Genomic DNA, 97730 nt, shown 5'->3' with positions numbered 1-97730 from the left:
ACCCCCCACCCCCACCCCACACACGGGAGGTGACCTCTTGGGGCACTTGTATCAAAAGTGAAAGATGAGTAGCTAATCCAGTTTTCTCTCACTTTCCTACCTACGCGATCGCCAAACTTTTCCCAGGCTTCTTCGTAATATTTACCGTCCGGCTTGCCGCCGACACTGAGGTAAATTTCTTTCTGAACGCTGAAGCCAAAGCGTCCATTGCTGTATTTTACCCAAAGTTGGTCAATTGTGCGCAGGTCAGTACAGGGAAAGTTTAAGAGTTCTTCTTTTCTAATGTAGTCATTTTCTTCGCGCCCGACAGCTTGAAGCATCACGAGGTAAGTTTCATTGTCAGCTTCTTTCCACTTTCCTGCTGCGAGTAAGTCTCGCAGTTTCGTGTAGTCTACACCTTTTTCTGAACTGAGGTCATCTTCATCAGTTGTAGGGGGTGGAGGTTCAGGGGCAATATCTTTCGCTATCTGTTCGTGTGAACTCGTCGTCTCATCCGCCTCTCCTTCCTGCTGGCGTGCTGGGATTAACCGCGTCTCAATTGGCGCGATGTCTTCATCTCTGAGTTGCAAAAGTTGCTGCAAACGTTTTAATACCTCTCGTGTGTGATGACTGAGAGTACCTTCTTCCTCTAATGCCTCAGTCAGTGCTTCTTCATATTCTTGTAGATTTTGTTGGCGCTTGCGGAAAGGAACAAGGACTTCGTTTTCAATTTCTTTTGCTTCATCCGCCGACAAACTCAGTTCACTCTGGCGACGGTTGAGAACTCGACGAACTGAACGCGAAATTTTACCCTCTTTGATCCATTTCTGTACTTCTTTACGATACTCCAGTTTCGGATCGTCTATCGGAGCTTTTGCCAGCTGAATTTTGTAACCCTCTTTGATGACATAAATCTCTGGTTTCATCGCCGGTGCTGCTTCCTGTACTTTCTCGCGCGCATACGAATGCAGTTCATCCACCGAAATCACGCCGTCATTATCCGTGTCAGCCGCGCCTTTCTCAATTCCTTCTACAAGGTAGCGGGTATAAACTGATAAATCTGAACCCTGTTGTTCAAAAGAATACTGCATGGCAGTAGAAGAAGTCAGAACTGCCCGTCCTTCGACTTCCTGTGGTTTCTTGGTTTCTGCCAGTTGATTCTTGATATCCAAACTGCCATCATCTTTTGCCCTCATACCTTCAGCAAATGCACCGCTAAAGCAACAGTCAAGAATAATTACCTGTCGCCGCGAACCCCTATTTTCCATGAGGTTGTGTATCATGCTAGCAGCAACAGCAGTAGTTCTGACCAATTCTCCTTTAGTGTTTTTACGAGTGTTAGATGTTGCCAGGTAAAGTCTGCCGATGTCATCTTTAATACCATGACCAGAAAAATACAGCAGCACCAAGTCATCCTTTTGTCGATTGAAGAATAGCGTTTCAATTGCTTCTTCCATCGCTTGTCGTTGGGGATTTTTCAGCACTGTGATATCTGATGCGGCAAAATTACCCATGTCTGGGTGCTGCAAAACTCGCTGCATAGCATCGACATCCATAACAGCCCCAGCCAACGGGTTTAAGCCTGGTTCATACTCACTCACTCCTATAAGCAGTGCAACTTTCGCCATGTTTACCAGCCTACTCTGGGTTCAGTAATTCCTGTATTGCCTTGACTGCTGCTTCTAACTCTTGCTGACTGCTTGCTTTTATCTTAACTTTTTTGCCATTTGCTTCTGCTTCCAATTCAATGAGTTTGTTGGCTAGGCGATCGCTTAGAAACCCCCACATTTGTTTTACATTTTCCGGATTCACAAAAGCAATCACCTGAGCTGCTACCCAGCCTGTGACTGATTTGGTTCCCAGCAGCGTGTTGGGTTTCACAACTCGATCAACTGTTTCCACTTCATCCAAATCTTGCATCTGTGCTAGAAGCTTCTGGACTTCCTCATTCTTCTCATCCTCATCCAAGTTGGGATCGGTAAATGTAATGGTTAGTTTCAGGTTTGAGGTGTCTGGCATAATACTAGTAATGTTTATAAGAAATATTTACACTTGCGAGAATTCTACTGTAATGTAGATACCAATCAAATAGTAGACGATTCCGGAAACTCAGCTTCCTTTCCCCTTTATAAGGGGAAAGGTGCCGCAGGCGGATAGGGGTAAACTCCGCGTCTGTCCTCGCTTGTTCCCAGCCTCAGGCTAGGAACCAGAAAAAACCTCACCCTGTCCTCACGGACATCCCTCTCCTTGCTAAGGAGAGGGAAAGATTTTAGCGAAGCTAAAAGCGAGGGTGAGGTTTCGAGCGATCTGGTGTGTACACCATAGCTTTATAAGGGCAAAGGTGCCGCAGGCGGATAGGGGTAAACTCCGCGTCTGTCCTCGCTTGTTCCCAGCCTCAGGCTAGGAACCAGAAAAAACCTCACCCTGTCCTCACGGACATCCCTCTCCTTGCTAAGGAGAGGGAAAGATTTTAGCGAAGCTAAAAGCGAGGGTGAGGTTTCGAGCGATCTGGTGTGTACACCATAGCTTTATAAGGGCAAAGGTGCCGCAGGCGGATAAGGATACACTCCGCGTCTACCCTTAATTCACAATTCGTAATACGCTGATATTAAGAATTATGAATAAGTCATGACTAATCTGCAAATCTTTTTGGATATTGCTACAGAAGCAGCCCTTGCTGCTGGCGCGGTGTTGCAAGGTTATTTGGGTAAGGTAGAAGACGCGATTACTGAAAAAGGACGCCCCGGTGATTTGGTAACTGCTGCTGATAAAGCTTCGGAAGCTGTAATTTTAGATGTTTTGCGTCGTCACCTTCCTGACCATTCTATCCTGGCTGAGGAATCTGGAAAACTAGGAAATCAAGAGAGTGAGTATCTCTGGGCGATTGATCCTTTGGATGGAACAACGAACTTTGCTCATCAATATCCTTTTTTTGCTGTTTCGATTGGGCTATTGATTCAGGGTGTCCCACAAGTCGGTGTTATTTATGACCCGTTTCATGATGAGTTGTTCCGGGCGGCTCAAGGTTTGGGAGCTACGCGTAACCGTCGCGCTATAAAGGTTTCAGACACTTCTGAACTTGGGAAAAGTTTGTTGGTTACGGGATTTGCTTATGACCGTCGTGAAACTTCTGACAACAACTATGCGGAGTTTTGTCACTTGACTCATCTGACTCAAGGAGTTCGGCGCAGTGGTTCAGCATCTCTAGATTTAGCTCATGTCGCCTGTGGTCGTCTTGATGGTTACTGGGAAAGAGGTCTTTCTCCTTGGGATGTTACTGCTGGTGTCATTTTACTACGAGAAGCTGGCGGAAAGGTGACTGCATACGATGGCAGTCCGTTAGATATCTGGTCTGGTAGAATTCTTGGTACTAATGGTTATATTCACAATAGTCTGAGTCAGGAATTACAACAAGTTCCGCCGCTGTCTTCATGGGTTAGCCCCCACTAGCAGGCTGAAAAACTAGCAGTGAGGGAGTTTAATTTACAGCTGCTGTTGCTGATTTATCCGCTTTCGCAATTCAACTTCAAATTCCTCATCCGTGGTGCAAAGTACACTTGGTCGAGAACGAATTATGCTCAAGTAGTACTGGAATGCATCCTCGTCTTGAGGATTCCGTCGCACGTATTCGCGCAGCTGCTGTTCTGTCATCGCTTTATAATTAGTCATCCGATAAACACCTCCCCATTCGGAAGTACTTCTATCTGTATTGTCTCTCCAACCAAAATGACTATTCTCTGGGTGCGACTGTCATATCGCACCATTTCGATTGGTTGTAGTAGCTTATTCTTACGCATGTGCGATAGAACGCCCTTAGCTGTTCTACTGTCGGTTCCATAGGCAATTTAGTTATAAAGCCTTGATTTTACATAAATTGAGTTATCTTGTACTGTTTTTAGTAACATCACTGTCTGCGTAGGAAGAGAAAAAAGTTAAATTTATTACATATATAAAAGTGCAGTCAACTGAATAAATCCAAGGGATTGTGGTGCAACTATATGTCTTTCCAGTTCAATCGCGGATTGTTTAAGTATGATTTTATAGACCATCACGCGGTTCTGTGTGTACCAATTGATGCAGATGTCAAGGAAATTCGTAAGCGCTATGTTCAAATTGCCCGTCGCTTGCATCCTGATAGCTGTAAGGATGAAACTGATGCTGAGAAACAACTCGCGAATGAATTGTTGTCTAAGCTGGTGAATCCGGCTTATGAAACACTTTCTCATGAGAAAACTAGAACCGAACATATTTTTGTTTTGTCGCTCATAGGTAAGCGTCTTGTGCAAGAATCGGTTTCAGTGGAATTCAACAGCGATGTAACTCAGCAGCTAGCTTGTGCGCCTCATTTTGAGCATATCTATAAGAGTGCGATTACCAAAATTGCTGAAACTCAATATGACTCTTTACAGCAAGTACAACACACCATAGCCTCACTCAGCGAGTTGAATTTGGTATACACTATGCGCAGTGCTGGCAAAATATTTACAGCAGCATCACTGCTAATTGCTCAGCCAGAAATTCCAACGTATGCACCAGCAGTTAATCAAGCCCCCGTAATCTCTCCACCACAAAAGAAAGACTCAGTTGTTGTTTCATACATCCGTCGCGCTCAAAATTTGATAGCACAAAATCAATTGGCACAAGCAAGGGTAGAATTACAAGATGCTCTGAAACTAGAGCCAAATAATAGTCGTTGTCATAGCTTGATTGGGGTGGTCTATTTGAAGCAAAATCTAACCACAAGTGCAAAAGTGTACTTTAACCGCGCCCTACAATTAGACCCCAAAGACGAAATAGCGTTGGCGGGAAGACTTAAAATTGAACAGATGATGGGGCAAAAACTTAGTGGTGCGAAGCGTACAGCTTCGTCTCATACGAGGAGTCAGCAACCAGGTAAATCTGGGGGTGGCGGTTTGTTTGGTGGTTTGTTTGGTGGGAAGAAAAAATAATGGTGTATCAATCTCCAGTGGGAGCTAGGGATTTATTACCCTTAGATGTGGCTCAAAAACGCTGGATAGAAGATCGGTTAGAGCAAGTGTTTCATCGTTGGGGATATCACAGAATTATCACCTCAACACTAGAGCGTATGGATACGCTGATGGCGGGAGGAGCAATTGATCGCTCTATGGTGATTCAACTGCAAAATAGTCATGATGAAGATTTGGGGCTACGTCCAGAACTGACAGCTTCTATTGCTCGCACGGCTGTAACACGCATGGGGGGTGTGACTTATCCACAACGTCTATATTACAATGCTAATGTTTTCCAACGGACAGCTGAGTTAAAGCATAACCGTCAGCAAGAATTTTATCAGGCTGGGGTGGAATTATTGGGCAGTGGTGGACGCTTAGCTGATGCAGAAATTCTGCTGTTGGTTGCAGATTGTTTACAAGCTTTGGGTTTGAACCATTGGTCTTTAATTTTAGGTGAAGCCCAAATCACGCGATCGCTCCTCAAAGCTTTTCCTCCTCATCTACAAGAAAAAGTCCGGAGTGCGATCGCTCACCTTGACCGTGTAACGATAGACACTTTACCATTGAGCGATGAACTACGAGAACGCGCCAGAATCATGCTTGATTTGCGCGGAAATCCCGCTGATGTTCTTCAAAAACTGAGCAATCTAGGTTTAGACGAGAGTCTACAAGCGGTCGTAGATCATCTCAGACTACTAGTAGAATTACTGGATATTTCAGTGATTTCGAGTACAAGGTTCATCCAAGCAAGAGGGATAGAAACCATCCTCGACCTGAGTTTATTACAAACCTTTGACTACTACACAGGTGTTGTATTTGAGGTCGTCAGTCATACTGATGGACAGACACGGGTAATAGGGCGGGGTGGTCGCTATGACCAGCTTTTAGAGCTTTATCATCCGAAAGCAGAAAGTATACCGGGAATAGGTTTTGTACTCTTCTTGGAAGACTTACAACAAATTCTCTTGTCTGCTGGGCGGTTACCACAAACGACATCAGCTAGCAATTGGTTGATTGTACCAGAAACACCGGATGCTTACACAGCCGCCTTTGCCTACGCTACAAAACTTCGAGACTCGACTCACTTGGTACGAGTAGAAATGGATTTAGGGGGACGAGATGCGGATGAGATTCGACAATATGCACGCGATCGCACTATCAGCCAAATTGCTTGGATTAAAGCTGATGGTTCCAAAACAATTGAGTCAACAATTAGGGGTGTAGGAGGGTAAGGGCAAAACAAGTCAAAAGTCAAAATGTGCTGCGCACCGCTAGCTCCTAAGAGGGGCGCTAACGCAAACGCTAACAAAAGTCAAAAGTATTAATTTTGACTTTTGGTTTAATACTTTTGACGTCTTGGAGTCTCTACACCCTTAGTTCTGTGCCTACTATAATCCGGGTGTCGTTTGTGCAAACAAAGCTACAAAATCTGTCGTCACTACAGTACCAGGCGCGTCTTCTGGTTGAGAAATCAAGTCAAAAGCCTTGTTTCTGGCGTTTGGTTCCAACAAAGCTTGGACAACCACTTCTGCGACATCTGCACGCGGAATCGAAGTGGGAATTCCATTTGGTGGATTAATCAACATGGTGTCATTTTTACCAACTAGGAGTTCTCGTTTTCCTCCCGGTTGGTCTAATAGACCCCCAGCGCGAATAATCGTATAATCAATACCAGAATCAATTAAATACTGTTCTGCCTTACGTTTCCAAATCAAGATGTTGCCATGACCAATACTGTTAAGGGGATGGTTTTCATTCGTGCCACCCATTGAACCAACCAGCACAATATGATTGACTCCAGATGCTTTTGCAGCATCAATTTGGTTAACCTGACCCTGGTAGTCAATGACTTGCGGTATTTCATCATTAGGAAAAGTAAACTCAGGACGCATCCCTGGTTGTGGTATTCCTTTCATTTGGGGAATCGCACTGGTGAGAATAACTAAGGTAGAACAACCTTCTAACGCTTTTATGAGAGTCTTTGGATCGCGGATATCGCCAAAGAAAAAGTTATCCATTGCACCAAACAATTGCTGAACTTTCTCACTCTTACGGGCAAATCCCCTCAGAGTAAACTGCTGGGGACGTTGTTGCAATTTTTGGCACACGAGTGAACCAGTACGTCCAGTTGCACCAGTGACGAGAACTTGTAGAGGGGTAGTCATCTAAAATTAATTACAAAATAGAATTGCAAAAAACTATTATCCCATTGAATAAGAAATACTACTTTTGACACTAGAGGCGTCTGGCGTTTAAGCTTAGCGCAACCCAACAATAGAGGACGAGTGATTCAGTATTATTGCTAGGCTATATACAGCTGACAAAACATAGCAATTTTAATCCAAATAGAGGGGAACTATGCCGCACACGATTGTTACTGATGTCTGTGAAGGCGTCGCTGATTGCGTAGACGCTTGTCCAGTCGCTTGCATTCATGATGGTCCTGGCAAAAACGTCAAGGGAACTGATTGGTACTGGATTGACTTTGCTACCTGCATTGATTGTGGTATATGTATCCAAGTGTGTCCAGTAGAAGGGGCGATCGTCCCAGAAGAACGACCTGATTTACAAAAAACACCGTAGTATAAACGGTTAACATCTTTGAAAAAACAGGCATTGAAAAATAAAATTTTGCCTGTTTTTACAGTCATAGTATATAGTTGTATCGTCGAATTTTTAGAAAAAATTAGAAAAATAACTGTATTTTAAAGTAGCTATATTTTGTATTTTTAAGATAGAGCATTATGTCTGATTCGCTAACTCATTCGTCTCCTCTACTAGAAGTCAAAAATGTCCACGCTGGATACATCAAAGATGTAGACATCTTACAAGGTGTCAATTTCCGAGTGGAACGTGGAGAATTAGTAACAGTCATTGGTCCCAACGGTGCGGGAAAATCTACCTTAGCAAAAACTATTTTTGGGCTTTTGACTCCCCACACAGGCTCAATTACCTTCAATGGAGAGAATATCGCTGGACTTAAGTCGAATAACATCGTTCGTAAGGGAATGTGCTACGTACCGCAAATTGCCAATGTTTTCCCTTCTTTGAGTGTAGAAGAAAATCTAGAAATGGGCGCTTTTGTCCGCAATGTTCCTCTCAAGCCGCTCAAAGATAAAATATTTAATATGTTTCCAAAGCTTAGCGATCGCCGTCAACAACGCGCTGGTACTCTTTCTGGTGGCGAACGTCAAATGCTAGCAATGGGCAAAGCTTTGATGTTAGAACCCAGTTTACTTCTTTTAGATGAACCTTCAGCAGCTTTGTCTCCTATCCTGGTGACGCAGGTGTTTGAGCAAATTAAACAAGTTAACCAAGGTGGTACGGCGATTGTACTTGTTGAGCAAAATGCCCGTAAAGCTTTGGAAATGGCTGATCGAGGTTATGTACTGGAATCTGGACGCGATGCTATCTCTGGTCCTGGTTTACAATTGTTGAATGATCCTAAGGTAGGCGAATTGTATCTGGGAGCAGGGAAGGGACATTGAGGAGATGGCGCTTCTGAAAAATTGGATAACTGGGAGTTCATCTGAAAAATGTCTAACAACCTATATGAGAGCGATTTACAACTCTGGATTGAGCAAACGATTGGGCAATTGAAAAACCGTGAATTTGAGTCGCTAGATATTGAGCATCTGATTTCGGAGTTGGTAGACTTGGGTAAGTCGGAAAAGAATACGCTCAAAAGCAATCTCAAAATCTTGTTAGCGCATTTACTCAAGTTGCATGTTCAGCATGATGTGCCCGATACTATGAAAGCAAGTTTGTACAGTTCTGTAGTAGAACATCGTCTACGCGTTCTTGACAATTTGACAGATACGCCTTCGCTTAAAAGTTTTTTGAATGAAGCGTTGGAAAAAGCTTATCCTGATGCCCGCAAGGTGGCAATTAAGGAGGGGAAGTTCGCTAAATTTGGGGTTCGTGTGCCCCAGGAAAGTGAGTATCCCATGATTTGTCCTTTTTCGGTTGAGCAGATTCTAGATGAGGATTTCTACGGGCTGTAGATAGTGGCGATCGCTTCGCGATGCCAAAATTTGGTAACTTGAAATACAACATTGAAACTAAAATCTTCCGGGTTAGCGTATAAGTTACACGAGGGGTGGGGAGTGTCAAGAAAATGAAATGACTCTTAAACCGTTATTTGCTAACTCTTGCATCTTTGCAGAGTTGGAGATGTTCCAGCCATCAACCAAATGGTTTTAACAGTACACAGTACACAGTAAACAGTACACAGGGAAGGAGTCAGGAGTCACCAAGTCAGAATTCTTTATTTCTTCCTTGGTGAATACTGAATTCACCGATTCTGAATTCTTCTTCAAACTGATAACTGATAACTGATTCGGTCAGCTGCATTTGTGAAACTGAGATAGACTAATGAGTCGAATAAACGGATTTGTTGGGCGTCGTAAATTTTTGAAGCAATGTATTGCAGGTGTGGAAGGACGCAAATCACAATAATTAACCTTAAATAAAATAATTACCGGGTATCCAAAACGTATGACAATTAAACAAATTGAGAAACTTAAAACTCCTAAATTTCTCCAACAAATCGAATCAACTCTAAAACCATTGGAGTTCTTGGAGCGTTGTGCCAAAAATTGCGGAGATCTCTTTTTCATTAATTCCATTGGCGAGCTAGAAATTTTAGTTGTTAGTCATCCTCAAGATCTTCAAGAATTATTTAATCCCACAAATAAAATTCTTGCTGCTCCGGCTGCTGCTAATGAAATCTTCAAACCTCAAGTTGGAGAAAACTCGTTAATTGTACAAGATGGAGAACGTCATCAAAAACAGCGAAAGCTAATGATGCCTCCCTTTCATGGGGAACGGATGGTCAATTATGGGCAGCAGATTTGTGAAATTACCCAACAAGTGGTACAACGTCTCAAGCCAGGTCAAACTTTTATTGCTCGCCATATAAGTGAAGCTATTACCATGAAGATTATCTTAAAAATAGTCTTCGGTATTGATGAGGGATTACGGTTTAAAAAACTGGAAAACTTAATGACAACTTGGTTGGATTTAACTAATTCACCACTCAGCGCCAGTGTTTTATTGTTTCCACCTCTAAGAAAAGATTTGGGTTCTTGGAGTCCTTGGGGAAGATATCTGCGCTTGCGGCAACAAATTGATGATTTACTGATGGCGCAAATATGGGAGCGTCGCCAAGTGCAATCAAATCATTTTGATATTCTGAGTTTGCTAATAGAAGCAAAATATGAAAATGGAGAAGGCATGAGTGATGCCGAATTAAGAGATAACCTTTTGACTTTACTAGTTGCTGGTCATGAAACCACAGCTACCGCTATCGCTTGGGCTTTGTACTGGATTCATCAACAACCGGAAGTCTATGAGAAACTCTTGCATGAGTTACGAAGTTTAAATACTCCGGACGCGCTCAAAATTACTCAACTTCCTTACCTGACAGCAGTTTGTCAAGAAACTTTACGGATTTACCCTGTGGTTCTTTCCACTTTTCCTAGAATTACTTTACGCTCTGTCAATTTAAGCGGGTATCAAGTTGCCTCTGGAACGTATGTAGTACCTTCTATTTACTTAACTCATCGTCGAGAAGATTTATATCCCCAAGCAGATAAATTTCAACCAGAAAGGTTTATTAATCGTAAATACTCACCTTATGAATTTTGGCCTTTTGGAGGTGGTTCTCGTCAATGTCTAGGTCAAGTATTTGCTTTGTTTGAAATGAAATTAATTTTAGCAACTATTGTTTTAAATTATCAATTGAAATTAGAGGAGAAAAGTCCTGTTAAGCCAGCACGTCGAGGTTTTTTAATAGGTCCTCAAGGTGGAGTAAAAATGAGTCTTGTCGCGGGGACTCCTCGTTATACCAATTCAAAATTCAAAATTCAAAATTCAAAATGAAGAAAGCCGAGACGAAACTTGGGTTTGGGAATGTGTATCTGTCGCATTCTTTTTTAAAATTGGTATTAGATATTTGGTAGAACACTATCATGTTTATCCTACATTAAAGGGTTTAAGACCCCTACGTCTACCCGTAGTACGCCAGATGCCTCAAGTCGGGAAACCCGCCCACGGCACTGGCTCCTCAGTTTGAGTTGGGGTTTAAATCCCCAACTCAAACTGTCTTTAATTTTGAATTTTGAGAGAAGTTGGAGCGGAGGAAACCTCCGATCCAATCTATGCCCTCCCTTGCCCGCTGCGCGAGCGGTGATGCGTGAATTTTGAATTGTTAATTGACCTGAGTGCTCTTGTTCTAATGTCGGTTAACGAATTATTCGTTAACCGACAACTGTCACCGGAATCGGAGGGTGCTTTGCTGCAGTTCGCCAAAATTTGGTAATTTGAAATACATTGAAACTAAAATCTCCCGGCTTAGCGCATAAGTTACACAGTTGTGGGGAGTGTCAAGAAAATTAAATGACTCTTAAACCGTTATTTGCTAACTCTTGTATCTTTGCAGAGTTTGATATGTTCCAGCCATAAACCAAATGATTGTCAGCTGGATTTGTGAAACTGAGATAGACTAATGAGTCGAATAAACGGATTTGTTGGACGTCGTAATTTTTTGAAGCAATCTATTGCAGGTGTGGGAGGCTTGGCTGTTGGAAGTGGTATGCAATGGATCACACAGCAAACTTTTGCTGATGCAAGTCCTGCAAATCCCAATCCAGTTAATTCAGACAAAGCCTTAAAACGATTATTGGATGGAAATAAACGATTTGTAGACCAAAAGCGAAAATATCCAGACCAATCTTTAGAACACCTGCGATTAGTTGCTAAGGGTCAATATCCTTTTGCGTCTATATTTGGCTGTGCTGACTCTAGAGTTCCTGCAGAAATTGTCTTTGATCAAGGACTTGGGGATTTATTCGTCGTACGAGTTGCTGGCAATGTCGTTAGTGACATGGCTATTGGCAGCTTAGAATATTCTACAGCAATATTGGGTTGTCAATTGATTGTGGTTTTGGGTCATAGAAAATGTGGTGCAGTCATGGAGGCGCTTGAGGAACAGCCCGCTCCTGGCAGAATTAGCTTGATTGTTGAGGGTATCAAACCAGCTGTAGAAGAAATCAAGTTAAAAACAGGTAACATCCAAGAGAATGCAATTGTCGCCAACATTCAGTATCAGGCGAAAAAATTACAGGAAAGCTCAACAATTCTGGCTAAGCTCATCCGCAAAGGTCAACTCAAAATTGTTGGCGCTTGTTACGATATTGATACTGGCAAAGTGTCTATTGTTGCTTGATAGTCACGCATCCCCCATGCGTAGAACACGGTAGCTTTTCGTAGGATTTTTGATATCTCAGAGCTTGCACCTTACCCATAGTAGGCCTTGAACTCAAGTTCAAGGCTAATAATCACGCGTCCGTTAAAACGGACTAAATGTAATTAATTTTACATTTTTAGCAGATGCAAGATGTAAGACTTTGGACTCGTGAGCATAGTCTAGAGTCAAATGTAACGAATTGTAAATTTCCAAATAATTGAATTCTACTTGTCCTGAGAAGTTAATAGGAGAGAACGACCAGTATAGGGGAAGGCGGTGAATAATCCAATTGTAAAAGTTGCTTGTATTTCAATGATCGTTGGTCTTTTTTGCGGTGTTTTAGTGGTGTGGTTGATTTATTTGCAACGGCGACGCCAAGTCGTGGATAGTTTGGTGCGGACAAACCATGTGGTTGGTCGTTTTGGCACGGTTGAAATCCCGTTTGATCACCGCAGTCAGGGAAAGGTACGTGTTAACGTTAAAGACTCTTTGGTCGATTTCGTCGCTTTTACGGACGAAGTTAAAGAGTTTAGCAAAGGCGATCGCGTCTTAATTATGGATATGAAAGGAAATAAAGTATGGGTTGTGTCCGAAAGCTCTCTCATTCAGTAAGCTGCTAAATATTCTATGAACTCGTTTGCAGCTGACTTGGAAAATAGAGAAGTGATGGACTGATTTTTTCATGCTTACTAAAGATATGCAATCTCATTTGCACATCAGCTTAATATCCTATTTTCAATTTTGAAATGACTGCTCTTTAAGTACTTTTGGCTTTTGTAACAGTAACTAACAACTAACTATGAAAGTTAAATCCCAATTTCAATCTTTCTTTGAGCATGATGTCACAGTAGTACCGCTGGCTCAAACTCAGTCAAACCCCCCAAACACTTATGAGAGAAACAATATTGAGGGGCTACTTTTTACTAGTGTTCCTATTGCCCTTTCCATATTTGGAGTCATTTTATTAGTCTGGTTTCTCAAATCTTTCCTGTGTATTTGTTCACCCAACGAAGTCTTGATACTTTCAGGGCGCAAACGACAAACCAAAGATGGGCAAGAAGTCGGTTATCGAGTGTTAGCAGGTGGACGAGCGATTCGTATTCCGATTGTTGAAACTGTCAAACGTATGGACGTGACAACAATGCCTGTACGGGTGGAAGTGCGTAACGCTTACGCCAAGGGAGGAACGCCGTTGAATATCCAGGCGATCGCCAATGTCAAAATCTCCACAGATCCTTACGTTGTTGGCAATGCGATTGAGCGCTTTCTGGATCGCGATCGCTCGGAAGTTGCTCGTGTCGCCCGCGAAACCCTAGAGGGGTATTTGCGCGGTGTTGTCGCCACTCTCACACCGGAAGAACTAAATGAAGATCGTCTGAGTTTTGCCGAACGCATCGCCTCGGATGTCAGCCGCGATCTCACCAAACTGGGACTACAACTAGACACCTTAAAAATCCAAAGTGTTTCCGATGATGTAGATTATCTCAGATCCTTGGGACGCAAGCAAATTGCGCTAATTATCCGAGATGCTGAAATTGCCGAATCAAATGCACTTACCGAAGCCGAACAGATAGAAGCTCAATGTGAAGAACATGCTTCTGTCGCCAAAACCCAGGATCGGATCATTATTTTGGAAAAACAGAACGAACTGCGCACAACTCAGGCAAAGCTAGAACAAAAAGCTCGCTCAGAAGAAGAGATTACCAAAGCTGCTGTCAAAGAAAAGAAAGCCAAAGCCGAACAACTGCTACAAACACTGCGCTCAGAATTAGAACGTCTGCGCCTAGAAGCAGATGAAGTGCTACCAGCACAAGCCCAACAACAAGCACAAGAACTACGCGCCAGAGGAGAAGCCGCACAACTGGAAGAAAAAGCCAAAGCCGCCGCCTTAGTAAACGACATCCTTTCCCAAGTTTGGCAAGAAACAGGAACTGATGCTTCCGAGGTGTTCCTAATTCAGCAAATCGAAACAGTACTCCAACAAGCAGTACAAATTCCAGGGCGAATTCAACTTGACAAAGTGAATGTGATTGACAACGGCGATGGTAAATCTTTAGCAAGTCTGGTGAATGTTTATCCAGAAATTGTTCTTCAGTTCCTTGAAAATGTCAATCGCACCCTTGGTATAGATGTAGCAGGTACTCTCAACCGCAGTCATTAAACAGTACACAGTGAATAACTGATACAGCAAACCTAAATTGTTTGTGAACATCTTCTCTCTTTTCTTCCTTTGTGTACTAGCCTACGGCACGCCGCTGCGCGTCTAGGGCGTACTTTGCGGTACCCTGCGGGAAGCCCTTCGGGTTCGCAGTCGCCTCTGTCGGGAAACCCTCCTGCAGCGCTGTCTCACCGCTCCGCGTCTACGTTTTCATAATTTTTTGTTCACGACCTATCTAAGATTGCTGTAACTGATTTGGTTATAAAAGGAAAAAAATCATGGAAATTATTGCTTTACTACTAGGAATTTTTGGAGCAGGTACTGGGGCTGCATTTTGGGTTATTCGTAACTTATACTATATTTGTCAGCCAAGTGAGGTGCTGATTTTTGCCGGGAATAGCACCCCAGTTGCAGATGGGCATTCGGTTGGATACCGCTTAGTTAAAGGTGGTAGTAGCATTCAAATTCCCCTTTTGGAGCGTACCTTCCGCATGGATCTCACTAACATGATTATCGAACTACGGGTATCGAATGCTTACTCTAAAGGTGGCATTCCCCTGACAGTGGAGGGGGTGGCTAACATTAAGATTGCAGGGGAAGAACCAACAATTTACAATGCGATAGAGCGCCTTTTGGGTAAAAGTCGTAAGGACATTGAACAATTGGCAAAAGAAACTTTGGAGGGAAATCTGCGGGGGGTATTAGCCAGTTTGACACCAGAACAGGTGAATGAAGATAAAATTGCCTTCGCTAAAAATTTACTGGAGGAAGCTGAAGATGACTTAGAAAAGCTGGGATTGGTACTAGACACCCTGCAAATTAAGAATATCTCTGATGAAGTTTCCTACCTAAATTCTATTGGGCGCAAGCAACAGGCAGAACTGTTACGGGATGCACGGATAGCGGAAGCAGATGCAAAGGCTCTTGCTGCGATTAAAGCATCAGAAAATAAACGAATTACAGAACTCAGACGGATTGGGCGAGATTTGGAAATTGCTAAAGCTGAAGCCCAACGCAGAGTCAGAGATGCACTCACCAAACGAACAGCAATGGTGGCTGAGGTAGAAGCAGCGGTGGGAGCAGAAGTGGCGCGAGTGCAAGCTGAGGTTGCTGTACAAACTGAACGCATCAAGCAGGTGGAACAGCAGTTGCAAGCTGATGTCGTCGCACCAGCAGAAGCAGAATGCAAACGAGCGATCGCTCTTGCGAAAGGAGATGCTGCCCGGATTGTAGAAGATGGTAAGGCGCAAGCTGCAGGAACACAGCACTTGGCCCAATCTTGGAAGGCAGCTGGTGCTTCAGCACGAGAAATCTTTTTATTCCAGAAGCTGGAACCACTTTTGAGGATGATGGCTGCGGGAGTTCCAAAAGTTAAGGTGCAAAACTTAACTGTCATTGATGCTAGCAATGGTACCAACGTGACGAAAATGACTTCTTTCTCAGAGCAGTTACGTCAGACAATAGGTATAGACATTGCTAAAGTTGTAGGTCATTTAGCACCCGGTGAACCAATGAGCAACCAGAATATGCATCAACATCAACAAAACACTAAATCTTAGCTAGTATCACTCTCTTGGAATTCAAAATATGGCACTATGTCCAGAGGACACGCTGCGCGAACGTGCCACGCTGCGCTATCAAAATTCAAAATTCAAAAAGTTTATATCATAAGCTTTTCGTGGATTTTGTAGACAAGGGAGCGTCTTAGCGGAGGGCATGCTTTTGCCTTGTTGTACTAGCTACTCCCTTCGGTGGTATAAGATTACCTAAGCATGATTGACTCCTCTGTCTGTGTCCTCTGTTGCCTCCTGCGGTTAAAAAATAGGTATTCTTAAGCGCACCGAAAGGAGTATCAATGTGACTCCGTGTTGATGAACTGTCAAACCAGTAATATGGATGAATTAGAAGAGCAAATTCTGCAGCTTGTTAAAGAAGCTTGTTGCCATCCACGGGGCAGTAAGGAACGCAACAAAAAACTGAATGAGATTATTTGGCTGCTTCAGCAATCAGGTAGACTTTTGAGAAGCGCGGGTATACCTGATGCTGAAGATGCGCTCCAGCAAACCTGGCTGTACTTTTGCCGTAATTTGTGTGAGACGACTACAGCTAAACATCCCTTTGATCCAGAAAAAAATAGTATCATTACTTGGGTTAATGTCTACCTTAGATACCGACTTAAAGATTGCCGCATAAAAGCTATTGAAAAAGAATATTGGACGGCTAAACCTATAGTTGATATTAATGGGCAACTAGTAGACCCTGTAGATTTCATTCCAGCACGACCAGAACCGCCTCCAATTCTAGAAGAAATTCGTCAATGGCTTGAACAAGAGGGCACTCTGTTACGTTCTATTCATGTGCGCGATCGCCCGGATATTCACTGCCAAATCTTAATTGAGCGCCGTTTACCTCCTGAAACTTCTTGGGAAGTTTTATCAAAAGAGTTTGGAGTGGCGATCGCCACCCTAAGCAGCTTCTATCAACGCGAATGCTTTCCGCGCCTCCTAAATTTTGGCAAATCTCAAGGCTATCTCTAATCATCAAATCATGAGTAACTCGACTGAAAATCTAACTATTTCCATCCCAATTCCCCTGAAAGCTCAACAGACTGCTCTTGAGTTTGCCCAAGAGCAACCGACTTCCCAGAAAGCAAGCCAGGTATACCTTAATACCTTAGCTGTACAAGTCGTTAATACCTACTTGCAAATGCTTGATATTCCTACAGATTTAGAAGCGAGTTATAGCTGGAACAAAATCGGTCGGTTGTGTGCAGATGTGGCAGATTTACAAGTCATAGGAATTGGGCGTTTGGAATGCCGAACAATCAAGACAAGCGAACAGACTTGCTCTATTCCAGCAGAAGTCTGGGATGATCGCATTGGATATGTGATTGTCCAACTGGATCAAGGCTGCAAAGAAGGAAAAATTCTCGGATTTGTGCCTACAATAACATCATCAGTTATACATATCACTCAACTGCAATCTTTGCAAGCATTGGTTGAACACTTGCATGAGAAATCTCAAGTGGTGCGGTTGCGGCAATGGTTGGAAGGTATTTATGAAGCAAGATGGGAAACGATTGAAGAATTATCTCACAGAAGTAGTCCAGCATTGGCATTTCGCTCGAAACGAGTCAAAGGAGTCGAACTTGATACCCCAGAAAAGATTCGCCAAGTGATTTCACAGTTGTATGCACGTCAGCATAAAGGCGATCGTTCACAACTTCAGCCATTTGAGGTTTCTTCTCCATCACAATTTACAGATGTTCTCGTTAATCTTTTACAAACTACTCAAGATGAAGAAATTCGTTGGACTCTGGCAGAAATTCTCTGGACAATTGCTCCCCACCACCCCGTCACTAAAGCCAGACGTATACTGGATTTGGGAATGCAACTCGCAGGTTATGCGGTGGCGCTCATGGTAGCAATTTTACAAAAACCAGATAATACTGTTGCGGTGCTGCTGCGGGTTTATCCAATCGGAAATCAGCGCTACTTACCGCCTGGTTTACAATTGGCTGGACTGTATGAAAATGGTAACCCGTTTCTGGAAGTTCAAGCCAGAGAGCTAGATGACTACATCCAATTAAAATTTAGTGCGGAATTTGGCGAACAATTCAGTGTTAGAGTTACTTTAGAAAATGCAATGATTACAGAAAATTTCTTAATTTAAAATTATAGATCCAGAAAAGGTGCTGCAGGTGGGGATGCTGGTTATCTTCGAGATTGGAAATGGCAGTTTTGAGCAGGGATTTCATGTGACATTGCGGATTGGGGAAGATGATCAGCCCCATTTTGCTGAAATTTCCGGCTGTTTGCCGCCTGCACCCGAAATTCCTCAGCGTTACCAAGACTGGCAATCAAGCTACCTTCAGTTAGAAAAGATTTATCGTATCATCGTACCTCAACAACAGATAACCAACTTTTCTACTACAGTAGAATGCCAAAATGCTGCTGTTGCACTGCGTTCTAGTCTGAATCATTGGCTGAATCAACCACCTTTGCAGCATCTAGAACGCCAGTTATTACAGAATGTCGGCAAATCTGAAACGGTGCGATTTATTCTCAAAACTCAAGATCCTCTCATCCGGCGGCTTCCCTGGCATTTGTGGGATTTGTTCGAGAATTGTTATCCTCAAGCCGAGATTGCTTTGAGTGCTGAGCATGAGCCATCCTCAAAGAGCTTGAAAAATCCTGTTAAAATTCTAGCCATCCTGGGTAACAGTGAGGGAATTAATGTTAAGCCAGATATGGATGCACTCAAAGAGTTACCAGGGGCAAAAGTCGAACCGCTGATAGAAGCATCACGAGAGCAACTTATTGACAAGTTGTGGAGTCAGCCTTGGGATATTTTGTGTTTTGCAGGACATAGCTGTAGTCAGGATGGAGATTCTCAGGGGGTTCTTCAGATTAATCCCAACGAGAGTTTATCACTAGATCGATTACGTCGCACCCTCAGATTTGCTGTGCAAAAGGGGTTGAAGCTGGCGATTTTCAATTCTTGTGATGGGCTAGGATTGGCAATAAATCTCGCTGATTTGAGGATTCCCTATGTCATAGTTATGCGTGAACCTGTGCCAGACATAGTGGCACAAAAGTTTTTGCGGTATTTCCTGACAGCTTTTACAAGTGGCGAATCCTTATATACATCGGTTCGACAAGCCCGTGAGCGGTTGGAAGAAGAATTGGAAGAGCAATATCCTTGTGCTTCCTGGCTGCCGATTATTTTCCAGAACCCCGCAGCAGCAGAGTTAAAATGGCCTCAACAGCTTCCTTGGAAAAAGATAGGACTGTTTGCAGCAGGGGTGCTCGCAGTCATCGGAATTTCTGGCATTGTATGGCGTGTGATTGATGAAATGAGTTTCTCCAACCGCATCAGTTTGGGGGAAAAGATATTACTTGAGTCAGTCAAAACTCCTGAGAAAGAAGCAGGTGTACGAGCGTTTTGGTTCAAAGATTACAAGACAGCAGTTAGCAAGTTTGAAAAGTCTCGGCAGCAAAATCCCAGTGATCCAGAAACTTTAATCTATTTAAATAATGCCAAGATAGGCGAAAAAAATGCTCTGACAATTGCAGTTGGTGTTCCCATAGGCACTAACCCGGATGTAGCGCAAGAAATTCTGCGGGGAGTGGCGCAAGCTCAAGATGAGGTGAATCGTCAAAATGGAATTGATGGCAAGCCGTTAAAAGTCGAAATTGCGAATGATGATAATGACGAAGCGATCGCCCGACGAATTGCCCATAAATTTGTAGACAATCAAGATATTCTCGTAGTCGTTGGACATAACAGCAGCAATGCAAGCGTTAAGGCTGCTGAGGTTTATCAGGCGAACAAGTTAGTTATGATTTCGCCAACCAGTAGTTCAAGAAACTTAACTGAACAGAATAATCGCCAGACTAACTACATCTTTAGAACAGTTGTTAATTCTACCATAGTCGCCAATGCTTTAGCTCCAAAAGTAAAAATGGTTAGCAAAACCAAAATTGTGTACTGTAGAGATTCCAAAGCTATTGATCAATCCTTTAAAAACGATTTTGATGCTGCGCTTGGAGACAAGCTGATTGAAATTAATTGTGATCTTGCGGATCCTCAACTTAAGCCTGAGGAAGTCATACAAAAAGCAATCAATGTCGGCGCAGATAGTCTGTTGCTCGATCCGTTTGTAGATAGAGTTGATAAAGCGATCGCCGTTGCCAAAGCCGCCAAGTCGAACAAGGAGAAACAATTAACTCTGTTTGGAAACCCTAGCATGCAAACCCAGCAAACACTCTTAAATGGCAATGGTGCTGCAGTGAACGGCATGATCATCCCAGTTCCCTGGCACCCTGCAGCCTCTGTTAACCAAGAGTTTGGGCAAAATGCCAGCAAGCTATGGGGTGATAGAAACAAAATTGGCTGGCGAGCTGCAACTAGTTACGATGCAACTCAAGTGATCATAAAGGGATTAAGGAAGGAGAATACAAGAGGCGGAATACAAAAAGCTCTATCAAATTCTTTTTCGATGGATGGAGCAACCGGAAAGATACAGTTTTCGTTATCAGGCGATCGCCTTGGCACTCCTGTCTTAATTCAAGTCAAACGTGATCCAAAAGCTTCAACTGGCTACAACTTTGTCTCGTTAGACGAAATTTCGAGCCGTATCAGTCTGGGGGAAAAATTTCTTGTCACCACTCAACCCAACCGTGTAAAGCAAGAAGGCGTAAAAGCTTTTGCTCAACAAGACTACAATAGCGCCTTCCAATTCTTCCAAGCATCCCTACAAGTGACGCCCAACGATCCAGAAGCGCGTATCTACATGAACAATGCTCAAGCTGCTCTGGGAAGAAAAACCTTTACAATTGCTGTGAGCGTTCCTATTGTCACCAACCTCAATGTTGCTCAAGAAATTCTCCGGGGAGTTGCTCAAGCTCAACATAAGATTAACAGCCGTGGTGGTATTCAAGGACATCTTTTACAGGTTGTCATTGCCTCAGATGATAACAATCCTGAGATTGCTGAACGACTTGCTGCTTTCTTTGTAAAAAATACTCATATTCTGGCAGTGGTAGCTCATAATGCCAGTGAAGCCTCTGTCGCTGCCGCGCCGGTGTATAATGACGAAGGTTTAGTGATGATTTCGGCTACCAGCTTTTCCACTAAGCTATCCAACGCAGGTAAATATATCTTTCGTGTAGCTCCCAGCATTCGTTTTATTGCCGATTCTTTGTCTGGCTACGCTGTGAGAACTGCTCACAAAAGAAATCTCGCAATCTGTGTGGATGAAAAAGCTATAGACAATCAATCGTTTAGAGATGAATTGCAATCTGCATTATACAACAATGGTGGTAATTTTGTCAAGATAAACTGTGATTTGTCTGCACCCGATTTCAACCCCAGTCAAATCATGGCTGATGCTATCCGTCAGAAAGCAGATGGCTTGGTACTAGCTCCCCATGTAGATAGAATTAACAAAGCTTTAGATTTAGCACGGGCAAATCAAAGGCGACTCGTACTCTTCGCTAGCCCCACGCTTTATACATCTGAGACTTTCAATTCAGGGCGAGCAGATGTCAATGGGATGGTACTAGCTGTACCTTGGCATCCGACAGCAATTTCAGATAATTCTTTTGGGCAAAATGCTCATAAACTTTGGGGTGGAGCGGTGAATTGGCGAACAGTGATGGCTTATGATGCAGTTATTGCCATTGCTACAGGATTGGAGAAAAGTAGCACACGCGATGGATTGCAACAAGTTTTGCGTAGTCAAAGCTTCTTTGCCAACGGTGCAACAGGAAAGATTGAATTTTTACCATCAGGCGATAGCTTAGCTGCTGCGCTGCGCGCAGATCGCAATGGCAAACCGAAATTAGTCCAAATTCAGCCAAGCAAGAAATCACCTACAGGTTATGATTTTATCCCGTTGAATCCATAGTTAGGATCAGCCGAGTCAGGGAAAAGTAAAGTTTTGTAAACAATCAGATAAGTACTGGCAGTTGTAACTGACAAACAAATGAGCGAGGTACTTAATTTTGCCTAACAGCATTTTGAATTTTGAATTCAAAAAAGGTCATATCTGGTTCACTCGTTCGTTCATTCAACATTAAAAACCCAATACTACAAGTATGAAGCTTGAAATAGCGTCAGCGCAAAGCACACGCAATCATACATATACTTACCCTGGAAAGCATTTCGCAAAGCATTGCAAGAATCGCTAAGAGCAAACGAATAAAAATGTTTGAGAGGCTTTGTAACAAACTATGAGAGATTTATGTATGAACACTCACCAATTAGATCTCTATCAGCGTATTCAGCAGTTCTCCTTGGATGAGATTGATGCAAAATTATCTTTCAGTAAACGCCTTGCGAGAGATAATAATTGGACAATTGAATATGCTCAACGGGTGATTGATGAATACAAGAAATTTGCCTTTTTAGCTATTGTTGCTGGTCATCCAGTCACCCCTTCGGATCAAGTGGATCAAGTCTGGCATTTACACCTTGTTTATACCCAATCATATTGGGAAGATTTCTGTGCTCATGTTCTACGAACGTCTTTACATCATAATCCTACCAAAGGTGGGCAACAGGAAGGGTATAAGTTTAATGACTGGTACAGTAAAACATTAGCGAGTTATGAACAGTTTTTCCAACAGCGACCACCATCCGATATTTGGTCACCTCCCCATATCCGTTTTGGCAGAGATATTCATTTTGTTCGCGTCAACACACAGCAGAATTGGATTATTCAAAAACCGGATTTCAGTTTTTTAACCAAGTTTCGTTTCAGTCGGGGTGCTGTCTGGATGCTGTCACTGCTTGCACTCGTGAGTATAATCATTTGGGATGTTCCCGCACTCGCCAGCTTTCCAAATCCAATTAATCGTTCATTATCTGAGTTTTTCAACTTTTACCTGTTAGTTGGATGTCTTGGGCTTTTGTTTACAAGTATTCTCGGCTTCTTGTTAGAACGATTCAAAAACGATTCTCGGATTGCTTGGGTGTTATTTGCTATCTTGGCGTTTGTGTTATTTAGTTTAGGGACTACTAATCTAGTGACAGGAATGTTGAGTTTAACAGGAAAAGACTTTGTTGGGTTCTACATTTTATCTGCGATCACCACTGTTATCTCTGATTTTGCCATTTCTCATTGGAAAGAAACCAAACCTTTAATATCCAGTTCTGAAAAGAGAGACAATCAAGTATTTTTGCAGTGGGAAGGGATTGCAAGCAAGTTAACAAAGCTCTCGATTTTGTGCTTATACTCTTTAGGAATCGTCAGGATGATCATCGGGTTTTCTCGACACAAACCGATTGGTTATCTTCTTGTCTTATGCCTGTGTATGGCTGTATATCTTCTATGGCTTGTAAGTCGTGAGAATGAATATTTTGACCGTTTTCTCAAAATATTCACCAATGTGATTGTTCTACTCTTAGGTATAGTTTTGCTCTTCCTGAAATTCCAGATTTTCATTTGGTTCGTCTTAGCGCTGATATTTTTTGTAGTTATATTTTCAAGACGAGGAACCTATACAGGTGGAACAAGACGAGGAGGTTATACAGATGGAACAAGACGAGGAGGTTATACAGATGGAACAAGACGAGGAGGTTATACAGATGGAACAAGACGAGGAGGTTATACAGATGGAACAAGACGAGGAGGTTATACAGGTTGTGGTGATTCAGATTTAGGCGGCGGAGGTAGTTATGGAGGTGACTCTGGCGGGTCTGGTGGATGTGTAGAAGTAGGTTATACAAGTTGTGGTGATTCAAATGTAGGCGGCGGAGGTAGTTATGGAGGTGACTCTGGCGGGTCTGGTGGATGTGTAGAAGTAGGTTATACAGGTTGTGGTAATTCAGATGTAGGCGGCGGTGGAGGTAGTTATGGAGGTGGTGATGGAGGTGACTCTGGCGGGTGTGGTGGATGTGGTGGATGTGGCGGGTGTGGTGGTTAAATAGCAATAGAAGAGTGAAAAAATCTGTGATTCTTAAACTTCTCCCACAACACTTACAAACCATTTACACCCACGCCGAAACCACGTACCCCGAAGAATGTTGCGGTATAATTCTAGGCCATCTGACAAACGAAGGCAAAACTGTGGTAGAAGTCATGCCAACAGAAAATGCCTGGAATGCAGAAACAGCGGCAGATTTTCCTAAAGATGACACATTAGATTATAGTAAGAGGCAAAGGTACGTAATCGCCCCTCAAGTCATGTTACAAGCACAAAGAGAAGCACGTGAGCGTAACCTGAATATCGTAGGTATTTATCACTCCCATACTGACCATCCAGCAATTCCCTCAGAATTTGATCGTCAGTGCGCTTGGCAAGAATACTCTTACATCATTGTTTCCGTACAAAATGGTAAAGCGAGTGACATGAAAAGTTGGTGTTTAGATGACAACCACCAGTTTCAACAGGAAGTCATTGAAAACAAAATTTAACAATTTCTAGAGACACCTCGTTTTTGGATACTATTAATAAGCTGTCTTGCATATAGAAATGCAATATATTAAGCAGCTAAAATGCTTGTCACATTTTGAGTTGTCAAGTCCGCTCTTCCTCATCAAAGTGCTATGCTCAATCCGAATCTGGATGAAATCCAGCTCACAAAAGATGATTACGAACGTTACTCCCGCCACTTGATTTTACCGGAAGTCGGGTTGGAGGGACAAAAACGCCTGAAAGCTGCCAGTGTGCTGTGTATCGGTACAGGTGGACTTGGTTCACCTCTGCTTTTGTATTTGGCTGCTGCGGGTATTGGACGCATCGGTATTGTTGATTTTGATGTTGTTGATACTTCCAACTTGCAACGCCAAGTCATTCACGGTACATCTTGGGTTGGTAAACCGAAAATTGAATCTGCAAAGAATCGAATTCTAGAGATTAATCCGTATTGTCAGATTGACTTATACGAAACTCGCCTGACTTCAGAAAACGCCCTTGATATTCTAAGACCTTACGATGTCGTAGTTGATGGTACCGATAACTTCCCCACTCGTTATCTAGTCAACGATGCTTGTGTGTTGCTGAACAAGCCCAACGTCTACGGTTCCATATTCCGTTTTGAAGGACAAGCGACAGTCTTTAACTACGAAGGTGGACCGAATTATCGTGATCTTTATCCCGAACCACCACCACCAGGAATGGTTCCTTCTTGTGCAGAAGGTGGTGTCTTGGGAATTTTGCCAGGAATTATTGGTGTTATCCAAGCAACGGAAACTGTCAAAATTATAATTGGTAAAGGTACAACTTTAAGTGGACGCTTGCTGCTTTACGATGCGTTGAACATGAAGTTCCGAGAATTAAAGCTGCGTCCGAACCCAGTTCGTCCAGTCATAGAAAAGTTGATAGACTACGAACAATTCTGCGGTATCCCACAAGCTAAAGCACAAGAGGAGAAACAGCAGATGGAAACGTCAGAAATAACAGTGAATGAGTTGAAGCAATTGCTGGATAGTGGTACGAATGATTTTGTGCTGCTGGATGTCCGCAACCCACATGAGTATGAAATTGCCAAAATTCCTGGTTCTGTTTTGATACCTTTGTCGGAAATTGAAAATGGTCAAGGCGTTACTAAGGTAAAGGAATTACTCAATGGTCATCGCCTGATTGCTCATTGTAAATCGGGGATGCGTTCTGCAAAAGCCCTCGGCATTCTCAAGGAAGCAGGAGTTGATGGTACAAATGTCAAGGGTGGAATTCTTGCTTGGAGTAAGGAAATCGATCCGTCTGTCCCAACGTATTAGGATGAACTGCAAATAAATTTCATCTGTAAGTAACGCAAAATATCTTTAGTTCAGCCTGACTAAGCAGATTTTCCTTCCGCAGATAGATGTTCTATTTCTCTTTTTAAGAAATACTCTGCTTTGTCAGGTTTTTAAAACAGTACACAGTACACAGTAAACAGTAAACAGTAAACAATGAACAGTAATAACTGGTAACTGATAACTGATAACTGGTAACTGTTAAAGTAAATAAAATTAAAGTTAGAGAAACTTGATTTAATTTAATTAACAAGCAAAACTCAAATATGCCCACTAGGCAGCTAGTTAGCAGCTAGCTCCCAGCAGGACTTCCTCTTTAATTGAGCAAGCAACTAAGGAGGCTAATGTTAGCATGTCAAATCTTCCTGAAAATCGTCATCTTAAGAATGATACAGAAAAATTTCAAACCTTAGATGGTTTACAGATACTTGTAGTAGATGATGATACTGATAGCCTTGTATTAACTACTTTTATTCTTAATACTTACGGTGTTCAAACAATAACGGCAACATCTGCCTTAGAAGCTCTTGAACTTATAAAACAATTTATACCAGATATTTTAATTATTGACATTGCTATGCCGGAAGTAGACGGATATTCGTTAATTCGTAGAATCAGAACACTCGAACCTCCACAAAATGAGATTCCAGCTATTGCACTAACAGCTATAGATTCAGAAGAAGGTTGCTACCTTGCTCTCAAGTCTGGATTTCAATCCTACTTGATAAAACCGACTGAACCTGATGAGTTAGCTGCAGAAATCACGAATCTTATGACTAAAAATCATTGAATTTCATGAGTTGAACTGTATGAGTGAGGTTACTAGATAGAAGCGGTTTGGCTGCTGGTAGAGTGTTGAATGAAAGCGGTAGCGACGAGGTGTCTTGTCCATGTTGCCTGAAAAAACTATGATAATAGATGATAACGTTTCACTTATTGTTTTTTAAGCCTTGCTCAAATTCGTCGATACACTCAAGTGAACTTGTCATTAAAGCGCATCGAGAGAGCAATGATATGTCTAACTCTGGCAACAGTTCACTTGTATCAATGCGCTCGTACCCATAGGTATCTATAAATTGCTTGGGTGTTTCTTCTCGCAAATAATATAAATTGAGTCCATTAGTTTGCCACATCCAAACTTCCTTTACACCAAGTCGCCGATAAGTCTCTAGCTTATCTATATTACCGCTTGTGATATTTACTTCGATAGCAATATCTGGAATGCTTTTTTCTTCTTTTATGCAGTAACACTCATCTGGTTCAGCACCAGCTTTTTTAGCTTTATTTCTAAAAGTCGTGCTTCCCATAGGAATACAATTAATGCGCTTTATGTACATATAATGCTCTAGCAACATAGCTAGATTTTTTTTCACTTTTTCATGTCTAATTGACGGCGACACAATTTCTAATACCCCATCCAAGTAGGTAATACGATAATGGGAATTATCCTCCAGTTTGGCTAGCAGTGCCTCATAAATTTCCCAACTTACGCCGCTAATGGTAAATCTTTCCTCTGGATCATCTAGATGTACCAGTTCTGATTCTTCTATGAGTTCTTTTAAGCTGCGTACCATATTCTGCGCTATTTGCGGTACATCATTACCGTAACACAGTCGGGAATCTGTGGCTTTCAATTCTCACAAATCAAATACGATTGCTATAGAAGCTTAAATATTAATCGCAATAATCGGGTAGAACGTAGCTTGTGTATACGCCTAACCTAGTATCAGTAAAAGCCTTTAATCATGAGAGATGTATCTTAAACGAGATATAATGAAATTACAGAATATTCCTTATGGAGAAACGCGCACTTATGCTGATATCGCCTGTGAAATTGGTAAGCCTCAGGCAGTCCGCGCTGTAGGTAGTGCTTGTGGTGCTAATCCAATAGCTCTTATTGTACCATGTCACCGTGTCCTGCGAACGGATGGTCATCTTGGCGGCTATCACTGGGGACTTGAACGCAAACAGAAATTACTTGCACAAGAGGCGAATAAAAAGCATGGTGTCTGATTTTTTTACGCCGGACTAAATGACAAGAAAATTTAACTATTAGTAACAGGCGTTTCACTCTGTACCTTAAGTTTTCGCCTTCCCCAAGGCTTGAGAACAGAAATACCAATAATGACCAAAACACATAAAGTCTGAATAATCGCACCCACAACTACGGCTTTTTGGTCAAACACATACAGTGGATTTTGCAGTGCTTGTAACCTTTGTGCGTCAGAGATAGCAGTTATTGCATTTGTCCAAGGACCAAGCCAAATTGTACCAGTAACAATGAGTGTTACGGTTGCTATCCACTTGACGATCACCCAGTAGTGTTTGAAAAATCCCCAAATCGTCAGCCAGCAAAGTAATCCACCAGTCATCAACGATAGAATGGCAGAAGGAATAATCACAAAGTCATCCAGTAATTTCATAACCCCATTGACAGCGTACAGTTCATCACCGTTGAGAGTATTTTGGTTACTCAAAGCAATAGCAATCATGCATAAAGCAGTACCAAACCAAATTCCTCCAAAGGCGACATGAAACGTTAGCAACCAGTTCTTTTGCTTGACGCTTAGCTTGTTCATATGAGTTTTTGCAAAGTTTGATTAGGCGGCATATAGTTAGCTTCCTAATCAAAATCTTACACTAGCTGATATTTCTCGACAAGTCTTTTTTTAAGGGTCAAGCATTGCTGAAGTTCCAGCGCTGACTTTATTTAAAAGTTTGATGAGTGTCTTTTTTTCACTATTAGTAAGATTTGCCATTAAGTTGGTGGTGCGGCAAAAATGGTCTGGAAGCATTTGAGAAAGCAAGTCTCGTCCTTGTTGTGTTAATTGCAAACGCAGCATTCGCCTGTCTTGTGAGTCAGGAAAGCGTTTGACTAATCCATCTCGTTCCAGTCCGTCAAGGAGTCCTGTGATTGTTGCTTTTGTAACACTCGCTCGTTCAGCACATTCAGAAGGCGTTAATCCTTTCTCGTTAGCTAGAAATAATTGCATTAACAGAGTAAATTTCCCCTTTGAAAGACCATATCGGGCAAAATGAGCGTCTAGGGCTTGATAAACGTCAGCCGTGGTGTGTAGAAAAGCTAAACAAGTTTCGACTGCAGCAATGTCTAACTCTGGATAGCACTTGGCAAAATCCAGTATTGCTTGTTTATCAACGAAGGGACGCAGTATGAGCACAATCAAAAAGGAGTTTGGTTAATAACCTTATTATAAGGTAGCTTAAATTAACTGACTGATTTTTGGCGATCGCCCTCAAGAGTGATTGCGCAAAGCTTCAAAATGGTATGGTATAGATTAAGCTATGCTGCCACGCTTTTTTGCTTCTTTGTAAGAAGTTCCGACATTTTTTATACCGGCTTTAATCATTTCTCTTTCAAGGATGGCAAAGAATCGCGTTTTGTCTCCACCACGTACTACTGCTTGATTGTGCGCTTCGGCGATCGCCACTGGATACCCATATCCTTTCTGCACTTGTGCTAACATCAGTCCCAGTGCTTGGTCAAACATTGTTATATTTTGAGCCACCCAAGATGGAACTTCTATCCGGGCAATTTCGGTACCGACATGCACATAACAAAAGTAAATTTGCTGATTTTGGTACAAATCAAGGATACGAACATTGCTGCGCCATAAACAACTGCGTTGTCCTGGTTTGAGTAGGGTGGACAAAACAGTTGTATCTCGTAACGGTTCAAAAACTTTGCAAGGAACTTTTTCTAGTTGATTTGGACAAAAGCTTGCACAATCTGGTACCTTGTGAGGACAAGCTAAAAGACGTAAAAAGTTGATTCCTTCAACGTTACGAGAAGCACTAAGATAACCTATCAGGGGAATTTGAGCATCACACAACTTTTGCCAAGCTTCCAAGATGGGAGGTAGAATGCGATCGCGTGCTTGTGAGGGTAATTGTTCCAAAAACCAGTAAATCAAAGAACCATCCACCATCGCCAACATCGGAACCTCTTCTGTTCCCTTGTCCTCTTTTACACCGCATGCCAATTCTGCCAGCACTGTTGCTTCACTTGCTGTGCGGCAAAAACTCATCCATTCTTCAGTACGGATACCCCATTTGCGAGAAAAATATAAATCCTCAGGGCGATAAAATATCTCCGGCAAACTATCTAGAACTGGATAACGGTTTTGTCCATAATGTAAGACAACTCTACCGATATTGAGAAGATAACAGTAAGCAATTTCGTGATGACTGGGGGATATTTGAGAACCATCGGTGGCGATGACGGTATGTATTTTAGGAGGAATTGGAATATCAATACAGGTGTTGAGTGGTTCTAGAGGAGTCGCATTAGCAAACAGGATGCGATCGCGCCATTTTTCCTGTCGCTGTACTAACTCGTTCTGACACTTTAAAGCATTTTGAAAATGTTGTTGAGCTAATTCTAAACGCTGGCGACTAGCAGCAGCCTCTTGCGTTAGATGTTGACTCAAACCTTGCATTTGTTTTGCTAATTTAGTAAGGTCAAGCATAGTCAGGAGTTAGGAGTCAGGAGTTAGGAGTTAGGAGTTATAGCAATCCTAGATAGATCGTGAACAAAAAATAAAAAAAACGTAGACGCGGAGCGGCTTCCCGCAGGGTACCGCTAAGACGCAAAGAGCGCAAAGAAAAGAAAGAGAAGAGGAAGAAGGTGTTTACATCCTATTTAGGAAGGCTGTAGGAGTCACGAGTCACGAGTCACGAGTGAATAATTATTATTCTCCCTATCACCCCATCGCCCCATTTTGCCACTCACTTAGAAAGCCACTCAGAGAAATCTTTAGCAAACTGAGGGAGTGATAAGACTTGAATTTGCGAATCATTTTGGGCGGTTACTTTTTCAATTGGAGTATTGTAACCCCAATCTGCAAGAAATAATTTTACCTCATTGAGATCTGGTTGCTGTTGAACAAGCTGTAATGTTTTCAGTCGGTCTTCTACAAACCAGACGCTATCTGGTATTGTATTCGTTTTCTGAATTAATTCTCGCAGAATTTCGTATTTGGGACGCTTGACTTCTTTACCAAAAATGACTTCTTGGGGTAAATCGACTCCTCCTTGTTTCAAGAGTTGCTGTGCAAAACGTCCTTCTTTTGTTGTGATGACGTACAGCTTAGTTATGCTGTCAAGTGTGGCTTTCATCTTCTCCACCACACCAGGATAAAATTTATGTAAACTCAGCCAACTCTCCAAATCTGTGGCAATCCATTCATCCCGAATTTTATCTAGAGTTTTGCCGATTTCTGTAGCCTTCAGATTATCTTTTAACAAAAGTTCTTGGGCAATTTTTGTCCATTCTAGAAGAATATTTTCTTCAGGAATTCCCTCTACTAATGCTTTGACTAAAACAGGCATTTCCCAACCTGTTTCTATCACAGGTCTGAGCTGATAGAATTTTGAGGCTAAATTATTCTGTGGTGTTTCGTCCTCAGGTAGCCAAACTTGGCAGTATGCCCGCCAGGCGACTTCAAAATATTCGATTAATCCGTCGCAAATGACACCATCAAAGTCTAGCGCGAGAATTGTAGGAGTGCTTGCGGTCATTTTTTTGAAGATGAAAACTGCTGCTGTCAGCTTATACCATTTCTTTGTGAGGCTGCGCCAAATTTTCTTGACTTCTTTGTTTCTTTCTTCGTGTCCTATGCCCTGCGGGCACGCTACGCTAATGCGCCCTTTGCGGTACCCTGCGGGAAGCCGCTCCGCGTCTACGTTCCTCATACAGTTGAGCGCATCTATGGCACTTTACGGGCAAGCTGTCGTACAGAATTGGTATTAGCGCTAAATTTAAGATTGATGAAATGATTAAGAAGAACTCAGCTTGGGCTGAACGCAAAACACAGAATATCCCCATTTACTTTTTTTTATAGCCATTTTCGTTTGAATCAAATACACAACAACGTCTCTACTTTTTCTTTGCCTTCCACGTGCCGCCATAAGTATAAAAAGGATTTTCCTGACTCACATGCTGCCAACATTGAGGACAAACAAAAACCCAATCACCTTCTTCTTCGTACTTTACCCGATAAAGAATCGGTGCAGTTAAGCTACACCGATCACAAAGTTTAACTCGATTGGAACGTGCCATTGCCTTCATGCTAAAGCTGAAGCTTGAGGTTTGGCGAAAATCATTCTTCCTGCGGAAGTTTGTAAAGCACTTGTGACGACAACTCGAAGTTCGCCTCCTACATAACTTCTACCTTCTTCAACGACGACCATTGTACCGTCGTCTAAATAGCCAATGCCTTGACTAGGTTCTTTTCCTTCTTTAAGAATCTTCAGGTCAATATTGTCACCAGGTAGATAGGTAGGACGCACTGCGTTCACTAAATCGTTAACATTCAAGACAGGTACTTTCTGAACGCTAGCAACTTTGGATAAGTTGTAGTCATTAGTCAGCAGTGTACCGCTGATTTCTTGAACAAAACGCACTAATTTAGCGTCAACTGTGGTAATATCCTCATAATCAACTGGGTTGATCAGGATACGCTCAGGATATGCTGCCCGAATTCTGTTAAGAATTTCTAGTCCTCGTCTTCCCCGAACTCGCTTTTGGTCTTTGCTCGCATCGGCTACTTGTTGCAACTCTTGCAAGACAAACTGCGGTATAATAATCTGCCCTTCTAGAAATCCAGTTTCTAGCAGTGTTTCAATACGACCATCGATAATACAACTGGTATCTACAACTTTGGTGCTGGCAGGTTTGAGAGTTCCTTCCACAACCAATGTCTCCACGGTGTTGGGATTAATAAGTCTTAATAATCCGCGCCCGTGGGCATCTGCTAAATTCATACCAGTGTAGGATAGTATGATGCTACCGACAACAGCGACCAGCGGTTTTATAAAACTAAAATCTGCTGGGATTGGTAGCAAAAATAGAGGAGCAAGCATTAAGTTTGCTACCAATAATCCAATCACTAATCCAATGGCACGAGTTAAAATAACTTCTAGTGGTAGTTCTCTAACTTGAGACTCCAATCGCCGATATGTGGTTTGGAAACTCAATCCAACCGCACCTCCAAACATGGCGGCAAAAACAGCGACAACCAGGCGTAAAGCTTCCATGTTAGACACTCTAGATAGTGCCCCAGTCGGCAATAGATTCGTGCTGTAGTAACCTATTCCCGCTCCCGCCAGAATGAATGAGAAAATAATAATGGCATCAAGCATCGTTGTATGATTTTCCTGCAACTGTGTAATTCGAGAAAGCAAAGTATTTTTTATTTCCTCGGTTAGATAGATTGAAAAACATTTACAGTCATACTAATGGCTTAGTTTGACAACATCTGCAATCATTATAACCAAAGAGTTTTATGCTTTATCTTTTTCATCTTTTTGTTATAAAACGATAAGAAAATCTAAATAAGACAGTCATTTTCATGAATTCGTTATTGTATCAAGGATATTTAAATTTTTTATAGAAATGATTCAAAAAGTTTCTGTTTCTGATATTCCAAGTTCTGCTTATATTCATATTCCCTTTTGCAGAAGACGATGTTTTTACTGTGATTTCCCTGTATCAGTTGTGGGGGAGCGTTTGCGAGGTGAAACATCTGGTACTATCTCCCAATATGTTAATATGCTATGTCAAGAAATTGCGATCACACCAGCCTTTGGTCAACCATTAATAACAATTTTCTTTGGTGGTGGGACTCCTTCTCTTCTCTCTACAGAACAACTCCAACGGATATTAGAAGCGCTGGACAAACAGTTTGGTGTATCTCCTGGGGTAGAAATTTCAATGGAAATAGACCCAGGTACATTTGATTTGGTACACTTACAAGGTTACCGCAGCGCAGGCGTGAATCGGATAAGTCTAGGTATACAATCGTTTCAAGAAGATCTGTTGCAAGTTTGTGGGCGATCGCATTCAGTCTCTGATATTTTTGCTGCTGTGGATTTAGTTCGGCAGGTGGGGATTCCCGAATTCAGTATAGACTTAATATCAGGGCTACCGCATCAGACTTTAGATAAATGGCAGGAGTCTTTAGAAAAAGCAATTGCTATAGCACCCACGCATATATCAATTTATGACCTCACCATTGAGCCTGGAACTGCTTTTGGTCGTTACTACAAAGTCGGGGATCAACCTTTGCCGACAGATGAAACCACAGTCAAAATGTACCGCATGGCACAGAAAATTTTGACTGGTGCAGGTTACGAACATTATGAAATTTCCAACTATGCACAGCCGGGACATCAGTGTCGCCATAATCGAGTTTATTGGGAAAATCGTCCGTATTATGGCTTTGGTATGGGTGCAGCGAGTTACGTAGAAGGAAAACGCTTCACCCGTCCGCGCAAAACGAAAGAGTATTATCAGTGGGTACAAGATGGTGGTGTGATTGATTGCGAAGTCACATCAGCGAATGAAGTTTTGTTGGAAACCTTAATGCTAGGTTTACGTTTAGCAGATGGTGTGAGTTTGGTGGTTTTAGCCCAACAGTTTGGAGAGGAGAAAGTGGAGAAGATTCACGAGTATTTACAACCACACTTTGAGAAAGGTTGGGTGGAAGTCGTGGAAGGAAGACTGCGGTTGAGCGATCCCGATGGGTTTTTGTTTTCTAATGTCGTGCTGGCAAAATTGTTTAAGGAGTTGGGAGAATAATCCTGTCACTCGCTTCGCTCAAATTCAAAATTCAAAATTCAAAATTCAAAATTAAGAACCCCACGGACGCCAGGTGCTTCAAGTCGGGGAACCCTAGCCCAGCACTGGCTCATAAATCCGGGGGCTTGAAACAACGATGCTGCGCTTTTTCTGTCTCCATTCATAAATGAAGGGGCTTGTACCCTTATTGATCAATTCAAAAAAAACTTCTTGATTTTCTCACGCTCGCGAATGAGCGAATTTTGAATTCAAAAATGGTCAAAAATTAGCTATAAGTGAAGATTAGCATAAAAAAAGAAAATATTTTGTATCTTGTGTTTCACTTATATAGGGAAATTAGTAGTGCTACCAAACAAGCGCCCTTCTACAGAGCAAACTCAACGTTGGACATTTTCTCAACTTTTTGGACGAGCAAGACGTCATCCTTTCATGATTTCACGCTGGGTTTTACGCTGGGCTGTTGTAGGAACTTTTTGTGGTTTATTTGCTGGGCTGTACTGGAATATTTTGGAACTGATGATTCACGGATTGCAAAAATTTCAGGGTTTGAGTCTGGTGTTGATGATGCCATTAGCTGGTTTGGCTATTGGTCTAGTGATTCATTTCCTTGGTAATCCTGGTGAAATTGGCGTCATTGTCGATAACATCCATTTTCAGGGCGGACGTCTGAATGCTCACAAAAATCCTTCAATGATTCTTGCTTCCCTAGTTAGCATATCAGCTGGCGGCAGCGCTGGACCAGAAGCACCACTTGTTCAAGTTACAGGTTCATTTGGCACTTGGGTTGCTGATCGTTTAAGACTCCGAGGTGAAGATCTTAGATCTATGAGTTTAGCAGCGATGGCTGCAGGCTTTACTGCTTTGTTTGGCGCACCTCTTGGTGGTGCAATGTTCGCTCTAGAAATTTTACATCATCAGCATATTGTCGAGTACTACGAAGCCCTCATGCCAGCCATTGTTTCGAGTTGCGCGAGTTATCTAGTCTTTGCGGCTATTACACACTTGGGAATTGCACCAACCTGGCATTTTCCTCAGTACCGCTTAGATAGCATGGATGATTTTGCTGTAGCTATCATGTTTGGGATTGTGGGAGTTGTGGCAGGATGGATTTTTATGGGCATTTTTCGCGGATTTGACCGAATTTTTGCCTTGATTCCTGGACCAATTTATTTGCGCACAACCATCGCGGGGTTGGGATTGGGGATTTTAGCAACTGTGTTACCTCTGACTCGTTATTTTGGACATGAGGAGTTGAATGAGGTTGTTAATCAAAGCTTTCCGATTGTTTTCTTGTTTATACTTGCCTTATCTAAAATGGCTGCCATCAGCATAACAGTCGCTGGTGGATGGCGCGGTGGATTTATCATTCCGTTATTTTTCACTGGTGCTTGTGTTGGTAAAGCTGTCGCAACCTTCATTCCTGGACTTAATCCCACGCTTGCGATGATTTGTACGATGGCGGCTATCAATGCATCTGTGACACGCACACCTATCAGTACGACTTTGCTACTGTCAAAATTGACAAACTTTAGTCCCTTGACTCCAATCTTATTTGCCAGTCTGATTGGATTTTTTCTTGCCCCTAAAGTCCCCTTCATTGCTTCTCAACTCAAGTCTGGACAAGAAACAGTCGTCAGTCATCAGTAGCTAGTTATCAGCTAGCAGTTATGAGCTTAATAACTATTTACTATGACCGCTCATTGCTCACCACACAACCCAGAAAAGAGTAATATATGCTAGAATTGTATCATATCCTAGCAGTTATTCAGCAATAATTGGGAATAATTTTGCGTTTTTCTCAGTATAAAGGCTAAATTTTGCAATTTTTGGAGTTTTTTGGGTTATGACAACCTCTCAGGAGAGGATTATCCCTACTGATCTGCGGAATGAAATGTCCCGGTCATATTTGGAATATGCAATGAGCGTCATAGTAGGTAGGGCACTACCAGACGCCAGGGATGGTCTGAAACCTGTGCATCGTCGCATTCTCTACGCAATGCATGAACTTGGGTTGAGTGCCGATCGCCCTTTTCGTAAATGCGCTCGTGTGGTGGGTGAAGTGTTGGGTAAATATCATCCCCACGGCGACACAGCAGTCTATGATGCTTTAGTGCGGATGGCGCAGGATTTTTCCATGAGAGCTCCCCTAATCGCAGGACATGGAAACTTCGGTTCAGTAGATAACGATCCACCAGCGGCAATGCGATACACAGAATGCCGCTTGGAAGCTTTAACTAGCGATTCTCTTCTACAAGATATCGAATCGGAAACAGTCGATTTCATCGATAACTTTGACGCTTCGCAGCAAGAACCAACAGTTTTGCCAGCACGTATCCCACAGTTACTACTTAATGGTTCCTCTGGTATCGCTGTGGGTATGGCAACCAACATACCACCTCATAACTTGGGCGAATTGATTGATGGGTTGGTTGCACTGATTCAAAATCCAGAAATAACTGATACGCAGTTAATGCAGTATATCCACGGACCTGACTTTCCGACAGGAAGTCAGATTTTGGGGACTGCAGCAATTAAAGAAGCTTATACCACTGGGCGCGGTTCGATTACAATGCGCGGTGTGGCGACAATAGAAACAATTGAACAGCGTGGACGCCCCGACAGAGAAGCCATTATCATCACCGAATTGCCTTATCAAACCAACAAGGCGGCGTTGATAGAAAAAATCGCCGAGATGGTGAACGAAAAAAGGATAGAGGGAATTGCCGATATTCGAGATGAGAGCGATCGCGATGGGATGCGAATTGTTATAGAACTCAAGCGTGATGCTTATCCCAAGGTTGTACTGAACAACCTGTATAAGCAAACGCCCTTGCAAGCGAACTTCGGGGCAAATATGCTGGCGCTGGTGAATGGTGAACCCCAGATACTCACCCTGAAGCAGTTTTTGCAAGTCTTCTTAGATTTTCGCGTTGAAGCGATTACCAGACGCACCCGTTACGAACTGCGCAAAGCCGAAGAACGAGATCACATACTCCAAGGCTTGTTGATTGCCCTGGCGCACCTGGATGAGATTATTAACTTAATTCGCCATGCACCTGATGCACCGACAGCCAAAGGCGAGTTAATCACAACCTACGGACTTTCGGAAGCACAAGCAGATGCAATATTGCAAATGCAACTGCGGCGTTTAACAGCACTAGAAGCAGATAAAATCCGCCATGAGCACGAAGAATTACAAGCAATAATTACTAACTTGCAGGATATTTTGGCACGGCGAGAGCGGATTTTAGAAATCATTCAAAACGAAGTCACGCAACTCAAAGAGAAACACGCCACACCCAGGCGCACAGTCATTTCACCTCTCGAAGGAGAAATTGATGAGCGTGATCTAATTGCCAATGAAAAAGTTCTGATTCTGCTGACTGAGCAAGGTTACATCAAACGGATGGCAGTGAATACCTTTGAAGCACAAAGCCGTGCAACCAGAGGCAAAGCAGCAGCCAAGATGAAAGAGGATGATGGCGTTGAGCATTTTTTGACTTGCTGCGATCATGACAGCGTTCTATTTTTTAGCCAACGAGGAGTTGTTTACTGCCTAAAAGCGTATCAAATCCCCATTAGTTCCCGTACCAGTCGCGGCACACCAATAGTGCAAATGTTGCCCATTCCCAAAGAGGAAAAAATCACCTCAATTGTTCCGGTTGCGGAATTTAGCAGTGATGAATATTTGGTTATGCTCACCAAAGGTGGCAATATCAAAAAAACCGAGTTAGCAGCGTTTAGCAGCATTCGTGCTAACGGCTTGATTGCCATTTCTTTAGAAGAAGGCGATCAACTCCGTTGGGTGCGACGCGCTAGAGTCGAAGACAGCGTGCTCATTGGTTCCCGTCAGGGTGTAGCCATTCACTTTAGATGCGATCACGAACAACTGCGTCCTCTGAGTCGGGCAACTCGTGGAGTCAAATCCATGAAACTCAAACAAGGAGATGAACTGGTAGGAATGGATATTCTCCCCGCCGCCATTCTTGCCACTTTGAATACAGAGGAAGCCGACGTAATCGAGGAAATCGAAACAGAAGAGATTGAAAATGAAGAGTCTACCGAAGTTCCAGGCAACGGCAGTACAGGACCTTGGGTGTTAGTCATTACAATGGGAGGATACGGCAAGCGCGTACCAGTTGCCCAGTTTCGTCTGCAAAATCGTGCCGGTCAAGGTTTAACAGCAACTAAGTTCAAAAATCGCAAAATCAAAGACCAACTAGCAACCTTGCATATTGTCAACAGCGACGACGAAATTATGATGGTCACCAGTCGCGGTATCATTATACGTCAGGCGACAAATGCAATTTCTGTACAATCGCGATCGGCAACAGGAGTGCGAGTGCAACGCCTAGACGAAGATGACGTCATCACCGGAGTGGCAATAGTTCCCTCCGATAGTGTAGATGCAGCAGAAGCAGAATAGAGGACAAGGGGACAACCAGACAAAAAGACAAGGGGAATATCTTAAGACAATTCTCCGTGTCTTGCGAAACCCAATCATCATTTCCTTGTTCAGTGGAGTTTTGATGGGGATAACTGTCGCACCTTTTGGCGCATGGTTCTTAGCATGGTTCTCCCTTGCTCCCCTCTGGATATTCGTTACTGATTCTCCACAACGTAAAAACCTACCTCCCCACCTCTCTACCTCCTCCGCCCTTGCCTGGGGTATCGGATATCACGGTATTGCCCTATCCTGGATCACCGGTATTCACCCCATGACTTGGATGGGGGTTCCTTGGTTGGCAAGTCTGGCGATCGCCCTTTTTTGCTGGATATTCATTACCCTTTGGGGAGCTGTATTAGTTGCGAGTTGGGCAACAGGGATGCGCGTGATTTCCCGTTCTATCCAGAATGGGTTTGTTCGTGTCTTAATTGGCACAGCTGTGTGGTGCGGATTAGAAGCTCTTTGGAGCGCTGGCCCTCTGTGGTGGAGTTCTCTTTCTTACACACAAAGCCCGCATAATATTGTAATTTTACACCTCGGTCAACTTTCTGGACCTGGCGCGGTGACAGCGGCTATTGTTGCGGTAAATGGCTTGATTGCTGAAGCTTTAATAAACCGCCTTAGCGCAGCGTGTCCGCAGGACATAGACGAGGCAGTGCGTTGCCAAGAGAAGTTTGAGCGGAGGTTTCCTCCGATCAAAGCTATGCCCTACGGGCACGCTGCGCTATCGGGGGGTTCCCCCCGTTGTAGCACCTGCCGTGCCAAGAACGCCAAGATTTCCTCTGCGTCTGGGCGCTTCGTTTATTTATCAACCGCCGTAGCAGTATTCATCACTCTTCACCTTATTGGATTTAGTTTATACACTCGTCCTCTTGCTCAACAACCAGAAGCAGCACTAAAAGTAGGAATTGTTCAAGGAAATGTTCCTAACGAAATCAAGCTTTATCCAGAAGGCTTTCGTCGCGCTATTCAAGGTTACACTGCTGGATATTTAAGACTAGCAGACAAAGGTGTAGATGCAGTGCTGACTCCAGAAGGCGCTTTGCCTTTCTTTCAGGATGAGATTATGCGTAGTTCTCTAGTCGCAGCAGTGCGGGAAAAAGGTGTAATTGCGTGGATTGGTGGTTTTTACAAACAGGGAAGCAGCTATACAAATAGTTTATTTACAGTTGCTTTTGATGGTGAAATAAAAAGTCGCTACGGCAAAGCAAAGATGGTTCCTATTGGGGAATATGTTCCGTTTGAATCAATTTTAGGTGGTATCGTTAGCCGTTTATCGCCTTTGGACGAACATCAAGTTCCTGGTTCGCCAAATCAGGTGTTTGACACGCCTTTTGGTCGCGCTATTGTTGGTATTTGTTATGAATCTGCTTTTTCTGGGCAATTTCGCCGTCAGGCGGCGGAGGGTGGGCAATTTATCCTGAGTCCTTCAAATGATGCCCATTACAGTGCAGCGATGCCAGCCCAGCATCACGCACAGGATATCATGCGAGCAATTGAAACTGATAGATGGGCAGTGCGGGCAACCAATACAGGATATTCAGCTTTTGTCAATCCCCACGGCGATACAGTCTGGATGTCTGGACACAATACGTATGAAGTACATGCAGAAACGATTTATCGACGACAAACTCAAACTTTATACGTGCGTTGGGGTGATTGGTTGACGCCGTTATTGTTGGGAACGGGGACTTTAGCATGGTTGGTGAGTAACCGCCGATAGGAAATTTATTTCTACTTGACTCTCTAGTTAACTAGAGATTTTAAAATAAAGCCAAGATAAAACACAGTACAAAAAGACTGTGTTGTTCGTCAGTACACTTATTTGGCTTTATGACACTACAACTTCAAATTCCCGATATGGCTTGTTCTGCTTGTGCAGAAACTATTACTCAAGCAGTTCAGGCAATTGATGCTAATGCAATAGTTCAAGCCGATACGAAAACCAAAATCGTGTCCGTGAAAACTAACGCTTCTGAAAGAGCAATTCAGGAAGCGATTACGCAAGCTGGATATACACTTGCCTAATTTTGAATATCTACTAATATCTACTAATATTTACCGCTCTCACACAAAAGGGTGCAAAAAAGTTCGCAAGATGGATACTCTCACACTCAAATTGCGAGGCATGAGTTGTGCCTCATGTGCCAGAAATGTTGAACAAGCAATTCGTTCTGTTCTTGGAGTAATTGACTGTAATGTCAACTTTGGCGCAGAACAAGCTAGTGTCAAGTATGATCCGAGAAAAACCAGCTTGGAGAAGATTCAGCAAGCTGTAAAAGATGCGGGATACTCAGCTGATTCACTCCAAGAACAAGAAATGGTGACAGGAGAATCGGATGCCCAGAAAGCTTCCCGGAGTGCTGAAGAACGCAATCTCACCCGTAAAGTTTGGGTAGGAGGCATTGTCAGTGTCATACTTGTGTTGGGTTCGCTGCCTATGATGACAGGACTTCACTTGCCTTTTATCCCGGCTTGGCTATCTCAAGGGTGGTTTCAATTAGCACTGACTGCACCTGTACAGTTTTGGTGTGGTTCTAGGTTTTATGTAAACGCCTGGAAAGCTTTTAAACGTCATGCAGCAACAATGGATACGCTGATTGTATTGGGTACGAGTGCCGCGTTTTTCTACTCATTGTTTGCGACTCTTTTCCCTCATTTCTTGATGAACCAAGGCTTGATGCCAGAGGTATACTATGAAACAGCTGCAGTTGTCATTACACTGATTCTGCTAGGACGACTTTTTGAAAATCGCGCTAAGAGGCAAACCTCGCAAGCTATTCGCCAACTCATTGGTTTACAAGCAAGAGTCGCCCGTGTTATCCGCAGTGGGCAGGAAATTGATGTTCCTATTCAGGATGTTCAGATTGGGGATGTGATTTTGGTGCGTCCAGGTGAGAAAATTCCGGTTGATGGAGAAGTGATAGAAGGTGCTTCTAGTGTTGATGAATCAATGGTTACGGGCGAAAGTGTCGCAGTGAAAAAGCAGCCACCAGACGAAGTTATAGGAGCCACAATTAACAAAACAGGCAGCTTTAAGTTCCGGGCGACCAGAGTAGGAAAAGATACTGTTTTGGCTCAAATTGTCCAACTCGTACAACAGGCTCAAGGCTCAAAGGCACCTATTCAAAGATTAGCAGACTCTGTGACGGGATGGTTTGTACCTGTGGTGATTGGTATTGCGATCGCCACTTTTATCATCTGGTTTAACATCATTGGCAATTTGACTTTTGCCCTGATGACAACAGTTGGTGTGTTGATTATCGCTTGTCCCTGTGCTTTAGGATTAGCCACACCCACTTCTGTGATGGTGGGTACAGGTAAAGGCGCAGAAAACGGTATTTTAATCAAAGGAGCCGAAAGCTTAGAACTAGCACACAAAATTCAGACGATTGTGCTAGACAAAACTGGAACTTTGACTCAGGGTAAACCCACTGTCACCGACTATGTTACCGTCAACGGTACTAGGGATAGTCATGAGTTAAAACTTTTGCGCTTAGCAGCATCGGTGGAGAGAAATTCTGAGCATCCTTTGGCTGAAGCTGTTGTCAGGTATGCGAAATCACAGCAGGTTGATTTGGGTGAGGTTCAGAAATTTGAAGCAATTGCAGGGAGTGGCGTGCAAGCAATTGTTTCTAACCACCTTGTCCAAATTGGCACACAACGCTGGATGGAGGAATTGAAAATTGATACTGATGCTCTTGGTACACACAAAGCTGCGTTGGAAGCTACTGGGAAAACAGCTGTTTGGATTGCTGTTGATGGCAAAATGCAAGGATTGATGGGTATTGCGGATGCCTTAAAACCTTCTAGTCAAGCTGCTGTGAGAGCACTACGCAAGTTAGGTTTAGAGGTAGTTATGTTGACGGGAGATAACCGCAATACTGCTGAGGCGATCGCCCGTGAAGTTGGTATTACCCGCGTCTTTGCTGAAGTTCGGCCTGACCAGAAAGCAGCAGTTATTCAGTCTCTTCAAGCAGAAAAGATGTCTAGACAAGGAGACACAAAAACGCAAACAACGAAAAGCTTACCGCGTCAGATCGTGGCTATGGTGGGTGATGGTATCAATGATGCACCCGCGTTGGCTCAAGCAGATGTGGGAATAGCCATTGGTACAGGGACAGATGTTGCGATCGCAGCCAGCGATATCACCTTAATTTCTGGAGACTTGCAAGGTATTGTCACCGCAATTCAACTCAGCCGCGCTACGATTCACAACATACGCCAAAATCTCTTCTTTGCCTTTATTTACAACGTTGCTGGGATTCCTATTGCTGCTGGCATTTTGTTTCCCATCTTTGGCTGGTTGCTCAACCCAATGATTGCAGGAGGAGCAATGGCTTTTAGTTCTGTATCTGTCGTGACTAATGCTTTGCGCTTGCGTAATTTCCGTCCCAAAACTATTTAATCCATAGCAATCCGCGCAGGATTTGTGAACACTCATGCCTCTAGGGCAAACGCACCTTAATTAGGGAGCATCCCAAATGTATAAGTTACATCAAACCCAGGTTATGAATTGTCATTGCGAACGGAGCGAAGCGCAGTGAAGCAATCCCAGAAATTTGCGATTGCTACCCTTCGGGAAGCCTCTTCGCGTCTACGCTTCACTCTGTTACGTATGCCCTCCGGGCACGCTGCGCTAACGCAATGACAAACACATTTTTGCAAAATTGGGATGCTCCCCCTTAATTATATGAATTTTATGGTTACGTAGTTATGGTAATTGATGCGCCCATCGGGTGGAGATATTTCAACTTTTTTCAACGTCCATCAATTCAAATCATAACCCGCCAAAACAACCTGCAATTAATTATCGTAGACACCCAACAGGAGCAAATCGTGCAATAGATACATTAACCCATTATCGCAATACTGTCCAAGAAACTATTAAAAAATACTATAACGATAGTAATTCTCAACCCGCTAACACCACAGAAACTACAATTAGCGATCTGCCGAAGGCAGCAGCGTTTGCGCAGCGCCCCCTTAGGGGCTAGCTATCGCCTCATCCTAGATGAACAACGTGATCAATACCTGTGGCTGCGTTGTGGTTGGGATGGCAAAAGACGAATGCAACACATTATCTTATACCTCCAGATTCAAAACGGTAAAATCTGGGTAGAAGAAGACAGCACCAACTTGGTGATTGTTGATGATCTGTTGGCAGCAGGTATCCCCAAAACAGATATTATTTTAGGTTTTCATCACCCTAGCAAAAGAGCATTTACTGAATTTGCAATTGCGTAGAGCTTTTTCAACTTTACCAACTTTCGATAGTTGGGGGTCTTCCTTTACGTTGATGGCAGACATACGCAAAGCTCCCGGAATGTATATCATCCTAAAAAGAAGTTTATCGCATGTTTCGGTTAAAATAGCAAGATTCGGTTATTTCTAGGTTAAAGGAGCGTGCTATTATTTGCCTGTGGTCTTCAATCTTTCCCGTATTTTATTCTACAGTTGTATGTGCTCTCATATCGAATTGGTATTAGCAACTTTGAATTACAAACCAACTAGAAAAGCTCTACTGAATTTCATTACGGAGTTGGCAAGAGTTAGCAAAGCTACTAACCCTCACCTTGCTAACTCAAAAGCACAGCTTTTTTGAATTCGCCAATAAAGTCACATTATTCACGAGCCGTTCTTCTTTTCCACACCCCGTGAAAAGTTAGATACCTGGTGTATACCCTACAGTGATTAAGCAACACCGAGTAAATTCTTTAAACTCTCAAAAGCAGAAGCAATATTGGCTGAACCCAATCCTTGAGAAACTGCTCTGACAATGACACCAAAAGTATTAATAATGTCAGCAATATAATCTACTGATTCGTTAAATGTTTCAATCGTTTTCAGAGCATCTTCTAATTGATTAATTGCTTTTTTGAGATTAGCTGCAGGTTCTTTTAGATCCGTATTTAACTGATTCAAGGCTTTCCCTGTTAACTCAAAAACTCTGTCTTTTATTAAGCGTGACCAATTTGCTAACTCGGAATAAAGAAAGGCTGAAATATTACTTGAGTTAGAGATTCTAAAATTATCTATTTCTCTCGCAAGCTTTGCCATTTCATCTCGAATTTCAAATAGATCATTTTTTGTTAAAATTGTATCCATTGTCAATCCTCCTTCATTTCTAAAATTACAGTTCCGCTTATCTCACTAATTCTTTTTCTAATTGTTGGGCAATGTATTGAATTCGTTTTAGTCGGTTACGAGCTAATTTTTCAATTAGTTTTTGTTGATTTTGAGTAGCTTGATTTTCTGTCAAGCTTTCAGGTCGTTTGCCTTTAATTAAGGTATACAATTCATTGTGTCCTTGAGCTACTTCATCCAAAAACTGGATATATAGTCTTCCAATTTGAATATTTTTGCCTACTTCTGCTCGTTTTTCTCTCCATTGATTATCAATTGAGTAAAAAGGAGATGAGCTGTCAAAAGCCAATTTTTCTGGTCGATTATTGGGAGCAATATTGGGAAATTCTTTACGGAGAAGATCGGTGACAATCAAATTGTACTGAAGATCAATATTATCTTGCTCTTGCTGTAGATATCCCTCTATATAACCCCTCTGTACACTTTTCTTTAAAATTGCTACATATACTTGAACGTCATCATTTGTATTTACAATAGCTTCAGATAATTGATTTTTTCGAAACTTATTCAAAAAAATTTTTGAAATAAGTTGTAAAATTCCAGCACCTGCTTTAACCGCCTCTTGCCTCTCCGCAGAAACATTTGGATTGTTTGAATTACCTAAAGGTAATCCATTAATAGCATTTACTAATTTATCTCTGGTTGTATTGGGAAAAACAACCACATTATCACTGGATATAGCTTCTAAAGCAGCCATATATTTTAATAAAGTATCATTACTTTTCTTAAAATCTTCTCCAATTTCCCACTGAACATTACATTTCTTTAATCGTTCAATTCTTTGTTGATAAGGAGTTTTCTTTTGTAAGTGTAAGATCGTCGGAATAGGTTCAATTGGCAAAAAGCTATATTGACGAACACAAGACTGATAAAAATCTTCCGAAATCTTTCCCACTGCTTCACTTGCTGCCGCTCTTGTCTTTGTAAAGTCTCTCACCGCTTTGAGTAGGGAATCGTCTCCACAAGCAGTGACAAACATACATAGAATAGGAGCAGAAAAAAAGCCCAATTTCTTTATGGTTATTTTATTTTTCATCCTAATCTTATATTTTTACAAAAGTTTAAGCAATCTAAATTGATTTTTATTTGACATATTTTTAGCTACCATGCTCATATTTTTTCTGAATAAAAATTATTTTTACATAACTAGTTAAAAAATACTTTTACTTAAGACCGTCATTTAACAAAAATCTACCTTTAGATAGAGTACAAAAATGATATTTTTAAATCACAAAATTAATAAATAGGTGCAAGTCACTTTGACTTATGCAGTTATTAAGCCAATCTGCAATAAAACGTTAAAAATCACTTTAAAATTACCCTAAAAGTGTTCAACGCACTCAGAAACCAGCTAAAAGACAAGAACTTAACAAAGATATCAGAAGAGGACTAACGCGCCTCCTAACCCGCTTTTAGTGACCGCTAATAGACACACAACTGTAACCCCTGTATCATCTGGCGTGGGGTATGGCTTTGTTCGCGAAAGTATTACATTTTTTCTACGGTTATGTTACAAGCTAAAAGCAGCAACGACCAATTATAGGCTTTTGTTGATGTAATATTTTAATTACATTAGGAAAGCATCATACTCTGTTTTTATTTCTGTTTTTGTTTAAATCCCGTTAAGCACAAAGCTCAAGATTTGGCTCTCAATCATGTCACCTCGATTCAATTTACACCTCAAAAACCAGGACTATATCAATTTACCTGTGGTATGAATATATTTCGTGGTGCAGTGGAAGCTCAGTAGTTATATTTACATATGGCTTGTGTAACGCTGTCGCATTTGTTTATACTGACAGAGTCCTGTTACATGAGCTTTTTTGCTCTTCCAAGCACCCTCTAAGTTCATAACCTAAATGAAAAGGTTCTACATTTTATTTTGTATCTGCTCTGCCTTGTTTTCAATTTTGGCTTTTTCAAGTATTTCCTCTGCCCAAATTACAAACCCGATTCCCGTCAAAATTGAAAAATCAAATCTCCGTGTAGGACTCAAAGAAGTTGTGCAAATTCCTATAAGTGGAGCAGGACGCGACAGAGTTGCACGATTGAATCTTTTAACCCATGCAGGTGATGGTAGTGGAAGGTTATTTGTTAATGATATGCGTGGGAAGCTTTATGTCATTATTAACGACAAAGCTTCTGTATATATGGATTTAAAAAAATTAGTTTGCCCCGGTTTTAGCGATGAAACTTCACAACAGGGTTTTTCATATTTTACTTTTCACCCAGAGTTTGCTAAAAATGGAATTTTTTATACTGCACATAGCGAAGAAAAAAATAATCGCATTCCTGATTTCCCAGTCAGGAAAACAATTTTTGATAGCAAAGGCAAGATTATAGAAAGTTCTCATCACGAAGTGATTCGCGAATGGAAAGCGACCAATCCAGCTGCTAATACTTTTTCTGGAAGCTTTCGGGAAATCCTTCGTATTGAACAACCCTACCCAGATCATAATATGGGGCAATTGAGCTTTAATCCTAATGCTAAACCTGGAAATCCAGATTATGGAATGCTGTATATTGCAATGGCAGATGGTGGAAGCGATGGCTTTCCTGTCAGCGATACAGATCCTCTAAATAATGGACAAGACCTCAGCACTCCCCTTGGTAAGATACTCCGTATTGACCCTTTCGGCAATAATAGTACTAATGGCAAATATGGTATTCCTAAAGACAATCCTTTTGTTAAAGATATTAGTCTAAATATTAGTCCAAAAAAATTAGGGGAAATTTGGGCTTATGGATTGCGTAATCCCCATCGTTTTAGCTGGGATATAGGTGGCAAAGGCAAAATGTTGATTGTCGATATTGGTCAAGCTTTTATCGAAGAAGTGAATCTTGGCATCAAAGGTGCTAATTACGGATGGGGAAACCGTGAAGGAACTTGGCTTATAGATGAAAAGAATGAGAATATCCTGTTCCCATTACCTCAAAATGATGCTGATTATGGTTACACATACCCCGTTGCTCAATATGATCATGACAAACCACCTGATTGGTCAGGCAACTATCTGGTTGCAATTGCTGGCGGTTATGTTTACAGAGGCAAAGCGATTCCAGAATTAGTCGGTCAATATATTTTTGGGGACTTTAGCAATGATGGGCGCTTTTTTCATGTACCTGTGAATCAACTCGTTAATGGTAAACAGGCAAAGATAAAAGAACTCAGACTCTTTGACAAGGAACGAGAAACTTCTTTTCTCAAAATCGTTGACAGTAAACGTTCTGATGTCAGGTTTGGCGTAGACGAAGCAGGAGAAATCTATGTGACGTCTAAGAGTGATGGTAAAGTCAGAAAACTTGTTCCATCATTAGAATCACGTCATTATCAATACCGCTATCAAAGAAGCAAATAACAAATTTTTATCTGTTTGTTGGTTTAAGGTGAGTAGGTAATTGTGAAAAAATTTACTTTACGAATAGCTGTCTGCTGTTTATTACTAAGCATTGTGAGCGTACAACAGAGTCAGGGAAATAGTGTTGCTAATTTACAAACCATCATGAGTAGCAACGCCAAGTTAGAAAAATTGTCTGATGGTTTAAAGTTTACAGAAGGACCGGTCTGGCATCCGCTTGGCTTTTTACTTTTCAGTGATATTCCTGCTAATACTATCTATAAGTGGACAACTGACGGTAAAATATCTACCTATCGTCGTCCTGCTGGAAATCCCAACGGCAATACATTCGATAGGGAAAGACGGTTAATTACTGCTGAACATAACCGTCGGCTTGTGCGCACAGAAAAAAACGGTCAAATAACCGTTTTGGCTGAACGCTACCAGGGTAAGCGTCTCAATAGCCCAAACGACGTTGTAGTCAAGTCAGATGGTAGCATTTACTTTACTGACCCGCCCTATGGTATTAGTCAAGAGAAAGAAGAACTTGGCTTTTATGGTATTTATCGCTTGAAACCAGATGGAAGCTTGACTTTGCTCAACAAAGATATGGTGCGTCCAAATGGACTCGCATTCTCTCCTGATGAGAAAAAACTCTACGTTAGTGATTCTGAAAAAGGACACATCCGTGTTTTCGAGGTTAATTCAAATGGCACATTGACTAACACCAAGGTTTTTGCAGAGTTAACTGGACCGAAAGACAAAGGTGTACCCGATGGCATGAAGGTAGATATCCAAGGCAATATCTACTGTAGCGGTTCTGAAGGGGTATGGATTTTCTCGCCAACAGGTCAATTTCTGGGTAAGATTCTTGTGCCAGAGGTAGTCACAAATTTGGCTTGGGGTAATAAAGACTACAAAACACTTTACATCACTGCAGGTCAGGGTATTTATCGTATTCGTCTTTTGGTAGCAGGGGTTTCCACACTCCCAGAGGTTTCTAGATGAAAGCTAAAACGTGGAATCTATTTTGCTTGGCTTCATTACTAGCGGTTTTTATTGTGGGTTGGGGACAAGTCACTGCAAAAATCCCGAACCAAAAAGCTCCATCACAGTATGCAAAAATTACGGTCGTAAAGACTAATTACCAAGGCTGGCGAGACTCCTGGGTTTTGAGTAATGGTCAAGTAGAAGCAGTTATAGTGCCAGCAATAGGGCGAGTCATGCAGTTTCGATTACTAGATGGAGAAAGTACATTCTGGGAAAATCCGAAAATGTTTGGCAAAGCCCCCAATCCCAAGCCAGAAAAATGGGTTAATTTCGGGGGTGATAAAACTTGGCCTGCTCCTCAGTCTGACTGGACAAAAATCATGGGGCGAGTTTGGCCTCCACCGACAGGTTTTGATTCTATACCAGTTCAAGCAAAGGTTGACGGTAGCGAAGTGACGCTCATTTCTCCCATAGATCCACTTTACGGCATTCGGACTTACCGCAGGATTCGACTCGATCCACAAAAACCTGTGATGAGTATTTCCACAACTTATGAAAAGGTCAAAGGTAAGCCAAAAGATGTTGCGGTATGGGTGATTACACAGTTGCGTGATCCAGTGGGAGTATACGCCGTCCTACCCCAAGCTTCAATTTTTCCTCAAGGGTATAACAGACAATCCGAGGAGTTACCAGCTAACTTAAAGGTGAAAAACGGGATGCTGTCATTGACACGTGATCCAAAAAAATCCCACAAGATAGGCTCTGATGCGAGTACGTTGTTATGGGTTGGAGAAAAAATTGTACTCCGCATTGACTCACCTAGAAAACTTGGGGTTAATTATCCCGATCAGGAAAGCAATGCTGAAATTTATACTAATCCAGATCCAGATGCTTTCGTGGAGCTTGAATTTCTTAGTCCACTCAAAAGGCTACAAATTGGCGAAAAAATCGACCTTACCACCACATATACTTTACTTAAGCGCACAACTACATCTTTTTAGCTTGTAGGGTCTCAAATTCTCCTGACGCCGTTCTTCTAGCAGTTCATTACTGAGCAATCGCCCTTGAGGAACATATCGACGTACTATTTCTTGCGCTCGTTTGAGAGCTTGTTCCAGGGTAAAAATTCTCATTTCCCCATCCACTAGTTGAATCATTACTTCGTCGCCTACTTCTAATCCTAGTTGTTTGCGATACTCAGATGGGATGACAACTCTGCCACCCTCTGATATTTTTGTCTTAATTGCTTTCATGTGACATTTTTGAACAACTTGACACAAGTATTGAAATTATATCCCGTTGTCCGCTCCCTGACACTGGCAGAATTTATGGCAAATAGTGCGTAAGTCCTATCTGCCACCAAACCGGTTTCTTCGTTCGTATTTGATTGCGAAACAGACGATTTTTGGTAGAAACCTGGTAACTTTTGCGTAAGTCCTGGCAAAGTACAATTTGTGTTCAGCAGAAGTTGAGGATAAGCAACTGTAACCTAATTCCTACCCATCTTTATCAAGTTTAAAAATTAACTTTTATTTTTCTTTTCCCAGATTTAGACCCCGTCATGCGCGGACGGGGACTTCATTCAGCAACTGAGAGCAAGTTCCGACGCTAAACCAAGAATCCTCTGACTTTTTGTGTGACTTTGCTTTGCGAAAATTACGCAGCCGTGAGTAGTGAGTGAGTGTCAATACATCCCATTAACACAGCACAAAAAGGGGTCAAAATCTCATTTATTATCTGTGTAAAGAATAATATCGTGTTCATCTGTGCGACTACGCTGGACGTTCACTGACTTTTCCAGTTAAACTACGGTATATATATAGATTTTTAGTATTTCTTCAGTGAAGAGGGGTTTGAATCTACCAAGCTTTCAACCAAACACCTTCAACCCTTTCATAGAGCAGCAATATGCACTACTTATTACTAACCCTACTCAGCCTCTTTGTTGGTATTATTGTGGGTCTAACAGGCATTGGCGGAGCATCTCTAATTACGCCAATGCTCATTTTTTTCTTTCAGGTTCCTCCTTCAATCGCCGTGAGTTCTGATGTTGTCGCTGCAACATTGATGAAGGTTGTTGGTGGCTTCAAGCACTGGGAGCAGAAAACTCTCGACGTGCAAGTGGTAAAATGGCTGGCATTTGGTAGCGTTCCTGGCTCGCTGTTTGGGGTAGGAATATTACACTTGGTCAAACAAACACCAGAGCATAACCTAGACGACATCCTGCTGCACTTGGTTGGAATGATGATTTTGTTTGTCACCTTGTCAGCACTTATACAACTGCTACTATTGTGGTTTTTCCCTGATTTGAAATTACCAGAACTACCAAAGCTTGACTTGACCAAAAAACTTGATTGTGCTAAAGCAATGAGCGTCGGAGCAGTTCTAGGCTGTTTGGTTGGTTTAACAAGTGTCTCTTCTGGTTCGATGTTTGCATTGGTGCTGATTGCCTTTTTTCAGCTAGATGCTCGTCAATTAGTGGGTACAGATATCTTACAAGCCGCAATTTTATTATTTTTCACTTCCTTGGGACATCTCAGCCTAGGGACAGTTGACTGGAGTTTGGTATTACCAATATGGTTAGGCTCTGTACCTGGGGTACTCCTTGGTGCGAAACTTTGCAAACTTGCGCCTCAACGTCCACTGCGGTTTATCATTTACACAATCTTACTTATGGCGAGTTACAAGTTAGTTTCCCCAGCGTGAATGTAATATCAAGCTGAATGTTCCTCTTTCGTACATGATCAAAAGACCTAAGCAAATCAATACAAAAGGAATAACAGCTCTACCGTAGCGGCTTAAAATATGAGCGATCGCTCTTTGACGAATTAATAAATAAGCAACAGCACACCAAACGCCTACCAAGAGAAAAAATACACCCAAAGTCACTCCCAAACTCGCAAAACTCTTACCAGCAAATAAGGGTATATAAATACTGATATTATCACCGCCATTCGCAAGTGTTACCGCTGCGACTTGATAAGTTTGGGGATGTAAAATACTCAACAGAAAAGACACTAAGGGGTTACTATGTGAGGACTGGTTAAAATCAGTGGTGACTGTCTGAACTTCTGTAGTTTCTGATTCTTGATTCACCAATTGCTTGAAACCAATTGCTATGGGTAGTAATCCCAGAAATCCAATCCACTCTCGTGGAATGAACAAGCCACCAAGAAATCCTGGTAGGCTAGCAATGATGATCGCTGCAAAACCAAGATACTGACCAAATATAATATGTTGTCGCCGGAAATTGGCATCTACTTGTGAGAAAAATAATAGCAATATAAGGATATCATCAATATTGGTAGCAACAAAGGCAATGACAGCTTCCGTGAAAGCTGCCCAAAGTTGAGTTATGGTCATTGATAAGAAAATATGAGGTTATTAAGTCTATAAATTATAGATAAAAAATAAGATATTTCATTTGTGAAAATGAACTCCTATTGCAATCCCCGACTTCAAACGAGAAGTCAGGGAACTTGTGTTTTCACTAATGGCTACCTGATTTGCGGTGCTCGATCGCAGTCACGCCTATCGGTTCTAGAACTTTCCCCTCGTCTGTTGTTGCGTAAATTAACCAGCGATCGCCACATTCCATCCGTTGTTGGACAGTACATTCCAAATAAGCGAGGGCATCACTAAGAATTAAGCAACCGTTGTTAGCACTTTGAGTCGCTAACTGAGCAAAGGGATTGTCTCCTGGCGTACTACGATAAGAAAAGTGTCGCCGCAGGTTGCGTCCTTCCTTCAGGATGTTGAGGACAAATTGATCACCGGGATGAATAATTGCATCTGGATTTTGATCTTGAGCAATGGCTATCATCAAACCAGGAGGATTAAAAGTAGCTTGAGAAACCGAAGAAGTAAGGATACCACTATGGCTATCACCGCGCCGAGAACTGAGGACGCAAAGAGAACCGATGATGCGTCCAACGGCTTGTTGTGTTCGGTCAATTTGCGCTTCTGTCAAAGCTTGGCGAGGCGCACGAAGCTTTTGTTTCTTTTTCAAGACTTGGGCAAATTCTGCCCCAGCATCCTGACACTGCTGCAAAGTGAACTCAGTGGGACTAAAGCGAACGCGGATAGTTTCAAACCCTAAACGGAAATTAGCATCCAACAATTTGTTTTCAATCAGATCGGTGGCTTCACCACTCCAGCCGTAAGAACCAAAGACTCCTGCTAGCTTAGTTTTCGTTGCAGCTGATAAAATAATTCCCAAGGCAGTTTGAATTTGGGTGGGTGCGTGACCACCTAAAGTAGGAGAACCGATAATGAAGCCATTACAAGCTTCCACTGCACGTGTAATTTCGGCGGGTTCTGCTAATTCGCAATTGATAGATTCGACTGCAATCCCATTTTGAATCAACCCTTGGGCGATCGCCTGTGCTAAAGTCGCTGTATTACCATAAGCAGACGCATAAAGCAAGGCAACTCGCAATTCCTGGGTTTTCTGTTCCTGACACCATTGGCGATAATCGTAGGTAAAACGACTGAGGCTGTAGCGGACAACCGGACCATGACCAGGAGCATAAAATTTGGCTTTTAAGGGTGCTAATTTATCTAAAGCTGCTTCGACTTGTTTTGCCTGGGTAGCATGGAGACAGTCAAAATAGTAGCGGCGATCCGCATCCAGTTGCTTCCAATCCTCATCAAAAAGAACATCGCTACAAACATGAACCCCAAAAAATTTGTCACTGTAGAGAATGCGGGTAGCACAGTCGTAAGTACACATTCCATCCGCCCAACGGGGAGTCGGTACAGTGACGAATTGCAGTTGATGTTCTCCTCCCAAATCTAGAGTGTCTTCAACACGAACTAGCTGAATTTTCGACTCCCAGTCAGGGAAAGTCGTTTTCAGAACATTAGCAGCTGGTTTAGAACAGACAATCTTAGCTTGTGGTGCTTGTTCGAGGAGAACTTTCAGGGTTGCCATCCGGTTAGGATTGACGTGGTTGAGGATTATATAATCTAATTGCGTCAAATCAGCATGTTTGTTGAGTTCTTGTAAGAAAATCTGGGTAAAAGACTCACCTGGAGGATCAATTAAAGCAGTCCGATCTGCTTGGATGAGATAGGAATTCGCTGTTGTTCCTTTTTGGCGGGCGTATTCAACTTCAAACTTGAGGCGTTCCCAAGTGCGCGATCGCAAAACTAAAGTATGATTCGCGATTTCAGCAACTTGGACGTCACGAGGGTGGCTGGTTGTGGGGGCTAGAGTTTGTACAGACATAGACATCAGTTGGTTGTTGATGGTTGGACTAGAAGAGATTTTCAAAACTCAACATGAGTCTGAGATTGTGCCATTTCTTGGGCGAGGTGCTTTTTGTATCGCTTTGAAACTTCTTGTTCTGGATCGATACCTTCAAAGGTTGGAGGTAGCCAAACTCTCACAACCAGTAACACCCCTAATACCACTAAGAACGCACAAGCGGCGAAAACTTGCATAAACGATGTTTCTAATACGCCTCGCACAATCATTTCTCGCAACACAGAAACAATTGACACTTCTACAGCAACCCCAATAGAAACTCGTTGTTCTTGCAGGTAAATAATTAACAGACGAAATAACTCTACTAAAATTAGCAACGACAGGATATCTGCTGTGACGACGTGGAAGTGAATTGGGGGGATGAGAGAGAGGAACATATTGCGGATTTGCAGCACCATAAAGCTAAATAGCCCGATGCACAGCGAAATCACGATTAAGTCCTGAACCAATTCCAGTGCTTGCACAATTCGACCGAGATTTAACCAGCTTTCCCGCTTGATGGGTTTGACTGGTATGCTTTTGAGTAGTTGCATTGTCTAAAAACTCCTATGACGGTGAGAGAGTGATATCAAATCCGTTTGTACCGAAATTATTTCTCCTTCCTCTTCCTCTTCCTCTGCGTTCTCTCTTGCCTCGTGCGGTTTTTTAATGATTCAAATTCAACCGGAAACGATATGAGGGAGTGAGGCAGAGAAGTAGTTTGCAGTTAATAATGGTTACCAACCTTACGATGGTGAACGGCGGTGAGGGCATCTAGTTTAGCCACTCTGCCAGTTTGGACGCTGCTGTAAATAATCCAGTGATCACTGCACTCGATTCGCGTCGTGACTTCACATTCCATATAGGCTAAAGCATCTGCCAGAATGGGACAGCCATTGCTAGCGGGGTAGGTTTTGATGTTTGCAAATCGATCTGAACCAGGAGGGAAACGCTTGAGGAAGTGTTTCATTAAGCTTTGGTAGTTGTCTTCTTCTAAGACGTTGAGAACAAAGCGATCGCCTACGTGGAGTAATGATTCAATTGCCCTGTCTTTGGCAACTGCGATCGCGACTCCCAAAGGATTCATGCTTGCTTGCATCACCCAAGAGGCAAACATGGCACTGGTGACATCTGTTTTCTGGGCGGTAATAATATAGAGTCCACTGCTTAACCTTCCCAATGCCCGTTCTAAATCATTATCTATGGCTTTGATTTGTTTGATTGTGCGATCGCGAGTTAACCATTGTCCGATATCTGTACCCGCTTCATCACACATTTGTTCGGTGATATGCGTTGGTGGTTCTTTGATTAAAATCGGCGGGAAGGCTTCCGTCAGACCGATTTCTTGAAACTTGTTACGCAACGGATAAATTGGTTCATCTTCCCTACCGCCACTTTCAAACAGTCCGACTGCTTGCTTACGGTGTGCAGCTGCGAGAATGGTACTTAAAGCTGCATGGGCATTTTGATTCGATTGGGATGGCATACCAATAACTAAACCCGTCGCTTGGTTGACTAATTCTCGTACTTCATGGGGTTCAGCAGTATTTAAATCTACCAGTTCTACCGCTACCCCATTTCTCTGGACACCATGAGCGATCGCTCTTGCTAATTCGTCGCAAAAGCCGTAATCTTCACAGTAGAATAGGGCAACCAGAGTATCTGCTTTAGCTTGTTCCTGACTCCATTTCTGGTAACTATTCACCCAGTCTGACAAATGATGTTGTAATAAAGGTCCATGCCCTGTGGCGATTGTGCTGATCTCTAATTTTTCCATACGTTTGATGGCAGACAGCACGGAACGGGCATTTGGACCCATCAGGCAGTCGTAGTAATATTTAAAATCGGCTTCAAGTAATTCTGGATCTTCATCAAAGGTGTGATCGTCGCAGTAGTGCATCCCAAAGGCATCACAGGTGAAGAGGATGCGGGTTTTAGGATCGTAAGTAAAAATAGTATCAGGCCAGTGGAGATTGGGAGCACTCACGAATTCCAACTCATGTCCGTTGCCTAAATCCAGGCGATCGCCATTTTTAACTATCAATGATTGAAATGGCTGATGTACCATATTTTCGAGGAACTGGATGGCAACTTTTGCTCCTACTACCGTCACTTGAGGAGCTAATTGCAACACCTCTTTAACAAGTCCACTGTGATCCGGTTCGGTATGACTAATAATTAAATAGTCTAGCGTTGAGAGGTCAAGTAATCCGTTTAACACATCTAAGTACAACTGCTGAAACTTCCGGTGAGAGGTGTCAATTAGAGCAGTCTTTTCACTGTGAATCAGAAACGAATTATAGGTTGTACCATTGTTCAATCCAAACTCAATGTCGAAGCGATCGCGATCCCAATCCAGAGAGCGAATAGCCATCGTGTCAACGCCAATATCAACTGTTTGCATGGTCAAGCGACCGTGCGATTGAGTCTTTTCAGAACGAGCAGTGAGTGCAACCATACGCTTGTACCTCCAACAATCTTTTGGCGTGAGTATTCTTAACTCTTATTCTGCTGGGAAACACTCCAGTTGTAAAATGTCAACTTTTAAAGCTTTCTATTAGTTATTTAAATAATAAGATAAATTTTGTTTTTCTATTATTATCATTTGATGTTGCACTGATTTCGGACTGATGGCAATTTGCGTTCAAAAGCGTAATTTTAGAAATTTTGATTAATAATGGGCGATCGCTACTCCTCTAATCATCGATTCATTGGACATTTGTGGAAAACGAGTACACATACCCGTCATTACGATGAATTGACTTACAGTACTTGTGACGTACTGGACTAACTTTGCCTTTTGGGGTTCTCATTTCAAAAACTCCACTTTCTCTTACAGTTAATCGACCGACGTGATTGCCTGCAAATTTGCCCGTAGGGAGGATAGCTCGTACCATATCACCAATCTCTCAACAGTACCTGTTGTTTTTTGGTTAAATGCATGGCAATACCTTTCTCGTAGTAAGCTGCTTCATTAATAAAGACTGGATAGACTGTTGATTCTCCTTCATAAGTAATATTTCTACCATCAAAGGTCAGAAAAATTGCATCACCTGGATTGAGAGGCTCATAATCCCTAAACTGAAGGTCTGGGTGAATCATCGCTTGAATCTCTCCTTTATCGTTTCTGGGGTAATCGAGACTCTCAACATATTGATAGAGGGTGAGTGTGGAGTTAGTCTGTGGAGTTGCTTGTTGATTGTGTGCTTCTACATAGTCTAGTATTGTATAAATAAGTTTCTCTGTTTTCTGAAATAAATCTGCATTCAAGACACCCTGAGCCACAGGACCCACCTCAATCACAAAACCTAATTCGCACAGGGAGGAAAGAGGGGCGCTTTCTTTCCTCGGTGGTATCAAATAAACCTTTATCAAGGGATTAATCGAGCTAAGGTAGGCTACTAATTGAAGATTGAAGGGATGCTGGCTACGCAGCAAAAGACTCAGCCCCATGTTTGCAGTTGTGGAGTGCAAATCCAAAATCATATCGACTTGGGATGTGCCTTTTGGTCCTAGTATTTGGTCAATGGCTTTTGCCCGAATGTGTTCATAGCTACTGAGTGTTGGATTAAGCAAGTCTTGACTTAAGAAGCAACGATTCAAGTCGTTGTCAATGTAGCGTCTATTTTCCTCAAAAGCTTTGGGATTACCAAATAACGTCAAAGTATCCAAGCTAGGTCGTTGAATTAAATCAGGAAACTGGTCAAACTTTTTAATGAGGTATATGCCTGTAAACTCATTTCCGTGAGTTCCACCAACAATCGCAACCCGTTTGATCTGGTTCATAATTATAAGAAGATTAAAAATGTAATGTATTCTATTGAGAACCGCTATCTCAAAGATATAGTACTCTACCATGCAGATTACTCAGTATCTTCACACAGCCATTCTTGTCACGGACTTGGAACGAGCCGAACATTTCTATGGAAAGGTGCTAGGATTGCCAAAAGTAGAACGCTCTCTGAAATACCCTGGCGCTTGGTACCAAGTTGGGAATGATCAAATTCACCTCATAGCCGCCCAGGGAGTTCCCACTGAAAACCAAAATGAAAAATGGGGACGCAATCCCCACGTTGCTTTTTCTGTTGCTGACTTAGACGCAGCGAAACAAGAACTCTTAGATAATAACTGCTTTATTCAAGCTAGCGCTTCTGGACGTCCAGCCCTGTTCACTAAAGACCCTGATGGGAATATTATCGAATTGAGTCAACACTTGTAGCGGTTCCATACCTTAACAGCTTAATCTTTGACTTTACCTATTTCAACAATTCATCTCACATCCTACCCGGAGGGAGGTGTGAGATGAATTGTTGGGCGATGACGAAACCATCCGACGCATTGTCCCCTACACTTCCCTTCGGGTAAGTGTAGGTACTTCACTCCCAGCTATAGTTAGCAACTTTGCCTAAAAACAAAATTGTTCCCATAATATTCGCGACAAGGGTAAAACCATCGTTGAATGAGTCCAAGGCACGTCCTATAATTTTTTTCTTATACGGTGGAGTTTGTGGTTGGATAACTGCAAGCTCTTCGTTTGATAACAAAGTATTGACAAAATCGCGTTTATGTGCTATCTCCTGTTCATCATTTCCTGAGTTCTCTTGCTCATGTTGGGTTTGGGACAACATAGAAGAAATCTTGCCTGTTTGCTCTAGCTGAGTTACAAGTTGACTGAGTAGAACCTGACTATCTTTATCAAGGTCGGCTAGACTCGCTTCGTTAATAATAATTTCTGGCTGAGAATTTCCTGTGAGGTTAAAAAATTTTTTATCCTCTTTTTTATCCTCGACTTGGTGGTAGTTTGTAGGTGGTATTCCCAAGACTTCTATTTCGAGGTCAATAGGCACTTTTAACATCATAGAGACATTAAGTTTGCGTTTTTGCATGGAATCGGAGAGTGTAGACATAAGTTTTAAAAAATTTTAGAGCCTGAATACTTAAAAATTTGGGACAACAAAGGAGGTGATCAGTTTCCTAATCACCTCTTTCTAGGCAGTTAAAACACTACCTAGAACAAACAATGCAAAACCAAGAATTAACGATTCAACGTCAAGTAATTGACTATCAAACTTATGATTCTGATTGGATTTTTGAAGCAGGCAACTGCTGTTTGCCATATCCATTTTGAGGAACACAAACAGGTGGAGCTGCTGTTACTTCTGGTCTAAGGTAGATATCTGGTTCGAGATGAACGTTTACTTTCTCTCTCACAGGCTCAACAGGTTTGATTGCTACTGTCGGTTCAATGAAGATTGGAACGTTCAATTTGATAGGAACAGTAAATTCGCAGGCGTTAGGGTAGTTTTCGGGGTTGTATGTAGACATAAATTGCAATCCTTATGAGTTGAAAACGAATTGTGTGAGTTGATGATTGGGGTTATGACTGTTGTAAAGTCTATACAACAGGCAGATGCTATTTGTTATATCCATTTTGAGGAAGACAAACAGGTGGAGTTGCTGTGACTTCTGATTCCAGGTAAATATCTGGTTCGAGATGAACGTTGACTTTCTCCCTCACAGGCTCAACAGGTTTGATTACTAGTGTCGGTTCGATGAAGATTGGAACGTTCAATTTGATAGGAACAGTGAATTCGCAGGCGTTAGGGTAGCGTTCGGGGTTGTATGTAGACATAAATTGCAATCCTTATGAGTTGAAAACGAATTGTGTGAGTTGATGATTGGGGTTATGACTGTTGTAAAGTCTATACAACAGGCAGATGCTATTTGTTATATCCATTTTGAGGAAGACAAACAGGTGGAGCTGCTGCGACTTCTGGTCTAAGGTAGACATCTGGTTCAAGATGAACTTGTACTTTCTCCCTCACAGGCTCAACAGGTTTGATTGCTAGTGTCGGTTCGATGAAGATTGGAACGTTCAATTTGATAGGAACAGTAAATTCGCAGGGGTTAGGGTAGTTTTCAGGGTTGTATGTAGACATAAATTGCACGTGACTCCTTAAATGATGGATTTTTTGCTCATCCTTTGATTGTTTCCTAATACAAATAATATCTTTTTTAAAAACGTTTGCTAATGAATTATTTTTAGAGTTTAAGACAAGTACTAATGAATTATTTTTCGCTAATCATACATAATATTTTTTGTCTCCAGATGTCATTTTTGAATCAGAATAAATGCCTGAGAGCAAAAACTTTTATAGAAAAGCAGCAGTAAGTGACTGCCAAAGCGATCGCTTACTGCTGCTTTCGATTCACAACTTGGTAAATCTACAAATTTAGCTACAAATTTAGTGCTTGATAATTGAGGTAATTTCGCTCGCGAGTAGCGATGTAACAAAACGTAAGCTCAACAGTGTTTACATGGCTTATACACCTATGCTACGTTTCTTATCCAATTAGAACAATAAAAGAATTCTAGCTAGAATGCCAGTCACACGAGAGAGAACATTGAGAAAGGCAACTTCATTATCTAGATTATCAATTTGTGTTTGTAGATTCTTGCAGCCCTCTTTAAGATCGTCTTCAAGTTCATTTAGTGATCGGGCAATCCTTGTGAGAATTTCATTCTCTAACTTTACTCGTTGGACGACAATTGCCCGTCGCTCCCTGAAAAATTTTTCTGCTCTAGCTGAATCCCGCTTCTTAACATTTTCCCAGAAAAGCTGAACTCTACTTGAATTGAGTTCTAATTCCTGCTTTTCAAGTTGTTCTAGACGTTCATCTCTAATTTGCTCAAGATGTTCAATATTAAGTAACATATCTGTCCTCCTATTCATTCTTAAGTTGTTCAACGATTGTGAGAAATGATTCGATATCAGTTAAAAGAGTATTTAAGCGCTCGCGGTTGAGCTTACCTTCTACAAAATCCTTAAATAAGTCCCTAAACGTTTTCGCAGAATCACTTGCCTCTTCCAGTTCAGAAACAGTGGTATTCATAGTCAGAATTTTTCTTCTTCTATCAATCCAATTATCTGCATCGGATATAGGTTTTTCTGCAATGAGAGGTCTAATGACTTGCCGTAACTCGCGTGATTCTCTTGTCAGATTGACATCTTGCTTAATCGAATCACTCAGTGCCTTTAATAGCACTTGTTGAGTTTGAAATTCGAGGTCGATAACATCCTTACGCTTTTCAAGTTCTTCCCTAAGCGCACCTCGGATTTGTGAACTAATAACTAAACCTCCTACAGATTTAATAACACTTGTATTAGAAACAAGAGCGCTACCACGAAGTTGAGTACCAATTTTATTCAGGTTATCTACAACGCCCCCAATTTCCTGCTGAGCTTTTTCAGGCGCATTAGAAGTCGCAAGCTCATCTATGAGAGTGAAATATCGCGTAAGAAGCCGATTATGTTTACGGAGATTTTGTAGTATTTCAAGTCTTTCTACATCAAGTTTAGATAACTCGTTGTAGCCTTCAAAAGTTTGATTACTGAGCCTGTCATCTTTTAGTAGTTGCTCGGAAGTTGTATTAATTTTAATTTGACTAGCAGTTGTTAATAACTTGTCCATAGCTGTAGTGTATGTATTTCCAGCTTTTGCTAATCTTTGATATTCTGCACTGGAGCGACAGCCACTTATGAAGGATGCTAAAACTGCTATGATCACGATTGTTGAACTAGTTTTTTTAATCATATATATGGTCTGGAATTACACCAGGAATAATTAGAGTTACTTTCATGTTTAGATATGAATTTTTCAAGAATCTATTGTTTGTGAACTGTTGAGGATTTTCTTAATTACAAGAATATTATGACGCTCATTTAGTTGTAAATTAATTATTTTTATTCTTTTGCTAAAAATATTTATATGTTTAGCTTTTTAGATTTTTTGTCTTTAGAAACTGTAGTGTCTCTAGGTATGAAAAATGCATGATTTTAAGAAGAAAACAGAACGCAGAATATCTCCCCGGATTTCATCCGTGGGATTTAATAAAGAAAAATTTTTCTCCCTAATTAAAATTAGAAGCTTGTGAGAGAAAACTTGAAGTGAGGATGGTCAGAGTCCCTCAAACAAGTAAAAAGTTAAAAGTAGAAAGTTAAAGAAAATAATATTGAATTCATCTTTCTTTTGACTTTTGACTTGGTTCTTTTGACTTGTTCTGGCGTCCTTGCTACAAGCCCCCTGATTCATCGGTGGGGAAAGACTATTCTTTTGACTTTTAACTTTTGACTTTTTATTTGGATTGACTTACTTTACAACGCTGCGCTTCTCTCCAAGCATGAGGAGTATTTTTATGGTAATCGCGAAATTGAGAGTAGAAATGATTGAGATTTTGATACCCAACTTGTAAAGCAATCTGATTAATGGAGTCGTTAGTTGACAAAAGTAAAGTGCATGCTTGGGCTATCCGACGCTCAATAATCCAATCATTTACCGTTTTCCCAGTAAGATTTCGTACCAAGTTGGTTAAGTAAGCTGCAGAATAACCAACTGCTTGAGCGACTTCTTTTAGACTAATACGTTGATGATAATTCAATTCAATAAACTCGAAGACGTCACGTAGTCGAGGAATGGATGGGAATATAGACTGAGGAGCATTTGATTTTGTACTTTCCTCGGTTGTAGAGAATTTCTTCTGTGCTAGCTGAACATGAACAAGACCATTGTCTACACTAGTAACCTCAAATCCTCCGGTCTGCAAGTATTTTATTAAGAGGTTTTTGGTTTCAGGATTCTCATCTATCAGTAAAATATTAGTCATTGTTTATCCTAAAATTTAATAAACTTTTAACAAAGTGATTAAGTGATAAGTCTAATTTTTGTCAATGGCTATCTATTAGCAAAGTACTTAAGCTTCGCTTTAAGTGTCTTCCCCTTCACACGCTATGTATAAGTCTCTTGGAACAGACTGATTAGTCATGATCAGAAATTTTGCTTGAAGTTTTGAACCTCTAGTTTGTTAATATGTGTGAGTGTTGAATACTTATGCACTCAGCGCTTCGTCAAAGTCAGAGTTCAGTAAGTTTTAGAGAGCGGAAGGTAGCACATCGCCTCATGAAAATCTTTGCCTACGTCTACACCGATCCTCTACTAGAACCGACTCCTGACGCTACAACTTGGGGATGGGAGTTAGATTTTATTTACCAAGACTTAGGGAAACGCTCTCAATTACAACAATTATTCAACGACTGCAAAACAGAATCGCCTGATTGTCTGGTTATCCGCCGCTTAGAAGAATTGGGAGATACTCTAGAGGAAGTCAGTTCGCGTCTTGCAGAACTTGAAGCAATGGGAATAACACTCATTGCTGTTGAACAAGACTATAATTCTTCCCAACACAATCCCAACCCCCGCGCCCAATTGCTGAAATTACTCTACGAGATTCAGCGTCAGCAACGTAGTCGCCGCATTCGCCAAGGACACGCCCGCAACCGTCTAGATGCTGCACCTCCACCCGGTAGAGTACCCTACGGTTACCGCAGAGGTAAAGGAAAGTACATCATTGACCGTACCACTTCGCCAGTTGTTAAAGATTTTTTTGAACATTTCTTACTCTATGGTTCTCTGCGGGGAGCAGTACGTTATCTCGCGAAAAAATACGGTAAGAAAATCTCTGTCACAACTGGACGCCGTTGGTTAACAAATCCAGTTTATCGAGGTGATACAGCTTATCAAAACGGAGAAATTATTTCCAATACCCATGCTTCTATTATTACAAAGGAAGAAGCTGCCCAGGTTGATCGACTGTTGCGGCGTAACAGTCGTTTACCTCCTCGAACTGCTAGCGCACCCCGTTCTCTGGCTGGGTTAGTTGTCTGTCATGAGTGTCAGTCTCACATGAGTGTCACTCGTGTAACTATGCACAAGCAAGAAAAAGAATATCTTTATTTACGTCCTATTAACTGTTTCAAACATCCTAAGTGTCGCGCCCTTCCCTACCAAGAAATTTTAGAACAGACAATTCAAGCTATTTGTCGTGACTTACCCGTTGCTGTGGCGGGGATGAATTTTCCTCAATTGGATGCAGTTAAAAATAGTTTAAATCAAAGTATTTCCCGTCAGCAAGAAATACTCAATCAGCTACCCTCTTTGTTAGAAACTGGAGTTTTGGATGTAGAAACTGCTCAGTTAAGGGCGTACAAACTTCGCACAGAAATATCTGCACTTCAGGCAAAACTAGCAACTTTACCGCCTGTTAATTTACGTTCTGTCGCCCAAGCTGTTTCAATTCCGCAATTTTGGTTAGACTTGTCTGAAGTAGAGCGACGATTTTACTTTCGAGAGTTTATTCGGCAAATCGAGATTTTTCATCAGGATAAAGAGTGGAAATTGCAAGTTATTTTCATTTTTTAATTTAATAGAAAGAAATCCTATTTCTCAGACGGCTGATCCTTAGTATATTTGGTTGGTTTTGGTCCTGAATTACGTACATTGATAACTTTATTGAGAATATCGAACCAAAAAGGCGCACCCATAGCGATAGCTAAACCACTCACAATCCAACCAAAAAAGATTTTGAAAACGAGCCAAATTCTCAGTAACCAGTTGTTAAGACTATTTCCTCGACTAGTCCTTAATGGCTCAAATTGTTGACTGATATTTTGCCATCCAATCGGTACAGAAGCATTCCCTAAAAGTTCCTTAAATTGATTTCTGGCATTTTCGTTATCTATAATATTTTGCTGAATCGCGCTTTGAGTAATGGCAGAGCGGATAGCCGAATCCTGCGACAGTCTTTTCAGGACGAAAAATGTATCAGTATTGGTTAATATGGCAACTGATATACCAATTAAAATAGAAACTCCTTTGGCATTTCGCCTATAAACACCGCTTGTCCGATCCATAGAACGGTCAAACCATGTTTCAACTTCTTTTTGAAACTGATTCATCTCCTCTTTAAGGTTATTAATTTTTATCCTACTCCGCTGAGCAAGAACACTAAGACTTGTGATTAGATTATTAGGCACGTGCTTAGGTAAACCCTGAACAAGCTTTTTAAATTCATCATTTTCACTAATATCTCCGTAAATGTTTTGGATGGTTTTATAGCTATCACTATTTTTATCGTTAATGGCTGTTTTCAGTTCTTTGTAAGATGACAAGATCATGTGCAAGTTTGTTGTCGTCTCCTCAGAGGGATTTCTCACATAACTAATTAACTCTGGTATTTTTAACGTTTCTAATAAGGTAGCAGCAAATGTTTCAGAAGGAATGTAGGAAGGAGCACTTTGTTTATCTTTTAAAAGTTTTGGCTCATTTCTGTGCTGAAAATCATGTTTTATTCTATCCTTTGCTTGTTGATTCAGGGTATTAATTAAAGGGTCTTGATAAAGTTTTTGCACTAAAGCTATGGCTTCATTAACCTCTGACTCTTCAGTTTCGCTACCACCAGCTAAAAGCAATTGAATTGAATCTTTTAAATGTTTAGCTCTCCATTGTAAAAGTGTGGTAATCAGTTCCTGAATTTCCGAAGCAAGCAAACTCAAAATCAAGTAAATGAAAATTAAGCCAAGAGCAATATCTAAAATAACAGGTAAATTCATTGAAGTCTTCTCCTTTCAGAAAAAGTCATTGTTTCATTAATAATAGTTTTAGCATTTTTCTCAAAACAAGAATTATGAAATACAATAAAAAAAGTGGGAAAATGAAAAAAAATCAGAGGAAATGTAAGCTAATTGAAATGAACAAGGAGTTGTTTAAGACCACTGGTAATCACAAGTGGCAACATTCGAGACTCCAAAGCGTCTGAAGTTAATCGAACCAGCAAGCACAATAAATATCCATCGAATATGCAAGAAGGAAGCTTTATTTGGAGTCGTCTGGAAAAGCAGCATCGCACGGTAGACAAATGGATTGATTGGATATGGGTCTTAGTACTGCTATTTGCAGCAGTTTTACTTTTTACCATAAATCTGGGAGAATTGCCGCTGCGAGATTGGGATGAAGGTACTGTCGCACAGGTTGCTCGTGAAATACGGCGCGCCAGCGCTGGTTCAATGAATTGGCTTTACCCGACGCTTGGAGGTGAACCATATTACAATAAGCCACCGCTGATGCACTGGTTGATTGCTTGGGCTTACTCGTTGGGGGGAGTGAATGAGTGGACATCACGCTTACCTGGAGCATTGCTGAGCGCTTTGTCAGTGCCTTTACTGTATTACATTGGGCGAGAAATATTTCGCCAACGTTGGGCAGCTATTTATAGCGCTTTAACTTACCTGACAATGCTACCAGTAGTGCGTCATGGGCGGTTAGCAATGTTGGATGGAGCAGCAGTCTGTTTTTTCATGGTTATGATACTATGTTTGCTGCGATCGCGCCGCGACTTACGCTACTGCCTTGGTGTTGGAATCGGTTTTGGGTTGATTTGCCTACTTAAAGGTCTGTTGGGTTTATTATTAGGAGCGATCGCTTTTGTTTTTCTCTTTTGGGACACACCTCGATTGCTCACGAGTCGATATATGTGGACAGGAATCTTACTCGGGATTGTACCTGTGACTTTTTGGTATGGTGCTCAGTGGGTATATTATGGCAATACTTTTACCAAAATCGGCGTGATGGATCAATCCCTAAGCCGTGTTTGGCAATCTGTTGAGAACCATTCTGGACCTGTGTGGTATTATTTATTAGAGATTCTCAAGTACACATGGCCCTGGCTGATTTTTTTGCCGTCTAGTTTGCGATTCGCTTGGGAAAATCGCAACTTGAGCTGGGCAAAGCTTGTATTGGTGTGGTGTAGTGTTTATTTCGTTGCTATTTCCCTGATGGGAACTAAACTTCCGTGGTACGTATTTCCAATCTACCCAGCCATAGCCTTAGCTTGTGGTGCTAAGCTTGCGGAAATCGAAAATATGCCTTTAGCGTCATCTTATCCTCGTTATTTGGTTGTATCTTTCGCATTCCTATCTGTAGTGGCAACTAGTGGCAGTATTTACTATAGTTTGGGTAGCACAGCAAAAACAGACTTACAACTGATTTTTGCAGCTGTTGCGATCACAATGGCAATAGCCGCTGTTTTGGCAAAGCGAGGTGACGGGCAATTCCTCAAGGTTCTGTTTTGGGGTAGTTATGTTTCGCTACTGCTGTTGATGAAATCTGACTACTGGGTTTGGGAACTAGGTGAAGCTTATCCAGTCAAACCAGTAGCACAGATGATCCAGCAGGCAAACCCAAAAGTCACAAAGATTTACACATCTTTTCCTTATCATCGTCCATCATTGGATTTTTATAGCGATCGCACTATTATTTCCGCTTCTTCTGATAAATTGAAGTCTTATTGGCAATCTCATGAACAACCTTATCTGTTGCTGAATGAAACTGCACTCAAAGATCTAAAACTAGAGTCAATGAAGTTAGGTAGTGCTTCAGGTTGGTCATTAGTAACAAAGAAGTAACAAGAACACAGAAGACAGAACGCACAACGAGAGAATTCCCCACAAATAAAACAAAGTCGCGCCGGGAGCAAAAGCCTCGCACCCTGGGATTTGGCAAAGAATTCTTTTTTCTCCATAAGGACTGGAGTTTAGACTAAGGCATGACAAAACGACTCAGAGGTACTGAGTTAATGAACTACACTCATCAAAATACAACAGTTAGAGAGTCAAGCCGACTTTGACTGTTGCTTTTTGGGTCGAGTAGTACCTTTTTTGACAATCGGGCAACGGATTTGACGACGGCGAGGTTGTCCGGTAGACCACCCTGGAGACTTTCCACGGGGTCACTAATCTTTGTCTTCACTCTACTCATATAATTCAGAAAATTCTATATCTACACCTTCAGTAAGACGTATACACATTAACCAATCGTTAATTTAAGTAACGAGTCTTTAAGGAGCTTTTACCTTGGAAAAAAAGATATCGGCGAGTACAGACAGTTGATTTGTCGAGCAATTTCGACGGTTCTCGTTTTTTCGGAACCAAATGTGACACCTTAATGACTCATTTGTGTTGAATTTGGAATAGTAATCATGACGCAATATACTCAATCACCACCAGCACAATATGCTGAGCTTTTTAGAAACCTGTCCATAGATAACCAACTTGCCCTCCTGTGGTATCTCTATATCAAAATGGGTGGTTCGACCAGACCTGGAGATCCTGAAGGTACAGCACCCGATACTTCTGAGGGACTTTTTAATAAAGTTAAAGGAAAGTCCCATGAAGAGCAACTTCAAATCATGCGAGATTTGTTGACACCTTCTAGCACAGATATCAGGCGGGAATATGACTCGTTGAGCAACAATACTAAGCTAGCTTTTTGGTATCGGTTGGCTCAGGGCATGGAAAATTCCACGATTGTTCAAGTACCATCTGACTATCAACTTTCTGCTCAAGCAAAAGAGTTATTGTCTATGCTTGAGCCAATTGACTTTGAACTACAATACGCCTTTCTTCGTGATGCATTGCTAGCAGGATACTAAGGCATTTGCCTAGAAATTAAATACCAGCGTGTTTAACGGTTTTAATGAAGCGGTAACGCCTTGGTATTGAGGGAGCTAGATCTGACGGTGAGACAACAGAAGTGCGGTTGGCATCCCGGTGCTGCTCCCTCACAAGCACTCATATCAAATCCGTTTGTAATGGCTATGGCTGACGCCACGGCTAGGGCGTGTTTTCAAACTCGTTATATCCTAAGAAATAGGCGATCTGCAAAAAACAAGTCTTCTGGTACGGTTCGCCGTTTCCGTAGATATGATGAAAGGCAGCCGCTTCATTTTCCATGAGCCTTGGATGGACAACCACTAACAATGTCTACTCGTAAAACCGAAAATCTGGGTGTATTTTTGCGGCTCTACCCAAGAATTTGGGTAAAACTAGTTGACTGGAAGCCGCCAAAATACAAGGGTTGTCCATCCTTGTCAAGGGTTTGCCCAACCCTCCTTTGATTTTTTTACACTAGCTATATTTTACACTTACTATATTCAGTATGACTGCGGGGCGATAGCTAGCCCCTTAGGGGGCCGGAGCTAACGTTGCTGCAAGGGAGCGCAGATTGCCTGCTCATAGTCTAAACTCCAGTAAGGAAATACCAATACTCTCCAAGGGCGTTGTACAGAATTTCTACTGACTAAGCATGTAAGTTTTTTATTCTGAGTTAGTGACAACTGTGTTCTGGAACGCTTAGCGAGGCGTAGCTTGTTCTTTTTTGGTAAGTGACAAAAAAGACTTACTCATTTAGGAAAAGACAATAGTTAGTGGTTAGCGCTAAGCCCGAAGTCCGCACTGGCTCATCACTAACCAATAAACAATTCCCAATTTCTAAAGTTGCTTCTCTGTTGTTGGCAGCTTTGGAGAATCCTGCTCTGAAGTTTGCTGAGTCAAACCTATAACACTCAAGAGAATAGCACCTCCCACAACCAGAGCTATGACAGGACGCTTAAGGATGACGAAATCTCTTAGAATTCTGGCTAAAGGTCGGCTTTGACGACGGAGTGCCGACGATATCATTATCTGTTTGTAGGCAAACGGATCGCGGACATAATGACCGCTTTGACAGACGACTAGCCTTTCCTGACAATACGGACAAGCATACAATCCAATGCACGTTTTTACTAACTTTGGTTTAGCATTTTTTTGGCAAATTGGGCAAGTTACATAATGATTATCAAAGGTGTGTGTATTCATCTACCTTGTCCGTCTAGTCCACTTACTTGCTCTATCTCAATACCTGAGCGAGAATTTCTGCTCAGTATGCGTGTAGATTTACCCAGTATGGTCTAACATTAGCCATAAATCACGCATACAATATCCATAATTTAGACAAGCGTTTGCCTGTGCTACGAGCATGGCTCAATAGCTGCAACACGAGTATAGCTAGGTTTTTGTAAAAATGACCAAAATCAAGGATAAAAGATTAATGACTCCATACTTCACTTTATAGTTCATGCCATCCTGTGGGAGGTCACCCTCAAGGCGTATATGCACTTTTAGTTTCAGTTCATGATTCATCTTAGTCTCTGACAAGCTGTATAGGGTGTTTACACTCTTTAACCTAAAATCAGTTCCTGGCAACTCCAGATGAGTGCTATTAATGACCACTAATCATTAATTCTTTCCCATTTAAGCATTGTCCCTACACAAATTGTGAGCAACGTGAATTAATTTACTAAAGCTTTGTAAAGCTAACATGTACAATCCACTTGTCCAGTTGCTAAATGATCACTCACAATGAAATGTAAGACATAAAAATTTAAATTTTTTATTAGATTTACTTCTCACTCAATGACTTTTCTGCCTTCAACTGAAATGAGGAAAGTGGTCGAACAACCTGTTTTTACCACTCTTTCTGCCCGTTTGACTCATCTGTTTAACCGTTTTCAACCATCTCCAGAAAGCGTTGTGCTGCTTTTAGCCATTCTTATAGGTGGTGGTAGTGGAATGGGTGTCGTGACCTTTCACTATTTAATCGAGCTGATTCACCGCCTGATGCTGGAAAATCTGATGGGTGTGATTGGTGCTTGGGGTGCTTGGACTTTAGCTTGTGTTCCCATTCTCGGTGGACTCATCGTCGGATTGATGCGCTGGCGCACCCAAGATTTTGGTCCTGAACTTTCAACTTTGATTGCTGCATCTCAAGGAGGAGAAATTAAGCGACCATTGCGACCAGTGACAAAGATGCTAGCAGCATCAGTGTCTTTAGGAAGTGGTGCTTCTTTAGGACCAGAGGGACCAAGTGTAGAAGTTGGCGCAAATTTTGGCATGCTTCTGTCTGTTGTTTTACAGGTTTCTCAAGAACGACAGCGCTTGCTTTTGGCTGCTGGTGCGGCGGCTGGTATCGCTGCGGGATTTAATGCCCCGATTGCCGGAGTTTTCTTTGCTTTAGAGGTGGTGTTGGGCGCTACATCTTTTGCAACTTCTGCGGTAAGCGTAGTGCTACTTGCAGCAGTCGTCGCAGCATTGATTGCTCAAATAGGTTTGGGGGCACAGCCTGCTTTTAACTTACCTGTTTACCAAGTCCGCAGTCCTCTTGAATTACCGCTTTATTTGGGATTAGGTTTAGGAGCGAGTTTAATTTCCTTTACTTATACTCAACTGATTCGTTTGGCAAAAGCCTGCTTTAAAGGACAAATACCCTATTTTCGATGGCTAGGTAATATCAGCGAACCTATTCATCCGATTATTGGTGGAACCATTGTTGGCATTGTTGCTTTATACTTTCCTCAAATTTTGGGTATCGGTTACGGCACTGTGGAAGCAATGCTTCAAGATGTCAAGTTTTCTCTAAACTTGTTGCTGATTCTGCTGGTTGTGAAGCTGTTGATGACGGCAGTGAGTGCTGGTAGTGGTTTTGTTGGCGGTTTATTTGCACCAGCGATGTTTTTAGGTGCCTCTTTTGGATCAGCTTATGCAAAAATTTTAGCGAGCATAGCACCTGCAATTACAGAGTATATGGCAGCTCCCCCAGCTTACGCAATGGTAGGGATGGCAGCAGTTCTGGCTGCAAGTGTCAGAGCTCCATTAACAGCAATTTTGTTGCTATTTGAATTAACACGAGATTATCGCATTGTTTTACCGTTAATGGCAGCTGTGGGGTTGAGTGTTTGGCTGATAGAGCGAATTAAACCAACTTTTAACTCTAATTCAAACCTACAACAAATTGGTCTTTCTGAATTGAAAGATGAGCAAGCAGAAATTTTACAGCAAATTTTAGTAGGAGATGCTATGTATTCTTGTCCGAAAAAGCTGCCAGCAACCATGAACGTGATAGAAGCAGCGATGGAAATGAGTAATGATCTTTGTCGAAGCGCTTTAGTTATCAATGAAGCAGGGCAATTAGTCGGTATTGTTTCTTTAGAAGATATCAATCGCGCTCTTTTCCTTTGGGAAAAATACCCAAATTCATCAAGTGAAATTCAGGCTAATACAGCCAATCAAACACTCATAGACATTTGTACTACTGAGATTCTTTACGCATTGCAAGATGAACCTCTAGCCGAAGCTATAGATCGCATGGCTCTTAGAGGTTTGCATCAATTACCAGTGGTTGCCCGAGACAACCAAGAGCGTATTTTAGGGTTACTAGAAAAAGAGCAAATTGCTTTAACCTGCAACGTCGCTGTCACGCGTAGAGTTCTTCGCCACTATTTACCAATGACTCACAAAACTGGTGTCAGCATAAGTTAATAGTCAGCACTTCATTAGTCATTCTTGAGAAGAATTCAGCAATTGTGAAGTCAGAATCACCACGAAAATGAATCCACGCTCATACAGTATTGTAAAAATTCTTCTCTTTTCGACGGAAGTTGCTCTGGGCTTGTAACTATGACTCCCTACCCAGTTGCACAGAATTCATCTAGAAGAATACAGAATTGCTGAATAAAAAGAGCGATGCTCCACAGGAGCCGCTTCGCTTCGCGCGTCCGTTAATTCTTTCTTCTGGTGATTACTAAGTACTGACTCCAACTGCGGAACGTAGGCAGGGGAAGCGCTCAGCAGTACTGAATTCTGGCTCCTGAGTTGGTGAGTTTTTGGTCAACAGATTTGCAATCTAATGACTTTTGACTAAGACTATCTACACAGCCGCTTCTACTAGCTCAAGCTCTTCTCTCTCGTCTGAGTCTACTTGTCTCAGACGAATGTGCTTTTTGCCTAAAGTGATGATAAACTCATCTCCTGGTTTGAGATTCATTTGTTTGGTATATGCTGAACCTATCAATAAGTTACCGTTTGACTGCACGCTAATTCTATAGCTTGCACTGCGTCCACCCCGACCGTTTGCACTAGGAGCGCTGTCTAACTGAATGCCTTCAGCATCGATGAGAGCATTTAAGAATTTCATCATGTTGACGCGCTCTATACCATTTTTGGTTACGGTGTAGTAGCCACAGTGTTTAGCTTTTTCTTCTTTGCTTAGGTTTTCTAGCTCTTTGACTTTCTTGAGCAGATCTTCACCGACTAGGGGTTCAATTTTTTTCTGTTTAGCCATCAACTTAATTCAAAAACGAATGGTCAAATACAATGAATCGATTTTATTTTAGCTGAGTTCTGCAAGTGCGAGCGCCATCATTTATTTTTTATCTGGTGCTATTGCCAAGTATATTACACCTAGAGAGCAAAATTTTGACTGAATAGCCAATATTGCCAATACAATTTCTTTTAAAGAAGATAGGCAAAGGTGATAACTATAGTTTGTATGTTTGTGAATGACCAAAAAAAGGATAAAGTAAGAGAAAACAGCTTCTCGATTGAACCGTAGAGAAAATATCCCAGTACAGTACCCTTATTTCAACCCCAAATTGATCGTACTGGATCATTCATATAGCAATCTTAAATGATTCGTGAACACTCATGTCAGGAGGATGAGCAAGATAAAGGAGTGTTAACGTTAGCTCCGCGCCCCTAGGGGCTAGTGGACGCCCTGGTCAACCGTTTCACCAAACCCGGAAAAATCCGGCAGCCTTATTACTAATTAGCTGGTTTTGAGCCAACGATGTTGGCTCAAAAACCGCCCAAAACCCAAGATTTTGGGTGCAAAACGAGTTAATTTGATGGGCGGTTTTTCCGATAGCGAAGCGTGCCCTTGGCATAGGCTGCCGGATTTTTCTAGGTAAAAGCCCAACCCCAGGCTGGGAGCGCGTGAGAGGTCAAAACATGGGAAAATATCCTTCCCTCCTCTTTCCCCTGATTCAAAGCCTTGATTTTGCAACTCAAATAGGACTGCTATAGTTTACACTTGTGTTTTCAAGTGATGACCATACTGTATTTGTTTAAGTTTCATGAAGCATACCTAAAAAAGTTGTCTACTTACTAAATTTGATCATAAAAACACAGAATGATAAGTAAAACTGATCCTTAGTCATTAGTCATTACAAAGGACAAAGGACGAAACTTACCAAAATGAAATTAACAACCAGAGGGCACTACAGTGTGAAAGCATTGCTCGATTTGAGTTTACAGCCTGAGTATGGTCCTGTTTCCACCAAAGCAATAGCCTCTCGTCAAAATATTCCAGCTCCTTACTTAGAAAAACTACTCATAGAAATGCGTCGTGCAGGATTAGTAAAATCAATTCGTGGTAGCATTGGCGGATATCAGCTGGCTCGACAACCTGCACAAATCTCTCTGGGAGAAGTTTTAGAAGCAGTTGGAGAAACTATTGAACCTTTACCCCATCACCAAGCTTCCCCAACACAAGCAGAAGATTGGGTAACATTTAGTCTTTGGCAAAGGCTGCACCAAAAACTTAAAGAAGCTTTGTACAGTATTACCTTGGCAGATCTTTATTACGACGCTCGTAGTTGGCAAGCCTCTGTTGGGGAAGAGGCAAATTTTATTGTTTAGTCATTAGTTATTAGACTTTTGACACTTGACTCATGACATCAACAGTTGCTTTGATTATTGCTGCTACTTTAGATTACTTCATTGGCGATCCGTGGGGTTGGCCTCATCCAGTACGAGTGATGGGGTGGCTCATTTCTCGTTTCACTAAACTTGCTCTTACATATTGTCAAAATTCCCTCACGCAGCGGATTGCTGGAATTGTGCTGGGCATGATTCTAATAATAGGTAGTGGCTTTATCGGCTACCTACTTATTCAAGGTGCTAGGTTGCTGCATCCATTTTTGGGAATCGCGTTAGAAAGCATTCTTTTAGCGAGCTGTTTTGCTCTTAAAAGTTTAAGAGTCGCAGCTCAAACAGTTTTACAACCATTAACACAAAGACATATTGTAGATGCCCGTTCTAGTTTAAGTCACTACGTTGGACGAGATACAGAAAATTTAACAGAACCAGAAATTTTACGAGCTGTTTTAGAAACAGTAACAGAAAATGCAACTGATGGAGTTATGGCTCCTCTTTTTTATGCGATTATTGGTGCGTTTATCCCGGTGATTGGTCCAACTCCCTTAGCTTTGGCATATAAAGCTAGCAGTACTCTTGATTCAATGGTGGGCTATCGAGAAAAGCCCTATACCTATATAGGATGGTTCAGTGCGCGGTTAGAAGATTGTTTGACTTGGATTCCTTGTCGCTTAACCGTAATAACTTTAGCGCTTTTGTCTGGGAAACCCTTATATGTTTGGCGGATTTGCCGTCGGGATGCTATTTTTGACCCAAGTCCTAACTCCGGGTGGAGTGAGTGTGCCTATGCTGCTGTTTTAGGTGTGCAGGTAGGAGGGACAAATTGGTATCGTGGAGTGGCAAAACACAAACCTTTGCTGGGAGACGCCATCCATCCCATCACCCCAGATTGCATTTATCAAGCTTTGCAACTGACTCGATATTGCTTTTGGGTGTGGTTGGGAGTTGCAATATCTCTACGACTTGCGATCAGCAAGTTACCCTCCCTAGGGGGATTTCAAAATTAAAGATCTCATACCCTTGTAGTACCATCAAAATTATTTTTTAAACTTTGAATGAGCAAATGCGTGAATTTCAGCGCAACGAGAGTCATGATGGAAATAGGAAATTCAGAATGGTTAGTTGTTACATAGTCAATGGTTAGTCAAATTTTCTACCAATCACTAACAATTGCCATTCACAATAACCTATTAGTAATAACTCGTTGTTCAGGGGTATCGGTTTATGACTGTGTCTATGGAAGCCAAAGTGGTTGAGATTCTCTCACCTGAAGAACTCCGTCGTACCGTGAATCGTCTTGCCTCTCAAATTGTAGAAAAAACGCGTGATTTGTCTCAACTTGTACTACTAGGTGTTTATACTAGAGGTGTTGCTTTAGCCGAGTTACTGACGCGTCAAATTGAAGCGCTTGAAGGTGTACCCATAGCGATGGGGGCCTTGGATATCACATTTTACCGTGATGACCTCGATCAAATTGGATTGCGAACTCCTGCAAAAACTGACATCTCTTTTGATCTTACGGGGAAAACTGTTGTTCTGGTCGATGATGTCATTTACAAAGGACGGACCATTCGTGCTGCTTTGAATGCAGTAAACGAGTATGGCAGGCCAGAGGTCATTCGTTTAGCCGTGTTAATAGATAGAGGTCATCGTGAGTTACCAATTCATCCAGATTTTGTAGGTAAGCACCTACCCACTGCTAAAGAAGAGATTGTCAAAGTTTACTTACACAATTGGGATGGACGTGATGCTGTGGAGTTGATAGGAGATTAGTGCAGAGTCGAATACAAACAGATAAGGGAGATGAAGAAGATGAGAAGGGTAATTTCTCCGTAAGAATTCAGGACTCAGGAGTCGTGACGTCAGAATTTATAAGGAGTCTATGATGATTAGTATTCATTCCATCAAATTTCTTCTTGATTCTTCAGGTATTCTGAATCCTGTTAGCGTAGCGGGGCGCAGCCCATTCTGGCTCCTGAATTCTTACATTTCTCCCTCATCTTCCTTATCTTCCTCATCTTTATTTACCGCATAATTGGGCTGGCGTGATGATGCACGAGATACCATTTACCACCGAGAAGTTCAAATATATTTGTAGCAATTGATCGTGCTTCTAGCCTCCTGCCGTTAGTGATTTGAAGGACATTTTCTATAAGTACAATGTAGGCAATGTGCTCACGAACTTCCGTAGTCACTATCTCCGTATTTATCTCAATGTAAGCAGTATTTTTAAAAATGTTAACCCAGGAGGTGCGAATCTCCTTCCAACTGCGTAACACATTCCATCCGGGATGAATACAAAGACTGGCAGTTCCTTGAGACCAGACAGTACTCATTGCCTCGATATCTTTTTTCTCAAAAGCTCGATAAAAAGCTGCGTTGACGGCTAAAATTTCAGAACACTGGTTGGTCATTATTTCTTGTAGAGATTGGAAATGGCAGATGTTGTTTATTAACTGTTAGTCGTCGTGAGTTGTCATTTTTGCCAACTCACGACTAACAATTAATGTCTTCTCTTATTTTAATTGCCACTTTTGACAGCACTAATCGTCTGCAATAACTGCTTTGCAGTATATGGTTTAGCTAAAAAAGCTTTAACACCCATGTTATTGACTGTATTCACCTTTTCACTAGAAGCCAGTCCACTAACGGCAATAATTTTGACTCCAGGATTAATTTTTTGTAAGGTTCTGATTGTCGTGATTCCATCCATAGAGGGCATGACCATATCTGTCAAAACCACAGAGATTTCATTTTGATGTTCTGCATAAAGAGCGATCGCCTCAATACCATCACTAGCAGTTATCGCTTTGTAATTATAGCTTTCGAGAGATGTTTTCGTCACGTCTCGAATTGAATCTTCGTCGTCTACAACCAAAATCAATTCTCCATTACCGTTTGGTAATTCTGGATCTTGTTCTTTTGGAGTTTCGATTGCTTCTTGTGCTGGTAAAAACACCTTAAATTGACTGCCTTTACCGACTTCACTATACACATTCACAAAACCACCGTGGCTTTTGATAATGCCAAGTACAGTAGAAAGCCCAAGTCCTGTTCCTTTTCCTAAATCTTTCGTCGTGAAAAATGGTTCAAACATACGGTCTTTGATTTCCTGTGGAATACCAACTCCAGTATCAGTAACAGTCATGACAACATAAGAACCAACTCGAGCATCAAGATACATTTTGGCGTAATTTTGATCAACAACAAAATTCTCAGCCGAAATTATTAATTTCCCGCCATTGGGCATGGCATCGCGAGCATTAACGCATAAATTTATGAGGACTTGATGCAGTTGGGTTGCATCACCTAAAACTGTCCAAAGGTTTGGTGCTATCTGAGTGGAAATTTCAATAGATTTAGGAAAAGTTTCTTTAACAACTTGCTGAATTTCTCTGATTAAATGTTTTAATTGCAAAAGAGTGCGATCGCCCTCAATTCCGCGAGTAAAAGATAGCACTTGTTTAACCAAACTTGCTCCTCGTTTCGCATTAGATATCAATATTGGTAACAGTCTTTTACTCCGCGCATCATGCAGTTGCGATTCTAAAAGTTGAGCGGTCATTAAAATCGGTGCAAGAACGTTATTGAGGTCGTGGGCAATACCACTCGCTAAAGTTCCAATACTTTCCAAACGCTGAGCACGGAAAAATTGTGCTTCTAATTCTTTCTTTTGTGTGATATCAGTATTAACAACAAGAATTGATTGTCCTTGTTTATCAAACTCGCGTACCAATGTCCAGCGACTTTCAACGATAATTTCTTTATCAAATCTTGTTATCTGATGTAATTCGCCCTCCCAGGAACCATTTTTCAATAAAGTCTCAATCGCTTCTGGAAATTGTGCTATATCTTTCTCATACCAAAGTTCTGATGTATTTTTGCCAATCGCTTCAGTTGCCTTCCAAGCGTATAGTTTTTCAGCAGCTTTATTCCAAAATAAAATTTGATTTTTTAAATCGCGTACAAAAATGGCATCGGTTGCAACATCAAGTAGTGCGGCGTGTTCGCGAATTTTTTGTTCTGCTCGTTTGCGTTCAACTGCGTAACGAATAGAACGTTCAAGCATTGAAGCAGTCAGCTGACTTTTTTCTAAATAATCTGCTGCACCTGCTTTCATCGCCTCAATATCTATTTCCCTATCTCCCTTTCCTGTCAGTAAAATAATTGGAGAAGAGCAGCCTTTGGCAATTGCTTCACGTAACAGTTCCAGTCCATTACGCATCCCCAACCGATAATCTACAAGACAGACATCGTATTGGTTCTTAACAATTGCATCTATTGCGTTTTGATAACTATTGATCCATTCCAATTCGCCACAAGCGACTTGAAATTCACGGAACCAATCACGAGTTAAAACGTAGTCATCTTCATCATCATCAATCAGAAGAACTTTAAATGGACTTTCTTTCATTTTTTGCCTCCCTCTGCTTATAGCGGAAGTTCCACGATGTCAAACCAGTATTTTCCTATTGTTTTCATAACTTCCACCAAGGATGCGAAGGTCACAGGTTTGATAATGAATGAGTTTGCACCCAAATCATAGCTACTATAAACATCTTCTTCTGCCTTGGAGGTCGTTAGAATAACAACAGGAATTTGCCTTAAACGTGGATCAGCTTTTATCTCTCTAAGTGCCTCACGACCATCTTTTTTGGGCATATTTAAATCTAATAAAATTAAATTTGGTCGCGGTGCAGTACTTTTACTAGCATACATACCACGATGATAAAGATAATCCATTAACTCTTCACCATCGTTAACAATATGCAACTTATTTGCCAATCGACTTTCTGCCAACGCTTCGCGAGCTAACATACAGTCATCCTCATCATCATCAGCCATCAAAATAGTGATGGTTGTTTGCCGACCCTTCACTCTGCATTTTCTCCTTTGCGTTGGTTTTAGGATGAATTGATTATTAAATTGCAACAAATAATGAAAGTTAGATTATTTCGGATTTGACAACCCCTGGGGGTATGATAAACCCTTTCAAGGAAGAGCATATTGTGCAGGAGGATGCATTGGAAGTATGATTATAAATCTTGATCCTTGCCCTGGTGTACTTTGTGCCGAGATGCTCCCGTTGTGACGTTCAACAATTTTCCGGCAAATAGCCAAACCCATACCAGTTCCTTCATATTCGCTACGACCATGTAGGCGTTGAAAAACGTTGAAGATGCGGTCAAGATACTTTTCATCAAAGCCAATACCATTATCTTCGACAATAATTTGACAAGATTCCACAGTATCTTGATGATTTAATATCTGACTGTAAATTTTAACAATAGGTGCTTTATCTTTACGGCAGAATTTCAGAGCATTGCCGATGAGGTTTTGTAGCAATTGACGCATTTGGAGCGGATCAGCGTTAATAATAGGTAATTCGCTGATTTTCACATATGCCTCAGTTTGTTGGATACGTACTTCCAAATCAGACAAGACTTCCTGCGTAATTTGTGTCAAATCCACAGGCACAAAAGGCTGCCCTCTTGTCGTCACTCGCGAAAGTGTTAACAAATCTTCAATCAGGGCTTGCATTCTACGAGTTGCATTTTGCATGCGTTCTAAGTAATCAAGCCCCTGTTCTGTTAAAGCATGACTACAAGAGGCTTTCAAACGCTCGCCAAATGTTTTAATCTTACGCAATGGCTCTTGCAAATCGTGAGAGGCGATAAAGGCAAATTGTTGCAGTTCTTCATTGGAACGAGTCAGTTCTTGGCGTTGACGAGTTTCTTGTTCTAGAAGTTGAGCTTGTGCAAGGGCGATGCCTATTTGATCTCCCAACTGTCGCAAAAGTTCAGTTTCCCAGCTCGTCCATTGACGAGGACTAGTACACTGATGGGCAAGAAGCAGCCCCCAAAGTTGATTTTTCAAGAGAATTGGGACAATCAGGTTAGATATAACATTCAGTTTTTGTAGAAATTCCACGTAACAAGGCTCAATGCCAGCATGCTCGATATCACTAACGACATTAATCCGTCCATTGCGGTATTTATGGATGTAATCTTCGACGAAACAAGGATCATGAAGGTTTTGTCCGAGAACAGCAAGCACACCGGGAACCACAGCTTCTTGCACCACTATTCCAGAACCATCTGGAAGCAGCTGAAAAATAAGAACACGGTCAGCTTTTAGCAACTTTTGTAGCTCTGTGACGCTGGTTTGCAGGATATCATGAATTTGTAAGGACTGACGAATTTTTAAACTGACATCGGCAAACAATTGCGATCGCAAGTTCTGGCGCTGTAGTTCTTCTTGAACTCGCTTGCGTTCAGAAATGTCTATCATCGCCCCAATCATCCGTACTGACTGACCTGTGTTGTCATGAACAACATAACCGCGCTCAAAGATGTAAGCATAAGAACCGTCTACACGGCGAAAGCGATATTCATTTGACCAAAATTGTTCATTGCTGTTAATCACAGCATAAATATCAGAAACAATTCTCCCTCTATCGTCTGGGTGTATATGCTCATGCCACCAACTGACTTCACTTTTGACTTGCTCTGTTGAATAACCAAACAGAGTTTGCACGTTGTCATTCCAGCGTACCTGATCTGTCAGTAAATCCCAATCCCAGACGGCATCATTAGTCGCACGAGCGAGTATTTGAAAACGCTTTTCGCTTTCTTGCAGTTTTTCATCTGCCAGTTTGCGCTCAGTAATATCTGTACGGGAGCCTGCCATCCGTACGACTGTACCTTCATCATCCCACAGTGCTTGACCTCGATCCAAAATCCACTTGTAGCTACCGTCTTTACACCGGACTCGATATTCACTGATGTAAAAAGGAGTTTTCCTAGCAAAGTGGTCTTGAATCACTCGTGTTACCCAGGTAATATCATCTGGATGCACGCGACTTATCCATTCATCTAAATGATTGGTAATCTCATGCTCAGAGTAACCAAGCATTTCCTTCCAGCGAATCGAGAAGAAGACTTGATTCGTTTTAACATTCCAGTCCCAAATACCATCATTATTACCCCGCAAAGCTAATTGCCAGCGTTGCTCACTTTCTCTGAGGGCATCTTCGACTCTCTGACGCTCAATGGCTGTAGCCAGAACATTAGCAATAGCTTGTAGAAAATAAATGTCATCTTTGCTGAAGGCACGCTCTGTAGTTGTGTGTGCTCCTAAAACACCAAATGGACCTTCTTTACCATGAATGACAACCGACAAACCGCTGACGACTTGATGCTTATGCAGCAGATGAGGTCCCTTGAACCGTGTTTCTGTACGTAGATTATTGACAATTACTGGCTCTTGGGAAGACAAGGTATAACCAGCTTGAGAGTCCATTCCAGCACTGATAGTTGCATATCCTACAAGCCCTGGCTGCCAACCGATTCCCGCCCGTAGCAGTAAAGTGTTACTCTCGCTCGTGAGTTCCAAAACCTCGCAATACTCAACTTTAAGACTTTGAGCAACCAAGGCGACAGTTTCGTGCATGAGCGTTGTTAAGTCTATACCAGCTAGTGCCAATTGGCTAAGTTCTGCTATGAGTGCCTGTCGGTTAGCATAAACTTCTAACGCCTCCTCCGCTTGCTTACGTTTAGTAATATCCATCGCTATACCAGTCATCCGCACTGCTACCCCAAACGAATCACGAAAGACAACCCCTTTGCTTGCCAACCAACCAATATGATTGTCATGCCAAACAACACGAAATTCGATGTCGTACTTTGCTCCTTCCTGGAGAGTCTGCATCACCGAACGGTTGACAAAATCCCGATCTTGGGGATAAATATATTCTATAAAAGCTTCATACGTAGCACTTTCCAGGCCAAAGAGTACTTTGAGGTTATCCGACCAAGTCAATTGGTTATTCAAGATATCCCAGTCCCATGTACTCATGCTGGCTGCTTCTAATGCCATTCTAAGTTGCGCCTCCCGATTCTGCGCCTGCTGCGTTTGCTGTCGTAATTTCTGCATGGCGTGATAAGCTTCCAAAAGACGATGCACTCTTTGACGCAAAACTTGCCAGTTAATTGGCTTGGTAATGTAATCAACAGCACCAACAGCAAAAGCTTTTTCCACTGATACTGAGTCATCCAAACCAGTGATCATTAAAACAGGTATTTCCGTAGCGCCAAGTGTTTGCAATTGAGTGCAGCAGGTAAAGCCATCCATTATAGGCATCAAGGCATCCAGCAGCACTATATTTGGGTGTAATTTAATATACATTTCTAAGGCTTGCTCGCCATTGATTGCCTCTGCTACCTGATACCCTTCTTGTTGTAGCAAAGTCCGTAGTTGTAACCGCGTCAAAGCGTCGTCGTCTACAACCAGAATCAAATTAGCCATTAGATATTTGTGATCAGTTATTTGTTATCAGTGTAAGCGTTCTCATGGTGGGCTGACTTATTTTTCATGCGGACAATGCTTACTCCCTTCCCGCCAGAAGAATACCTAATTTAACGTAGACGCGCAGCGGCTTCCCGCAGGGTACCGCAAAGACGCGTTAGACGCGTTTGCGCAGCGCCCCCTTAGGGGCTAGCGGCGTGCCGAAGGCTAGGACACGGAGCGCGCAGCGTGCGCCCTTGGCGCATAGGAAGAAGAAAAAGAAGATAGGTAATCTTAGACCACCGAAGGGAGTAAGAAGACCACATAGTAGGAACACAGAACCCAGAATGCATCCCGATCAATAAGCGGGGATTTCAATAAGGATGCCTTGTGTCTCGTACCTTACATCTCGACACAAATCTTTATTTGTTTTCTACAAATTAATTTAAAAATCTTCTTTGCTTTCTGTAATCTTCCTATCTATCTGTATGCTTGGCATCCAAAAATTTGAGTTGCTGATAAAGACAAGAAATTTGCGGCAAATTCACTCCCACAGCTTGTGCCATTCGTAACGGATTACCGAAAATTGCTTCTACTTCCAAGGGACGACATTCGTCATAGTCAATTTTCATGCTGGTACGGTAGGGCTTCATCTTCACAGTGTAATCTAGCATTGTTTGAATGAAGCTTTTGGGAATAATGCAATTGCAACTCTTCGCCCCAGCCACCACCTCATACATCAGCTGTTCTACTAATTTGCGGGTGTGAACATTTGTCATTAATTCTGCCGTCGTCGCGTTGAGAATAACAGAAAGCCCATTATATGGAATGTTCCATACCAGTTTTTTCCAACGTGCTAGCAGCAAGTCTTCAGTTAATTCAATAAGGATACCAGCACTTTCAAAATCCTCACCAATTTGCCGCATTCGTTCTGTGATACCAGCTGGACAATACTCAGCTGCATATTCACCTAAGGTAATTTGTCCATAGTCCAAGTGGCAGATATGTCCTGGTCCTACTTTATTTGAACACAGAAAGCATAACCCACCAATCACCCTATCACTACCGACAATTTGAGCAACTTCCTTCTCAATTCCTAATCCATTCTGCAGCACCAGCACAACTCCATCACCCTTGACAATAGCAGGTAACAAAGTTGGTAGCAAATGGTTTTGTGTTGTCTTCAGTGCAATGACGACAACATCACATTGAGGTATCTTTTTCACATCGCAGTAAGCATTAACTTGCGGTAGGCTGAAGTCGCCGTCAACAGACTCAATAATTAAACCATTTTTGCTGACGTGTTCGTAGTCGCTACGCAGCAAAAAGTGGACATTCAAGCCAGCTTTTTGCAGTTTGGCACCGTAAAATCCACCTAATGCACCAGTTCCTAGTATGGCGTATGTGCGTTTGGACATGAAGGAAATCAATATATTTTCTGCTTCGTTACTTGATTTTAACTCCAAACAATTCCTCTAATAATTCGCTTGCTTGCTCTAGAGAATCCAACACTTTGTAAGCCAAACTTCTTATTTGAGCAGATGGCTGTTCTAAATCAGGAACCATAATCGTACACATCCGAGCTGATGAGGCTGCTTCGACACCAACAAAGGAGTCCTCGAAAACGACACATTCTTGAGGAGCAACATCAATTCTGCGACTGACTTCTAGAAAAATATCAGGGGCGGGTTTACCTTGAGCAACATTTTCGCTCGTGACAATTGTTGCAAAATTTTGATAAATACCAGCATTCATCAAACGTCGAGTTGTTCTGATTAAAGATGTTCCAGTTGCTAACCCAAGAATCACTCCAAAGGCACTTAGCTGATTTAACAATTCTAATGCACCTGGTTTTATAGGAAGACCTTCTTGCATTTCTCGATCATCGCCGATTTTAATGCGTTCCGCTTTCACTGACTCAAAAGGAAAGCTTGCGCCATATCTTCTTTTTAAAAATTTTTCCCGCCATGATAAGTCTCGACCGATAAACTCTTTGTATAAATCGTTGAAAAAATTGTCGCTCATCCCATAACCATGATTTTCTAAAGCTTTCTTCCAAGCCCATCGAGCAATACTTTCTGTGTCAAAAAGTAGACCATCCATGTCAAAAATTGCGGCTTTGAAATGTTGCGACATCTTAGGAACTTCCAATGATACGTTTAAGCGTTCATCGTTGATGCAATAGAGCATAAGCTTATACCTTATCAAGTCGTATTCCTAACTTCATCAGAAAATGCAACGATTCCTTAAACACTCAAATTTCCCGTACCTCTTCATCTAGTCGTAGCTGAGAAGTTTTTCTTAGATTTGTCGCCAAGAGCAAAATTGTTTTGACATGCTTGAACCCTCCCCGTGAGTATCAGCAGCGGGGAATCACGCCACATCAGAGTCTAGCTTTTCGTCTATTCTGCTGTATGATGTGAACCTTACTGCAAGGTTAACAAGTCCTTCCACACTTAAAAATTGTGATTTATTCAGGCAAAACCAATGAACCTCGTTATTCTCATTGCTGCACTCATTGTCGCGTTTTTAGTCTTCCGAGCTTTGCTGAGTCTATTACAAACAGCCCTCAGTACGGCGATCGCCATTTTTCTAATTGTCGTTATCTTGATGTTTTTTGGTTTCAGTCCTCAAGACTTGCTCCAAGAAATCAACAATTTACCTGAAATTCTCAACCAATTCATCACACAAGTGAAGAAAATACTAGGTTTGTGAGCAATCCCGACTTTTAGTCGGGACTTGCTGACTACTTTTCCCAAAACTTGAAATTAAAATTTCCAGGACGGCTACGAAAACGTCGAGTGGTTTTCCTGATTTGCCGTCTGGTTGGTCTTTCGCCAGCAATTTCAGCTTCAGTTTCTCTCGGTTCTTCTTGTGATAGTTGAGTTTTTGATTCTTCCTTGCTTTGCCACCAAGAAATCATCCAGCCTCCGCCTATACCGGCGATCGCACCCAGGAAAATACCCATAGGTGGTTGATACCCTGCAAACACAAACCCTAGTAAGAAAAATAACCAATACTTCAAGCCGGCATCAACACCTTCAGAGGTCGCTACTGTAGTTGCTTGTGGTCCACTTTTGGTTGATGCTGTCACCCACCCTAACGCGAAACCACCCAATACACCCAGAAATACACTCAGACCTGGGTCATATCCTGTACTCAAAAATACTAGTGTAAAAAATAACCCTAACAGAATTTGAGTGACGAAGTTTGGTGAAAAATTTAGCTTTGGTGCTGCCATAAGATGTAGCCTACCTATTCTTAAATGACATTCTTTAATTGTGCCTCTATTGGTTGAGTCGTATCCAGAATTTTTGCAAGTGATTTTTCTTTTTCTGTCAAAGGTTCAGCTTGCTGTAATTGAGACGCCAATAAATCAGCAGTTGCATCAGCAATATCACCAGTACGCTCATTTAGCCGTTGTTCCAAAACGGATGCTGGTGCGGTGCAAGAGATAATTTGCACCGGAAGTTGATGTTCAACAGCAGCGGCGATCGCCTCTTCACGTAAGTGCTGTTTATCATATTTGGCATCTAAAATCACCACATAACCTTCTTTTGCCAACAAAATTCCCAATTCCAACAGCCGTGCATAAGTTTTCTGAGTCATCTCGTTGCTGTATAACTCATCACCACCACGTTCCATTAACCCAATTCCCGCCAGATGTTTGCGCACAGCATCCGAACGCACGTGAATTGCTCCCACTTGACGAGCTAAATACCGCGCCGTTGTACTTTTACCAGAACCTGATAAACCCGACATCAAAATCAGTCGTCCTTGGCGGGGTTGTGTATACTCCCAAGCCTGCTTGTAATAATTCGCTGCTTTTTTTGTCGCCTCTTCCTTCACGGAAGCAGGTACACTTGGGTCATCTAATAAAAATGAAATCACCTTTGCCCGGACATAAGATTGACGGCTTAAATAGATAGGCAAGACTTGTAAACCTTCCCAATCGCCAGTCACCTCAAGATAAGTATTTAAATACGCATTACTCAAATCTGGACGTTGCTGAGCTTCCAAATCCATGACAGCATAAGCAATATCGAACATCACATCGACAAAGCGAAACGGCTCATTAAACTCAATACAGTCAAACAGCCAAATTTTATCTTTCCACAAACAAATATTTCCTAAGTGCAAATCCCCGTGACATTCTCGAATATAGTTATTTTGAATTCTCTTCTTGAAGAGTTCGCCACGTTGAGCAAAAAATTTATCTGTGTTTTGCTTTGTTTCCTCAAACTGCTTCTGTGTCTGGGGACCACCAATATACTTTTCCGTTTGCTCGTAATTTTCATCAAACGCAGCTCGAACTTGGTCCACCTCACCAAAAGAGCGAATGTAATCATTCGTTACAGTTTTGGTGTCATGATATTGAGCGACTACCCGTCCCAACTCTTCTACAAGTCCCTCATTTAATTGACCCTGCTCAAACATTTTGCTCAACAGCGTCTCATTGGGGAACTGGAGCATTTTCAGCACATATTCTACAGGTTCTCCTGTTCCTCCCAATTTGTACTGTTCTCCCTCTAGAGTAATAGGGAAGACTTCTAAATAAAGTTCTGCAGCGCCGCGCTGATTTAAACGCAACTCCTCGTGACAAAAATGTCCTCGCTTTTCTAAAGTTGAAAAATCTAAAAAGCCAAAATTCATCGGCTTTTTCACTTTATACGCATAATCTCCAGTCAACAGCACATAAGAAATATGCGTCTGAACCAATTCAATAGGTTCTTTCACCGGATGCGGATAAAACTCAGGCTGCAACATCTGCTGAATTAAAGGGGGAAGAGAAACTTCTGTCATCTTTTTTTCTGCGCCTCAACAATTTACGTAACAAAAAAACCAGAGGTGTGCCCCTGGTTTCTTCGGTAACTATATCAAACTTTAGCTTGCTTCGGTTACTGATTCTGTCTGTGTATCTGAACTCACTTGAGGAGGCAAAACAGTCACAACAAATTGACCAGGTTCACCCATATATTTAGTACCTGCAGGTAGGATAAGTTGCTCAACGCTCAAACTATCTCCTATCTGCATGTTAGTGACATCAACCTCAATCGCTTCAGGAATATTTTCCGGCGCACAACGCAGCGACAAGAGTGTGATTTGCGTGTCTAAGACACCACCTTCTAACTTCACACCTACAGGTTCTCCGACAAAACGTACAGGGACTTCCACATCAGCATCGCCGTGACCTGCAACAGCAAAAAAGCTGAGATGATAAGGGGTACGTTTTGCTGGATGAGACTGAACTTCCCGCAACAAGGTTTTGCCCCGCCAAGGAATATCAGTAACATTGAGGTCAATCAACGTGTTGTTAACCGAACCCTTGACGAGCAGACGCTCAACAACCTTAGCATCAATGACAAGAGCAATTGATTCGGTACCTTTATGACCGTACAAATTCGCGGGGATTTTTCCAGAAAGGCGCAAAGCATTGGGCTTACTACCTTCTGGCCGCTTCTGACAATCGACTGTTAGCTCCATTTTCCGATTTTAGATTTTGGATTTGAGATTTTGATACTATCACTTCGTACGGGAGACTCATTAAACGGAGCAATGCTCAATAAAACGGTGTAATTTATTGTTGTCTGAGTGAGAAGTGGTGCAAGCGGTATTTGGTGTTAACCTTCCACTTATCTGTCTAGACGCTGGTCAACTCCCATTGACCAGTTCCTTAAAAGTAGAATTTTTGGTATGCTTGGGGTCAAGCCATCCTAGCTCAACAGCATCAGTTAAACTCTTACCTAGTCCTTTCAAGAAACGCGCAGTACGACGCAATAACACTGCTTGAATTTCATCCGCTTTCATATAACGGTTAATTTCCTTATCTGTACCACGAGCAAGGATATTCAAAGCAGCATTTAGATCAGCCTGTAACACGACCCCAGTAAACCTGGTAAAGGTGTCTGAGTCACGCTTACCCAACAGAGTTCCTGTAACAGAGTCAACTTGCGACGTGTAACTAGCAGCAACCTCTGTGATAGTCGAATTACTCCAACTAGCCCATTTTTCTAAACTGTCCCGCAAGTAGCCTTTTACCCAGCTATTTAACTTGCCAGACATTGCTTTGGATTGACGTTTATTTTTGATGGGTTGTGTCAAATCCTCGGCATAAATTTTTAAAAATTTTTCTTCAAACAAAGACTTAGAAGCGAAGCCTATAAGACTTGCAATTGCGGATTGGTCTTTGTTGTAACGCTTATTTTCTGTCTTCCTGGTTAAGTTGTTTTTTAAAATTCTTGCAGACTTGGCAGGGTCATGTTGTTTTAAGTTGCGAGAAAGAGCAAATAACTTGCCGCGATTTCTGTTCTTGTTAGTTATACGATTTGACTTTTGAGTTAGCAGTTTACCTAAACCTGGACCATGTTCAGTCCCTTGAGAATCAATAAAAGCTTCAGTGTACCCCTTGTCGATACCAACTTCGGTGTTAATCGCTCCTGAGTCTTTAGTGTATTCTCCGAAATTGACTAAAAAATGAATCTCGAACTGCTCTAAGTTTTTGTCAAAAACAACTCGGATTTGTCCAGAGATTTTTCTATTACTGCAAACCTTTATCTTAATTCGCTTACCTCTGGTTAATCCCGCCAACTCTAACAGGTAAACATGCCGGTTAACGCGCTTACAGGAATAACCATCAGGTTGATAAACAATTTGATTCCCAACAAAAGTATGTCCCCGTTGAAACTCCTTCCTAACAATACGATGCAGAAAAGAATCGTCTAAAAACGCAGTACTTTTAAGCTTTTCTAAACATTGCTTTCTGACCTTCTCGTTCTTCTCGCCCTTGTATCTATTCCAAATATGTTTTTTAAGATTAGCGATAGTCGCAGCTTGCCCCGCAAGAATGGCTTTCGCAACATCGCTAACAATCCATTCCATAAGTTTAGACGGCAAGTTTAATGACTCTGGAGAACGAAAAGAACGCACTTCAGGATAAGCTTTGTGCCAATCCATTCCCCAGTGCCTAATACTTCCAAGCTTGTTGTAAGATTCTGCACGAACAATGGCTAAGCGTTCCATTATTTTTAGCAACTCTGCTTTTGACGCACTATCAACGCCACAAGCGGGAACCACTTGAGTTGACAACTTTTGAACTAAATTTTTTGGCTTACGTTTAACCATTGTTCTTTCCTCCTCTTATTAATGTTTTTGGGTGGTATCCATATCTTTTTTGAGCTTCCATTGGTGTTAAGTACATAATAGTGGAGTGTCTGTTTTGCTCCACTATATCCTAATTAATTCCGCTATCTAACCTTCTAGTTCCTCGGCACAAGGCATTGTACTCAGCCACAACTCTTATGCACTCAGCAATGAAGCGGGTGTGCCGTCAGGATGCAATAAAGCACGTTTTGGACCGTGGATGGGGTCTTCTACAATGATAGTTTGATCTCGACTCGCTCCTAAGGAGACGATCGCGATCGGGACTTCTGTCAATTCTGCCAAGAATTTTAAATAGTCTAGTGCTTGCCTTGGCAATTCTTCTAAAGAGCGGCAATCACTGGTTGAAGTTTGCCATCCTGGCATAGTTTTGTAGATCGGACGACACCGCGCAAATTTACGAGCGTTGCTAGGAAAGTGTTCGCAGCGTTCCCCATCAATTTCATAAGCAACACAAACTTTAATTTCCTCCAGTTCGTCGAGGACATCAAGTTTCGTAATTGCTAAACAGTCCATACCATTGATGCGGACAGCATAGCGACCGATAACAGCATCAAACCAGCCGCAACGTCGTTTGCGTCCAGTCGTTGTCCCAAATTCGGCACCACGCGTACCCAACACTTCTCCCATTTCCCCATCTATTTCTGTGGGGAAAGGTCCCTCACCTACCCGAGTGGTGTAAGCTTTCGCGACACCAATCACCCGGTCTATCATTGTCGGTCCTAGCCCTGTACCAACACAAGCCCCCCCTGCAACTGGGTTCGAGGAGGTGACATATGGATATGTCCCATGATCCAAGTCGAGAAGTGTACCTTGCGCTCCTTCAAACAAGATATTGCGCCGTCTTTGAACCGCATCGTATATTTTTAAAGATGTATCAACAACGTGTGGTCGTAGACGTTCCGCATACCCAAGGTACTCATCAATCACTTGTTTGGGGTCTAACAGTGGTACGTTGTAAAGCTTGTCTAAAAGGACGTTTTTGTAATGAATTGTCCACTCCAACTGTTCACGTAGTCCCTCAGGATCCATCAAATCTAAAACCCTGATACCAGTCCGTTCTGATTTATCAGCGTAGGTTGGACCAATTCCACGACCTGTTGTGCCAATTTTATGAGTTCCCCTGCGCTCCTCCGACGCCTGGTCAATCAATCGATGGTAAGGCATCGTCACATGAGCCGTCTCAGAAATGAGCAGATTGTCAGTGGAAATACCAAGTGCTTCTAATTGGTCAAGTTCTGCAATCAAAACCTGTGGATCTATAACTGTCCCACAGCCGATCATGCACTCGGTCTTTGGATACAAAATACCAGAGGGAATCAAGTGCAGTTTGAAGGTTTGACCCTTGACTACAATTGTGTGTCCGGCATTGACGCCCCCCTGGTAACGTACAACAACATCTGCGGAGCGGCTGAGTAAGTCTGTTATTTTACCTTTTCCTTCATCGCCCCACTGGGCACCTATAACAATTACGTTAGCCAAGTGTTTATTAAAAAACTAAAGTTTGCACAAAAAACCATTTTTAGCAAAATTAAGGACTTTTGTCAAGTCTTCAATAGATGTGAGATAAGAAAGTCTCATCAAATGTCCTACACCAATAGCTTGTTTTTTTATTTGTTAGTGTTAATAATAATTAAAATTTTTAGTTGTGTTAGAAGGCCGCTATGACTCTATACGCAGAATTACATCGGCATCTGGGCGGTTCGGTTGTACCTCGTATTTTATGGCGGTACTTTGAACGTCAGTCGCCTGAGTTGATTTCCCGCTTTGCTGACTATGCAGCATTTGAAGACTTTTACACGCGTCCACGCAACACTCTAGACGAGTATCTGGAGTTGCATACCTTGGTAGAAAGCGTGCAAACTCTAGAGACTTTGCCTTACTTCATCTACCGCCTACTCAGGGGTGCCTACATCTTTGAAAATTTGGCTTATCTAGAGTTGCGCTATACCCCTTATCTACGAACACCAGAACATCTGAGTCAATCCCAGAGAATTGACATGATGGCAGAAATTGTGGAAGTTGTGGGTAAAGCAAGCATTCTCCCAGAATATCCGATTGTCACAAGCCAAATTCTCTGTATGCACTCGCGCCTACCGTTTGAGGTGAATAAGGCGATTGTTGATTTGGCAGCGCAAAACAGACAATATGTTTGTGCGATCGATGTCGCTGGGGGAGATAGTTATTCTAAAGAGCGCATAGACGAATGGATAAGTTTGTATGATTATGCGCGATCGCTTGGACTCAACACCACAGGACACCTTTATGAAACGACAGCCGGATGCGATCCCCAACTTTTACCGTATCTCATGCGGATTGGTCACGGTATCCAAATTCCTTTACTGTATCCCGAATTGCTCAAAGATGTCGCTCTGCGAGGTCAGTGTTTGGAAGTTTGCCCCACAACGTACCTAAAAACTGGTACTTTACAAGATATACGTCAACTCAAGACAGTATTTGACCGTTGCTTTGAAGCAGGAGTAGACATTGCCATTTGTACTGATAATGCTGGCTTGCACAATGTCCGTCTACCGTTCGAGTATGAGAATCTCTTAACTTACGACATTATTAACTTTGAACAGCTACGAGCTTGTCAAGATGCAGCATTCCGTCATGCTTTTGCTTGGCCTTACAGACAACGCCCAGTCTCTCTGCTAAATGGGTTGCTCAACCCGCAACCCACTAAAACCCTAGCTATGATAGAATCATGAACTATCACAAAGGTTTGACCAAAATCAGGTAACAGTTAAATCAGTTAAATCAGTTAACAGTTATCAGTTTTTTGTGTACTGTTAACTGATAACTGTTAACTGTTATACTTCTTCTGTGGAACCACCAGCTGCTTTCCAAGCAGAAAAACCACCAGTCAGTTCTGATACACGAGAAAATCCTGCATCACGCAATGTTTTTGCTGCACTAGCTGATTGCTCGTCACTGTCACCGTAAATATAGATATCGCGTTCTTTCGCGAGAGTTGTTGTTGCTCTTTTTACAAGTTCGTCTACGGGAAGTGGAATTGCTCCTGAAATGTGTCCTTGATTGTAGCTTTGACGTGTACGCACATCTACAATGGTGAAAGCTGGTTGCCCCCACTGCAAACGAGACTTTAAGTCATGTGCATCGGTTTGGGGTGTGAAGTTTCCTAATAGTAAGTTGGTCATACGCATTTCCCATTTTTGACATCTCCTGAAATCTATCAAAAAAGCGATTTTTTTCTTGTTTTTTTCAAAATTAATACATATTTCGAGATTTATGTTTAAGCTTCAATAAATTAAATTAAGTATCTTAAAGCAATACAAAGTTATACAAAGTTGAAGAAATTCTTAAAAATTTACCCCTTAAGTCAACCTTGACGATCTATCACACGCACACTTTGCACTGACAAAATTCAATGATGGTACAAAATTTTCATTTTGAATTTTGAATTTTCGTAGAGTGCAAGGACGCAGTCCATTTTGAATTCCCCTACACTGTAATTTATGACGTCAACTATTTATGCTTTACCAGCAGAAGTCGTACATCTAATTACAGCCGGAGAGGTTATCGACTCTTTAGCCTCCGTAGTACGAGAATTGGTAGAAAATTCCCTTGATGCAGGTGCGACACGAATTGTTGTTTCATTATGGCCGCAGCAATGGCGTGTACGTGTGGCAGATAATGGCTATGGAATGACTTTAGAAGACTTACAAAAAGCAGCAACGGCACACAGTACCAGTAAAATCAGCAGTTGTGCAGATTTGTGGAAAATTACGAGTTTAGGGTTTCGTGGAGAAGCCTTGCATAGTCTGACAACTCTGGCAGATTTAGAAATATTGAGTCGTCCACTCGGTGGAGATGTGGGAGTGCGAGTTGTCTATGGCTACGCGGGAGAAAGATTGTATGTGGAAGCTTGTGCGATCGCCCCCGGTACAGTTGTCACAGTCTCAAATCTCTTTGGAAATTGTTCTGGTCGTCGTGAGGCATTGCCAACACTAGCACAGCAAATGAAAGCAGTGCAAGCAACAATTTACCAAATCGCCTTGTGTCATCCTCATGTTACCTGGCAAGTCTGGCAAAATGACCGAGAGTGGTTTAGTCTATGTTCCGCCACGTCAATAGGACAACTGCTACCCCAGATTCTACATCAAGTTAAAGAAGCTGATTTACAAGAGTTAAAGCTGGAAATACCTCATCCTGAGAATTCAGAACTTAGAATTCAAAACTCAGCACTCCATTTAGTGATAGGATTACCAGATAGATGTCATCGTCATCGTCCAGACTGGGTACGAGTTGCTGTGAATGGAAGAATGGTGAAGTCATCAGAATTAGAGCAGACTATCTTGTCAGGATTTTATCGGACATTACCACGCGATCGCTTTCCTGTCTGTTTGCTACATCTGTTCATTTCCCCGGAGTATATCAACTGGAATCGTAATCCGGCAAAATCAGAAATTTATCTTAACCAACTGAGTTATTGGCAAGAACAAATTAGTACGGCGATCGCACAAGCACTCCGTATCAATTCTACATCTGTTAAAGACGCTGTTCACACAACGCGAGTTGGTAAATTACTCAAAGCTGCAGAAGAAAAAGGCGGATACAACCTCAATCGTTCTCTTCCCAGTGAAGAACACAAAACGGATGAACAGACATCGCATACAACATCTCTACAACTCAAAGCTGTTGCTCAAGTTAATAACACTTATATCGTCGCAGAACATCCTGGTGGAGTGTGGTTAGTGGAACAGCACATTGCCCATGAACGAGTTTTGTACGAGCAATTGTGCGATAATTGGAAAATTATTCCTATCGAACCCCCAGTCATTCTTTATCAATTATCTCCCGCTCAAGTCTCGCAACTGCAACGAATTGGTTTAGATATAGAAACCTTTGGTGAGCAACTTTGGGCAGTTCGCAGCGTACCCGCACTTTTACAACAACGAGACGACTGTGCAGATGCGATTTTAGAACTGAGTTGGGGAGGTGACTTACAAGCAGCACAAGTCGCAGTTGCCTGTCGCAGTGCTATTCGCAATGGTACAACCTTAAGTTTACAACAAATGCAAACACTTTTAGATGAATGGCAACGCACGCGCAACCCGCGTACTTGTCCGCATGGACGCCCAATTTATTTATCTTTGGAAGAGTCGGCTTTGGCGCGTTTTTTCAAACGTCATTGGGTGATTGGCAAAAGTCACGGGATTTAACAGTTAACAGTTATCAGTTATCAGTTATCTGCCTGCTTGTTGTTACTCCCGCAGTTGCTGTTGTTAGTTCCGCAGTTGTTGTTGTTAGTTCCGCAGTTGTTGTTGTTAGTTCCGCAATTGCTGTTGTTAATCCCGCAATTGCTGTTGTTAATCCCGCAATTGCTGTTGTTAATCCCGCAGTTGTTGTTGTTAATCCCGCAATTGCTGTTGTTAGTTCCGCAATTGCTGTTGTTAGTTCCGCAGTTGCTGTTGTTAGTTCCGCAATTGCTGTTGTGGCAAACGCTTATGGATTCGTAACCACAGATTAAACAAAACTTATGAATTAACATGGTTCAGATAGGATGACTTGCCCAGCCCCAAGATTGATAGAGATGTTGTACTGCAACGTCTCTACACACGCTTCTTCAAGAAGTCGGAAATCTGAATCAGAAAAATCGGGCAAAATACTAAGTAATTTTCCTAAAATAAAGCTAGAAAAGCAAAAATCAGCCAACAAATGTTGACAAACTATATTCAAGCAGCTTTGCAACGAGCTACTTATGAAATTTTAGATGATGGCACTTTTTATGCAGAAGTACCTGGACTACAAGGATTATACGCCAATGCTCAAATCAGTAGAGACGAATGGGAAGCACTTTAAAAAATATCGGGCTTGTTACCATCTGCATCAATTCCCTATTTCTCGTTCCCATGCTCAGCATGGGAATGCCTACAACGAGGCTCTGCCTCGCTATGATTATATTGAGGCAGAGCCTCAAGTTATGCATTCCTTGCTAGAAGCAAGGAACGAGAAATAACTGTGTACTGTGTACTGTGTACTGTTTCACCGCGCATTGCCAATGAGGACAAAAGGTGACCAATAATAAGGATGACGCTCAATTAGCTTCAGCTTAGCTTTTTGCAGTGCTTCCCCTTTACTCATACCCAGCTTAATATTTTTATAAAACTCAATCATCAACTCCTGCGTTGCTTTATCCTCAACCGCCCACAAAGAAGCCATCACTGCTTTAGCACCAGCACGCTCAAATATGTAAGCAACACCGATAATTCCTTCGTTGTCAGAATTGGTTTCTTGAGCAGTTTGACAAGCGCTGAGAGTCAGCAGTTGCGTACCTTGTAATCCTAAACGCGCAGCATCAGCAATATTAAATTGAGTGTCAGCAAATAGTAATGTGTTCTTTTTTAAGTTCAACTTTTTACAATCTTGGTTTTGGAAGCAGCCGTGAGTTGCTAAATGCAATAGAGGAAAGCGGGAAGCGTAAGTTTTGAAGTTGTTGAGGGTAGCGTTGTTGCCGAGGTAAGCTTGACTTGTGGGAAAGAGTTGCGTTATATTTTTAACTTCTTCCTCTGCGCCTGGTAAATTGTGTGGAACGCGAGGTACAGGATTCCCAAATGCTAAAACAGCTTGTTGTGGATTTACAAGCTTTTGCGCTGTCGATGATTCTAACGATGATTCTAAGGAACGAGTAGAAATGCGAGTCAGATAGTTGACAGGATATTTCTGGATTAAAAATTCTTGTTTTTGTTTGTCGTAAAGAGTTTCAAAAGGAAGGTTGCGTAGTTTGCCACTCGTGATAATACTTAGCTCTTTGGGAGACAAAGCCTGAATTTCTTTCTCCACAGGGCGAATCAGGATATCGTAGAGGGGACCGCTACCAGTTTCAATGTAGCTATCATCACCCTCATTTTGCACCTGTTTGAGGTAGTCGGCGAGAAGTTTATTAAATTTAGTGTACTTAATCGGTGTTTTAACAACATTCAAATGGTCTTTGGTTAAAACAAAGATGGCGATGGAATTCCCCAGTAAGACTGGTTGAACAACAACTGTTCCTGCTGGGATAGAAGATTTCAGCTTTTCAATATCTGGGGGCGTGGTTTCAAACAGTTCTGCAACTTCAGGAAAATCCTCGGAAATACGTTCAGCATCTTTGTAAACTTGTGCTTGTAATTGCTGAACTTGTTTAGATAATTCCTCAGAAAAGTTATCTTTTAGTTTTTGTCGCAAAGCTTCGAGTTGTTGATTTTGCCTATTCCACTTGTCAAGCCTTGGCTGTACTTGTGGATTGGTAACTTTGGCGTTAATCAAGCGAGTGTAATCAGCTAACTCAGCGGTGGTGAATAAGTTAACCCATTCAAAAGCTTTGGCATATTGTTTCTGCTGTATGAGGACATCAACTAGATCAGCACTCCAATCGTTATCCTCAAGAAACTTTTGACGATATTGCCGTTGTAAACCTTGGCGCATTTCCAAGATAATAGTCAGAGATTTCTCTAAATATGAAATGGCATCAGTAGGTCGATTTGTATCACGGTACAATATACCAATATTACTTAAAGTTACAGCAACGCCTGTGCGATCGCCGACGGAGCGGAATCGGGGCAGTGATTGGTTGTAGAATTTGAGTGCTTGTTGCTTTTGTCCTAAAGCGTCGTACACTCCACCGATGTTATTCAGGGTAGCTGCAACGCCCGTGCGATCGCCGACAGCGCGGAATAGGGGCAGTGATTGGTTGTAGAATTTGAGTG

At 41.9% G+C, this 97730-nt stretch carries 85 protein-coding genes and 1 pseudogene; 44 read left to right on the top strand and 42 right to left on the bottom strand.

Going from position 1 to position 97730, the window contains the following annotated elements; all coding sequences use genetic code 11:
* On the bottom strand, positions 1–1607 hold a 1607-nt coding region (locus DP117_RS37185), incomplete at its 3' end, for a GUN4 domain-containing protein (protein WP_339381387.1).
* 10 nt (positions 1608–1617) lie between these two features.
* A complete protein-coding gene (locus DP117_RS04740; RefSeq protein WP_169217174.1) occupies positions 1618–1998 on the bottom strand; it encodes a hypothetical protein in 381 nt (126 codons plus the stop codon).
* A 609-nt stretch (positions 1999–2607) separates the two neighbouring features.
* Between DP117_RS04740 and DP117_RS04735 the strand changes: the two genes are divergently transcribed.
* A complete protein-coding gene (locus DP117_RS04735) occupies positions 2608–3429 on the top strand; it encodes an inositol monophosphatase family protein (RefSeq protein ID WP_169217173.1) in 822 nt (273 codons plus the stop codon).
* A 33-nt stretch (positions 3430–3462) separates the two neighbouring features.
* Here DP117_RS04735 and DP117_RS04730 read toward each other — a convergent pair whose 3' ends face one another.
* A complete protein-coding gene (locus DP117_RS04730; protein ID WP_169217172.1) occupies positions 3463–3648 on the bottom strand; it encodes a hypothetical protein in 186 nt (61 codons plus the stop codon).
* 329 nt (positions 3649–3977) lie between these two features.
* Between DP117_RS04730 and DP117_RS04725 the strand changes: the two genes are divergently transcribed.
* On the top strand, positions 3978–4928 hold the full coding sequence (locus DP117_RS04725) for a J domain-containing protein (protein WP_169217171.1): 951 nt from the start codon (positions 3978–3980) through the stop codon (positions 4926–4928).
* A complete protein-coding gene (locus DP117_RS04720) occupies positions 4928–6184 on the top strand; it encodes an ATP phosphoribosyltransferase regulatory subunit (protein WP_169217170.1) in 1257 nt (418 codons plus the stop codon). The genes DP117_RS04725 and DP117_RS04720 overlap by 1 nt, the downstream gene beginning before the upstream one ends.
* Positions 6185–6340: 156 nt before the next feature.
* On the opposite strand, the gene DP117_RS04715 is transcribed toward DP117_RS04720, so the two are convergent.
* The gene (locus DP117_RS04715; RefSeq protein WP_169217169.1) at positions 6341–7117 is read right to left on the bottom strand and encodes an SDR family oxidoreductase; all 777 of its coding nucleotides are present in this window, start codon (positions 7115–7117) and stop codon (positions 6341–6343) included.
* A gap of 193 nt (positions 7118–7310) precedes the next feature.
* Between DP117_RS04715 and DP117_RS04710 the strand changes: the two genes are divergently transcribed.
* The 15 genes from DP117_RS04710 (at position 7311) to DP117_RS04640 (ending at position 26394) form a co-directional block, all read left to right on the top strand.
* Entirely contained in the window at positions 7311–7535 is a 225-nt protein-coding gene (locus tag DP117_RS04710; protein ID WP_169217168.1) for a ferredoxin family protein, read from the top strand.
* Positions 7536–7696: 161 nt separating this feature from the next.
* Complete coding sequence (locus tag DP117_RS04705; protein ID WP_169217167.1) at positions 7697–8440, top strand: ABC transporter ATP-binding protein; 744 nt, start codon at positions 7697–7699, stop codon at positions 8438–8440.
* Positions 8441–8488: 48 nt separating this feature from the next.
* Positions 8489–8956: a DUF29 domain-containing protein gene (locus DP117_RS04700; protein ID WP_169217166.1), complete on the top strand. Its 468-nt coding sequence runs from the start codon at positions 8489–8491 to the stop codon at positions 8954–8956.
* 493 nt (positions 8957–9449) lie between these two features.
* Positions 9450–10835: a cytochrome P450 gene (locus DP117_RS04695; protein WP_169217165.1), complete on the top strand. Its 1386-nt coding sequence runs from the start codon at positions 9450–9452 to the stop codon at positions 10833–10835.
* A gap of 625 nt (positions 10836–11460) precedes the next feature.
* The gene (locus tag DP117_RS04690; protein ID WP_169217164.1) at positions 11461–12180 is read left to right on the top strand and encodes a carbonic anhydrase; all 720 of its coding nucleotides are present in this window, start codon (positions 11461–11463) and stop codon (positions 12178–12180) included.
* Positions 12181–12477: 297 nt separating this feature from the next.
* Entirely contained in the window at positions 12478–12813 is a 336-nt protein-coding gene (locus DP117_RS04685; RefSeq protein WP_169217163.1) for an NfeD family protein, read from the top strand.
* 187 nt (positions 12814–13000) lie between these two features.
* Positions 13001–14362 carry a flotillin family protein gene (locus DP117_RS04680; RefSeq protein WP_169217162.1) on the top strand — a complete coding sequence of 454 codons (1362 nt, stop codon included), beginning with the start codon at positions 13001–13003 and terminating at the stop codon, positions 14360–14362.
* Positions 14363–14637: 275 nt separating this feature from the next.
* The gene (locus DP117_RS04675; RefSeq protein WP_169217161.1) at positions 14638–15918 is read left to right on the top strand and encodes an SPFH domain-containing protein; all 1281 of its coding nucleotides are present in this window, start codon (positions 14638–14640) and stop codon (positions 15916–15918) included.
* Between the two features lie 333 nt (positions 15919–16251).
* Positions 16252–16896, top strand: coding sequence for a sigma-70 family RNA polymerase sigma factor (locus DP117_RS04670; RefSeq protein WP_169217160.1), 645 nt, complete (start codon positions 16252–16254; stop codon positions 16894–16896).
* Positions 16897–16906: 10 nt separating this feature from the next.
* A complete protein-coding gene (locus DP117_RS04665) occupies positions 16907–18031 on the top strand; it encodes a DUF1822 family protein (protein ID WP_169217159.1) in 1125 nt (374 codons plus the stop codon).
* A 34-nt stretch (positions 18032–18065) separates the two neighbouring features.
* Positions 18066–21770 (top strand): ABC transporter substrate-binding protein, encoded by a 3705-nt coding sequence (locus DP117_RS04660; RefSeq protein ID WP_211175915.1) that lies wholly within the window; start codon positions 18066–18068, stop codon positions 21768–21770.
* Positions 21771–22110: 340 nt separating this feature from the next.
* A complete protein-coding gene (locus tag DP117_RS35930; RefSeq protein ID WP_248277526.1) occupies positions 22111–23790 on the top strand; it encodes a hypothetical protein in 1680 nt (559 codons plus the stop codon).
* Positions 23791–23819: 29 nt separating this feature from the next.
* The gene (locus DP117_RS04650) at positions 23820–24281 is read left to right on the top strand and encodes a M67 family metallopeptidase (protein WP_169217185.1); all 462 of its coding nucleotides are present in this window, start codon (positions 23820–23822) and stop codon (positions 24279–24281) included.
* Between the two features lie 132 nt (positions 24282–24413).
* On the top strand, positions 24414–25586 hold the full coding sequence (moeB, locus tag DP117_RS04645; protein WP_169217158.1) for a molybdopterin-synthase adenylyltransferase MoeB: 1173 nt from the start codon (positions 24414–24416) through the stop codon (positions 25584–25586).
* A 370-nt stretch (positions 25587–25956) separates the two neighbouring features.
* The gene (locus tag DP117_RS04640) at positions 25957–26394 is read left to right on the top strand and encodes a response regulator (RefSeq protein ID WP_169217157.1); all 438 of its coding nucleotides are present in this window, start codon (positions 25957–25959) and stop codon (positions 26392–26394) included.
* 139 nt (positions 26395–26533) lie between these two features.
* Here the strand turns inward: DP117_RS04640 and DP117_RS04635 are convergent, their stop codons facing one another.
* Positions 26534–27178 (bottom strand): Uma2 family endonuclease, encoded by a 645-nt coding sequence (locus DP117_RS04635; protein ID WP_169217184.1) that lies wholly within the window; start codon positions 27176–27178, stop codon positions 26534–26536.
* A gap of 199 nt (positions 27179–27377) precedes the next feature.
* Here DP117_RS04635 and DP117_RS35925 point away from each other — a divergent pair, with 199 nt between their 5' ends.
* Positions 27378–27617: an MGMT family protein gene (locus DP117_RS35925; protein ID WP_282440252.1), complete on the top strand. Its 240-nt coding sequence runs from the start codon at positions 27378–27380 to the stop codon at positions 27615–27617.
* Between the two features lie 32 nt (positions 27618–27649).
* On the opposite strand, the gene DP117_RS04625 is transcribed toward DP117_RS35925, so the two are convergent.
* The 6 genes from DP117_RS04625 to DP117_RS04600 all read right to left on the bottom strand — a co-directional run bounded on the left by DP117_RS04625 (position 27650) and on the right by DP117_RS04600 (position 32765).
* Positions 27650–28183, bottom strand: coding sequence for a hypothetical protein (locus tag DP117_RS04625; RefSeq protein WP_169217156.1), 534 nt, complete (start codon positions 28181–28183; stop codon positions 27650–27652).
* A 90-nt stretch (positions 28184–28273) separates the two neighbouring features.
* The gene (locus DP117_RS04620; RefSeq protein WP_169217183.1) at positions 28274–28783 is read right to left on the bottom strand and encodes a MarR family transcriptional regulator; all 510 of its coding nucleotides are present in this window, start codon (positions 28781–28783) and stop codon (positions 28274–28276) included.
* Positions 28784–28900: 117 nt separating this feature from the next.
* Positions 28901–30091, bottom strand: a complete 1191-nt coding sequence (locus tag DP117_RS04615) for a DNA double-strand break repair nuclease NurA (protein WP_169217155.1) — start codon at positions 30089–30091, stop codon at positions 28901–28903.
* Positions 30092–30350: 259 nt separating this feature from the next.
* Entirely contained in the window at positions 30351–31142 is a 792-nt protein-coding gene (locus DP117_RS04610; protein ID WP_169217182.1) for an HAD hydrolase-like protein, read from the bottom strand.
* A gap of 358 nt (positions 31143–31500) precedes the next feature.
* Positions 31501–31683 carry a hypothetical protein gene (locus tag DP117_RS04605; protein WP_169217154.1) on the bottom strand — a complete coding sequence of 61 codons (183 nt, stop codon included), beginning with the start codon at positions 31681–31683 and terminating at the stop codon, positions 31501–31503.
* Positions 31684–31688: 5 nt separating this feature from the next.
* Complete coding sequence (locus tag DP117_RS04600) at positions 31689–32765, bottom strand: PIN/TRAM domain-containing protein (protein ID WP_169217181.1); 1077 nt, start codon at positions 32763–32765, stop codon at positions 31689–31691.
* Positions 32766–33018: 253 nt separating this feature from the next.
* Between DP117_RS04600 and hemW the strand changes: the two genes are divergently transcribed.
* From hemW to DP117_RS04565, 7 genes are all read left to right on the top strand, one after another.
* Positions 33019–34203 (top strand): radical SAM family heme chaperone HemW, encoded by a 1185-nt coding sequence (hemW, locus tag DP117_RS04595; protein ID WP_169217153.1) that lies wholly within the window; start codon positions 33019–33021, stop codon positions 34201–34203.
* A 342-nt stretch (positions 34204–34545) separates the two neighbouring features.
* On the top strand, positions 34546–35850 hold the full coding sequence (locus DP117_RS04590; protein WP_169217152.1) for a chloride channel protein: 1305 nt from the start codon (positions 34546–34548) through the stop codon (positions 35848–35850).
* 196 nt (positions 35851–36046) lie between these two features.
* Entirely contained in the window at positions 36047–38629 is a 2583-nt protein-coding gene (gene gyrA / locus DP117_RS04585) for a DNA topoisomerase (ATP-hydrolyzing) subunit A (RefSeq protein ID WP_169217151.1), read from the top strand.
* Complete coding sequence (lnt, locus tag DP117_RS04580) at positions 38610–40373, top strand: apolipoprotein N-acyltransferase (RefSeq protein WP_169217150.1); 1764 nt, start codon at positions 38610–38612, stop codon at positions 40371–40373. Before gyrA ends, lnt begins: the two co-directional genes overlap by 20 nt.
* A gap of 110 nt (positions 40374–40483) precedes the next feature.
* The gene (locus tag DP117_RS04575; protein ID WP_169217149.1) at positions 40484–40678 is read left to right on the top strand and encodes a heavy-metal-associated domain-containing protein; all 195 of its coding nucleotides are present in this window, start codon (positions 40484–40486) and stop codon (positions 40676–40678) included.
* Positions 40679–40748: 70 nt separating this feature from the next.
* Entirely contained in the window at positions 40749–43058 is a 2310-nt protein-coding gene (locus tag DP117_RS04570) for a heavy metal translocating P-type ATPase (protein WP_169217148.1), read from the top strand.
* A 563-nt stretch (positions 43059–43621) separates the two neighbouring features.
* Complete coding sequence (locus DP117_RS04565) at positions 43622–43897, top strand: XisI protein (protein WP_211175913.1); 276 nt, start codon at positions 43622–43624, stop codon at positions 43895–43897.
* 447 nt (positions 43898–44344) lie between these two features.
* Here the strand turns inward: DP117_RS04565 and DP117_RS04560 are convergent, their stop codons facing one another.
* Positions 44345–44758 carry a hypothetical protein gene (locus tag DP117_RS04560; protein WP_169217147.1) on the bottom strand — a complete coding sequence of 138 codons (414 nt, stop codon included), beginning with the start codon at positions 44756–44758 and terminating at the stop codon, positions 44345–44347.
* A gap of 37 nt (positions 44759–44795) precedes the next feature.
* Positions 44796–45833, bottom strand: a complete 1038-nt coding sequence (locus tag DP117_RS04555; RefSeq protein ID WP_169217146.1) for a hypothetical protein — start codon at positions 45831–45833, stop codon at positions 44796–44798.
* Positions 45834–46424: 591 nt separating this feature from the next.
* Between DP117_RS04555 and DP117_RS04550 the strand changes: the two are divergent.
* From DP117_RS04550 to DP117_RS04535, 4 genes and pseudogenes are all read left to right on the top strand, one after another.
* Positions 46425–46547 (top strand): annotated as a pseudogene (locus DP117_RS04550) (cupredoxin domain-containing protein); the annotation flags it as partial.
* 160 nt (positions 46548–46707) lie between these two features.
* Entirely contained in the window at positions 46708–48156 is a 1449-nt protein-coding gene (locus DP117_RS04545) for a PQQ-dependent sugar dehydrogenase (RefSeq protein WP_248277525.1), read from the top strand.
* Positions 48157–48198: 42 nt separating this feature from the next.
* Positions 48199–49143, top strand: coding sequence for an SMP-30/gluconolactonase/LRE family protein (locus DP117_RS04540; RefSeq protein WP_339381386.1), 945 nt, complete (start codon positions 48199–48201; stop codon positions 49141–49143).
* Positions 49140–50126, top strand: a complete 987-nt coding sequence (locus tag DP117_RS04535) for a hypothetical protein (RefSeq protein ID WP_169217144.1) — start codon at positions 49140–49142, stop codon at positions 50124–50126. Before DP117_RS04540 ends, DP117_RS04535 begins: the two co-directional genes overlap by 4 nt.
* Here DP117_RS04535 and DP117_RS04530 read toward each other — a convergent pair.
* On the bottom strand, positions 50097–50378 hold the full coding sequence (locus DP117_RS04530) for an AbrB/MazE/SpoVT family DNA-binding domain-containing protein (protein WP_169217143.1): 282 nt from the start codon (positions 50376–50378) through the stop codon (positions 50097–50099). The two genes, DP117_RS04535 and DP117_RS04530, sit on opposite strands and share 30 nt — an antisense overlap.
* Before the next feature lie 655 nt (positions 50379–51033).
* On the opposite strand from DP117_RS04530, the gene DP117_RS04525 reads away from it, so the two are divergent.
* Positions 51034–51831 (top strand): sulfite exporter TauE/SafE family protein, encoded by a 798-nt coding sequence (locus DP117_RS04525; RefSeq protein ID WP_169217142.1) that lies wholly within the window; start codon positions 51034–51036, stop codon positions 51829–51831.
* On the opposite strand, the gene DP117_RS04520 is transcribed toward DP117_RS04525, so the two are convergent.
* From DP117_RS04520 to DP117_RS04500, 5 genes are all read right to left on the bottom strand, one after another.
* Entirely contained in the window at positions 51814–52482 is a 669-nt protein-coding gene (locus DP117_RS04520; RefSeq protein ID WP_169217178.1) for a cadmium resistance transporter, read from the bottom strand. The genes DP117_RS04525 and DP117_RS04520 overlap by 18 nt on opposite strands.
* Before the next feature lie 133 nt (positions 52483–52615).
* Complete coding sequence (locus DP117_RS04515) at positions 52616–54355, bottom strand: diflavin flavoprotein (protein WP_169217177.1); 1740 nt, start codon at positions 54353–54355, stop codon at positions 52616–52618.
* A 41-nt stretch (positions 54356–54396) separates the two neighbouring features.
* The gene (locus DP117_RS04510; RefSeq protein ID WP_169217141.1) at positions 54397–54927 is read right to left on the bottom strand and encodes a phosphate-starvation-inducible PsiE family protein; all 531 of its coding nucleotides are present in this window, start codon (positions 54925–54927) and stop codon (positions 54397–54399) included.
* Positions 54928–55100: 173 nt separating this feature from the next.
* Positions 55101–56831: a diflavin flavoprotein gene (locus DP117_RS04505; protein ID WP_169217140.1), complete on the bottom strand. Its 1731-nt coding sequence runs from the start codon at positions 56829–56831 to the stop codon at positions 55101–55103.
* A gap of 440 nt (positions 56832–57271) precedes the next feature.
* Positions 57272–58159, bottom strand: a complete 888-nt coding sequence (locus DP117_RS04500) for an aspartoacylase (protein ID WP_169217139.1) — start codon at positions 58157–58159, stop codon at positions 57272–57274.
* Positions 58160–58229: 70 nt separating this feature from the next.
* On the opposite strand from DP117_RS04500, the gene DP117_RS04495 reads away from it, so the two are divergent.
* Positions 58230–58592: a VOC family protein gene (locus DP117_RS04495; RefSeq protein ID WP_169217138.1), complete on the top strand. Its 363-nt coding sequence runs from the start codon at positions 58230–58232 to the stop codon at positions 58590–58592.
* A 157-nt stretch (positions 58593–58749) separates the two neighbouring features.
* Here DP117_RS04495 and DP117_RS04490 read toward each other — a convergent pair whose 3' ends face one another.
* The 7 genes from DP117_RS04490 to DP117_RS04460 all read right to left on the bottom strand — a co-directional run bounded on the left by DP117_RS04490 (position 58750) and on the right by DP117_RS04460 (position 63038).
* Positions 58750–59280 (bottom strand): hypothetical protein, encoded by a 531-nt coding sequence (locus tag DP117_RS04490; protein WP_169217137.1) that lies wholly within the window; start codon positions 59278–59280, stop codon positions 58750–58752.
* 163 nt (positions 59281–59443) lie between these two features.
* The gene (locus DP117_RS04485) at positions 59444–59698 is read right to left on the bottom strand and encodes a hypothetical protein (protein WP_169217136.1); all 255 of its coding nucleotides are present in this window, start codon (positions 59696–59698) and stop codon (positions 59444–59446) included.
* An 88-nt stretch (positions 59699–59786) separates the two neighbouring features.
* A complete protein-coding gene (locus DP117_RS04480; RefSeq protein ID WP_169217135.1) occupies positions 59787–60005 on the bottom strand; it encodes a hypothetical protein in 219 nt (72 codons plus the stop codon).
* Positions 60006–60093: 88 nt separating this feature from the next.
* Positions 60094–60312: a hypothetical protein gene (locus tag DP117_RS04475; protein WP_169217134.1), complete on the bottom strand. Its 219-nt coding sequence runs from the start codon at positions 60310–60312 to the stop codon at positions 60094–60096.
* Between the two features lie 414 nt (positions 60313–60726).
* Entirely contained in the window at positions 60727–61089 is a 363-nt protein-coding gene (locus DP117_RS04470; protein ID WP_169217133.1) for a hypothetical protein, read from the bottom strand.
* 10 nt (positions 61090–61099) lie between these two features.
* Entirely contained in the window at positions 61100–61969 is an 870-nt protein-coding gene (locus DP117_RS04465) for a hypothetical protein (protein ID WP_169217132.1), read from the bottom strand.
* A 541-nt stretch (positions 61970–62510) separates the two neighbouring features.
* Entirely contained in the window at positions 62511–63038 is a 528-nt protein-coding gene (locus DP117_RS04460) for an AraC family transcriptional regulator (RefSeq protein ID WP_169217131.1), read from the bottom strand.
* Positions 63039–63331: 293 nt separating this feature from the next.
* Between DP117_RS04460 and DP117_RS04455 the strand changes: the two genes are divergently transcribed.
* Positions 63332–64630 carry a recombinase family protein gene (locus DP117_RS04455; RefSeq protein WP_169217130.1) on the top strand — a complete coding sequence of 433 codons (1299 nt, stop codon included), beginning with the start codon at positions 63332–63334 and terminating at the stop codon, positions 64628–64630.
* 17 nt (positions 64631–64647) lie between these two features.
* Here DP117_RS04455 and DP117_RS04450 read toward each other — a convergent pair whose 3' ends face one another.
* Positions 64648–65820, bottom strand: a complete 1173-nt coding sequence (locus DP117_RS04450) for a hypothetical protein (protein WP_169217129.1) — start codon at positions 65818–65820, stop codon at positions 64648–64650.
* Between the two features lie 246 nt (positions 65821–66066).
* Here DP117_RS04450 and DP117_RS04445 point away from each other — a divergent pair, with 246 nt between their 5' ends.
* Together DP117_RS04445 and DP117_RS04440 are read left to right on the top strand one after the other, a co-directional pair.
* The gene (locus DP117_RS04445; protein WP_169217128.1) at positions 66067–67671 is read left to right on the top strand and encodes a glycosyltransferase family 39 protein; all 1605 of its coding nucleotides are present in this window, start codon (positions 66067–66069) and stop codon (positions 67669–67671) included.
* Between the two features lie 572 nt (positions 67672–68243).
* Positions 68244–68696 carry an orange carotenoid protein N-terminal domain-containing protein gene (locus tag DP117_RS04440; RefSeq protein ID WP_169217127.1) on the top strand — a complete coding sequence of 151 codons (453 nt, stop codon included), beginning with the start codon at positions 68244–68246 and terminating at the stop codon, positions 68694–68696.
* A gap of 838 nt (positions 68697–69534) precedes the next feature.
* On the opposite strand, the gene DP117_RS04435 is transcribed toward DP117_RS04440, so the two are convergent.
* The gene (locus DP117_RS04435; protein ID WP_169217126.1) at positions 69535–69900 is read right to left on the bottom strand and encodes a hypothetical protein; all 366 of its coding nucleotides are present in this window, start codon (positions 69898–69900) and stop codon (positions 69535–69537) included.
* Positions 69901–70497: 597 nt separating this feature from the next.
* Between DP117_RS04435 and DP117_RS04430 the strand changes: the two genes are divergently transcribed.
* Positions 70498–72399 (top strand): chloride channel protein, encoded by a 1902-nt coding sequence (locus DP117_RS04430; protein ID WP_169217125.1) that lies wholly within the window; start codon positions 70498–70500, stop codon positions 72397–72399.
* 388 nt (positions 72400–72787) lie between these two features.
* On the opposite strand, the gene DP117_RS04425 is transcribed toward DP117_RS04430, so the two are convergent.
* On the bottom strand, positions 72788–73201 hold the full coding sequence (locus DP117_RS04425) for an AbrB family transcriptional regulator (protein ID WP_169217124.1): 414 nt from the start codon (positions 73199–73201) through the stop codon (positions 72788–72790).
* A gap of 911 nt (positions 73202–74112) precedes the next feature.
* On the opposite strand from DP117_RS04425, the gene DP117_RS04420 reads away from it, so the two are divergent.
* The 3 genes from DP117_RS04420 (at position 74113) to pyrR (ending at position 76347) form a co-directional block, all read left to right on the top strand.
* A complete protein-coding gene (locus tag DP117_RS04420; RefSeq protein ID WP_169217123.1) occupies positions 74113–74556 on the top strand; it encodes an Rrf2 family transcriptional regulator in 444 nt (147 codons plus the stop codon).
* A gap of 32 nt (positions 74557–74588) precedes the next feature.
* Complete coding sequence (gene cbiB / locus DP117_RS04415; RefSeq protein WP_169217122.1) at positions 74589–75581, top strand: adenosylcobinamide-phosphate synthase CbiB; 993 nt, start codon at positions 74589–74591, stop codon at positions 75579–75581.
* Between the two features lie 223 nt (positions 75582–75804).
* A complete protein-coding gene (gene pyrR, locus DP117_RS04410) occupies positions 75805–76347 on the top strand; it encodes a bifunctional pyr operon transcriptional regulator/uracil phosphoribosyltransferase PyrR (RefSeq protein WP_339381388.1) in 543 nt (180 codons plus the stop codon).
* A 251-nt stretch (positions 76348–76598) separates the two neighbouring features.
* Here pyrR and DP117_RS04405 read toward each other — a convergent pair whose 3' ends face one another.
* The 6 genes from DP117_RS04405 to DP117_RS04380 all read right to left on the bottom strand — a co-directional run bounded on the left by DP117_RS04405 (position 76599) and on the right by DP117_RS04380 (position 84996).
* Positions 76599–76988 (bottom strand): nuclear transport factor 2 family protein, encoded by a 390-nt coding sequence (locus tag DP117_RS04405; protein WP_169217121.1) that lies wholly within the window; start codon positions 76986–76988, stop codon positions 76599–76601.
* A 107-nt stretch (positions 76989–77095) separates the two neighbouring features.
* Positions 77096–78988, bottom strand: a complete 1893-nt coding sequence (locus DP117_RS04400) for a hybrid sensor histidine kinase/response regulator (RefSeq protein WP_169217120.1) — start codon at positions 78986–78988, stop codon at positions 77096–77098.
* A gap of 17 nt (positions 78989–79005) precedes the next feature.
* A complete protein-coding gene (locus tag DP117_RS04395) occupies positions 79006–79452 on the bottom strand; it encodes a response regulator (RefSeq protein WP_339381384.1) in 447 nt (148 codons plus the stop codon).
* A gap of 114 nt (positions 79453–79566) precedes the next feature.
* The gene (locus DP117_RS04390; protein WP_169217119.1) at positions 79567–82881 is read right to left on the bottom strand and encodes a PAS domain-containing protein; all 3315 of its coding nucleotides are present in this window, start codon (positions 82879–82881) and stop codon (positions 79567–79569) included.
* 455 nt (positions 82882–83336) lie between these two features.
* Positions 83337–84278, bottom strand: coding sequence for a putative 2-dehydropantoate 2-reductase (locus DP117_RS04385; protein WP_169217118.1), 942 nt, complete (start codon positions 84276–84278; stop codon positions 83337–83339).
* A 28-nt stretch (positions 84279–84306) separates the two neighbouring features.
* On the bottom strand, positions 84307–84996 hold the full coding sequence (locus tag DP117_RS04380) for an HAD family phosphatase (RefSeq protein WP_169217117.1): 690 nt from the start codon (positions 84994–84996) through the stop codon (positions 84307–84309).
* Between the two features lie 351 nt (positions 84997–85347).
* Between DP117_RS04380 and DP117_RS04375 the strand changes: the two genes are divergently transcribed.
* Positions 85348–85575: a hypothetical protein gene (locus tag DP117_RS04375; protein ID WP_169217116.1), complete on the top strand. Its 228-nt coding sequence runs from the start codon at positions 85348–85350 to the stop codon at positions 85573–85575.
* Positions 85576–85606: 31 nt separating this feature from the next.
* On the opposite strand, the gene DP117_RS04370 is transcribed toward DP117_RS04375, so the two are convergent.
* The 5 genes from DP117_RS04370 to DP117_RS04350 form a co-directional block, all read right to left on the bottom strand.
* On the bottom strand, positions 85607–86101 hold the full coding sequence (locus tag DP117_RS04370; RefSeq protein ID WP_169217115.1) for a hypothetical protein: 495 nt from the start codon (positions 86099–86101) through the stop codon (positions 85607–85609).
* Between the two features lie 20 nt (positions 86102–86121).
* The gene (locus DP117_RS04365) at positions 86122–87663 is read right to left on the bottom strand and encodes an AAA family ATPase (RefSeq protein WP_169217114.1); all 1542 of its coding nucleotides are present in this window, start codon (positions 87661–87663) and stop codon (positions 86122–86124) included.
* A gap of 81 nt (positions 87664–87744) precedes the next feature.
* Entirely contained in the window at positions 87745–88344 is a 600-nt protein-coding gene (locus tag DP117_RS04360; protein WP_169217113.1) for a 50S ribosomal protein L25/general stress protein Ctc, read from the bottom strand.
* A 168-nt stretch (positions 88345–88512) separates the two neighbouring features.
* Positions 88513–89982, bottom strand: a complete 1470-nt coding sequence (locus tag DP117_RS04355) for a zinc ribbon domain-containing protein (protein ID WP_169217112.1) — start codon at positions 89980–89982, stop codon at positions 88513–88515.
* A gap of 174 nt (positions 89983–90156) precedes the next feature.
* Positions 90157–91500, bottom strand: coding sequence for an adenylosuccinate synthase (locus tag DP117_RS04350; protein WP_169217111.1), 1344 nt, complete (start codon positions 91498–91500; stop codon positions 90157–90159).
* Positions 91501–91682: 182 nt separating this feature from the next.
* Between DP117_RS04350 and DP117_RS04345 the strand changes: the two genes are divergently transcribed.
* A complete protein-coding gene (locus tag DP117_RS04345) occupies positions 91683–92729 on the top strand; it encodes an adenosine deaminase (protein ID WP_169217110.1) in 1047 nt (348 codons plus the stop codon).
* Positions 92730–92831: 102 nt separating this feature from the next.
* Here DP117_RS04345 and DP117_RS04340 read toward each other — a convergent pair whose 3' ends face one another.
* Positions 92832–93185 (bottom strand): rhodanese-like domain-containing protein, encoded by a 354-nt coding sequence (locus tag DP117_RS04340; protein WP_248277524.1) that lies wholly within the window; start codon positions 93183–93185, stop codon positions 92832–92834.
* A 312-nt stretch (positions 93186–93497) separates the two neighbouring features.
* On the opposite strand from DP117_RS04340, the gene mutL reads away from it, so the two are divergent.
* The 3 genes from mutL (at position 93498) to DP117_RS04325 (ending at position 95844) form a co-directional block, all read left to right on the top strand.
* Positions 93498–95204, top strand: coding sequence for a DNA mismatch repair endonuclease MutL (mutL, locus tag DP117_RS04335; RefSeq protein WP_169217108.1), 1707 nt, complete (start codon positions 93498–93500; stop codon positions 95202–95204).
* The gene (locus DP117_RS04330; protein WP_169217107.1) at positions 95174–95512 is read left to right on the top strand and encodes a hypothetical protein; all 339 of its coding nucleotides are present in this window, start codon (positions 95174–95176) and stop codon (positions 95510–95512) included. The genes mutL and DP117_RS04330 overlap by 31 nt, the downstream gene beginning before the upstream one ends.
* Before the next feature lie 188 nt (positions 95513–95700).
* Entirely contained in the window at positions 95701–95844 is a 144-nt protein-coding gene (locus DP117_RS04325) for a hypothetical protein (protein WP_248277523.1), read from the top strand.
* 183 nt (positions 95845–96027) lie between these two features.
* On the opposite strand, the gene DP117_RS04320 is transcribed toward DP117_RS04325, so the two are convergent.
* A partial coding sequence (locus tag DP117_RS04320) for a CHAT domain-containing protein (RefSeq protein WP_169217106.1) occupies positions 96028–97730 on the bottom strand: 1703 nt, incomplete at its 5' end.

The sequence above is a fragment of the Brasilonema sp. UFV-L1 genome, assembly GCF_012912105.1.
In the GTDB taxonomy this organism is placed as follows: domain Bacteria; phylum Cyanobacteriota; class Cyanobacteriia; order Cyanobacteriales; family Nostocaceae; genus Brasilonema.
This window is presented reverse-complemented; position numbering and strand designations above follow the sequence as displayed.

Coding starts and splice junctions, on each gene's coding strand:
- gyrA (WP_169217151.1), top strand. CDS start 36,047: ATGACAACCTCTCAGGAGAGGATTATCCCTACTGATCTGCGGAATGAA.
- DP117_RS04695 (WP_169217165.1), top strand. CDS start 9,450: ATGACAATTAAACAAATTGAGAAACTTAAAACTCCTAAATTTCTCCAA.
- DP117_RS04700 (WP_169217166.1), top strand. CDS start 8,489: ATGTCTAACAACCTATATGAGAGCGATTTACAACTCTGGATTGAGCAA.
- DP117_RS04365 (WP_169217114.1), bottom strand. CDS start 87,663: ATGACAGAAGTTTCTCTTCCCCCTTTAATTCAGCAGATGTTGCAGCCT.
- DP117_RS04405 (WP_169217121.1), bottom strand. CDS start 76,988: ATGACCAACCAGTGTTCTGAAATTTTAGCCGTCAACGCAGCTTTTTAT.
- DP117_RS04325 (WP_248277523.1), top strand. CDS start 95,701: ATGTTGACAAACTATATTCAAGCAGCTTTGCAACGAGCTACTTATGAA.
- DP117_RS04360 (WP_169217113.1), bottom strand. CDS start 88,344: ATGGAGCTAACAGTCGATTGTCAGAAGCGGCCAGAAGGTAGTAAGCCC.
- DP117_RS35930 (WP_248277526.1), top strand. CDS start 22,111: ATGAACACTCACCAATTAGATCTCTATCAGCGTATTCAGCAGTTCTCC.
- DP117_RS04515 (WP_169217177.1), bottom strand. CDS start 54,355: ATGTCTGTACAAACTCTAGCCCCCACAACCAGCCACCCTCGTGACGTC.
- DP117_RS04525 (WP_169217142.1), top strand. CDS start 51,034: ATGCACTACTTATTACTAACCCTACTCAGCCTCTTTGTTGGTATTATT.
- DP117_RS04355 (WP_169217112.1), bottom strand. CDS start 89,982: ATGGTTAAACGTAAGCCAAAAAATTTAGTTCAAAAGTTGTCAACTCAA.
- DP117_RS04500 (WP_169217139.1), bottom strand. CDS start 58,159: ATGAACCAGATCAAACGGGTTGCGATTGTTGGTGGAACTCACGGAAAT.
- DP117_RS04555 (WP_169217146.1), bottom strand. CDS start 45,833: ATGAAAAATAAAATAACCATAAAGAAATTGGGCTTTTTTTCTGCTCCT.
- DP117_RS04465 (WP_169217132.1), bottom strand. CDS start 61,969: ATGATTAAAAAAACTAGTTCAACAATCGTGATCATAGCAGTTTTAGCA.
- DP117_RS04600 (WP_169217181.1), bottom strand. CDS start 32,765: ATGCTTGATGCCATTATTATTTTCTCATTCATTCTGGCGGGAGCGGGA.
- hemW (WP_169217153.1), top strand. CDS start 33,019: ATGATTCAAAAAGTTTCTGTTTCTGATATTCCAAGTTCTGCTTATATT.
- DP117_RS04450 (WP_169217129.1), bottom strand. CDS start 65,820: ATGAATTTACCTGTTATTTTAGATATTGCTCTTGGCTTAATTTTCATT.
- DP117_RS04605 (WP_169217154.1), bottom strand. CDS start 31,683: ATGGCACGTTCCAATCGAGTTAAACTTTGTGATCGGTGTAGCTTAACT.
- DP117_RS04720 (WP_169217170.1), top strand. CDS start 4,928: ATGGTGTATCAATCTCCAGTGGGAGCTAGGGATTTATTACCCTTAGAT.
- DP117_RS04535 (WP_169217144.1), top strand. CDS start 49,140: ATGAAAGCTAAAACGTGGAATCTATTTTGCTTGGCTTCATTACTAGCG.
- DP117_RS04445 (WP_169217128.1), top strand. CDS start 66,067: ATGCAAGAAGGAAGCTTTATTTGGAGTCGTCTGGAAAAGCAGCATCGC.
- DP117_RS04430 (WP_169217125.1), top strand. CDS start 70,498: ATGACTTTTCTGCCTTCAACTGAAATGAGGAAAGTGGTCGAACAACCT.
- DP117_RS04470 (WP_169217133.1), bottom strand. CDS start 61,089: ATGTTACTTAATATTGAACATCTTGAGCAAATTAGAGATGAACGTCTA.
- DP117_RS04610 (WP_169217182.1), bottom strand. CDS start 31,142: ATGACCGCAAGCACTCCTACAATTCTCGCGCTAGACTTTGATGGTGTC.
- DP117_RS04340 (WP_248277524.1), bottom strand. CDS start 93,185: ATGCGTATGACCAACTTACTATTAGGAAACTTCACACCCCAAACCGAT.
- DP117_RS04345 (WP_169217110.1), top strand. CDS start 91,683: ATGACTCTATACGCAGAATTACATCGGCATCTGGGCGGTTCGGTTGTA.
- DP117_RS04705 (WP_169217167.1), top strand. CDS start 7,697: ATGTCTGATTCGCTAACTCATTCGTCTCCTCTACTAGAAGTCAAAAAT.
- DP117_RS04715 (WP_169217169.1), bottom strand. CDS start 7,117: ATGACTACCCCTCTACAAGTTCTCGTCACTGGTGCAACTGGACGTACT.
- DP117_RS04370 (WP_169217115.1), bottom strand. CDS start 86,101: ATGGCAGCACCAAAGCTAAATTTTTCACCAAACTTCGTCACTCAAATT.
- DP117_RS04490 (WP_169217137.1), bottom strand. CDS start 59,280: ATGTCTACACTCTCCGATTCCATGCAAAAACGCAAACTTAATGTCTCT.
- moeB (WP_169217158.1), top strand. CDS start 24,414: ATGCTCAATCCGAATCTGGATGAAATCCAGCTCACAAAAGATGATTAC.
- DP117_RS04480 (WP_169217135.1), bottom strand. CDS start 60,005: ATGTCTACATACAACCCCGAACGCTACCCTAACGCCTGCGAATTCACT.
- DP117_RS04680 (WP_169217162.1), top strand. CDS start 13,001: ATGAAAGTTAAATCCCAATTTCAATCTTTCTTTGAGCATGATGTCACA.
- DP117_RS04400 (WP_169217120.1), bottom strand. CDS start 78,988: ATGAAAGAAAGTCCATTTAAAGTTCTTCTGATTGATGATGATGAAGAT.
- DP117_RS04625 (WP_169217156.1), bottom strand. CDS start 28,183: ATGAACAAGCTAAGCGTCAAGCAAAAGAACTGGTTGCTAACGTTTCAT.
- DP117_RS04660 (WP_211175915.1), top strand. CDS start 18,066: ATGCTGGTTATCTTCGAGATTGGAAATGGCAGTTTTGAGCAGGGATTT.
- DP117_RS04440 (WP_169217127.1), top strand. CDS start 68,244: ATGACGCAATATACTCAATCACCACCAGCACAATATGCTGAGCTTTTT.
- DP117_RS35925 (WP_282440252.1), top strand. CDS start 27,378: ATGAAATTACAGAATATTCCTTATGGAGAAACGCGCACTTATGCTGAT.
- DP117_RS04615 (WP_169217155.1), bottom strand. CDS start 30,091: ATGCTTGACCTTACTAAATTAGCAAAACAAATGCAAGGTTTGAGTCAA.
- DP117_RS04640 (WP_169217157.1), top strand. CDS start 25,957: ATGTCAAATCTTCCTGAAAATCGTCATCTTAAGAATGATACAGAAAAA.
- DP117_RS04710 (WP_169217168.1), top strand. CDS start 7,311: ATGCCGCACACGATTGTTACTGATGTCTGTGAAGGCGTCGCTGATTGC.
- DP117_RS04735 (WP_169217173.1), top strand. CDS start 2,608: ATGACTAATCTGCAAATCTTTTTGGATATTGCTACAGAAGCAGCCCTT.
- DP117_RS04505 (WP_169217140.1), bottom strand. CDS start 56,831: ATGGTTGCACTCACTGCTCGTTCTGAAAAGACTCAATCGCACGGTCGC.
- DP117_RS04485 (WP_169217136.1), bottom strand. CDS start 59,698: ATGTCTACATACAACCCCGAAAACTACCCTAACGCCTGCGAATTTACT.
- DP117_RS04510 (WP_169217141.1), bottom strand. CDS start 54,927: ATGCAACTACTCAAAAGCATACCAGTCAAACCCATCAAGCGGGAAAGC.
- DP117_RS04670 (WP_169217160.1), top strand. CDS start 16,252: ATGGATGAATTAGAAGAGCAAATTCTGCAGCTTGTTAAAGAAGCTTGT.
- DP117_RS04740 (WP_169217174.1), bottom strand. CDS start 1,998: ATGCCAGACACCTCAAACCTGAAACTAACCATTACATTTACCGATCCC.
- DP117_RS04665 (WP_169217159.1), top strand. CDS start 16,907: ATGAGTAACTCGACTGAAAATCTAACTATTTCCATCCCAATTCCCCTG.
- DP117_RS04420 (WP_169217123.1), top strand. CDS start 74,113: ATGAAATTAACAACCAGAGGGCACTACAGTGTGAAAGCATTGCTCGAT.
- DP117_RS04560 (WP_169217147.1), bottom strand. CDS start 44,758: ATGGATACAATTTTAACAAAAAATGATCTATTTGAAATTCGAGATGAA.
- DP117_RS04375 (WP_169217116.1), top strand. CDS start 85,348: ATGAACCTCGTTATTCTCATTGCTGCACTCATTGTCGCGTTTTTAGTC.
- DP117_RS04390 (WP_169217119.1), bottom strand. CDS start 82,881: ATGGCTAATTTGATTCTGGTTGTAGACGACGACGCTTTGACGCGGTTA.
- DP117_RS04575 (WP_169217149.1), top strand. CDS start 40,484: ATGACACTACAACTTCAAATTCCCGATATGGCTTGTTCTGCTTGTGCA.
- DP117_RS04495 (WP_169217138.1), top strand. CDS start 58,230: ATGCAGATTACTCAGTATCTTCACACAGCCATTCTTGTCACGGACTTG.
- lnt (WP_169217150.1), top strand. CDS start 38,610: ATGCAGCAGAAGCAGAATAGAGGACAAGGGGACAACCAGACAAAAAGA.
- cbiB (WP_169217122.1), top strand. CDS start 74,589: ATGACATCAACAGTTGCTTTGATTATTGCTGCTACTTTAGATTACTTC.
- DP117_RS04570 (WP_169217148.1), top strand. CDS start 40,749: ATGGATACTCTCACACTCAAATTGCGAGGCATGAGTTGTGCCTCATGT.
- DP117_RS04690 (WP_169217164.1), top strand. CDS start 11,461: ATGAGTCGAATAAACGGATTTGTTGGACGTCGTAATTTTTTGAAGCAA.
- DP117_RS04730 (WP_169217172.1), bottom strand. CDS start 3,648: ATGACTAATTATAAAGCGATGACAGAACAGCAGCTGCGCGAATACGTG.
- DP117_RS04460 (WP_169217131.1), bottom strand. CDS start 63,038: ATGACTAATATTTTACTGATAGATGAGAATCCTGAAACCAAAAACCTC.
- DP117_RS04675 (WP_169217161.1), top strand. CDS start 14,638: ATGGAAATTATTGCTTTACTACTAGGAATTTTTGGAGCAGGTACTGGG.
- DP117_RS04380 (WP_169217117.1), bottom strand. CDS start 84,996: ATGTCGCAACATTTCAAAGCCGCAATTTTTGACATGGATGGTCTACTT.
- DP117_RS04385 (WP_169217118.1), bottom strand. CDS start 84,278: ATGTCCAAACGCACATACGCCATACTAGGAACTGGTGCATTAGGTGGA.
- DP117_RS04455 (WP_169217130.1), top strand. CDS start 63,332: ATGAAAATCTTTGCCTACGTCTACACCGATCCTCTACTAGAACCGACT.
- DP117_RS04475 (WP_169217134.1), bottom strand. CDS start 60,312: ATGTCTACATACAACCCTGAAAACTACCCTAACCCCTGCGAATTTACT.
- mutL (WP_169217108.1), top strand. CDS start 93,498: ATGACGTCAACTATTTATGCTTTACCAGCAGAAGTCGTACATCTAATT.
- DP117_RS04635 (WP_169217184.1), bottom strand. CDS start 27,178: ATGGTACGCAGCTTAAAAGAACTCATAGAAGAATCAGAACTGGTACAT.
- DP117_RS04435 (WP_169217126.1), bottom strand. CDS start 69,900: ATGAATACACACACCTTTGATAATCATTATGTAACTTGCCCAATTTGC.
- DP117_RS04725 (WP_169217171.1), top strand. CDS start 3,978: ATGTCTTTCCAGTTCAATCGCGGATTGTTTAAGTATGATTTTATAGAC.
- DP117_RS04530 (WP_169217143.1), bottom strand. CDS start 50,378: ATGAAAGCAATTAAGACAAAAATATCAGAGGGTGGCAGAGTTGTCATC.
- DP117_RS04425 (WP_169217124.1), bottom strand. CDS start 73,201: ATGGCTAAACAGAAAAAAATTGAACCCCTAGTCGGTGAAGATCTGCTC.